This window comes from Arthrobacter rhizosphaerae (assembly GCF_023062595.1).
GTDB lineage: Bacteria > Actinomycetota > Actinomycetes > Actinomycetales > Micrococcaceae > Arthrobacter > Arthrobacter rhizosphaerae.
On sequence record NZ_JALLAN010000013.1, the window covers coordinates 1 to 115,343 of the forward strand.

At 61.3% G+C, this 115,343-nt stretch carries 98 protein-coding genes, 1 tRNA gene and 1 pseudogene (1 of these 100 running past the window's edge); 39 read left to right on the forward strand and 61 right to left on the reverse strand.

Translation table 11 applies throughout. The annotated features are described in order from the left end of the window. Nucleotides 1-230: 230 nt before the first annotated feature. From MU551_RS16410 to fdxA, 3 genes are all read right to left on the reverse strand, one after another. Nucleotides 231-1,529 (reverse strand): citrate synthase, encoded by a 1,299-nt coding sequence (locus MU551_RS16410; RefSeq protein ID WP_247046362.1) that lies wholly within the window; start codon nucleotides 1,527-1,529, stop codon nucleotides 231-233. A 229-nt stretch (nucleotides 1,530-1,758) separates the two neighbouring features. Then, entirely contained in the window at nucleotides 1,759-2,907 is a 1,149-nt protein-coding gene (gene dapC / locus MU551_RS16415; protein ID WP_308198320.1) for a succinyldiaminopimelate transaminase, read from the reverse strand. Nucleotides 2,908-2,921: 14 nt separating this feature from the next. After that, nucleotides 2,922-3,248: a ferredoxin gene (gene fdxA, locus MU551_RS16420; protein ID WP_050685972.1), complete on the reverse strand. Its 327-nt coding sequence runs from the start codon at nucleotides 3,246-3,248 to the stop codon at nucleotides 2,922-2,924. A gap of 154 nt (nucleotides 3,249-3,402) precedes the next feature. On the opposite strand from fdxA, the gene MU551_RS16425 reads away from it, so the two are divergent. Continuing rightward, nucleotides 3,403-3,654, forward strand: a complete 252-nt coding sequence (locus tag MU551_RS16425; RefSeq protein ID WP_247046364.1) for a putative acetyltransferase — start codon at nucleotides 3,403-3,405, stop codon at nucleotides 3,652-3,654. Nucleotides 3,655-3,708: 54 nt separating this feature from the next. Further along, nucleotides 3,709-4,197: a helix-turn-helix domain-containing protein gene (locus tag MU551_RS16430; protein WP_247046365.1), complete on the forward strand. Its 489-nt coding sequence runs from the start codon at nucleotides 3,709-3,711 to the stop codon at nucleotides 4,195-4,197. Between the two features lie 96 nt (nucleotides 4,198-4,293). Here the strand turns inward: MU551_RS16430 and typA are convergent, their stop codons facing one another. After that, nucleotides 4,294-6,222: a translational GTPase TypA gene (gene typA, locus MU551_RS16435; protein WP_247046366.1), complete on the reverse strand. Its 1,929-nt coding sequence runs from the start codon at nucleotides 6,220-6,222 to the stop codon at nucleotides 4,294-4,296. Between the two features lie 272 nt (nucleotides 6,223-6,494). Between typA and MU551_RS16440 the strand changes: the two genes are divergently transcribed. After that, on the forward strand, nucleotides 6,495-7,475 hold the full coding sequence (locus MU551_RS16440) for an SGNH/GDSL hydrolase family protein (RefSeq protein WP_247046367.1): 981 nt from the start codon (nucleotides 6,495-6,497) through the stop codon (nucleotides 7,473-7,475). Nucleotides 7,476-7,507: 32 nt separating this feature from the next. On the opposite strand, the gene MU551_RS16445 is transcribed toward MU551_RS16440, so the two are convergent. Then, complete coding sequence (locus MU551_RS16445; RefSeq protein ID WP_247046368.1) at nucleotides 7,508-9,334, reverse strand: ABC transporter ATP-binding protein; 1,827 nt, start codon at nucleotides 9,332-9,334, stop codon at nucleotides 7,508-7,510. Nucleotides 9,335-9,413: 79 nt separating this feature from the next. On the opposite strand from MU551_RS16445, the gene MU551_RS16450 reads away from it, so the two are divergent. Beyond that, nucleotides 9,414-10,043: a PH domain-containing protein gene (locus MU551_RS16450; RefSeq protein ID WP_247046369.1), complete on the forward strand. Its 630-nt coding sequence runs from the start codon at nucleotides 9,414-9,416 to the stop codon at nucleotides 10,041-10,043. A 21-nt stretch (nucleotides 10,044-10,064) separates the two neighbouring features. Here the strand turns inward: MU551_RS16450 and MU551_RS16455 are convergent, their stop codons facing one another. The 4 genes from MU551_RS16455 to MU551_RS16470 all read right to left on the reverse strand — a co-directional run bounded on the left by MU551_RS16455 (nucleotide 10,065) and on the right by MU551_RS16470 (nucleotide 16,987). Then, complete coding sequence (locus MU551_RS16455; RefSeq protein ID WP_247046370.1) at nucleotides 10,065-11,162, reverse strand: ABC transporter permease; 1,098 nt, start codon at nucleotides 11,160-11,162, stop codon at nucleotides 10,065-10,067. A gap of 1 nt (nucleotide 11,163) precedes the next feature. Further along, the gene (locus MU551_RS16460) at nucleotides 11,164-12,702 is read right to left on the reverse strand and encodes an ABC transporter permease (protein WP_247046372.1); all 1,539 of its coding nucleotides are present in this window, start codon (nucleotides 12,700-12,702) and stop codon (nucleotides 11,164-11,166) included. Between the two features lie 104 nt (nucleotides 12,703-12,806). Next, nucleotides 12,807-14,561 carry an ABC transporter family substrate-binding protein gene (locus MU551_RS16465; RefSeq protein WP_247046373.1) on the reverse strand — a complete coding sequence of 585 codons (1,755 nt, stop codon included), beginning with the start codon at nucleotides 14,559-14,561 and terminating at the stop codon, nucleotides 12,807-12,809. Nucleotides 14,562-15,220: 659 nt separating this feature from the next. After that, nucleotides 15,221-16,987, reverse strand: a complete 1,767-nt coding sequence (locus MU551_RS16470) for a GNAT family N-acetyltransferase (protein ID WP_247046375.1) — start codon at nucleotides 16,985-16,987, stop codon at nucleotides 15,221-15,223. 84 nt (nucleotides 16,988-17,071) lie between these two features. Between MU551_RS16470 and MU551_RS16475 the strand changes: the two genes are divergently transcribed. Further along, on the forward strand, nucleotides 17,072-17,851 hold the full coding sequence (locus MU551_RS16475) for an alpha/beta fold hydrolase (RefSeq protein WP_247046377.1): 780 nt from the start codon (nucleotides 17,072-17,074) through the stop codon (nucleotides 17,849-17,851). A gap of 43 nt (nucleotides 17,852-17,894) precedes the next feature. On the opposite strand, the gene ychF is transcribed toward MU551_RS16475, so the two are convergent. Further along, nucleotides 17,895-18,980, reverse strand: a complete 1,086-nt coding sequence (ychF, locus tag MU551_RS16480) for a redox-regulated ATPase YchF (RefSeq protein WP_247046378.1) — start codon at nucleotides 18,978-18,980, stop codon at nucleotides 17,895-17,897. A 119-nt stretch (nucleotides 18,981-19,099) separates the two neighbouring features. Between ychF and MU551_RS16485 the strand changes: the two genes are divergently transcribed. Next, nucleotides 19,100-20,323: a DNA recombination protein RmuC gene (locus tag MU551_RS16485; protein ID WP_247046379.1), complete on the forward strand. Its 1,224-nt coding sequence runs from the start codon at nucleotides 19,100-19,102 to the stop codon at nucleotides 20,321-20,323. Here MU551_RS16485 and MU551_RS16490 read toward each other — a convergent pair. After that, nucleotides 20,320-21,399: a 4-hydroxy-3-methylbut-2-enyl diphosphate reductase gene (locus MU551_RS16490; protein ID WP_247046380.1), complete on the reverse strand. Its 1,080-nt coding sequence runs from the start codon at nucleotides 21,397-21,399 to the stop codon at nucleotides 20,320-20,322. The genes MU551_RS16485 and MU551_RS16490 overlap by 4 nt on opposite strands. Before the next feature lie 58 nt (nucleotides 21,400-21,457). Continuing rightward, the gene (locus MU551_RS16495) at nucleotides 21,458-22,300 is read right to left on the reverse strand and encodes a hypothetical protein (protein WP_247046381.1); all 843 of its coding nucleotides are present in this window, start codon (nucleotides 22,298-22,300) and stop codon (nucleotides 21,458-21,460) included. A gap of 204 nt (nucleotides 22,301-22,504) precedes the next feature. On the opposite strand from MU551_RS16495, the gene xseA reads away from it, so the two are divergent. Next, entirely contained in the window at nucleotides 22,505-23,815 is a 1,311-nt protein-coding gene (gene xseA, locus MU551_RS16500) for an exodeoxyribonuclease VII large subunit (RefSeq protein WP_281507251.1), read from the forward strand. A gap of 88 nt (nucleotides 23,816-23,903) precedes the next feature. Further along, nucleotides 23,904-24,131, forward strand: coding sequence for an exodeoxyribonuclease VII small subunit (locus tag MU551_RS16505; protein ID WP_247046383.1), 228 nt, complete (start codon nucleotides 23,904-23,906; stop codon nucleotides 24,129-24,131). 12 nt (nucleotides 24,132-24,143) lie between these two features. Here MU551_RS16505 and MU551_RS16510 read toward each other — a convergent pair whose 3' ends face one another. The 4 genes from MU551_RS16510 to rsgA all read right to left on the reverse strand — a co-directional run bounded on the left by MU551_RS16510 (nucleotide 24,144) and on the right by rsgA (nucleotide 28,658). After that, on the reverse strand, nucleotides 24,144-24,998 hold the full coding sequence (locus MU551_RS16510; RefSeq protein WP_247046385.1) for a polyphosphate kinase 2 family protein: 855 nt from the start codon (nucleotides 24,996-24,998) through the stop codon (nucleotides 24,144-24,146). 107 nt (nucleotides 24,999-25,105) lie between these two features. Continuing rightward, the gene (locus tag MU551_RS16515; protein WP_247046386.1) at nucleotides 25,106-26,326 is read right to left on the reverse strand and encodes a pyridoxal phosphate-dependent aminotransferase; all 1,221 of its coding nucleotides are present in this window, start codon (nucleotides 26,324-26,326) and stop codon (nucleotides 25,106-25,108) included. Nucleotides 26,327-26,388: 62 nt separating this feature from the next. Further along, complete coding sequence (locus MU551_RS16520; protein ID WP_247046388.1) at nucleotides 26,389-27,327, reverse strand: ABC transporter substrate-binding protein; 939 nt, start codon at nucleotides 27,325-27,327, stop codon at nucleotides 26,389-26,391. Nucleotides 27,328-27,617: 290 nt separating this feature from the next. Further along, the gene (gene rsgA, locus MU551_RS16525) at nucleotides 27,618-28,658 is read right to left on the reverse strand and encodes a ribosome small subunit-dependent GTPase A (RefSeq protein WP_372489878.1); all 1,041 of its coding nucleotides are present in this window, start codon (nucleotides 28,656-28,658) and stop codon (nucleotides 27,618-27,620) included. 487 nt (nucleotides 28,659-29,145) lie between these two features. Here rsgA and MU551_RS16530 point away from each other — a divergent pair, with 487 nt between their 5' ends. Continuing rightward, nucleotides 29,146-30,201 carry a pirin family protein gene (locus MU551_RS16530; protein WP_247046389.1) on the forward strand — a complete coding sequence of 352 codons (1,056 nt, stop codon included), beginning with the start codon at nucleotides 29,146-29,148 and terminating at the stop codon, nucleotides 30,199-30,201. A 15-nt stretch (nucleotides 30,202-30,216) separates the two neighbouring features. Here MU551_RS16530 and MU551_RS16535 read toward each other — a convergent pair whose 3' ends face one another. Beyond that, nucleotides 30,217-31,110, reverse strand: coding sequence for an N-acetylglucosamine kinase (locus MU551_RS16535; protein ID WP_247046538.1), 894 nt, complete (start codon nucleotides 31,108-31,110; stop codon nucleotides 30,217-30,219). Nucleotides 31,111-31,315: 205 nt separating this feature from the next. After that, nucleotides 31,316-32,479 (reverse strand): trans-sulfuration enzyme family protein, encoded by a 1,164-nt coding sequence (locus MU551_RS16540; RefSeq protein ID WP_247046391.1) that lies wholly within the window; start codon nucleotides 32,477-32,479, stop codon nucleotides 31,316-31,318. 131 nt (nucleotides 32,480-32,610) lie between these two features. Here MU551_RS16540 and MU551_RS16545 point away from each other — a divergent pair, with 131 nt between their 5' ends. Beyond that, the gene (locus MU551_RS16545; RefSeq protein WP_247046393.1) at nucleotides 32,611-33,117 is read left to right on the forward strand and encodes an Lrp/AsnC family transcriptional regulator; all 507 of its coding nucleotides are present in this window, start codon (nucleotides 32,611-32,613) and stop codon (nucleotides 33,115-33,117) included. Here the strand turns inward: MU551_RS16545 and MU551_RS16550 are convergent. Further along, a pseudogene (locus MU551_RS16550) lies at nucleotides 33,115-34,329 on the reverse strand (MFS transporter); the annotation flags it as partial. The gene MU551_RS16545 and the pseudogene MU551_RS16550 overlap by 3 nt on opposite strands. A gap of 152 nt (nucleotides 34,330-34,481) precedes the next feature. On the opposite strand from MU551_RS16550, the gene MU551_RS16555 reads away from it, so the two are divergent. The 4 genes from MU551_RS16555 to MU551_RS16570 all read left to right on the forward strand — a co-directional run bounded on the left by MU551_RS16555 (nucleotide 34,482) and on the right by MU551_RS16570 (nucleotide 37,050). Further along, nucleotides 34,482-35,051, forward strand: coding sequence for an Lrp/AsnC family transcriptional regulator (locus tag MU551_RS16555; RefSeq protein ID WP_247046539.1), 570 nt, complete (start codon nucleotides 34,482-34,484; stop codon nucleotides 35,049-35,051). Between the two features lie 85 nt (nucleotides 35,052-35,136). Next, nucleotides 35,137-36,132, forward strand: a complete 996-nt coding sequence (gene corA, locus MU551_RS16560) for a magnesium/cobalt transporter CorA (RefSeq protein WP_247046395.1) — start codon at nucleotides 35,137-35,139, stop codon at nucleotides 36,130-36,132. 6 nt (nucleotides 36,133-36,138) lie between these two features. Beyond that, the gene (locus MU551_RS16565; RefSeq protein ID WP_247046397.1) at nucleotides 36,139-36,630 is read left to right on the forward strand and encodes a hypothetical protein; all 492 of its coding nucleotides are present in this window, start codon (nucleotides 36,139-36,141) and stop codon (nucleotides 36,628-36,630) included. A 117-nt stretch (nucleotides 36,631-36,747) separates the two neighbouring features. After that, nucleotides 36,748-37,050, forward strand: a complete 303-nt coding sequence (locus MU551_RS16570; RefSeq protein WP_247046398.1) for a DUF4193 domain-containing protein — start codon at nucleotides 36,748-36,750, stop codon at nucleotides 37,048-37,050. Between the two features lie 60 nt (nucleotides 37,051-37,110). On the opposite strand, the gene MU551_RS16575 is transcribed toward MU551_RS16570, so the two are convergent. From MU551_RS16575 to galU, 6 genes are all read right to left on the reverse strand, one after another. Further along, nucleotides 37,111-37,183: transfer RNA gene (locus tag MU551_RS16575), tRNA-Ala, on the reverse strand. A 47-nt stretch (nucleotides 37,184-37,230) separates the two neighbouring features. Next, a complete protein-coding gene (locus tag MU551_RS16580; protein WP_247046400.1) occupies nucleotides 37,231-37,401 on the reverse strand; it encodes a hypothetical protein in 171 nt (56 codons plus the stop codon). A 5-nt stretch (nucleotides 37,402-37,406) separates the two neighbouring features. Then, complete coding sequence (locus MU551_RS16585; RefSeq protein ID WP_247046402.1) at nucleotides 37,407-38,030, reverse strand: SDR family oxidoreductase; 624 nt, start codon at nucleotides 38,028-38,030, stop codon at nucleotides 37,407-37,409. A 25-nt stretch (nucleotides 38,031-38,055) separates the two neighbouring features. Further along, a complete protein-coding gene (locus MU551_RS16590; RefSeq protein WP_247046404.1) occupies nucleotides 38,056-39,039 on the reverse strand; it encodes a hypothetical protein in 984 nt (327 codons plus the stop codon). A 146-nt stretch (nucleotides 39,040-39,185) separates the two neighbouring features. After that, nucleotides 39,186-39,803, reverse strand: coding sequence for a GNAT family N-acetyltransferase (locus tag MU551_RS16595; protein WP_247046406.1), 618 nt, complete (start codon nucleotides 39,801-39,803; stop codon nucleotides 39,186-39,188). Between the two features lie 6 nt (nucleotides 39,804-39,809). After that, nucleotides 39,810-40,715, reverse strand: a complete 906-nt coding sequence (gene galU, locus MU551_RS16600) for a UTP--glucose-1-phosphate uridylyltransferase GalU (RefSeq protein WP_247046408.1) — start codon at nucleotides 40,713-40,715, stop codon at nucleotides 39,810-39,812. 95 nt (nucleotides 40,716-40,810) lie between these two features. Between galU and MU551_RS16605 the strand changes: the two genes are divergently transcribed. The 3 genes from MU551_RS16605 to cpaB (MU551_RS16615) all read left to right on the forward strand — a co-directional run bounded on the left by MU551_RS16605 (nucleotide 40,811) and on the right by cpaB (MU551_RS16615) (nucleotide 42,689). Further along, the gene (locus tag MU551_RS16605; RefSeq protein ID WP_247046410.1) at nucleotides 40,811-41,431 is read left to right on the forward strand and encodes a 5-formyltetrahydrofolate cyclo-ligase; all 621 of its coding nucleotides are present in this window, start codon (nucleotides 40,811-40,813) and stop codon (nucleotides 41,429-41,431) included. Between the two features lie 127 nt (nucleotides 41,432-41,558). Next, complete coding sequence (locus MU551_RS16610; RefSeq protein WP_247046412.1) at nucleotides 41,559-41,870, forward strand: FmdB family zinc ribbon protein; 312 nt, start codon at nucleotides 41,559-41,561, stop codon at nucleotides 41,868-41,870. A 240-nt stretch (nucleotides 41,871-42,110) separates the two neighbouring features. Beyond that, entirely contained in the window at nucleotides 42,111-42,689 is a 579-nt protein-coding gene (gene cpaB, locus MU551_RS16615; protein WP_247046413.1) for a Flp pilus assembly protein CpaB, read from the forward strand. 36 nt (nucleotides 42,690-42,725) lie between these two features. Here the strand turns inward: cpaB (MU551_RS16615) and MU551_RS16620 are convergent, their stop codons facing one another. The 7 genes from MU551_RS16620 to MU551_RS16650 form a co-directional block, all read right to left on the reverse strand. Then, the gene (locus tag MU551_RS16620) at nucleotides 42,726-46,844 is read right to left on the reverse strand and encodes a DUF4011 domain-containing protein (RefSeq protein ID WP_247046414.1); all 4,119 of its coding nucleotides are present in this window, start codon (nucleotides 46,842-46,844) and stop codon (nucleotides 42,726-42,728) included. A 197-nt stretch (nucleotides 46,845-47,041) separates the two neighbouring features. Further along, a complete protein-coding gene (gene guaA / locus MU551_RS16625) occupies nucleotides 47,042-48,631 on the reverse strand; it encodes a glutamine-hydrolyzing GMP synthase (RefSeq protein ID WP_247046415.1) in 1,590 nt (529 codons plus the stop codon). 118 nt (nucleotides 48,632-48,749) lie between these two features. Continuing rightward, nucleotides 48,750-49,259 (reverse strand): DUF3817 domain-containing protein, encoded by a 510-nt coding sequence (locus MU551_RS16630; protein ID WP_247046416.1) that lies wholly within the window; start codon nucleotides 49,257-49,259, stop codon nucleotides 48,750-48,752. Beyond that, complete coding sequence (locus MU551_RS16635; protein WP_247046417.1) at nucleotides 49,256-50,179, reverse strand: SURF1 family protein; 924 nt, start codon at nucleotides 50,177-50,179, stop codon at nucleotides 49,256-49,258. Before MU551_RS16635 ends, MU551_RS16630 begins: the two co-directional genes overlap by 4 nt. Nucleotides 50,180-50,253: 74 nt before the next feature. Beyond that, complete coding sequence (locus tag MU551_RS16640) at nucleotides 50,254-50,742, reverse strand: PTS sugar transporter subunit IIA (RefSeq protein WP_247046418.1); 489 nt, start codon at nucleotides 50,740-50,742, stop codon at nucleotides 50,254-50,256. A gap of 45 nt (nucleotides 50,743-50,787) precedes the next feature. Then, on the reverse strand, nucleotides 50,788-52,539 hold the full coding sequence (locus MU551_RS16645) for a glycerol-3-phosphate dehydrogenase/oxidase (RefSeq protein ID WP_247046419.1): 1,752 nt from the start codon (nucleotides 52,537-52,539) through the stop codon (nucleotides 50,788-50,790). A 115-nt stretch (nucleotides 52,540-52,654) separates the two neighbouring features. After that, nucleotides 52,655-53,791, reverse strand: coding sequence for a GuaB3 family IMP dehydrogenase-related protein (locus tag MU551_RS16650; protein WP_247046420.1), 1,137 nt, complete (start codon nucleotides 53,789-53,791; stop codon nucleotides 52,655-52,657). 223 nt (nucleotides 53,792-54,014) lie between these two features. Between MU551_RS16650 and MU551_RS16655 the strand changes: the two genes are divergently transcribed. After that, nucleotides 54,015-55,931 (forward strand): S8 family peptidase, encoded by a 1,917-nt coding sequence (locus tag MU551_RS16655; protein ID WP_247046421.1) that lies wholly within the window; start codon nucleotides 54,015-54,017, stop codon nucleotides 55,929-55,931. A gap of 110 nt (nucleotides 55,932-56,041) precedes the next feature. Here the strand turns inward: MU551_RS16655 and MU551_RS16660 are convergent, their stop codons facing one another. The 7 genes from MU551_RS16660 to MU551_RS16690 form a co-directional block, all read right to left on the reverse strand. Beyond that, complete coding sequence (locus MU551_RS16660) at nucleotides 56,042-57,889, reverse strand: ABC transporter ATP-binding protein (protein WP_247046422.1); 1,848 nt, start codon at nucleotides 57,887-57,889, stop codon at nucleotides 56,042-56,044. Between the two features lie 94 nt (nucleotides 57,890-57,983). Beyond that, on the reverse strand, nucleotides 57,984-59,495 hold the full coding sequence (gene guaB / locus MU551_RS16665) for an IMP dehydrogenase (RefSeq protein WP_247046423.1): 1,512 nt from the start codon (nucleotides 59,493-59,495) through the stop codon (nucleotides 57,984-57,986). A 204-nt stretch (nucleotides 59,496-59,699) separates the two neighbouring features. Next, nucleotides 59,700-61,742, reverse strand: coding sequence for an acyltransferase family protein (locus MU551_RS16670; protein ID WP_247046540.1), 2,043 nt, complete (start codon nucleotides 61,740-61,742; stop codon nucleotides 59,700-59,702). A gap of 5 nt (nucleotides 61,743-61,747) precedes the next feature. Next, on the reverse strand, nucleotides 61,748-63,805 hold the full coding sequence (locus MU551_RS16675) for an acyltransferase family protein (protein WP_247046541.1): 2,058 nt from the start codon (nucleotides 63,803-63,805) through the stop codon (nucleotides 61,748-61,750). Nucleotides 63,806-64,032: 227 nt separating this feature from the next. Further along, the gene (gene groL, locus MU551_RS16680) at nucleotides 64,033-65,643 is read right to left on the reverse strand and encodes a chaperonin GroEL (protein WP_247046425.1); all 1,611 of its coding nucleotides are present in this window, start codon (nucleotides 65,641-65,643) and stop codon (nucleotides 64,033-64,035) included. Nucleotides 65,644-65,724: 81 nt separating this feature from the next. Then, nucleotides 65,725-66,021, reverse strand: coding sequence for a co-chaperone GroES (gene groES / locus MU551_RS16685; protein WP_050054380.1), 297 nt, complete (start codon nucleotides 66,019-66,021; stop codon nucleotides 65,725-65,727). Between the two features lie 226 nt (nucleotides 66,022-66,247). Then, on the reverse strand, nucleotides 66,248-66,631 hold the full coding sequence (locus MU551_RS16690) for a hypothetical protein (protein ID WP_247046426.1): 384 nt from the start codon (nucleotides 66,629-66,631) through the stop codon (nucleotides 66,248-66,250). Nucleotides 66,632-66,687: 56 nt separating this feature from the next. Here MU551_RS16690 and MU551_RS16695 point away from each other — a divergent pair, with 56 nt between their 5' ends. Continuing rightward, on the forward strand, nucleotides 66,688-67,926 hold the full coding sequence (locus MU551_RS16695) for a class I SAM-dependent methyltransferase (protein ID WP_247046428.1): 1,239 nt from the start codon (nucleotides 66,688-66,690) through the stop codon (nucleotides 67,924-67,926). 19 nt (nucleotides 67,927-67,945) lie between these two features. On the opposite strand, the gene MU551_RS16700 is transcribed toward MU551_RS16695, so the two are convergent. From MU551_RS16700 to MU551_RS16715, 4 genes are all read right to left on the reverse strand, one after another. Further along, nucleotides 67,946-68,815, reverse strand: coding sequence for a shikimate 5-dehydrogenase (locus tag MU551_RS16700; RefSeq protein WP_308198321.1), 870 nt, complete (start codon nucleotides 68,813-68,815; stop codon nucleotides 67,946-67,948). 180 nt (nucleotides 68,816-68,995) lie between these two features. Next, nucleotides 68,996-69,118, reverse strand: coding sequence for a type B 50S ribosomal protein L36 (gene ykgO / locus MU551_RS16705; protein WP_011693081.1), 123 nt, complete (start codon nucleotides 69,116-69,118; stop codon nucleotides 68,996-68,998). Between the two features lie 44 nt (nucleotides 69,119-69,162). Then, a complete protein-coding gene (locus MU551_RS16710; RefSeq protein WP_247046431.1) occupies nucleotides 69,163-70,296 on the reverse strand; it encodes a GTP-binding protein in 1,134 nt (377 codons plus the stop codon). 47 nt (nucleotides 70,297-70,343) lie between these two features. Continuing rightward, nucleotides 70,344-72,005, reverse strand: a complete 1,662-nt coding sequence (locus MU551_RS16715; protein ID WP_247046432.1) for a glycoside hydrolase family 3 N-terminal domain-containing protein — start codon at nucleotides 72,003-72,005, stop codon at nucleotides 70,344-70,346. Nucleotides 72,006-72,218: 213 nt separating this feature from the next. Here MU551_RS16715 and MU551_RS16720 point away from each other — a divergent pair, with 213 nt between their 5' ends. Both MU551_RS16720 and MU551_RS16725 read left to right on the forward strand, forming a co-directional pair. After that, nucleotides 72,219-73,370 carry a glutamate--cysteine ligase gene (locus tag MU551_RS16720; RefSeq protein WP_247046433.1) on the forward strand — a complete coding sequence of 384 codons (1,152 nt, stop codon included), beginning with the start codon at nucleotides 72,219-72,221 and terminating at the stop codon, nucleotides 73,368-73,370. A 118-nt stretch (nucleotides 73,371-73,488) separates the two neighbouring features. Further along, entirely contained in the window at nucleotides 73,489-74,355 is an 867-nt protein-coding gene (locus MU551_RS16725; RefSeq protein ID WP_247046434.1) for a VanW family protein, read from the forward strand. Nucleotides 74,356-74,369: 14 nt separating this feature from the next. On the opposite strand, the gene tsaD is transcribed toward MU551_RS16725, so the two are convergent. The 6 genes from tsaD to MU551_RS16755 form a co-directional block, all read right to left on the reverse strand. Continuing rightward, nucleotides 74,370-75,452: a tRNA (adenosine(37)-N6)-threonylcarbamoyltransferase complex transferase subunit TsaD gene (gene tsaD / locus MU551_RS16730; protein WP_247046435.1), complete on the reverse strand. Its 1,083-nt coding sequence runs from the start codon at nucleotides 75,450-75,452 to the stop codon at nucleotides 74,370-74,372. Next, nucleotides 75,449-75,952, reverse strand: a complete 504-nt coding sequence (rimI, locus tag MU551_RS16735) for a ribosomal protein S18-alanine N-acetyltransferase (protein ID WP_247046436.1) — start codon at nucleotides 75,950-75,952, stop codon at nucleotides 75,449-75,451. The genes tsaD and rimI overlap by 4 nt, the downstream gene beginning before the upstream one ends. After that, on the reverse strand, nucleotides 75,949-76,620 hold the full coding sequence (gene tsaB / locus MU551_RS16740) for a tRNA (adenosine(37)-N6)-threonylcarbamoyltransferase complex dimerization subunit type 1 TsaB (protein WP_247046438.1): 672 nt from the start codon (nucleotides 76,618-76,620) through the stop codon (nucleotides 75,949-75,951). The genes rimI and tsaB overlap by 4 nt, the downstream gene beginning before the upstream one ends. After that, nucleotides 76,620-77,231 carry a tRNA (adenosine(37)-N6)-threonylcarbamoyltransferase complex ATPase subunit type 1 TsaE gene (gene tsaE / locus MU551_RS16745; RefSeq protein WP_247046542.1) on the reverse strand — a complete coding sequence of 204 codons (612 nt, stop codon included), beginning with the start codon at nucleotides 77,229-77,231 and terminating at the stop codon, nucleotides 76,620-76,622. Before tsaE ends, tsaB begins: the two co-directional genes overlap by 1 nt. 47 nt (nucleotides 77,232-77,278) lie before the next feature. Further along, nucleotides 77,279-78,481, reverse strand: coding sequence for an alanine racemase (gene alr / locus MU551_RS16750; RefSeq protein WP_247046439.1), 1,203 nt, complete (start codon nucleotides 78,479-78,481; stop codon nucleotides 77,279-77,281). Between the two features lie 115 nt (nucleotides 78,482-78,596). Then, the gene (locus MU551_RS16755) at nucleotides 78,597-79,688 is read right to left on the reverse strand and encodes a carbohydrate kinase family protein (protein WP_247046440.1); all 1,092 of its coding nucleotides are present in this window, start codon (nucleotides 79,686-79,688) and stop codon (nucleotides 78,597-78,599) included. 58 nt (nucleotides 79,689-79,746) lie between these two features. Between MU551_RS16755 and MU551_RS16760 the strand changes: the two genes are divergently transcribed. Then, nucleotides 79,747-81,162, forward strand: a complete 1,416-nt coding sequence (locus MU551_RS16760; protein ID WP_247046441.1) for a family 4 glycosyl hydrolase — start codon at nucleotides 79,747-79,749, stop codon at nucleotides 81,160-81,162. A 22-nt stretch (nucleotides 81,163-81,184) separates the two neighbouring features. Here the strand turns inward: MU551_RS16760 and MU551_RS16765 are convergent, their stop codons facing one another. Beyond that, complete coding sequence (locus MU551_RS16765; protein ID WP_247046442.1) at nucleotides 81,185-81,706, reverse strand: GNAT family N-acetyltransferase; 522 nt, start codon at nucleotides 81,704-81,706, stop codon at nucleotides 81,185-81,187. Between the two features lie 98 nt (nucleotides 81,707-81,804). Between MU551_RS16765 and mshA the strand changes: the two genes are divergently transcribed. From mshA to MU551_RS16780, 3 genes are all read left to right on the forward strand, one after another. After that, nucleotides 81,805-83,073, forward strand: coding sequence for a D-inositol-3-phosphate glycosyltransferase (mshA, locus tag MU551_RS16770; protein ID WP_247046444.1), 1,269 nt, complete (start codon nucleotides 81,805-81,807; stop codon nucleotides 83,071-83,073). 24 nt (nucleotides 83,074-83,097) lie between these two features. Beyond that, nucleotides 83,098-84,780, forward strand: coding sequence for a formate--tetrahydrofolate ligase (locus MU551_RS16775; RefSeq protein ID WP_247046445.1), 1,683 nt, complete (start codon nucleotides 83,098-83,100; stop codon nucleotides 84,778-84,780). Between the two features lie 146 nt (nucleotides 84,781-84,926). Then, the gene (locus tag MU551_RS16780; protein ID WP_247046446.1) at nucleotides 84,927-85,883 is read left to right on the forward strand and encodes a DUF559 domain-containing protein; all 957 of its coding nucleotides are present in this window, start codon (nucleotides 84,927-84,929) and stop codon (nucleotides 85,881-85,883) included. Nucleotides 85,884-86,011: 128 nt separating this feature from the next. On the opposite strand, the gene MU551_RS16785 is transcribed toward MU551_RS16780, so the two are convergent. From MU551_RS16785 to glmS, 8 genes are all read right to left on the reverse strand, one after another. Then, nucleotides 86,012-87,097: an inositol-3-phosphate synthase gene (locus tag MU551_RS16785; protein WP_247046447.1), complete on the reverse strand. Its 1,086-nt coding sequence runs from the start codon at nucleotides 87,095-87,097 to the stop codon at nucleotides 86,012-86,014. Between the two features lie 161 nt (nucleotides 87,098-87,258). Then, complete coding sequence (gene mgrA, locus MU551_RS16790; protein WP_247046448.1) at nucleotides 87,259-88,296, reverse strand: L-glyceraldehyde 3-phosphate reductase; 1,038 nt, start codon at nucleotides 88,294-88,296, stop codon at nucleotides 87,259-87,261. Nucleotides 88,297-88,350: 54 nt separating this feature from the next. Beyond that, nucleotides 88,351-90,102 (reverse strand): malto-oligosyltrehalose trehalohydrolase, encoded by a 1,752-nt coding sequence (treZ, locus tag MU551_RS16795; RefSeq protein ID WP_247046449.1) that lies wholly within the window; start codon nucleotides 90,100-90,102, stop codon nucleotides 88,351-88,353. Nucleotides 90,103-90,140: 38 nt separating this feature from the next. After that, on the reverse strand, nucleotides 90,141-92,474 hold the full coding sequence (gene treY / locus MU551_RS16800) for a malto-oligosyltrehalose synthase (protein ID WP_247046450.1): 2,334 nt from the start codon (nucleotides 92,472-92,474) through the stop codon (nucleotides 90,141-90,143). After that, complete coding sequence (gene glgX / locus MU551_RS16805; RefSeq protein WP_247046452.1) at nucleotides 92,471-94,726, reverse strand: glycogen debranching protein GlgX; 2,256 nt, start codon at nucleotides 94,724-94,726, stop codon at nucleotides 92,471-92,473. The genes treY and glgX overlap by 4 nt, the downstream gene beginning before the upstream one ends. Before the next feature lie 124 nt (nucleotides 94,727-94,850). Continuing rightward, on the reverse strand, nucleotides 94,851-96,407 hold the full coding sequence (locus MU551_RS16810) for an NAD(P)H-hydrate epimerase (protein WP_247046543.1): 1,557 nt from the start codon (nucleotides 96,405-96,407) through the stop codon (nucleotides 94,851-94,853). A 56-nt stretch (nucleotides 96,408-96,463) separates the two neighbouring features. Next, nucleotides 96,464-96,811 carry a holo-ACP synthase gene (locus MU551_RS16815; protein WP_247046454.1) on the reverse strand — a complete coding sequence of 116 codons (348 nt, stop codon included), beginning with the start codon at nucleotides 96,809-96,811 and terminating at the stop codon, nucleotides 96,464-96,466. Nucleotides 96,812-96,815: 4 nt separating this feature from the next. After that, nucleotides 96,816-98,708 carry a glutamine--fructose-6-phosphate transaminase (isomerizing) gene (glmS, locus tag MU551_RS16820; protein ID WP_247046456.1) on the reverse strand — a complete coding sequence of 631 codons (1,893 nt, stop codon included), beginning with the start codon at nucleotides 98,706-98,708 and terminating at the stop codon, nucleotides 96,816-96,818. 70 nt (nucleotides 98,709-98,778) lie between these two features. Between glmS and coaA the strand changes: the two genes are divergently transcribed. From coaA to mscL, 3 genes are all read left to right on the forward strand, one after another. Continuing rightward, entirely contained in the window at nucleotides 98,779-99,744 is a 966-nt protein-coding gene (gene coaA, locus MU551_RS16825) for a type I pantothenate kinase (protein ID WP_247046458.1), read from the forward strand. 4 nt (nucleotides 99,745-99,748) lie between these two features. Then, nucleotides 99,749-100,681, forward strand: a complete 933-nt coding sequence (locus MU551_RS16830) for a M15 family metallopeptidase (RefSeq protein ID WP_372489880.1) — start codon at nucleotides 99,749-99,751, stop codon at nucleotides 100,679-100,681. A gap of 96 nt (nucleotides 100,682-100,777) precedes the next feature. Next, nucleotides 100,778-101,158, forward strand: coding sequence for a large conductance mechanosensitive channel protein MscL (gene mscL, locus MU551_RS16835; protein ID WP_247046461.1), 381 nt, complete (start codon nucleotides 100,778-100,780; stop codon nucleotides 101,156-101,158). Between the two features lie 8 nt (nucleotides 101,159-101,166). Here the strand turns inward: mscL and glmM are convergent, their stop codons facing one another. Beyond that, the gene (gene glmM / locus MU551_RS16840; protein ID WP_247046462.1) at nucleotides 101,167-102,528 is read right to left on the reverse strand and encodes a phosphoglucosamine mutase; all 1,362 of its coding nucleotides are present in this window, start codon (nucleotides 102,526-102,528) and stop codon (nucleotides 101,167-101,169) included. 255 nt (nucleotides 102,529-102,783) lie between these two features. On the opposite strand from glmM, the gene MU551_RS16845 reads away from it, so the two are divergent. Continuing rightward, on the forward strand, nucleotides 102,784-104,022 hold the full coding sequence (locus tag MU551_RS16845) for a bifunctional glycosyltransferase family 2/GtrA family protein (protein ID WP_247046463.1): 1,239 nt from the start codon (nucleotides 102,784-102,786) through the stop codon (nucleotides 104,020-104,022). Beyond that, the gene (locus MU551_RS16850; protein WP_247046464.1) at nucleotides 104,019-105,965 is read left to right on the forward strand and encodes an ArnT family glycosyltransferase; all 1,947 of its coding nucleotides are present in this window, start codon (nucleotides 104,019-104,021) and stop codon (nucleotides 105,963-105,965) included. Before MU551_RS16845 ends, MU551_RS16850 begins: the two co-directional genes overlap by 4 nt. A 79-nt stretch (nucleotides 105,966-106,044) precedes the next feature. Here the strand turns inward: MU551_RS16850 and rpsI are convergent, their stop codons facing one another. Continuing rightward, complete coding sequence (gene rpsI, locus MU551_RS16855) at nucleotides 106,045-106,551, reverse strand: 30S ribosomal protein S9 (protein WP_104172070.1); 507 nt, start codon at nucleotides 106,549-106,551, stop codon at nucleotides 106,045-106,047. A 38-nt stretch (nucleotides 106,552-106,589) separates the two neighbouring features. After that, complete coding sequence (gene rplM, locus MU551_RS16860; protein WP_015937805.1) at nucleotides 106,590-107,033, reverse strand: 50S ribosomal protein L13; 444 nt, start codon at nucleotides 107,031-107,033, stop codon at nucleotides 106,590-106,592. Nucleotides 107,034-107,375: 342 nt separating this feature from the next. Between rplM and MU551_RS16865 the strand changes: the two genes are divergently transcribed. From MU551_RS16865 to MU551_RS16905, 9 genes are all read left to right on the forward strand, one after another. Beyond that, entirely contained in the window at nucleotides 107,376-108,041 is a 666-nt protein-coding gene (locus MU551_RS16865) for a prepilin peptidase (RefSeq protein ID WP_247046465.1), read from the forward strand. 278 nt (nucleotides 108,042-108,319) lie between these two features. Beyond that, nucleotides 108,320-108,529 (forward strand): Flp family type IVb pilin, encoded by a 210-nt coding sequence (locus MU551_RS16870; RefSeq protein WP_247046466.1) that lies wholly within the window; start codon nucleotides 108,320-108,322, stop codon nucleotides 108,527-108,529. Nucleotides 108,530-108,682: 153 nt separating this feature from the next. Beyond that, a complete protein-coding gene (locus MU551_RS16875) occupies nucleotides 108,683-109,072 on the forward strand; it encodes a TadE/TadG family type IV pilus assembly protein (RefSeq protein WP_247046468.1) in 390 nt (129 codons plus the stop codon). Further along, a complete protein-coding gene (locus MU551_RS16880; protein ID WP_247046470.1) occupies nucleotides 109,060-110,079 on the forward strand; it encodes a TadE/TadG family type IV pilus assembly protein in 1,020 nt (339 codons plus the stop codon). Before MU551_RS16875 ends, MU551_RS16880 begins: the two co-directional genes overlap by 13 nt. A gap of 49 nt (nucleotides 110,080-110,128) precedes the next feature. Continuing rightward, nucleotides 110,129-110,923, forward strand: a complete 795-nt coding sequence (gene cpaB, locus MU551_RS16885; protein ID WP_247046472.1) for a Flp pilus assembly protein CpaB — start codon at nucleotides 110,129-110,131, stop codon at nucleotides 110,921-110,923. Beyond that, the gene (locus tag MU551_RS16890) at nucleotides 110,920-112,125 is read left to right on the forward strand and encodes a CpaE/TadZ family protein (protein ID WP_247046473.1); all 1,206 of its coding nucleotides are present in this window, start codon (nucleotides 110,920-110,922) and stop codon (nucleotides 112,123-112,125) included. Before cpaB (MU551_RS16885) ends, MU551_RS16890 begins: the two co-directional genes overlap by 4 nt. Continuing rightward, entirely contained in the window at nucleotides 112,122-113,621 is a 1,500-nt protein-coding gene (locus MU551_RS16895) for a TadA family conjugal transfer-associated ATPase (protein WP_372489881.1), read from the forward strand. The genes MU551_RS16890 and MU551_RS16895 overlap by 4 nt, the downstream gene beginning before the upstream one ends. 2 nt (nucleotides 113,622-113,623) lie before the next feature. Further along, entirely contained in the window at nucleotides 113,624-114,577 is a 954-nt protein-coding gene (locus MU551_RS16900) for a type II secretion system F family protein (RefSeq protein ID WP_247046474.1), read from the forward strand. 17 nt (nucleotides 114,578-114,594) lie between these two features. Then, on the forward strand, nucleotides 114,595-115,343 hold the 5' portion of the coding sequence (locus MU551_RS16905; RefSeq protein WP_247046475.1) for a type II secretion system F family protein. Its footprint extends 130 nt past the window's final position; the window shows 749 of its 879 coding nt (coding positions 1-749); it begins with the start codon at nucleotides 114,595-114,597; its stop codon lies beyond the right edge, outside the window.

Consider the following 115,343-nt stretch of genomic DNA (forward strand, 5'->3'; position numbering starts at 1 on the left):
TCCCTGACCATCCAGTTCGATGCCTTCCGCGGCGAATCGTGGGGACAGGGCAAGACGCATCCTTGCCGCCCACCTGGGAAGGTGAGCGGCCGGCGTCGTATGGGATTTGGTGGTTGGGCCCACACCGGCGAGGGGCCCAAACCGAGCTTGCGAGGTTTGGGAGCCGGTGGTTGGGCCCACACCGGCGAGGGGCCCAAACCGAGCTTGCGAGGTTTGGGAGCCGGTGGGGACTAGCGGGCCGGGTAGTGGCGCTCGGGCTCGCCGATATACAGCTGGCGCGGACGGCCAATCTTGGTGTTGGGGTCGTTGATCATTTCACGCCACTGGGCAATCCAGCCGGGCAATCGGCCTATCGCAAACAGCACCGTGAACATCTTCTCCGGGAAACCCATGGCCTTGTAGATCAGGCCGGTGTAGAAGTCCACGTTCGGGTAGAGCTTGCGCTGGATGAAGTAGTCATCACCGAGCGCCTTCTCTTCCAGGCGCATTGCAATGTCCAGCAGTTCGTCGTTGCCGCCGAGCTTGGTCAGGACCTCGTGGGCCGTAGCCTTGATGATCTTGGCCCGGGGGTCGTAGTTCTTGTAGACACGGTGTCCGAAGCCCATGAGGCGGACGCCGTCCTCCTTGTTCTTGACCTTCTCCATGTAGTCCTCGGGCTTGATGCCGTCGGCCTGGATCTGGCGGAGCATCTTCAGCACAGCCTCGTTGGCGCCGCCGTGGGCCGGGCCGAAGAGCGCGTTGATGCCGGCAGACACGGAAGCGAAGAGGTTGGCGTTGGAGGAGCCCACCAGGCGCACCGTTGAGGTGGAGCAGTTCTGTTCGTGGTCCGCGTGCAGGATCAGGAGCAGGTCCAGGGCCTTGGCAATCACCGGGTCCAGCTCGTACTGCTCAGCCGGAAGGCCGAAGCTGAGCCGCAGGAAGTTTTCCACCAGGTTCATGGAGTTGTCCGGGTACAGCATCGGCTGGCCAATGGACTTCTTGTGCGCGTAGGCGGCGATGACCGGGAGTTTGGCCATCAGGCGGATGGTGGAGAGTTCCACCTGCTCTTCGTTGAACGGATCCAGGGAGTCCTGGTAGAAGGTTGAGAGAGCAGACACGGCCGATGACAACACGGGCATCGGGTGCGCGTCACGGGGGAAGCCGCCGAAGAAGCCCTTCAGCTCCTCGTGCAGCAGCGTGTGGCGGCGGATCTTCTGGTCGAATCCATCCAGCTCGGTCGGAGAGGGCAGGTTGCCATAGATCAGGAGGTACGAAACTTCGAGGAAGCTTGAGTGCTGGGCAAGCTGCTCGATGGGATAGCCGCGGTACCGCAGAATCCCTGCGTCACCGTCGATGTAGGTGATGGCGGACGTCGTGGCAGCGGTGTTCATGAAGCCGGGGTCAAAGGTGACAGCCCCGGTCTGCTTGAGCAGTTGGGAAACGTCGTAGCCTTCGTTTCCTTCTACAACCTTGATGCGGGGCAGTTCGAGTTCGCCGCCCGCATGGCGCAGGACTGCGCTGGTGGTCTCAGTACTGGTGGTCTCAGTCATGGAGTCCCCTTCATGAGGCCTCTGGGCCTCTCTAGAAAGCTTGATCCAACATCAGGTGGGACCGTCCGCGGTCGCTGCACAGGCAGGTTTCCAACAGCCGGGCTGCCTTCCTGTAGAAAGCCACCATTGATATTCAGTTAAAAAGTACCGCCCCTGCGCAGGTGGTACTAATCCGATCCTCACGAAACTGCCTCAAACCCGGCCAGTTGTGGCACGAGTCACATGATTGTTACGGCGCTACGGAGAGTCGCTGAACTGCGGCGTCGATCCTGTCGTCCGCTCCGGTCAGTGCTACCCGGATGAAGCCGTGGCCTGCATCGCCGTAGAAGACGCCCGGACCCACAACAATTCCCCGCGCCGCAAGCCTCCCCACGGTGTCCCAGGTGGCCTCGCCGGCAGTGCACCAGAGGTACAGGCCGGCCTTGGATTCCTGAATCTCCAAGCCGAAATCCTTCAATGCCGGGACGATCCGCCGCCGACGTGAACGGTAAATGTCCTTTTGCAGCTGCACGTGGGAGTCGTCCCCGATCGCCACGCGCATTGCTTCCTGGACGGGGTACGGCACAATCATGCCGGCGTGCTTACGGCTGTTAACCAGATTGGCCATGATCGCTGAATCGCCGGCAATAAAAGCTGCCCGGTAACCCGCGAGATTCGACTGTTTGCTGAGCGAGTAGACGGCCAGCAGACCCTCATTGGAGCCGCCGGAAACCCGCGGGTCAAGAATGCTTGGCACAGCTTCTCCACCGAGCTGGACGTCCCATTCGTCCCAGCCCAGTTCGGCATAGCATTCGTCCGAGGCAACCACGGCGCCGATCTCCCGGGCCTGGTCAACAATCTTTCGGAGCGAAGCGACGTCCCGGACACTGCCGGTGGGATTGGCTGGCGAGTTTATCCAGATCAGCCGGACACGGGAGCGCGTCACGGCAACGAGCTCGTCCAAATCGTCAGCGGCGACGTGAACAGCGCCAGCGAAAGTAGCGCCGATGTCATAGGTGGGATAGGCAACAGTAGGACGCACGACGACGTCACCGGGCTTAAGTCCCAACAGGAACGGCAGCCAGGCCACGAGCTCCTTCGAGCCAACGGTGGGCATGACGTCCCGGGGATCCAGCCCGGGAACGCCGCGCCGCCGTTCGAACCAACTGGAGATCGCTTCTCGCAGTCCCTGCGTCCCATGGACCGTCGGGTAGCCGGGGGCATCGGCAGCGCGGCGCAGGGCGTCCTGGATCAGTGCAGGAGTGCCGTCCACGGGAGTGCCGATGGACAGATTCACTACTCCCCCGGGATGCGCTGCCGCCGTAGCGAGATAAGGCGCCATGGCTTCCCACGGGTAATCAGGAAGGCTGAGGCCAAAGCTGCGGAGGGCAGATGTCACTGGCGCGGCCGCCCTCAGTGGTCTTGGTTCTGCGGCGGCAGGGCGGCGATCATCGGGTGGTCCTTACCGGTGTTGCCGACCTTCGCCGCTCCGCCGGGCGAACCGAGATCGTCAAAGAACTCGACGTTGGCCTTGTAGTAGTCGGCCCACTCATCCGGAGTGTCGTCCTCGTAGTAGATTGCCTCAACAGGGCACACCGGCTCGCAGGCGCCACAGTCCACGCACTCGTCGGGGTGGATGTAGAGGGACCGCTCACCCTCGTAGATGCAATCGACGGGGCACTCCTCAATACATGCCTTGTCTTTAACATCTACACACGGTTGCGCGATTACGTACGTCACGTCCCTTTGCCTTTCCACGTTGGTTCCGGCAATCCTGCCAGTTAATGCTTCCGGCGCGCACGCCGGACTTATCGACTTCCGAGCCTATTATCTCCCAGCCTTTGGCGCGAACGTAGCGGAGCGTCATACTGCCGGGGCGATTTACGATGAAGTGGTGACCTCCCCACTGAAAACACCCCAGGACTTCCTCGCCGGCACAGCCCCCGGAACGCGGGTTGTGGTCCGGTACAGGATCGAGGGCGGAGTCACCGATGCGCTGGGAGATCTTATTTCTGTTTCTGTCACCGGCGGCGAGTGCACAGTGCGTACGCGACGCGCCGACGTCCTCATACCACTGGTCCTTGTGGTCGCCGCAAAAGAAGTCCCCCCGGCACCGCCCCGACGGGGCGCCCGTTCCCCTGTCTAAGCTTCTGCCGTCCCTTGGTGGCTGACTACACTAGCCACTATGGATGATGAGGGCATGGAAGCAAATCTAGCGGCGCGGGAGCGCGCATTAAACTCCCCGCTGCGGTTGCGGATCCTGCGCTTATGCCTTCACCAGTCACGGACCAACAAGGAAATAGCCGAACTGTTGGAGATCAATCCTGCATCGAGCCTGCACCATGTGCGCATCCTTGTGCGTACCGGGCTGCTGCTCACGGAAGAGCGCAGGAAGGGCAAGCGTGGCGCCACCGAGGTTCCATACATTGCCAGCAAGGAATCGTGGCGGACGCCGCTGCCCAACGTATCCCCCATCCTCATAGAGACGTTCCTGCAGGAGACCAGGGGCCTGGCGCCGGCTGATATGGAAGTGTGGCGGCTGGGGGTGAAGTTCAATGCCGAGCGCCGGGGGGAAATGCTGGCAAAACTGAAGGCCGTCCTGGAGGAATACACGGAACTGCCACCGGACGACGACGGCGAGGCCACGTCGCTGATGATTGCCCACCACCGCGATCCGTCCGCCGACTGAAACGACAAAACAAAAACTGCCAGTACGACGACGGCGGAGCCGCCTGCCGTACTGGCAGTTTTAGTGGTTTTGCTGCTGTATTGGAGCTTGGCCTGATTAGACCTTGGCGCGGGCGCGGTTGGCCTTGGCCCGCTCGTTGGTGTCCAGGATCAGCTTGCGGATGCGGATGGACTCCGGGGTAACCTCGACGCACTCGTCTTCGCGGGCGAATTCCAGGGACTCTTCGAGGGTCAGGTCGCGCGGCGGCGTCAGGTTCTCGAAGGTGTCGGAGGAAGCGGCACGCATGTTGGTGAGCTTCTTTTCCTTGGTGATATTGACGTCCATGTCGTCGGCGCGGGAGTTCTCGCCAACGATCATGCCCTCGTAGACCTCAGAGGTGGGCTTCACGAAGAAGGAACCGCGCTCCTGGAGGTTGATCATGGCAAACGGCGTCACAACACCGGCGCGGTCAGCGATCATTGAACCGTTGGTGCGGTATTCGATCGGGCCGGCCCACGGCTCGTAGCCCTCGGAGATGGACGCTGCGATACCGGCGCCGCGGGTGTCCGTGAGGAACTTGGTGCGGAAACCGATCAGTCCACGCGCGGGAACGATGAACTCCATGCGGCACCAGCCGGTGCCGTGGTTGGCCATGTTGGTCATGCGCCCCTTGCGGGCAGCCATGAGCTGGGTGACGGCGCCGAGGTACTCTTCCGGCACGTCGATGGTCATGTGCTCCATCGGCTCGTGGATCTTGCCATCAATGGTCCGGGTGACTACCTGCGGCTTGCCGACGGTCAGTTCGAAGCCTTCGCGGCGCATCTGCTCCACGAGGATGGCCAGGGCCAGCTCGCCACGGCCTTGGACTTCCCAGGCATCCGGACGCTCGGTGGGGAGCACCTTGATGGAGACGTTACCGATCAGTTCCTTGTCCAGGCGGTCCTTCACCTGGCGGGCCGTGACCTTGGCACCCTTAACCTTGCCGGCCAGCGGTGAGGTGTTGATACCGATGGTCATGGAGATCGCGGGATCATCCACCGTGATCAGTGGCAGTGGCTGCGGGTTCTCGGCGTCGGTCAGGGTCTCACCGATAGTGATTTCCTCGATGCCGGCGACGGCGACGATTTCACCCGGGCCTGCGGACTCGGTGGGAACGCGGTCCAGCGCCTTGGTGGCCAGGAGTTCTGTGATCTTGACGTTCTTGAGCTCGCCGTTGGCACGTGCCCAGGCAACGGTCTGGCCCTTGCGGAGGGTTCCGTTGTAGATACGGAGCAGGGCGAGACGCCCAAGGAACGGTGAGGCATCCAGGTTGGTGACGTGCGCCTGCAGAACACCGTCCGGGTTGTAGGTGGGTGCCGGGATGTGCTCGATGATGGTCTGGAACAGCGGCTCCAGGTCTTCGTTTTCCGGGGCCGTGCCGTCTGCCGGCTGCTCGAGGGAAGCGCGGCCAACCTTGGCTGCGGCGTAGACGACAGGAACTTCGAGGATCTTGTCCAGGTCCAGGTCCGGAACTTCGTCGGCGAGGTCCGATGCCAGGCCGAGGAGCAGGTCCATGGATTCGTGAACAACTTCATCGATCCGTGCGTCGGGGCGGTCCGTCTTGTTGACCAGCAGGATGACGGGAAGGTGCGCGGCCAGGGCCTTGCGCAGCACGAAGCGCGTCTGCGGGAGGGGGCCCTCGGAGGCGTCAACGAGGAGCACAACACCGTCAACCATGGACAGGCCACGTTCGACTTCGCCGCCGAAGTCAGCGTGCCCCGGAGTGTCGATCACGTTGATGGTGATGGTCTCGCCCTTGGACGACGGGCCGTTATAGGCAACCGTCGTGTTCTTGGCGAGGATGGTGATGCCCTTTTCGCGCTCCAGGTCACCCGAGTCCATGACGCGGTCTTCGAGGTGGTTGTGCTCGGCAAAGGAGTTGGTCTGCTTGAGCATGGCGTCGACCAGGGTGGTCTTGCCGTGGTCAACGTGGGCCACGATCGCGACGTTGCGCAGATCACTGCGCGAGGCAGTGTTTGCGGCGGTTTTGGTGGTGGTTTCAGACATGCGTAATGGCTCGATTCGATGGTGAAGTCAGCTGTAGTATCGCGACATTTCCAATCGGAACGCACGACAGATCAGGCCCTTTGCACAGGGCACCTATAGCAAGTCTAGTCGAACGTGCATTTATTGGCCTAAAAAGCGAAAAACAGTCCCCGTTGGCACCGTGACCAAATCGTGAACAGAGCGTTGCGGACATGAAGCTAAAGTCACTGGATTTTGCTGACTTGATAGCCCATGATGACTGTGTTACTTGCAAGGAAGTCCGGAGACCATCAATGCGAATTGCCACGGCTCTGTACCGCGCCGCCATGCCGATGGTCATTTTGGGCCTGATCATGAGTGGTTGCGGACAGCCACCAGCGTCACCTAACGCCGCCAGGGCCGGCAGCACCGCCGAAGCGCCGTCGGGCGCGCATTCCGGCGCTGCCAAGCCGGGATCAGACCAATCAACCGGAGGCCCAGGGACAAAGGCTCCCCGGCCCGCCGGGTCCTCGGGGACCGGTGCCAAGAGCGGACAAGCAGGGCCAGGAGCCGGGGCAACGGCTGTTGTGCCGGCACCAACAGGACGAGCTCTCCCCAATCCGGGCGCGTTGGCTCCGGGTTCCGTATACCTGAACCCTGCCACCGGCCAGAATGAAGTCATCGTGGCCGATATCCGCCGCACGGTGCTGCTCATTGGCGATTCCCAGTCCGAACCGTCCAACTCCTGGCCTCGTGCCGGGTTGGCCGCCGCCGGCTACAAGGTGGTCTTCTGCGGCAAGGGTGGAACGGGTTTCGTCGCGGCGAACGGCCGGTTCGGGAACTATATTGACGCTCTGAATCGCGGGGAGTGGACGCTGCCATACGGTTCGCTGCCCCTGGTGGTAATCGAAGGCGGCGGGAACGATGCCGGGAGGGGAGCCACCGACTCCCAGATCGTTACCAACGCTGAGCGGCTGATAGCTGCCTTGAAGCAGAGATACCCGGATGCTGAAATGGCTATGATCGGCACGCTGGCAAAGGGAGCCGGACATGGCGGAGGGCGCCGCACGGAAGTTGACGCACTGTTGGGCACTGTCGCCGCTAAACACTCCCTGCCGTTCGTGAGCGTGGGCGACTGGCTGACCCGCTACGACCTCGCCCGGAACATGGCTGACGGCGTGCACATGGACGCGCAGGGTCACAAAGCCCTCGGCCAGCTGCTGGCAGGACGTCTGGCCCAACTCCAGATTCAGGCCCCCCAACCAGGTGAGGGCCCGGGTCCGCAGCTGGGCTGAGGGCCGGCGTCCCGGCCCTCAGCACTGTGCTGCTACTCGATCCCTGCCAACTGAGCTCTCAATTCCCTGCGCTCACGCTGCTTCTCGGGATCAGGCAACGGAACAGCAGCGAGAAGCCGCTGAGTGTAGGCTTCCTGCGGGTTGCGGAGAATCTGGTCCCGGCTTCCCTGCTCCACGATCCGTCCACGCTGCATGACACAGATCCTGTCTGCAAGGACATCCACCACCGCCAGGTCGTGGGTCACGAAAAGGCAAGCGAAGCCGAGCTCCTTCTGCAGGTTCTGGAACAGTTCCAGGACCTTCGCCTGCACGGAAACGTCCAGGGCCGACGTCGGCTCATCCGCCACCATCAGTTTGGGTTTGAGGGACAGTGCCCTGGCAATACCTACACGTTGTTTCTGGCCACCGGACAGCTCGTGGGGATACCTGTTGCGGTAGTCCCGGGGCAGTTCCACCTGGTCCAGCAGTGCCTCGATCCGTTTCTGCAAGGCTGACCCCTTGGCCTCCCCTGCAAGGAACATCGGCTCTCCGATGCTCTCGCCGATAGGAAGGCGGGGGTTCAACGATGACGAAGGATCCTGGAACACCATGCCGATATGGCGCCGCACCTGGTGCAGCTGCTTCCCGTTCTTCTTGGCGGCGGAGATATCCTGCCCCACCACGCGCATTGTTCCTGCGGCGACAGGCAAGAGGCCGACGGCCGCCCGTCCGATGGTGGTCTTCCCTGAGCCTGACTCCCCTACCAGTCCCACCACCTGACCGGGATAGATCACCAGGTTGGCGCCCTCCACGGCCCTGAATGCCGGCACCCTTCCCTGCTTGGGGTATTCGATTGCGACATCAGTCAGTTCGAGGACAGGATCACCCTTGGGTTTGGCGGCCTCAGCGGCAACAAGGGCAGCAGCGTTCTCGCGTTCCCTGCGGACGAGTTCCTCGGGATCGACAGACGTAAGCTCCGCTTGCGTAGCGGCTGCCAAAGCGGCGGTGACGTCCACTTCGACGTCGGAATCCGCCCCTTGCCCCAAATGCGGGACCGCCGCCAGAAGTGCCTGGGTGTAGGGGTGCTGCGGGTTGCTGAAGATCTGTTCCGCTGTTCCCGTTTCAACGATGAGGCCTTTTCGCATCACCGCGATCCTGTCCGCAAGGTCTGCCACCACACCCATGTCGTGGGTAATAAGGACGATTGCGCTGTCCAGCTTGTTGCGCAGGTTCCTCATAAGATCCAGGATCTCCGCCTGGACCGTCACATCCAGGGCTGTGGTGGGCTCGTCTGCAATCAGCAGCTTCGGGTCACAGGACAGCGACTGTGCGATCATGGCACGCTGCCGCTGCCCCCCGGAGAGCTGGTGCGGATACGACTTGTAAGCCTTCTCCGGATCAGGCAGTTCCACGAGGTCCAGCATGTGCAGGGCCCGCTCTTTGGCCTCGTCCGGCGACATCTGATTGTGGAGCCGGAGTGTCTCCACAATCTGTGCGCCCACCGTATAAACGGGATTCAGGGCCGTCATAGGCTCCTGGAATATGACTGCAACGTCCCGGCCACGGATTCGTCGCAGGTTGCTTTCATCGGCTCCAAGCAGGTCTTTTCCTGCCAGCTTGACGCTGCCAGTGACCCGGCTGTTGCTGGGAAGGAGGCCGAGCAGTGCCATTGAACTGGCGCTCTTGCCGGAACCCGACTCTCCGACGATTGCCAGGACTTCTCCGGCGCGCACCTCGTAGTTCAGTCCGATCGCAGCAGGTACCCATTGCTTGTCCACTCCGAAGTCAACACTGAGGTCACGCACCTCAAGGACAACGGGGCTTTTGGCGGATTCCGGGCCCGGCGCTGCGCCGGGATCGCGGCTGAGGTTATCAGTCATGGTTGGGGTTTCCTTTCACCGGAGCCACTGAATGAACGGTAATTAGTTCCGTGGCCCGGAATCCTGAATTATTGAAGGCATGAGTCCCTTGCCCAACGCCGAAAATGTCGAAATCTTCCAACCTGGCATCAGCCGGCTGTTTGCCTGGACCTGCTGGGCTGTAGCGGCGTTCGGCGTAGTGGTCTCCGTGCTGAGTGGCGGAACGGCGGCTCTGGCCGGCGCTCCTCCCCTGCTGTTTGTGGCCTACCTCGGTTGGCTGCTTTTCTGGCGTCCCGCCGTCATGGTCAGTGATACCGGAGTGACCCTCGAGAATCCGTTCCGCGTGGTCGAGGTCCCATGGGAGGCATTGGTTCAGGTTGATACGCGCTACTCCCTGACCTTGATCACACCCCGGGGAAAGTATTCGGCCTGGGCTGCTCCGGCGCCGGGTATCTGGGGAGGCCGCAACGCGCACCCCGACCATCTCCGCGGACTGCCGGAATCGAGCTATGGGCCCGGCAACTCTGTACGGCCCGGGGACCTCAAAAGCACTGACTCCGGCGCCGCAGCCCAGATCGTCAGGGCACGCTGGCAGCAGCTCCTGGATAGCGGCAGTGTGGAGTCCGGGCGAGCCGAAGAAGTACCGGTGCGCTCCGCCGTCGTCTGGTCCCGCATAGCGGTGACCGTGATCCTCGCCGGAGCAGGCTATGGCGCGATTCTCTTGTTCTAGGAATTCTCCCAAGGCTGCCACTTAGGCGCCTTTCGAGAAATCGATGGCCGCCGCCGGTGCCGATGCCGGACGTGTACCTGGGTCTGCGGCCTTCTTGGCGTTGAACTTCTTTTGCCTGGGATCGAACGCGTCCCTTAGCCCGTCGCCGATGAAATTGATGCAAAGGCAAATGGCAACGATGAAGAGGCCGGGCCACCAGAAAAGCCATGGGCGGGTGGAGAACGCCTCTTGGTTCTGCGAGATGAGCAGGCCCAGGGAGGTGTCCGGCGACTTCACGCCGACCCCAAGGTAGCTGAGAGAGGTTTCCAGCAGAATGGCGGAGGACATGGTGAGCGTGACGTTAACGATCACCACACCGATGGCGTTGGGCAGGATGTGTTTGAAGATGATCCGGGCATTGCTTGAGCCGGAAATTCTGGCCGCGTCAACAAACTCACGTTCCCGCAGGGACAGAAACTCGCCGCGTACAAGCCGCGCGAGGCCCACCCACACCACAAAGCCCAGAAATACACCGAGCACCACGATGCCGTAATTCGTTGCAAACCCCGAGAACCAGCTTCCGGAGTCCCTACGGTTTGCTATCTGCGATACCACCGCAGCCAGCAGCAGGGCCGGGACGATGATAATGATGTCCGTTATGCGCATCAGCACCGCTTCGGTCCATCCGCGGAAGTAGCCGGAAAGAGCGCCTACCACAACGCCGATCAAGCCGGCGATCAGCCCGATGATAAACATCACGGTGATGGACTGCTGTGCGCCGCGCATCGTCATGGCAAAGAGATCCCTGCCGATACGATCCTGCCCAAAGGGGTGTTCGCCAATGGACGTCAGCGAGAGGGTGGGAGCGCCGTCGTTCACCAGTGGGGCGACGTCGATGTGGTTGTACTTCCACCAGCCCGGGATACCCGCCCAGCCCAACGATGTGAAGGCGAGCAGGAAGATCAGGCCAAAGGTGATGAGCCCGACGAGGGCTCCGGTGTGTCCAAAGAAACGTTTGCGGACGATCTGGCCTTGGCTCAGGCCTTTCGCCTCGCGAATCTCCTCGATGCCGGCCAAGGGCTCCTCGAGCTTCGCAGCCCGCTCGGCCAGAATTTCGTTCTGTTGGGATGGCTGAGTCATGTTACTTCACCCTTACGCGCGGGTCGAGTGCTGAATAGGCCAGGTCAGCGATGAGATTAAATACCAAGGCCGTAACGGCCGTGCAGATGAAAACGCCCATCACCGGGTTGGGGTCTACATGTCCAAGCCCGTCGAAGAACAACGTTCCCATGCCCTGCACGGAGAACACGCGTTCAGTGATAACTGCCCCACCGATCAGTGCTCCGATGTCGAATGCAACCACTGTGGCGATGGGGATGAGGGCGTTGCGGAATGCATGCCGCATCACCACTGAACGCTCGGTGGCACCCTTCGCCCTCGCCGTACGAATGTAGTCCATGTTCATCACTTCGAGCATGGACGAGCGGGTGAAACGGGTGTAGCTCGCCAGGGAGATGAGAATCAGGGCAATAGTGGGCAGGATCAGGTGGGTGAAGGAGTCCAGGGTGGTGACCCAGTAATCGCCCTCAAGGTTCGGTGTACTTGCGCCGATGGTGGCAATTGGCCTTCCCCTGATCTTTCCGTTGTTGAAATAGGAGGGCCAGGCTTGCATAAAGCGGTCCAGGACGATGAGTCCTCCGACAAGGAAGGCGGTGATTCCCCCAACCCGCATCCCTTGGCCGCGGTCGTAGCCTCCCCAGAGCCAGCCAACGCCCACGCCCACGAGAACGGCAACAACGGCCAGGATGAAGATCATCAGGGGCGTGGCCACGTTCAACAATCCCTGGATCGGGAAGTACATGACGATCCCGATTGCCACTGCAGTAAGCCCTGAGTACAAGGCTTTCTTGTTCTGCAGACCGGAAACAAGAACCGTAATGGCGAAAGCCAGCCCCACGCCGGCCAACAGGATGACAACGATCCCAAGCCCTGGAGTCGTGAACCACCGAGTAACGGATGCGACGATGAGGAGTGCCGTGATAAAGCCGAAGCCGACCGCACCGAGCCTCAGTCTCCGTTTGAGATCGCCGCCGGCTGCGACTGCGAGGACCAGGCCCGCGACAATGCCTATGCCGGCGGCCGTATACCAGGGGATATCCGGGTTCCTGAGGAAGTCATTGAAGCCGATGGCACCGTATTCCTTGAGCAGGACGGCGGCCCAGAAGATCGGCAAAGAAAAGAACAGGAACGCCATGAACGTAACGCCGTAGTCCAGGGTGCTGTACTGCCGCAGGGCGGTCACAATACCCAGCGCGACGCCGATCAGGATGGCGAGCACGGTGGCTGCTGTAACGAGCGAGAGGGTCTGGACCAGCGCCAGGCCCAGAGCTTCGGTGACTGGCTGGCCGGTGACATTACGGCCCAGATCGCAGGTTCCAGCGAATGGAACCAGGCATTGGGCGGCCCCGCCGAGCCATTTGAAATATCGGATGGGGGCCGGAGTGTTCAGATCCAGGAGGTCAATGCGGGCCTCAATGAGCTGATCGCGGTTGGCGGTGTTGAGGGCTCGGAGTTCTCCAAGGGGATCACCGGAGATCGCCGTCAGGATGTAGACGACGAATGAGGCGCCGAGCAGGATAAACGCGGCTGTGATGAGCCGCCGGACGATATACGTCACCATGGGGTGTACCTCGGATCGAAAGATGCGACGGATGACACAGACAGGAGCGCTGGGACCCACTTACCCGATCCCAACGCTCCTCCCTGCCTGAGAAATCGATCAGACTACTTGACCGACCACTCCCACATGTTCCACCAGACGCCCGTCAGGTTCGGCATGTACTGAACGCCGGTGACCTTATCGCTGTAGGCGTCCACGCCGATCAATTGGAAGAGGGGCAGTCCGTAGCTGCTCTTCCAGATCAGCTCGTCGATCTTCACCTGGAGCTCATCCTGCTTGGCCTTGTCCGTGGTGCCTATCAGCTCGTCCATCAGCTTGTCCGCTTCAGGGCTGGAGAAGGTGTTGAAGTTGCTGCCGGCTCCGGTCTTGAAGATCTGCGGTACACCGGTCACGCCGACGCCCGAGTTGATCCAGCCGAAGATTGAAGCGTCGTAGCTGCCGTCGCCCAGGGCCTTGCTCCACTGATCCTTGGGGAGACCGGCGTCGACGATCTTGAAGCCGGCCTTCTCTGCGGATTCGCGGATCAGGGAGAACGCATCCACACGGTTCGGATTGTCCTTGTTGTACATGATCCGGACTTCCGGGGTCTTACCGGCAAGCAGGCTCTTCGCCTTGTCAATGTTCACATCACTGTAGTCCGAGGATCCGTTGCTCTTTACGGTCTCGTCATACGAGGCCTGCGCCGGAACGAAGAGCTGGGAATCGAGCGGAGTAGCTTCAGGATCGAGCTTCTTCACGATCTTGTCCACGATGTCCTTGCGCGGAACGGTCAGCATGAACGCGGTACGGACATCCTGCTCTGCGAAAACGCCGCTGAAGTTGAGGTCGAGGTGATCGTAAGAGAGCTGCTTGTCTGTCTGGACGGAGACGCCGGGAAGGGCCTTCAGCTGCTCAAGCGTATCGGCGGAAGCCTGCGGGGCGATGATATCTGCCTCGCCGTTCTTCAGCGCCTGAACCTGCGCCGGAGCTTCACCGATGTAACGGACGACTACCTCGTCGATGTTCGGAATCGGGCCCCAGTTATAGTCCTTGTTCCGTACGAGGGTCATTGACTGGTCTGCAACCATGTCCTTGACAATGAACGGGCCGTTGGAGAGGTACAGACTTGAGTCTGCCGGCAACGAAGCGGCGTCAAAGCCCGTGTTCCAGGAGTCGGCCACCTTCTTCAGGGTTGCGGCGTCTCCGGAAGCGGCTCCACGCGGGATGGACTTGAGGAGATCCACAAGAGCATCAGCGTCAGCGAGTCCGGCCTGCTTGGCAACTACGTGAGCTGGAACGTCAATGCCACCGTTTCCGGCAGTGCCGAAGGCAAGCTCCCAGTCGGCGAAAGGCTTGGAGTACTTGAGCGTGATTGTGCGACCGTCATCACCGATTTCCGGGAAATCCGTGAGATTCAGACCCGACGTATCCGCAGCGGTGGTGAAGTATGTAGTTGCATCACTGTCGTAGTATGCGGACCCCGACGCCCAGGAGAGGATCATATCGGCAGCGCTGACCTGCGCGCCGTCGGACCACTTCACGCCCTCCTTGATGGTGTATTTCACCGTCAGGGGGTCGTCGGAGGTCTTCTCGTATGTACCGAACTTGTCATTCTTGACAATGTTCAGCTTGTTGTCGATATAGATGAAGTTCGAGTGGGTGGCATAGCCGATGCGGCCGTTGATATCCACGTTGTTGTCCGCCGTGCCCGGATTGAACGAGGTGAAGCCGTTCACCTCCGCCACAGTCACGGTACCGCCGGTCTTCGCGCTAGGCTCTGGCGTCGAATTGCCGCCGCCACCCTGCGTTGCGCAGGCGCTCAGTGCGAGCGCTGCAGCAGCCGCAAGGCCAACTGCTTTGGAAATACGTCCGAAACGCATTCCGCCTCCTATGTTTTTGTCTGGAAAAAGACCGCCGCAGTCCCTACCGGGATTGTGCCGTGTCTCACATGAGAAGAAGCCTAGACCCGAAAGCATCGCCGCTGGCACGAAAGTTACCTCTTAGTAAAGTTTGTTATCGAGATGCAACCAAGGGCAGTTTTCGGCCGCTTTTGGCCTCCTCGATGCAACATGCCTGTTACCTGTCCGGAACAATCCCCAATCACAACGAAAGCCCCTGTTCAATGGAATCTGGGCCTCTGCTGTTAATCCTCAATCACTGAAATCGGCGACTTGGAGGAGACTCTGTAGCCGGGCGCACCCCTGTTTGGTCCTCCCGCAGAGGCAGTTTTTGGGCCGCCGGATTAGAGGCCCGCGCCGCTTCCGGCCCAAGGCCTCAGCATCGCTTGAGGCGCCGCAAACCCAGAGCTCGACCCTGGTCCTGTGGTCAACCTTGAGCAAACACCCCCCGTCATCCTTAGCTGAATCTGACGTTAGGCAGCTAGCTTCGGTGCATTAGCCGAAGGGAAGGTGCAGGGAAATGACGATTACCGAATACCTGTCAGGACTGGGCATCATATTTGGATCCCTCGCTGCCGTCCTGGGCGTGGTTTCCGGGATAGTACGCCACCGCTCAAGCCACTAGAAGCGGGTGGCGGGGCCTAGATGCGCCGTTTCAACCCGACGTGAGCAGTCCGATATCCGAGTCGGGTGTAGAAGGCTCGAGCCCGTTCCCGTGCTTCGTCGGTGGTCACCTGTGCCAGTTCCGCCCCACGTGTCCGCCCAAAATTGTGTGCCCACTCAAGCATCGCGGTTCCCAAGCCCTGCGAACGTTCCGCGGCGGCAACTCGCAGTCCCTCGATCTGTAGCCGGGAAGAACCACCCCGGGAAAGGCCTGGAATGACGGTCAATTGCATAGTGGCAACGATGCGATCGGCACCATTGCGGACAACTCCGAGATAGTTGGAACTGTCGCGAACAACCATGTTGTAGGCCGCCTCGTATCGTTCGAGCTCGACGCACTCACGATCGGGACCGAACTGATCATCAGACAGCAGCGCGGCGATGGCCTCAACATCATCCCGACTCGCCCGTTCCACCCTGAAGGTCCGGCCCGCCACCCGCAGAAGTCCTCGAACCGAGGATCGCGCATCTGCCTGCAAACGAGCGACCAGCAGATCAAGCCATCCGCCGACGTTGGATCGAGCCTCAACGGTGTCGGGATAACGGCATCTCAAGTGCAGACCGGACTCGTTCAGGATGAACCAAAGCATGACGCTGTCGGTGTCGATTGTCGCGCTCACATAATGGGCGTCGAGTCCGACCGAGTCGATTCGCACCGGCAGTCTGCGCAGGTCCAGCCAGGAGATCGCGAACATACCAGGAGCTACGGGCATGCCGCCCCATGAAGCCAGCACGTCCGCGAGCGGCCACGAGCCAAGCTGCACAGCCTCTTTTACCGCGGCCGCCGCGGCGCGCGGCTCGGCGACCGCCGACTCAAGTACCGAATTGGTAATAAACCAGCCGACGGAGTCATGCCAGTTGTCGTCGAAGCGGCTGTGTACGGGAAATACGGCTCGAAGCGGGGTTCCTGCCAGTTGGCGGGTCACCGCAGTCATCGCAACAACAGCCAGTGCGAGAGTCGAGACGCCGTCGTTACGGGCCTGCGCAGCAAATGCCGCAGCGTCATCGACGTCGAACACGTCGCGCACTTCTACGCGCTCGCGCTGCGGATCGGGCGCACCCAGCGGCAGTGGGAATTGCGGCATAACGCCGCCGCTGTCACCGATGATGTCTTTCCATCGGTGACGCACGTGGTCCGGCGCCGCATTCCGATCCAGCAGTGCTTGAGTGTGTTCAACAAATGCCGGCGCTGGGCCGGGCAACCGTTCATGGCCCACACTCCCGGCGTCGAGCGCCGACAGCAGGTCGCGCGCAATCACCAGCATCGACCACATATCGACGTGGGCGTGGTCAGCCGCAATCACGACGGAGAGTCCAGCAGCGGTCTCCAATACGCACAGCCGGTGCGAGGGCTGTGCGTATGGCGAACATGTGGCGTCGAGAATTTCCTTCACAGCGTCATTGACGGCCTGACCAGAAGCTATCTGGTGCTCGACCCACGCCCCCGGACCAATGGTAATTTCGTGAAGTTCCGGATCACCATCCGCACCGGGCACGAAAGCCGTTCGAAGTGTTCCATGACGGTTGACGACAGCCAGCCAGGCATCGGCTATTGCCTCACGACGGGTTGGTGTAGGCAGTCGAAAAGACAACGCCATCCAGGAGCCGGGGCGGTCGCCTGCCCCAACATGCAGCCGCTGGTCAAAAGACACTGGGAGACGCCCGTGGAGAGCAGACACACTGACGTCGTAGCCCCAAAGTCGTCCGAACGGTAGGCGCAGGTGCGTGGCGTTGGTCAGCCGCATGGCAGTATCCTATCGCCCCAGATAGCCTGAATGCTCAACGCGGCCGCTCGAGGTGAGGCCGTCAGGAACGAAACGAGGAGCCTGATGCCCACTTTTGAGGTTCCCGGAGCGGAGCTTGCGGTTGCTTTGAGCGACGAAGGTGGGCATCCAATTGTCCAACTCCACGGCCTTACGTCAAGCCGCGCGCACGACCGGGTGCTCAACCTCGACCTCGGTCGAGGGTTGAGTGGAACTCGACTGCTGCGGTACGACGCACGCGGCCATGGCCGCTCGACGGGGCGGAAGGTTCCCGAGGACTATCAATGGGAAAGCCTCGCCGACGATCTCCTGCGACTCCTCGATCACTGGTTTCCGGGAGAACGTGTACACGGGGTTGGTCCCTCCATGGGCACCGGCACACTCCTGCATGCCGCTTCCCGCGAGCCGGACCGCTTTACGGGGCTCACCCTTATGGTGCCACCCACGGCGTGGGAAACCCGACCTGCACAGGCTGGAAACTACCGGGCTGCCGCGGCGCTTATCGAGTCTGTTGGTGTCGAGGCATTCCTCGCAACCACACGCGGAGCAACACCACCGCCAGCCACGATTGGTGCCCCGGAGACGGTGCCCGACGTCGACGACGCCCTGTTGCCGTGGGTGTTTCGAGGCGCGGCACTCAGTGATCTGCCTCTTCCTGAAGCCGTTGCGCGAATCCACGTACCGACGACAATCCTGGCGTGGGTCGATGATCCGGGCCACCCGCTGTCAACCGCGGAATCCCTCGCCGCACTGCTGCCACAGGCAACGCTGACGGTCGCCCGGACCCCAGGAGATGTCGAAACCTGGCCCGGTATTCTGAGCCAGGATGTCGCCCGCCGGGGCTAACTGCCATTCGCCCGACTACTTGCCAGGCTGAAGCGGAACTCGGTTACACGTTGAAGCGGAACTCGACGACGTCGCCGTCGGCCATGACGTATTCCTTGCCTTCGATGCGGACCTTGCCCCGGGATTTCGCCTCGGCCATAGATCCGGCCTCGATGAGGTCCTGGAAGGAAACAACTTCAGCCTTGATGAAGCCGCGCTGGAAGTCCGAGTGGATGACTCCTGCTGCCTGCGGCGCGGTGTCCCCTCGGTGGATGGTCCAGGCCCGGGTTTCCTTCGGGCCGGCGGTGAGGTAGGTCTGCAGCCCGAGGGTATGGAACCCCACCCGGGCCAGCTGGTCCAGGCCCGATTCGTCCTGGCCGTTCATTTCCAGCATTTCGCGGGCCTCTTCCTCGTCCAGTTCAACAAGGTCCGACTCCAGCTTCGCGTCAAGGAAGATGCAGTCGGCGGGTTCGACCAGGGCACGTAGTTCAGCCTGTTTCTCAGGGCTGCCCAGGATCCCTTCATCCGAGTTGAAAACGTAGATGAAGGGCTTGGCTGTAAGGAGGCTGAGCTCTTTGAGGTGCTCCATCTCCAGTTTGTCGCTCTTAATCGAGGAAAAGATGGTGTCGCCGCGTTCCAGGACTGTCTGGGCAGCCTTGATGGCTGAGAGTTCTGCAGCATCCCGCTTCTTGATCTTGACTTCTTTTTCGATCCGGGGAACGGCCTTCTCGATGGTCTGCAGGTCCGCGAGGATCAGCTCGGTGTTGATTGTCTCCATATCGGAGCGGGGATCCACCTTGCCGTCAACGTGGATGACGTCGGGGTCATCAAAGACCCGGACCACCTGAGCGATGGCTTCCGCCTCGCGGATATTCGCAAGGAACTGGTTACCCAGGCCTTCGCCTTCAGAGGCGCCCTTGACGATGCCGGCGATGTCAACGAAGGAGACGGCCGCCGGCAGGAGACGCGCGGATCCAAAGATCTTCGCGAGCTCCTGAAGCCGTGGGTCGGGCAGGTTCACAACGCCCACGTTCGGTTCGATGGTGGCGAACGGATAGTTCGCGGCCAGCACCTGATTCCGGGTCAGAGCGTTGAAAAGAGTTGATTTGCCGACGTTGGGCAGTCCGACGATGCCAATAGTAAGAGCCACGAGCATAGATTCTACCCGCATGGCCGTAAAAGCCATTGGCCGGTTGGAATCCGACCCAGGTGGGCCCTCCTGGTGCGTCTGTTCCTAAAACTGTCGTAGGCGCATGTCACAGTGAAGGCATGGACGCATTCGCACTGATTCTCGCTCTTCTGATGTTGCTTTTGGGTGCCCTTTCCGGGGCCGTTGTCACCTTTCTGATGTTCCGGCGCCGCAACGTGGCCCTGGAACAGGATTTCGACGGCGTCTCCGCCCGGCTTTCCGAAGTCTCAGCACAGTTTGCAGCGGCCGACGCCGAACGCCGTCTCCTTGCGGTGCAGAACCGGGAGCTGGGTGAGTCACGGAACCAGGACGGAAGCGTACTGCGTGCTTTGGGCCCTGTTGCCGAGAAGCTCTCGGCAGTTCAGCAGCAGGTGTCCCTTCTTGAGCGTGACCGGCTGGAGCAGTACGGGCAGCTGGCCCAGCAATTGCAGGAAGCCCGGCTCTCCGACGAACAGCTCTTGAGGTCAACCCATGCTCTGGAGTCAGCCCTGCGTTCGAACAGCGCACGCGGCCAATGGGGAGAGGTGCAGCTCAGGCGTGTTGTTGAAGCAGCTGGAATGCTGCGCCACGTTGACTTCCATGAGCAGCTTCACAGCGCAGGAACAGATAACTCTGTCCGCCCTGACTTGGTGGTTCAGCTGCCGGGTGACAAGCAGTTGGTTGTCGATGCCAAGGTGCCGTTGTCGTCTTATTTACAGGCTCAGGAGTCCGTGGCCACTGATGTCAGATCTCAGCCTGGGTCAGGAGCAAACGCACAGCAGCTGCTCCTGACCGCGCATGCAAAGGCACTCAAGGCGCACGTAGATTCCTTGAGCAATAAGAAGTACTGGGACATTCCGGGCAATTCGCCGGAACTCGTCATCTGCTTCCTGCCCGCGGAATCCATTCTCGCCGCTGCTCTGGGGGCAGACCCGGGGCTCCTCGACTACGCCCTGAACAAGAATGTGGTCCTTGCATCACCGGGTACTCTGTTGGCCGTGTTGAAGTCGGTTGCCTTCACCTGGCGTCAGGATGTACTGACGGACAGCGCGAGGGAATTGTTTGAGCTCGGTCAGCAGCTTTACGAACGCATGGGAACGCTGGGAGAAAATGTCACCAAGCTTGGCTCATCTTTGAAAACGTCAGTAGATCGCTACAACTCGCTGGTAGGCACCCTTGAGGCAAGGGTGTTGCCCACCGCACGAAAGCTGAACGCCCTTGATGCCAGCGGCCTGGTAACGCCTGCCGCCGTCGAGGTCACGCCTCGTTCCATCGCAGCGCCCGAGCTGCAGGCCGAATTGCGCCAAGAGGAATCCGCAGCCTAGGAGCGGGCTCCGCGTCCGCCCAGGGCCCTCGTCACGTCGCCCGCCTGCTTGAGGGTGGCGCGGAGCTCCTTAGGCAGCGAGAAGAGAAGGTCTTCCTCAGCCGTGACTACTTCCTCAACGGCTCCATAACCGTAGTCAGCCAAGAGTCGGAGGACATCCTTGACCAGCACTTCAGGGACGGAGGCGCCGGAAGTAACGCCAACAGTCGCGACGCCCTCAAACCAGGTCTCGTCAACTTCGTTGGCAAAATCGACCCGGTAGGACGCCTTCGCGCCGTACTCCAGAGCAACCTCCACAAGGCGAACCGAGTTTGACGAGTTGGCGGAGCCGACAACGATGACGAGATCGGCCTGAGGGGAAATCTTCTTGATGGCGACCTGTCGGTTGGTCGTCGCGTAGCAGATGTCATCACTGGGCGGATCCTGGAGCGTCGGGAAGCGCTCTTTAAGGAGGCGTACCGTTTCCATGGTCTCGTCGACGCTCAAAGTGGTCTGGGACAGCCAGATTACTTTCTCTGGATCCCTCACCGTCACCTTCTCCACTTCATGCGGACCGTTAATGATCTGGATGTGCTCTGGTGCCTCCCCAGCCGTACCTTCCACTTCCTCGTGGCCGTCGTGGCCAATCAGGAGGATATCGAAATCGTCCTTGGCGAAGCGCACAGCTTCCTTGTGGACTTTGGTGACGAGGGGGCAGGTGGCGTCGATCGTGCGAAGCCCCCGGTCCTCGGCCGATTGAACCACGGCCGGGGACACTCCGTGTGCCGAAAAGATGACCAGGGCACCTTCGGGGACTTCGTCCGTTTCGTCAACAAAGATGGCTCCCTTTTCCTCAAGGGAAGTCACGACGTGCACGTTATGCACAATCTGTTTGCGAACGTAGACCGGAGGACCGTAGTGCTCCAGGGCTTTCTCCACGGCAATAACCGCGCGGTCAACCCCGGCGCAATAGCCGCGCGGAGCCGCCAGAAGGACCTTTTTGGGGCCTTGCACAGGTACTGCCGCCAGCACGTCCTCAGGCGTTCGCCGCCGGCGCGGAACTGTTGGCATAGGTACGGATACAGCGGTGGAGGTCATTGTTCAATGCTACCGGCTCCCTCGCAGGTGCCCTGCTTCGGTCAATCCGGCCTGGATCCTAGGCCCGTCGTCCTCGAAAGATCGCCAACACGATGCCCGCCAGCAGGAGGAATCCTCCGGCCCAGAAGGACGTGTTGATCCACTGCCCCAAGGATGCCGCGGACGCGTTGACGAGTTCCTGCTGGAAAACTTCTGCAACTGGGTTTCCGGAAGGCATCGCCGAAACGGCGGCGGATGCGAAGTCCGACCCAAGCTTCCAAAGCGCAGCCAAAAACAATCCGCCTACCCCTGCCACCAGGAAGATGACCCAGCGACGGCGGGCCGCCACCAACGCGAGGACAAAAGCAAGCCCGGAGCCTGCGGCCATTGCGTACCCCATGGGAGCATACGCAGACAGATTGGCAATCAGTTCCCGATGGCTGGATTGCCCAATGCTGATGAGGGTTTCACCTGGAGCATTGAATGGCACTCCGGTTGTCTCCGATAGCTGGCTTGTCAACAGACCAAGCAGCGGGGCAACATCAAGCGTCAAGGACGTTGAGGCAGCAGCCTCGGGTGGCAAGCTGCCGGGATCGGCGAAGCTGAGCCTGTGGCTCTTCCGCAGGGTCTCCTCCCACGCTGCCGGATAGCCGGGCAGGCCTGTAAGGGAACCCGCCGCGGCTTCCAGGACAGGAGCCATACCGTCTGCCATGAAATCCGGAATCTGCCCCGCCGGGTTGAAACTGGCTACAGCAGCCGAGGCAAGACGCCGCTGGAATTCCGGATTCGTACCCAGAGGAGACGCCAAGCGTACAAAGCCGTCCTCCTTAACGATGTTCTGATCAACCCACATTGCCGGAACGGCCACAGCTGCAAGCAGTAAGCCGACCATGACCGCTATAGCGGAAACGAAAGTACGCAAGAGAGTCCTAGGTTTGTTGGTTGGGATACAGCCATCCTAAAGGTCGGGCCTGACAGCCTCGGCCAGACAAGGGATGTCGGCCCGTGATGATAGAGCTATGGATAGAGTGATTGATATCTGAACCAGCTTCCTGAACATCCGAGAACCCCTCACGAAATACCCAGCTCAAAGGATCACCGCCCATGCACCAGCCAGGTACCACCGATGGATTGCCGCGTGTCTGAAGACGTCACGACCACAACGACGGTGCCGGCTACGGCTGCGGAAACGAGTCCTGAGAATCCGTGGCCACTGCAACTCCTGTCGCAAAAGCTCAAATCACATATTGAACGGGCGCCATCGGTCTGGGTCGAGGGGCAGGTTATTGAGCTCAACCGCCGAGGGACCAACGCGTTCCTGACACTGCGGGATGTCGATGCGGAGATCTCCCTACCAGCTTCGGTGTGGACCAAACTGCTGGACCGCCAAGATGCTCCCCTCGAACGCGGATCACGTGTGGTCGCGCTGCTCAAGGCCGAATTCTGGGTGAAAACAGGCCGGCTCAATATGGCTGTCAAAGATATACGTCCCGTTGGCCTGGGGGACCTCCTGGCGAGGATCGAGAGGCTCCGACAGGCGCTGGGCGCTGAAGGACTCTTTGCCGACGCAAGGAAGAAACCACTCCCGCTCCTCCCGCACAGGATCGGTCTCATCACCGGCCGCAATTCGGACGCCAAGAAGGACATCCTCCGGAATGCGGCATTGCGCTGGCCCGCCGTCGAGTTCGAGATCAGGGAAGTAGCCGTCCAGGGGAACACGGCGGTTTCGCAAATGATCGCGGCGCTGAAGGAACTCGACGAGGCGCCGCAGGTCGACGTCATTGTGATCGCACGGGGCGGAGGTGCCTTGGAGGACCTCCTGCCGTTCAGCAGCGAGGAACTTGTCAGGGCCGTTTCACGTGCTGCCACTCCTGTGGTCAGCGCCATTGGCCATGAAGCGGACCGCCCTATCCTCGACGACGTCGCTGACCTTCGTGCCTCCACCCCCACGGACGCGGCGAAGAGAATCGTTCCGGATGTTGTGGAGGAACTGTTCAGGGTCAGGCAATCCAGGGACCGTCTTCGCAGTTGTGTCACCCGCCTTGTAGAGCGGGAAAGTGAGCGATTGGGTTCTTTGCGCAGCCGCCCCGCTCTGGCGGCCCCCGAAGTTCTGCTGACCAACCGGCACGAAGATATCGGGAGGTTGAGAAGCCGTTCCGGTTCGTCCATCGACGTCGCCTTGGCGAGGGCAGCCGACGGGCTCGCACATCTCACCGCTCAAGTGCGTGCGCTGTCACCGCAAAAGACCCTGGATCGGGGCTACGCCGTGGTCCAGCTTGCCCTGAACGGCGAAGCCGGTAACCCTGGGGAAGCCCGGCGCAGGGAAATTGTTCGTCATCCTTCCCAGGCTCCGGCGGACGCGGAACTGTCTGTCCGGGTAGCGGGTGGCAGGTTTACCGCAGTGTCCACCGGCGGCCCCGAAACCATCGAACACTGACAATCACCGAGTACTGATAATCATCCGAAACTGACGCCCTTCATCTTGGACGTCCTAAAGACCCGACAACCCAGCAAGGAGCACCACTATGGCAGCGGCACAGAATCACCAGGCGGACATCGATTCGCTCAGTTATGAAGAAGCGCGGGAACAATTGGTGGGAATTGTGGGAAAGCTGGAGGCGGGTGGAGCAAGCCTGGAAGAATCGCTTGCCCTCTGGGAGCGCGGCGAGGCCCTGGCCAAACGTTGTGAGGAGTGGCTCGAAGGCGCACGTAAGAGGCTCGCAGCAGCACGGGACCACGTCAAGGACAGCTGACGGGAGCGGCACTCAGGACCGCTCGACGAGAGCCTTTTCCTGTTCCACATCGAAGTCAGCCTTAGGCCACTTCAGTTTCAGCTCCTTCAACGCGTCCAGGAGCAGTTGCTGGACCGCTATCCTCGCGTACCACTTCTTGTTTGCAGGAATGACATGCCACGGCGCAATTTTAGTATTTGTGGCATCGATTGCTGCCTGGTAGGCGTCCATATAGTCGTCCCAGAACGCACGTTCCTTCAGGTCCCCGGTGCTGTACTTCCAGTGCTTCGCGGGATTGCTTAACCTGGCGAGCAGACGCTTCTTCTGCTCATCCCGGCTGATGTTCAGCATTACTTTCACGACCCGGGTTCCGGAGTCGGTCAGCCGGGCTTCGAACTCATTGATGGCGATATAGCGGCGCTCCAGCTCTTTCTTTGAGGCCCAGCCGTACACGCGGTGGATCAGGACGTCTTCGTAGTGCGAGCGGTCAAAGACTCCCACCATGCCCGCTGCCGGCACTTCCTTTTCGATCCGCCACAGGAAGTCATAGGACTTCTCCTCGTCAGTGGGTGCCTTGAATGCCTTCAGCTGCACACCCTGCGGATTCATCGCCCCCATAACGTGCGATACGACACCCCCTTTGCCGGCCGTGTCCATGGCTTGCAGGATCAACAGGATGCGCTTGGTTCCGCCGAACTTAGCCTCCGCGAAAAGCATCTCCTGCAATTCCGTCAGTTCGCCGTCGAGGTTCTTAAGTAGCGCCTTGCCGTCCTCCTTCACCCCGGCATAGCCGGGAGTCGAGTCAGCGTCGACGTCCAACAGCTTGAAACCCTTTGCCGCCACGAGCGTTTGGGAGGGTTTCTGGCCGAACTTCACAACCACTGCCATGGGAAGCCTCTTTTCCGCTGCCGTGCAACCTGGCGGCTGCGCCTGCTCTTAAGCACATTCCGCACGTTCACACCGGAGGAATCCGGGCGTGAACTGTTGAGATCAGGCTAGTTGCCTTGGTATCGGCTCAGGAAGTCCCCCATGCGCCCAATTGCTTCCTCTATATCCTTCACATTGGGAAGTGTGACCATCCGGAAGTGATCCGGACGCACCCAGTTGAACGCCCGGCCATGAGATACGAGGATCTTTTGCTCACGCAGCAGGTCAAGGACAAACTTCTCGTCGTCGCGGATGTGGTAAACCTCGGGGTCAAGCCGGGGAAAGAGATAGAGCGCCCCACGGGCTTGTTGGGTACTCACGCCGGGGATGGCGTTCAGAAGATCGTAGGCCTTGTTCCTCTGCTCCAGGAGCCGACCGCCGGGAAGGATGAGGTCGTTGATACTTTGATAGCCGCCCAGCGCTGTTTGAATGGCGTGCTGCGCCGGTACGTTCGCACATAAGCGCATGTTGGCCAGAAGATTGATTCCTTCGAGATAATCTGCCGCCGACTTTTTGGGTCCGGAAATCGCCATCCATCCGGCCCGGTAGCCGCAGACACGGTAAGCCTTGGAGAGGCCGCTGAAAGTGAGGCAAAGAACGGCGTCGCCGGTGAGGCCTGCCATATTCACATGGACGGCATCCTCGTAAAGGATCTTTTCGTAGATCTCGTCAGCAAACACCACCAGGCCGTGCTTTTCCGCAAGCGCGACGATCTTACGAAGCGTACTTTCCGGGTAGACGGCGCCTGTGGGGTTGTTCGGGTTGATCACTACGATCCCCTTGGTGCGGGGAGTGATCTTCGCTTCCAGATCCTCGAGGTCAGGCTGCCAGCCTGACTCCTCATCGCAGAGGTAGTGCACCGGCTTACCGCTTGCCAGTGCCACGGAAGCGGTCCAAAGAGGGTAATCCGGCGTGGGAATGAGAACTTCATCGCCATCGTTGAGCAATGCCATGAGAGACATGGTGATGAGCTCACTCACCCCGTTGCCCAAGTAAATATCGTCAACGTCTATGCTCTGGATGCCGCGGGTTTGGTAGTACTGGGAAACGGCGGTACGGGCAGAAAAAATGCCTCGGGAATCGCTGTACCCCTGGGCGTGGGGAAGGTGGCGAATCATGTCCACCAGAATGGCGTCGGGCGCTTCAAATCCAAAGGGCGCGGGGTTCCCGATGTTCAGTTTAAGGATTCGGTGTCCCTCCGCCTCCATCTGCTGGGCGGCCTCGAGGATCGGTCCACGGATGTCGTAGAGGACATTATGAAGCTTGGTGGACTGCTTGAATTCTGCCATCCATCAAATATGCCATATGGAGGATGTTAATCCCCTGAGACTTGACTCACACTGCGGACCCTCTATTTACTGAAGCCCTTGTCCTTGAGCCAGGCAAGTGCTGCTTCTTTGGGGTCTTGCTTCTGATTGCCGCTGACCGCGCGGTTAAGGTTTATCAGGTCCTCCGTCGTCAGCGCCTTGGAGACATTGTTCAGCGTCTCCTTTGCCTTGTCCGTCATTTTGGCTTCGTTGTAGAGCGGAAGAACCTGCTGCGCAATGAAGTTGTTCTTCGGATCCTCCAGCACCACAAGATCGTTGTCTGCAATGGCAGGAGTGGTGGTGTAGATGTCGGCAACCTGCACCTGGTCCTCCAGCAGCGCCTTCACGGTGACGGCTCCGCCGTTGTCGTTGAACGGTTCCAGCTTTTTGGGTACGCAGTCATAGTTCTTTTTGAGGCCGGGCAGACCATAGGGGCGCTCGGCAAAAGTGGCCGGAGCGCCCACCACCAGTTCGCTGCATGCCTTGGCAAGGTCCGGGAGGGACTTCAGCTGGTACTTCTCCGCCGTCGCCTTGGTCACCACCATGGCGTCCTTTTTTTCGGCTTTGGAGGCATCTAGCACTCCCACGCCTTTCGGCAGTTTGCCAGGCAGCGCCCGGTTAATCTCATCGGCGGAAACCTGGGTGGCCTCCTTGTCGATCAGCAGCAGGAGATTGCCGCTGTAGTCCGGCACGATATCGATCGAGCCGGACTGGACGGCCTTGAAATAGACCTCCCGTGATCCGATATTGGGCTTGGTGCTGGCCGTGACCCCGGCTTCGTTTAAAGCTCCCGCGTACAGTTCGGCGATGATCTGGCTCTCGGTGAAGTCTGCCGAACCGATCACAAGCGGCTCACCCGCTGAGCTGGAAGTGCTGGCCGAAGGTGCAGGACTCAGCGGATCGGACCCGCCCACACAAGCACTCAAGGCCAGCGCCAGGCCCAAACCTGCGACCAAGCCGCCCCAAGCACGGCGTCTTATCATTTGACGTCGAAAATCCTTCAAAAAGTATCTCCTTGGACAACAGGCTCCCGGATATGGAGGCCGTGCGATCAACTGCGGCCTGCTGGCCGCCGTCAGGCATTGTGGCCGGTCCCCCATGAGAGGAAGAACCACTGGAAAAGGGTGAAGACAAGGTCGACAAGTTACCACCACAGCCTACCCAGTCCCTCCGACAAAGCCGGAGGGACTGGAACGCCAGAGTGGAGCCACCCTTCTATGGAACCAGCTGAGCGGTGGATGGGTCCTGAGGGAATCATGACCCATCCCGACCATCAGCTCCGTCCGGGTTTTCCGGAATTGCCTGACTTTCCGGACTTCCGAGGTTTACCGTCCCGCTCCGCCGACTGTTCATGGCCATACCGTTCAGCTGCCCGCTGGCTTTTGCCTGCAACCACCACTTTCTGGTGCCATTCCCGCTGGTAAGCCCTGCGGGCCGCAGCATCGTGGCGCCTGTTCAGGGCAGCAAGCTCACGCTGAAGCCTCAGGTAGTTGGCCCAGCGACGGTTATCCAGGGATCCGTCCTCCAGCGCAGCCTGCACTGCACATCCGGGCTCCCGGTCATGGGCGCAATCAGAGAATCGGCAGCCTTCCATCAGTTCCTCAAGGTCGCCGAACATCTCGCCCATGCCACCCTCAGCGTCAAAAAGTTCGAAGCCACGTACGCCGGGGGTATCCATCAGCACGGCACCGCCAGGAAGCGGCACCAATTCCCTCGCGGTAGTGGTGTGCCTGCCTTTGCCGTCGCCGGTGCGGACCTCCCCGGTGTCTTGTGCCTGGTATCCGACCAGGGCATTGATCAGCGTGGACTTTCCCGCTCCCGACGGCCCCAACAGCACCAGGGTGCTTCCTGCGGGCAAACGGCCAGAGAGTTCCTCCAAACCGTCGTGCTGTTCTGCCGACGTGGTGACCACATCGACACCGGCTGCCTGAAGCATGACCTGCCCGACGACGTCATCCGCGACGTTGGCCAGATCCGCCTTAGTGATGATGACGAGCGGAGTGGCTCCTGAATCCCACGCCGCGACGAGGGTGCGTTCGATCCTGTTGTGGGTGAGCGGACGGTCAACCGGGACCACCACCCCCACGATATCGATGTTGGCCCCGAGCACCTGAACATCCGAAGATGCTGCAAATGCACGCTTTCGGCTGAGTTCCGAGTATCGCGGGAGGACACTTTCGATGACAGGCTCCGCTGAGGCAGCATTCATCCCCAGCCAGACCCAGTCGCCCGTTGCGGGGACGGAGCCGTGCAGCGGGTAGGGGACATGGAAGAACTGGTCCGCCGCAGCCACCAGCACGCGGTTGCGGTCCATACGCACCACCCTCCCGGGCATCGTTCCGTCTGCCTGGGGATGTGCGGCGAAATACGCTGCTCTGGCGCGGGTGAATCCGTAATTAACGGGACCGGCCAGCTCAGATCTGTTGTTTGAGAGTGGTTCGGGAAAAGGTTCAGCCGATGAAAGGCTGTGGGTGTTTTTCAATGGGAAGCCTTTGATAGACCCCGCCAGTGCTTCGACAGCGATACGTGGAGCTGTTAGGAAGAGCGTTTGGACGGGGCAGGAAGTTTAGGGTGAATGAGGCGCGAGGCGCGCAGAACTATTACAGTCATCACTTCCACCTCCCCTTTTGACTCCGCAGAACATCCTTGAAATAGCCGGGCAACCGGCAACTCTGACAGGTTATCGAACTCTGCCGCTGCTGGCCATACCTACGGGCAACACCCAACACGGGCTGCAGGATCCGCTGACTTTCAGTTCCGGGCCCATGCGCACGTACTGCATTCGGTTCTACAGTGGGGAGGTGACCAATCTTGAAGTCAGTCCCCGGGAACAAATATGTCCGCCTGCAGACATCGGTGAGGGTTCGGGAGCCGGCCCGTGCCTGCAGCTTTGGCCCGCCCGCGAGGTTCCCTTGGGAGGTGTCCGCGCCATGAATGTTCTGCGCACTCTCCCCCAGAGAGGCCTGCCAACGGTGGGAGCCTGGTGCTTCCTCGACAGCTTCGGGCCCGACCGCGTGGCAATGTCCGTCCTTCCCCATCCCCACACCGGTCTTCAAACAGTCACATGGCCGCTCATCGGCACCATCCGCCACCGAGACAGTGTGGGGAGCGATGTTATTGTCCGGCCCGGTGAACTGAACATCATGACGGCCGGCCATGGCATCTCCCACTCAGAGTTTGCCGTGCTTCCTCAGCCATCGCTTGTCATGCCCCAGGAGGACATGCCCGACGGCGGCCAGGAGCTGCCGTTGCAGCGGGGACTCCAGCTCTGGGTTGCCCTGCCCGACGGCGAACGGGACAGGACCCCGGCCTTCGAGCAGCACCGAGAGTTGCCCACTGTTGCGGGAGAAGGTTATGTGGCAACGGTCATGGTGGGAACTTTCGGAGGATCAACCTCGCCAGCCACAATGTATTCGCCCATCGTAGGAGCGGACGTCACGGCCCAGGGACCTGTCCGGTTACCACTCAATCCAGAGTTTGAGCATGCCTTCCTGGTTCTGGACGGCAGCCTGGTTGTTGAGGAGCAACACGTGACGCCGGGCCCCCTGTGCTACCTCGGGAAAGGACGGGACTTCCTTGATCTCGAGGCTGTTGTAGGTGCCCGCTTCATCCTGCTCGGCGGCGAACCTTTCCAGGAAGAGCTGTTGATGTGGTGGAACTTCGTTGGCCGGACCCACGATGACGTGGCTCAGGCCCGTGAGGATTGGGAGGCGCAGGCAGGCCTTGATGGGAACTCGGTTGAAGCCGGCCGGTTCGGAGTGGTGAGCGGACATGGGCCCGCCGCTGGCCCCGAAGCCGGCCGTATACCCGCCCCGCCCTTGCCTGGTGTGCGACTCAGGCCGCGAACGCGTTCCTGATCGGGTAATGCCGGATCAGTCCTCTAAGCCCTGCTCCTGAAGAAGCTGAAGAACCCCGAATACGGGCTCCCGGTCCAGGACCCGCACATCGTTGACACCTTCCGCGGCCAGATGTTTACGGAAGGAGTCCTGGATCCACGGAACGTTCATAGCAAGGCCTCCTCCAAGAATTACGGGCCCGTCGACATCGAGCTGCCGCAGCGTTTCCGCGGCCAAATCCGCCAGGTCGCTGCCCGCCTGTACCAGAAAGGCCAGGCTGGCGGCGTGGCCGCTTTCGGCTGCTTCGACCACAAGGCGGGCGCGCTGGGCCCAATACCGCCGCCCTGTCTCGGCCGAGTGAAAGAGTGCAATCAACTTGTTGGGGTGATCAACAGCACAGGATTCAAGCAGTGCGGTGGTGAGTTCGTCAGGTTCGAAACCCTGGTTCATTCGCCGAAGACTGTGGCGGACAGCCTCCCGGCCGAGCCAGTATCCGCTGCCTTCGTCTCCCAGCAGGTAGCCCCAGCCGCCCGCTCTGGCTTCTTTTCCAGCCTCATTCCGGCCCCAGGCCGCGGATCCTGTGCCGCCGATAACGGCGACGCCCGTGCTGGCACTCCCCGCAGCAAGCAGCAACCGCGAATCATGGACAACGGTGATTCTCGCCCCCGGAGCATGGGGTGAGATCAGCGACGCGAGCGCGGCAGCGTCGTCGTCAGTGTCTATGCCTCCGGCCCCCGCATACACGTGCGCGATGGATCCGCCGCCTATTCTTGCAAACAGTTCAGCGAGATGCCGGGCCGCTTCTTCACGGCTGACGTTCTGGACGTTGGAGCTGCCCACAACCTCGTCTGCGACCACTTCACCGTCGAGAAAGCGGACACCGTGCGTCTTGGTTCCTCCAATGTCCAGGCCGATGACACTGCCTGCAATCGTTCCGGCAGGGAGGCGGTCTGCATCAACGGGATTCGTTTCTGGGAAGCTGTCTGCACTGTTCACCTGAACAGACTACTTAACCGGCGGCCCACAGCCAGCAATGAAGGCGCAACAAAGGCTCCAGCGTTGTCTGTCTTTGCTCCTGCCGGCCGTCTGCCTCCCCAACCCGCTGGTTTCAGTCCCGCTGGTTTCAGTCCGCTGTTCAGTGGGTGCGCTCAATGGCCTGTACGAGATCGGCCACGATGTCGCTGGCACCTTCCAGCCCGACCGAGAGCCGAAGCAGGTTTGGCGATGGCCGCGCTTCTCCGCTCACTGGTCTGTGTGTCAGGCCTGCAGGATGCTGGATAAGCGTGTCAATTCCGCCCAGCGATACTGCATGAGTGATCAGGCTGACAGCCGAAGGAATTCGTTGAGCATGGTCAGGGCTGCTCAGCTCAAAGGCCATCAACGAACCAGGACCGGACATCTGAGTGCCCACCAGCCCCAAGGGATCGTACTCATGCAACCCCGGATACAGGACCCTCTTGACCAGACCGTGCCCGGCCAGCGCCGACGCCACTTTGGAGGCAGTGGCCTGTTGCGCCCGAACCCGGATGGGCAAGGTGGCAAGTCCACGGTGGAGCAGGTACGCGGGCCACGGCGTGAGGATCCCTCCGGTGACGGCGCGGACGGCGCGGAGCCTGGCCGCCCACTCGGCCGACGTTGCCACAACGCCACCCATTGCGTCGCCGTGGCCGCCCAGAAACTTCGTGGCGCTGTGCAGAACCAGAGCTGCTCCGTGTCTGAGCGGCTGCTGCAGGACAGGGCTTGCGAAAGTGTTATCCACCAGCAGCGGAACACCATCAGCGGCAGCGGCCAACGCCTCAATATCTACCAGCTCCAAGCTTGGATTTGCGGGGGTCTCTACGATCACAAGGCCAGTATCCGGTCGAAGGGCAGAACTGATTTGCGGAACAGTTGCGAAAGTAACTTCTGTTCCCAGCATTCCGGCGGCGAGAAGGTGGTCGCTTCCGCCGTAGAGCGGCCGAACGGCGACAACGTGCTTTTTACCTGTGGAAACAACGGCAAGCAGCACTGCCGAAAGAGCGGCCATGCCGGTGGCGAAAGCAACAGCCTCAGGAGCGCTTTCCAAGGCAGCAAGCCCGTCTTCAAACCGTGCGACAGTCGGATTCCACAGCCGTTGGTAAACCGTACTCTGATCCTTAAGATGGGCACCGCCGGTCGCAAGGTGCTCATAGGCCAACCCGCCTTCCACCACTGAAGGCAGCGGTGCAGTAGTGGAGAAATCGATAGGGACCGCGTGAACGCCTTGCTCCTTCAGCCCGTCGCGCCCGGCATGTACCGCAAGTGAATCGAATGAAAACACCGTGCTCCTTCTGAATATTCGTCATTGAACGTCGAAAGTATCTGGCATTTATTCGGGATTGGACAGAGCCGCTGAATCCTTTGACTCGAGGAGCGGTTTATGATGAACGCAGCACACCCTGAGGAGGACTTGTGGCCAGCAATGCGAAGAATATTCGCCCGGGATCATTGAGTAGCGAGCCGCTGGACGCCATTGACGAGAAACTTCTCGCGGCTCTGGTCGAGGACGCAAGGATTTCCAACAAACAACTCGCCGAGCTGGTGGGAATTGCCCCTTCAACAGCCCTGATGCGCACCCGCGCCCTCTCCGAGCGGGGGATAGTCCAAGGGTATGAGGCGAAGCTGAGCCTCTCGGCAATCGGCCGATCGGTTCAGGCACTCGTGGCCGTGCGGCTCCGTGCTCACGACCGTGACCAGATTGACAGGTTCACAGCCCGCGTACCCCAACTCCCCGCCGTACTGTCGACCTTTCACACGTCAGGGTCGGTCGATTACCTGCTGCATATCGCCGTCGGCACGACGGAGGACCTCAGGGACTGGGTGCTGGACAACCTGGCCACGGACCCCGTCGTCGGCCACACCGAAACCACCCTGGTGTTCGAGCATATCCAGGGCAACCACGGCCCGCTGCCGGAGTAAGCTGACCACCGCCAGAATGACGGCGCATAACGCGCACAGCAGCACAAACACCGTGACGGAAGCCGGAAGGCCCCACGCCGTCGTCGCAAATCCCAAACCAATCACCGGCACAGCGCTGCCCAGGTACGTGATGACATAGACAGCGCTGATGACCTGCGCGTGACGGGATGGTTCCGTCCTGCCAGCCACGTCATTGAAGGCTGCGCGGAAGGAAATGCCTTGGCCGAGTCCTGCCCCAATGCTGGCCAGGACAAGTAGCCAAGGGCTGGTCAAAGCGGCCGCGACAGCTATGAGGGCGACCGAAACTGCGAGGATAAGAAGCCCCACGGGGACCACGAAGCGACCGCGCACCGCAAGCAACTGACTCAGCGCTGATGAACCCAGCGTCAGTCCTGCCAGCACACCAACCAAGGGCCTCGAATCCACGTGGACTATCCCCGCGAAGAACCCCGGAGCAAGGGACAGGCAGAATCCGAACACCGCGAAACTAAGGAAGCCCACAGCGGCGGCTAGCCAGAACGCCCCACGTGCTTCCGGGGAGACGGATAGCCGCCGTGGTGCCAGTGCCTTGATGGGCCATGTCCCGTTCACCGGCCGGACGGCAGGGCGGGCCTTCAGCAAGTACAGAGGTACGAGCAGCACGCTGAGGATGAGCGAATGCACGACGAAGGGTGTGGAAGTGGGCACTGGCAGGAGCGAAAGCACTCCGCCGATCACGGGACCGGCCGCCACCCCTCCGGCCGACGCGAGCAGCGTGAACCGGGAAGCCCAGTCCGGACGCGCGGGCAGAAGTTCGCGAAGGGCAGCAGAACTTGCGCCGGTCGCGAGCGCCACAGCGATGCCTTGGAGTGCCCTGCCAGCTGAAAGCGCGACGAGGTTGCCCGCCGTCGCGAAGACCAGGCCGCCCAGCAGCGCCACCAATACTGCCAGCAGCAGTGCAGCCCGCCTGCCAATATGGTCCGACCAGTGGCCGGCAAGCATAAGCGTGGCCACCAGTGCCAGGACGTAGGCGGAGAAAGCAACGGTGATATCCAGCGAAGTCAGCCCGAGCTGGGACTCGTACAAGGGGTACAGCGGCGTCGCCAGGTTCGCTCCGACCAGCAACGTGAAGATCACGATGCCAGCCAGGACCAGGCGGGCCGTGGTGGAAGCATCCCATCCCCTGGGGCTAACGGCGGCGGTGGACATACGGAGTTCGCTGAAGACAGTCATTTCCATGCCTTTTCTTGTTCCGGACCACCGGATCCTTGTGGGATACGGCGCTTCCCGGGCAGTTCTGATAGCTACATATTCACTCCTGAATGACCCGCAAGACCGAGATGGATGCAAAAATTGATCAAAACAGTCAATCAGTGACCGCCAGAATGAGCCGGAGTGATGCTTTGAACCAACTAGATCCCACGGATCTGAAGATCCTTCTGGAATTGATCCGGGACCCGCGGATTCAGATCGGCGAACTCAGCGAACTGCTGGGGATTGCCCGCAACACCGCCCAATCCCGGGTGCGGCGGATGCTCCGCTCCGGCGTCCTTCACGATGGCGGTCGCGAAATCGATCTTGAGGCAGTGGGATACGACGTCGTCGCCTTTGTCACCATCGAAGTGACCCACCGCGAACTCGACGGCGTTGTCGGAGCCTTACGCCTGCTCCCCCAGGTTTTGGAAGTCCATGAAATCTCAGGTCGTGGAGACGTCTGGTGCAGGGTAGTTGCCACTGACACCCACAATCTCCAGTCGGCGCTTCGCTCCGTTCTCCGGATCAAGGGCGTGATCCGGACAGAGACAGTCTTGGCTCTGCACACGCACATTCCATATCGGACTGAACCTTTGATAAGCCGCCTTACGCAGGGAGATGCGTTGGCCCGGCAGCAGAATCGGGGTAAGGCCGCGGCGGGGACACCCCAGCCCATAGCGGGGAATAGGATTTCAACATGAAATTGGCGCTCCCCCTTCCCACCCGCCTGGCCCCAGGCCAGCCCCTGAAGGCCTCCCCATGCCTGTGTGACGGGCGGTCCGTTTCGTGACGATCATCGACAACGCCGTCTACGTGGACGGGATCCGCAGCTCGCAACCCCACACCCTGGAGCAGACCTTTGAGACGCTCAGCGAGCATGGCGGAATGGCCTGGATAGGTTTGTACCGTCCGACTCAAACCGAGATGGCGGAGGTGGCGGAAGAGTTTGGGCTCCATGAACTTGCCGTCGAAGACGCCATCTCCGCGCACCAGCGGCCCAAGCTGGAGCGGTACGGCGACAACCTCTTCACCGTGTTGCGGCCAGCAAGGTACATCGACGAATCCGAAACGGTGGAATTCGGCGAGCTGCACATCTTTACCGGCCGAAACTTCGTGGTCACGGTGCGTCACGCTGAAACAGGCGGGGTTGCCCGTGTCCGACGCCGGCTCGAAAGCAAGCCGGAACTGCTCGCCCACGGACCGGAGGCCGTTCTTTACGCTCTCATGGACCAGGTAGTTGACGACTACGTTCCGGTGGTAGCCGGGCTGGAGAACGATATCGACGAGATCGAGGACCAGCTTTTCAGCGGTGACTCCCACGTTTCCCGACGGATTTACGAACTGGCCCGCGAGGTCATCCAATTCCAACGCGCCATCCATCCCCTGCCGGGAATGATGCAACTCCTCAAGCGGGGATTCGATAAATACGGCGTCGACACCGAACTCCAGCACAGCCTCAGGGACGTTGAGGACCACGTGGAACGGCTGATCTCGCGCGCAGATTCGTTCCGTGACCTGCTGCAGAACGCCCTGACCCTGGACGGCACTCTGACCGCTAACCGGCAAAACCAGGCGAGTGCAGAACAGAACGAACAGGTAAAGAAGATTTCCTCCTGGGCGGCTATCTTCTTTGCCCCGTCCTTTGTGGCAGGCGTTTACGGGATGAACTTCGACTTCATGCCAGAGCTTCATTGGGCATTGGGCTACCCAATGTCCCTGGCATTGATGGCCGGTATGGCCGGACTCATGTACGTCATTTTCAAAAAGAAAGGATGGCTGTAGCACCGGATGATCAGCACAGAGAATCCCGGGTGGGGCCAGGGTTTCGGTGGCGGGCGGATCATCGTACCCGGAACAGAACGGCAGTTGGGTGCTTTCGGGCTCTTCCGGCCTTCACCCTCGCCGGGACAGGCGACCGGGGAAGGCCAGGCACGCGGACAGACGTCCTGGCAGGCTGCTGTTAAACACGCCGAGGGCGGAGTGTTGTGGATAAGCCTCGGCCAATTGCTGGAGCAGAACATTCCGGAACCGGAGCTGACTGGAGTGGCGGCCACACATGAGACGTGGGTCCTGGACGCGGATGTCCCGGGGAAAGTCAGCGGGTCCGGCCCGTTGGCGAAGCGTTTCGTGGAAGTCGCGAGAGTCTTGGAGCAGTGCGACGTCACCGTGTTTCTTGTCTCAGCGAGCCCACTGCCTTTGGATCCTGCAAACCCGTTTTCAGCCCTTGCCCTTGTTGAATCCTCAGAAGAGCTGCCAGTTGAAGGTATCCACGGGTCCTGAGCAACGTTCCGTCTGACTGCAACGTTGCCCGGATCCAGGCAATGAACAGGCAGTACTTGCTTTCATGATGTACCGTTCTATCCCGACAGGTTTAGGCAAAGCAAAGGGACATATCAGGTGGCAACGGACTACGACGAAATCCGATCAGACGTCGCGGAGACGCGGAACGCATCACTCGAGGCGCTCAAGTCTGCGAATTCTCCGGATGCACGGAGCGTCGTGCGGGAACTTGACGAGACGGACACGGTAGACGGCGTTGAACTTCCGGGCGCCGATTTGTCCGGTGAGGAACTGAGTATTGAGGTGATCCCCCAGAAGGCGGATGAATTCACCTGCTACTCATGCTTCCTTGTTCGGCATCGTTCGCAGATCGCCCGTGAAAAGGGCGGGCACGCTTACTGCATCGACTGCGAAGGCTAAGAACTTCCAATCGAGCAGGAGGGCCGGGGTTCCCGGCCCTCCTCACGGGCTCTGCAAACGTGGAGCTAAGGGGATTCGAACCCCTGACCTCTTCGATGCGAACGAAGCGCTCTACCAACTGAGCTATAGCCCCAAGACAAAGACGTTTTTTACGTCAGGTCGAGTACTGCCGTCCTTAGGCTACAAACTATCCGCATTCTTTGCCAACCAGGCCGAGAAAGTCTCGCGGCCAAAGGCATGTTCAGGGATCAGGTTCTGTCCCTCACGAAGGTACTTGCCCATGCTGCCGGGCAACGGCAATTGAATGACTTTTCCGCGGACATGCGCCGCCTTCTGCCAGATTTGTGCCATCGACCTCATCGGCAGGATCTCAGGACCGCCAACCGTACGCACACGATGAGACTCCGGCCGGGGGCGTCCAGAGCCTCCTCGAGCAAGGCAGCAGCTGCTTCTGACGGGGACATCGTCTGGAACCTTGCACCCTTGAATACCGGTATCAGCCGCACGCGCGAACCCACCGAGAACACCTCTGCCAGGAGACTGTGGAATTGAGTTGTCCGGACAACGACAGTTTCCACGTCCGCGCGGGCATACCTTTGTTCTTTTTCCGCTTTTGATCGCTGATAGCCCAGACGCACCTGATCACAATTAATGATGGAAAGCAGCACAGCCTTCTTCACGCCTTCCGTCTTCGCGGCGCGCAGCAGCCGATCTCCCCCATCAGCAAAGCCCTTAATCGCCTTTCGCGATCGTCCCTCAAGGCAATCCACGACGACGTCGGCACCCGACAAAGCGTCCGCGACCCCCGACCCCGTTGCAACGTCCGCAGCCCAATAGATGGCGCCGTTGTGATAACGAGCCGAGCCTGGCGCCGGTGGATGGCGGCTGAAGGCAACAACCTCAAGGCCGCGCTCGAGGGCCTGGCGGACAACTTCAGTGCCGACCTGGCCGGTGCCGCCAGCGACGCAGATACGCAACATGTTCCGAGGCTATGGACGTCGGGGATCAGGCGCGGCGGCGCTGAAGGACGTCATCCAGGTTGCTCAGTGCGCTTTGAGGCTTCGTGAGAGGCTGTTGAGCCTGCGATGCCGCGGGCGCAGCCGACACACCCTGCTTCAAGGTAGGCTTTCCGGCTGCTTTCGGAGCCTCCGGAAGTTCAAGGGGCTCTGGCGCTGCGCGCTCAGCTTTAGCTGCCTCCACATAAGTGGGCTTTGGAACCTCCACGGGCTCCCAGCTGGCACCGAGTCCGCCTGGCACATCGGCCGACATAAACGGACGGCGCACACTATGGTCCCCTGACGCCACCGCTTCAGCCAAAGCAGCCTGCCGAAGCTCCAACGCGGTCAGCGGCTTGACCTGCGGGCGGGAAGCTTCGGCATCAAATAAAGGGATGTCACCATTCGAGCGGGTTTCCGTACTGTCGCGGACACCAGCTGGATTTCCTGTGGCCCGGTCCCGGCCTTCACCGACGCTCCGTCCCGGAGCACTCATGGCGGACCTGAACGCGGCTTGCACTTTAGCCCGCCGATCCCGCACCGCGAGTCGCCGAAGCAAAGCCACTGTCAGGACTGCGGTTACCAGAGCAGCAAAGGGCAACCAATTCGGCCCGATGCCGAAAAGACGAAGGGCTCCCGACGTGGCCGCCGCCAGAAGGGACATCAGTCCGATCAGTGCAATTCCACAGCGGCCGTAGCGGATCCTGAATGGTTTAGGAGGCACCGCAGGCTGGCGTCCCGAGTCGCGGGATGATGTTTCCCTGACGGATTCAGTACCGGGCACGGTGTCCATGGTTTTCTCCTGCTGGACGGCCATTTTCAGGACCGTTCCGGCTTGGGGGTCTGTTATTTCGACGTCGATGGGTTCCAATACTGCCTCGCCAGCAGCCTGCAGCTGCTGCCGGCCATTACGAAGCACGTAGGGGGCAACCCATACAATCCAGAGCGCGACAGCGATAACAAGGATCACTGAGCTGCTAAGAGGGAAGTCCACACTCAAAACGGTATGAGCAATACACGAAGCGGACTCGCATTGGCCGCGGTGTGTCGCACGTCGGTGTCAAAATCAATGGCCTAATTCCGGCCGCAGGCATCCGTCGTCTTCCTTTGTGCCTCCTGGAACCGGGGCTGAGATGATCCCTAGTGCGGACGGCTTCGCAGCCACCGGTTGAGGATTCCTTCCGGCACTTCTTCAGAGGTGAGGGCGAATGACCGGTGATCGGCCCATTCGCCATTGATGTGGAGGAAACGGGGCCGATAGCCCTCATCCCGAAAACCGAGCTTCTCTACGACGCGAAGGCTGGGTCCGTTATCGGGCTTGATGTTGATTTCCATGCGATGAAGCCCCAGGGTTCTGAAGCAGTGGTCAGTGGCCATCGCCACAGCAGTGGGTGCAATACCCCGGCCGGCATGGGACTTATCCACCCAGTAACCGAGGGTTGCCATCATGGCTGAGCCCCACACAATCGAGGACACAGTCAGCTGTCCGATAATCACGGGTTCCCGGACACCTGGAGTCCACTCAGTAATCACAAACGGCAGCGCCGTACCTTGAGCCGCCTGAATGTTGAGCGATCTGACCATTTGGCGGTAGCTGGGTAGACCACCGCCGGGCATTGGGTTTGAAGCCTCCCAAGGCGCCAGCCAGTCCCGGTTGCGGGAGCGGACCTCTGTCCATTCCTTGCGATCCCGATAGCGGATGGGCCGCAGTACGAGATCGTCGCAGGTTAGCGTCACCGGCCAAATGGGACTGCCCATCGACTGTTACTTGGACAGGCTGGCGGTGAATTCAGGCAACCAGTCCCGAAGCCGGGGGCCAAGGTCCTCGCTGTCGCAGGCCAGCTCCAAGCAGGCTTTCAAATAGCTCAGTTTGTCACCGGTGTCGTAGCGCCGACCCCGGAAAACAACGCCGTAGACTCCATGACCATCGGCGTCGCCGGCAGCCAGTTCCTGCAGGGCGTCGGTCAGCTGAATTTCACCGCCGCGGCCCGGTTCAGTGCCTTCCAGCACCTCGAACACTGCGGGGTGGAGGACATAACGGCCAATCAAGGCCAGGTTTGAGGGCGCCTCGTGCGGTTCCGGCTTTTCGACCAAGTGCTTGACCCTGACGTAGCTTTCGCCTTCAATCTCCTCGATGTCGGCACACCCGTAGGAACTGATCTGTGAAGGTTCCACCTCAATGAGCGCTACAACTGAGCCACCGGTCTTAGCCTGCACCTCGATCATCGTGCTGAGAAGGTCGTCCCGTGGATCGATGAGGTCATCACCCAAAAGCACCGCAAAGGGTTCAAGTCCAACGTGTTGCTTGGCGCGGAGGACGGCATGGCCAAGTCCCTTGGGATCGCCTTGCCGGACATAGTGAATGTCGCCCAGATTGCTTGCTGCCTGAATGGACTCCAGCTTGGTGGTATCCCCCTTGGCCTCAAGCATGGCCTCAAGGGCCGGGACCCGGTCAAAGTGATCCTCCAACGCACGCTTGTTCCGGCCGGTAATCATCAGCACATCACTGAGACCCACACTGACTGCCTCTTCGACCACGTACTGAATCGCTGGCTTGTCGACCACCGGGAGCATTTCCTTAGGCATGGCCTTCGTTGCCGGGAGGAATCTTGTTCCGAGACCCGCGGCGGGGATGACAGCCTTGCGGACGGATGCGTTGGTGGTGGTCACTGAACTAATCTAACGGAGGCGCCAGTTATTGGGTAATCATTCTCATGCACAGGTTGCCCTCATTGAAGAGGTGGCGGGGACTGAAAGGCGCTCGAATGTCAGTGAAGGAAATGTTGCGTACCCGGCACCGGCTGGCACGTGCGGCCATGCCTGAAGATGCCCGGAACCAGGCAGCCGATGACCTGGCAGTCCACGGTCTGACCTGGGCAAATCAGCAGCTTTCGGAGCAATTGGCTTCGGGTCGATTACGATCCGGATCAGCTACCTTTGCCGCCTATCTCGGGGTTGGAACGGAACCGCCCACGCTCCCGCTCATCAAGGCGCTCTACGCCGCCGGGAACCGGGTCCTGCTGCCGGTCTGCCTCCCCGAGCGCCGGCTGAGTTGGGTCTACTGGACACCCGAAGCAGTCTTCACAAGAAGCAAATATGCCCCGATACAGGAGCCCGTCGGCGAACATCATGACATCAGTGTTGTTGGCTCCTCAACAGGAATTTTCCTGCCGGCCACCGCAGTGGACCGGACGGGCAACAGAATAGGGCAGGGAGGCGGCTACTATGACCGCTTGCTGGCTGAACTCAGTGAAGGTGGATGGAATGTTCCCGGAATCGCGATTGTTTACGATGGCGAGGTGTTGGCAGAGGGCTCCATCCCAGCTGAACCTTTCGATCGGCCAGTCCGCTCGATCCTGACGCCCTCGGCGATCATCCACCTGTGATGGACGCCAACGGCCGGGATGATAGAATTAGCACTCAGGCCCTGCGACTGCTAAGGGCGGGCATCCGGAAACGGAGCTCCGTCAGGCAGCACGGGACCTGATCGTTTGCCCAAGAGGAGGAATTTCAGTGCCCACGTATGCATATGCCTGCAAGGACTGCAGCCATGCCTTCGACATTGTGCAGTCATTCACTGACAGCACCCTCACCTCCTGCCCTGAGTGCCAGGGTACGTTGCGCAAAAAGTTCAACAGCGTCGGAGTTGTGTTCAAGGGCTCGGGTTTCTACCGGACGGATTCACGCGACTCCAAGGCAGGCGGCGTGTCCGCTGCAGCCCCCAGCACCGCTGCAGGGGCCGCCACTTCGGCCCCCGCTTCCTCCGGCGCCGCTTCTTCAACCGCTGCTACTTCCAGCACTCCCGCGCCTGCCGCGGCCAAGTGACACTGCCTCAATAGCTTTCAATTGCGCAGTGGTTTTCCACATAGGCACAGGCGACTCTTTTTCAGGCTCTTCGTCCCTCTGTAGCTTGGCTCTATGCCGCCCAGAGGAACCGCACGTGCCAATGCTCCAGCCTTTCGTGGTACCCATTCCCGAAACTCCCGTACCGGGCCACTCTCACGGTCACCTCAACGCAGAATTCTGGGCTGGCTTAACAGGAACCGCCGGCTTGCAGTAGCGCTTTTGCTCAGTGCAGCAGCCGGCATCGGTGTCCAGCAGCTGACCCCGGCTCCTGCTCAGACTCTGACTGTCATGGCCGCTGTCGAGGATCTTCCTACCGGCAGGACACTTGGCCCCGGCGACGTTGTAGAGGTCCATCTTCCCTTGGAGCTCATGCCGCAAGGAACCTTTACGGACTCCACCGAGCTGAACGGAAAACAATTGGCCGCACCTCTGAGGAAGGGGCAATTGTTGGTCGACTCCCATCTGGTGGGGCCAGGTCTTCTCACTGGAGCACCGCCGGGTTCTGCAGCCGTCCCGCTCCGCTTGGCGGATCAGTCATCCATCCAGCTTCTCGCCCCCGGACAACTCATCAACGTTGTCCTGACGGGAGGGAACGGATACGAGCAACAGGGTTCGTCGGAGGTCCTGGCAGAAGGCGTGCCGGTTCTGTGGACTTCTGCCCAAGGCGGCAAGACAGGTCAATGGCTGGAAAATGAAGCCTCCGACGGCCTCATCGTCGTGACAGCCAACCCCGATCAGGCCAGCAGGCTTGCCGGCGCCTCGACGAAAGGAAAACTGTTCTTTGTTCTGGTGGGCTGACAGGCCAGCCATTCCGGGGCAAATCCCGTAGAAGGTTCAGTCCCAGTGCGGTGGTTTCTGTTCCTTCAGCCACGAATCGTGGTCATACCCGGACGCGTGATCTCCCCACCGGCGAGGGTCATCTTCGGATGCTTTTTTCGGGAGGACGTCGTTCGGCACCGCGCCTGTCAAGACCGGCTTGGATGTGCCCCGTTCCTGGTTGGGGGCGCTTACGGGCACCGCGGGTTCGCTGTTCTGATTCATTTCCTGAAGTTCCTCTCCCTCACCATCGGCGGCAGCAGCGTTGGCTTCGCTTTCACTTGCCTGCTGGCCAGTGGTCCCATGGTTAATCGTCCCATGGTCAGGTGTTCCTTGCTCAGTTGTCCCATGTGCTGGTGCTTCGGGGTCGAGGGACAAGCTATCCACGTCTTCATCCAGGAAGCCCACAGCTGTCGACCGGGCGGACACCACGGGTTTTTCCAATCCCAGGTAGCCTCCGATGCGGTCTGCACAGGCTGACGGGTCAGTGAAGACTTCGATGGTCCACAGTGACAGATACCTCCAGCCAAGCCGCTCCAGCAGTTGCGGGCGGAGCCGGCTCCGTTCGCGGACACTCATCCGCCTGTACTGCTCGGTACCATCGGATTCGATGGCGACAGGGCGGGGAATTTCAGCGTCTTCCTGGCCAATGCTGTTCATTGGATCGGCAGCGGCAACAACATCGAGGACGCCGTCGTACTGGTGCCAGACCCTTGCCCCGCGAGCCCGCAGGCGGTCACCGAGGTCAGCGACCAGCGGGTCAGCCCCCAGAGCCTGCTCACTGGCGGCGGCGCGCGACGCCGGAGTCCCGAGGTCCGTATTGCCGGCGATTTCCCGGTTCAGCAATTCGTAGAAGTTGAGGGCTCCGTAGTTCAACCGGCTGACGTCCAGATCTTCCGGGCGGAAGCAGCTCAGAACGTGCATTGACCTGCGCGCCCGGGTCATCGCAAGGGCGAACTTGGCACTGCCGCCTTCGGCCGACAATGGTCCGAACGTGTGCAGTGCACGCCCATGGGGAGTGCGGCCGTACCCTGGGGAAAAGATGATGTGATCGCGCACAAGACCTTGGGCGCGCTCGAGGTCAACTACGCGGAATGATTCGGGACCGGCGGTGAAAAAGCTGGCAAGCAGCGGATAGTTGGGAAGCTGAAGGCGGATGGCTTCACCGATGCGGGCAGCATGGCGGAGGCTCGCGGTGACCACAGCGAGGGAAGTCCTGGGTCGCAGCCGTGCGTGTTCGAAGACAAGCTGTACAGCACGGTTGACCTCTGCAGCCGCCGATTCCACCCCTTCGTGATCGGCGCTGGGAAGGCCGGTTCCGTCCGGGAGGTACTCGACAAACAAGGATCGATCGAGACCTGTAGCGGCTTGTCCCTCAGGCAGGCGGCGAAGCTCGCCGTCGTAAAAGCTCTTGCTCAGCTGCAACACGAGGTCCTCGTCCACCGCCCGGTAAACGGAGCGCAGCCTCCAAGCCGGCAGCACCGCCGAAAGCGCTGTGTAGGCGCTTTCGACGCCTTGCAAGGGTGTTTCGCCGGCAGCCAGCCGTTCAACACCTACGGTGAACGTCCGCGGGCTGGCAATTTTGTCATCTCCAAAGGCGATGACCTGCCGCGCGCGGGCAATGGCAGGCAGTACGGCCTGGAGTGAGGTGGCTTCGGCGTCGAGGATGACAACGGCGTCAAAGCGCTGTTCAACGGGGAGGAGCCCGGTCAGCAAATATGGGCTTACCGACCATACCGGCACGAGCAAGGGCACAAGGTCCGGGGCTTGGGCTGCCAACGCACTCAAGGTGATACGTCCGTCCTTGAGCAGGCTCCTGAGGAGGTCCGCCTGGCGTGCGTGCTCTGCGATTCCCGCCCGCCACCGCTCCGCCAGCTGCCACCGGAGCCGTGCGGCGCCGCTGGCGATGTGGGCGTTATCTGCCAGCCGGTACTCCGCTTCAAGCTGGCGGAGAGCATCTCCATCGGACATCGCCAGGTAATCATCGCCACTGATCATGGCTTCCAGCGCTGATTGCCACCACGCGAGCTCAAGTTCGGCGGCCACGCCGTCCGGAGGCACTTCACGCTCGGCCAGGTCGGTCAGGAGCTCCCCCAGGCCGTGTTCGCGCATGTTTTCAACCAGCAGCGTCCGCTCGGGAAGAGTCTTGAGGGTCCGGCTGTCTGCCACGAGGCTTTCGAGGCGTTCCATCAGTTCCTCATAAGGGGCGTGTTGGAGGTCACCTCCGGCCGCGGTGTGGGCCAGGGCCGCTCCAAGCTGGACCAGTTCCCCTTCAAGCCCCCGGTACATGACATTCATTTCCCCCAGCCCTGAAGGCACCGCAGGGTGGCGTTGGGTCGTGGCATAGTTTGCCCACAGCGCACGCTGATCCTGGACCAGCACCAGCGAGCTGTGGAGGTCAGCGATGTGAACACCAGGGCGCACGTACTCTTTTGCAACCCTGCGGAGGCGTGACCGCTGCATGGAGGGCATATCGATACTGCGCTCCCGCCGCCAAGCGGAGGAAGCAGTAGCCGAAATAAGGTCATGGACAGGGCGGTCGAAGATGTCGGGCGTGAACTTGTCCAGGCTTTCCCGGACAGCCATCAGCAGTTCGAGCTGGGCCCCCCACTCGGAGAAGGTGGAACCGAGGCTGATTTCGGCATGCTCGGCCACGTCCGTCATCCGGTCCCGGAGGATCGGAAGCTTTTTCTCAATGGATCGGGTGACTTCGAGAGCTTCTTCCGTCTCCTTTCGCGTCACCAAGCGGGCCCCGTGCCACGGGCTTGTAGTGGAAGCACGGCTGAAACTGCCCAGTTCGGCGGCACGTTTGAGCCGCCCGGCGAGTTCGGCACGGTCCCTGATGCTGTCGAGTACGCTCCGCTTGAGCCGGACCGTAGTAGCAGGAGCCGGCTGAATGGAGGTCAACTCGGCCAGTGACTGCATGGCCTGGTATGGCGAGCAGCCCCAACGCTGGCGGACATTGTGCAGGGAAGCCACATGGTCCAACAGGGCATGGCGGTGCTCAGTCAGCGTTTTGTGAAGATTATCCAGCTGTGGCTGGAGTGACTTCTCGTTCCGTACGATCGCCCGGATCAACTGGCCTTTCAGTTGAAGCGGGGCGGCGTTAAGGGACAATTGGAAAAGGATGGATTCCAGCCCCAGGCTTTCGAGCTTCGAGGATATTTCGCCAAGGCTGGCCCGCCTGTCCCCCACCACTAGAACGGACTTGCCCTCATCGACCAATGCCCCGATGGCGTTGATTGCCGTCTGCGTCTGCCCGGTGCCCGGTGGGCTGCTGACGAGCAGCGAGTCTCCCGCGCGCACGGAGTCCACCACGTACTGCTGATCCGCGTCGGCGTCGAGCAGAAGCAGTTCATTAGCGGGATCGCGTTCGTCGAGCGGAGGGAAGCGGTCTTCCTTGAGGGATGGAACGTCAACAGGCTCCCCTGCCCCCGCCGTAGCCAAAGCAGCCACGAGGCCATTGTTCGGATTGATCCAGGGATCATCGAGGTTGCCCGCGAGGTCCGCGAAGCTGGAAACCAGGAGGTTGTGCTCTACTTCGGCGCCATGAATAGGCTTTACCAGCGTCGCGAGCCGGTCCAGAACAGGCTGGGGGTCGAAACGGGCAGTGCTGTAGGCCATTCTTGTGACGGCGTTTACATCGAAGACAATGCCGTGGATCTTCTTGAGGTGCCGGATAAGGGCAGGGTTGATCTGTGCCTGTTCGGTCAGTTGCAGTTCATAGTCATCTTCACCCGGCCTGATGGTGAGGGAGATGGCTGTGAGCATGACAGGCGCAGAGACACGCTGCGGCTTTCCTCCCACCGCCGAGGTCCAGACGACTGTCCCGGCAGAGAAGTAAGCGGCGTCGATTCCCCGGTCATTCGCCAGTTCAAAGATCTTTGAGCGGAGGTTCCGTGATGCGCGGGCCGCTACGACATACTGCTGACGATCGCGGATCAGGGTGGACAAGCGGGTCCGCCGCCCCGCCATCAGCTGGGCGAGTCCCGAGGGATGGGCGTTGGTCAGGTCGATTGAACCTTCAGGGGTTTTGGTGAAACGCAGCATTGTGTCTGCACCGGTTACCGGTTTGAGCCCCGACAGCCATTTCCTGAACTCCTCAGAGCCCTCTGGGTTGTCTTGCCCTACTGACACTTCTGCCTTCTTTTCTATGCTCGCGTTTTCTGTGCTCGCGCGTGACGCCCTGGACCATACCGGCATAGTTTCGAGCGTAGCCGGAATTGACCGTCCGTGAGACTCCGCAACACTGGGGCAGGCAAAATTGCCGGGTTTTAGCCCGTTCCGATAAAAAGAGTGGCCGGTCTCCCAACGGAGACCGGCCACTCAGAGGACTACTCCCACTCGATGGTTCCCGGTGGTTTGCTGGTGACATCCAGCACCACGCGGTTTACACCCTCGACTTCGTTGGTGATGCGGTTCGAAATCTTAGCCAATAGTTCATAGGGCAGCCTGGACCAGTCGGCAGTCATGGCATCTTCCGAGGACACCGGACGAAGGACGATCGGATGACCGTAGGTGCGGCCGTCGCCTTGGACACCAACGCTCCGCACGTCCGCAAGCAACACGACCGGCATCTGCCAGACTTCGTTGTCCAGTCCGGCTGCGGTGAGCTCTGCCCGCGCGATGGCGTCAGCCTTACGGAGCAGGTCCAGCCGTTCCTTGGTGACCTCCCCGACAATACGGATGCCAAGCCCTGGCCCGGGGAACGGCTGGCGTCCCACGATCTCCTGCGGCAGGCCGAGCTGAGCGCCTACAGCGCGGACCTCGTCCTTGAACAGGGCGCGGAGAGGCTCAACAAGCTCAAACTGGAGGTCTTCCGGAAGGCCGCCCACATTGTGATGGCTCTTGATGTTGGCCGCGCCTTCGCCGCCGCCGGATTCGACGACGTCCGGGTACAGAGTGCCCTGAACCAGGAATTTGATCTTCTCGCCGTGCGCAGCAGCTTCGGCGATGATGGCCAGCTCAGCTTCTTCGAAGGCCCGGATGAATTCCCGGCCGATAATCTTGCGTTTGGTCTCCGGATCGCTGACCCCGGCAAGGGCAGCCTGGAAGCGCTCCTGCTCGTTGGCCACATAGAGTTTGACGCCGGTAGCCGCAACAAAATCGCGTTCCACCTGTTCGGCTTCGCCTTCCCGCAGCAGTCCGTGGTCAACAAAGACGCAGGTGAGCTGGTCCCCCACCGCGCGCTGCACCAATGCGGCCGCCACTGCTGAATCCACTCCGCCTGAGAGCCCGCAGATGACCCGGGCGTCGCCGATCTGCTTCCGGATCCGGTCAACCTGCTCTTCAAGAATGTTGCCTGTTGTCCAGTTGGGCTGCAGCTTTGCTCCCTTGAACAGGAAGTTTTCGAGAACCTGCTGGCCGTATGCGGAATGCTTCACTTCCGGATGCCATTGGACGCCGTAGAGGCATTTCTCTTCGTTGGCGAACGCCGCCACTTCAGCGCCCGCCGTCGTCGCGAGCACTTCGAAGCCCTCCGGGGCTTCGTGCACAGAGTCGCCGTGGCTCATCCACGTGTTCTGGTGCTGGGGCATCCCTTCGAGTACGGACCTGCCTTCGCCAAGGATGGTGGTCTGCGTGGACCCGTATTCCCGCAGACCTGTTTTGTCCACCTTGCCGCCAAGGGCGTTCGCCATGGCCTGGAAGCCGTAGCAGATGCCGAAGACGGGAATCCCGGCCTCAAACAGATCGGCGCCCACGCTCGGAGCACCGTCCGCATACACGCTGGAAGGGCCACCTGAAAGAATGATGGCGGCAGGGTTTTTGGCCAGCAGTTGCTCGGTGCTGTAGGTATGCGGAACCACTTCCGAATACACATTCGCTTCCCGGACGCGGCGGGCAATCAGCTGCGCGTACTGGGCACCGTAGTCAACAACCAGCACCGGCTTCTGGGAAGTCTGGGATGCAGTGGGAGTAGTCACTGTCCTAGGGTACTTGGCGCTGTTGCCCCGCCGCACCTTGAGAAGCCGCCTTACGCGCCTTCTGCGGCCGGACGTAAGGCAACTCACACGTCGGGGTCAGCAGCGGAGAGGGCCGGCATCAGTAGCGCTTGGACGCCTGCGGGTTGGCAGCGAGTTCTGCCTCCACTTCAGCATGGAACTTCTTCTCGACGATGAAGGAAAGGAACGGCACCACGCCGCCCAGGGCAAGGATGATCATCTTCATAAATGGCCACCGCATCAGGGACCACAGACGGAAGTTCGACATGAGGTAAACCACGTACATCCAGCCATGGACAATAAGCACCGTAACGGAGACGTTGAACCCGTCCAGCACACCCTTCGGCTCTGCATCAGCGAAACCGAACCCGTGTGGCTGTCCCGTGACCGCGTTGGTACCACCGGCAAACAGGTACTGACCGAAGCCGTATCTGGCAATGAGTTCAGCGCACAGGAGCAGCAACATTGCCCCTGTGAGGTAGGCGAGGACCTTGTAGAACTTCAGTGCCGAGCGGATCTGTGCCTCGGTGCCACCAAATCGGCGCTTCTTACCTTTTGTCCCGGCTCCGCTGGGCGATTGGGGCTGGATGGCGGGCTTGGGCTCGATCATGGTTGTACCTTTTGTTCAGAAGGGCTGGGCTGGTGTTCGTGTGCGCCGGCCGGCGGTTCAGGTGGGCCGGCTGGTTGTTCGGAGGGGTTGGGCCGGGCGCCGGAGCTGTCCCCGTCATCTCCCTGGTGAGCTTCGTCGTCGTCGGCTTCGTCTTCAAGGCCTCTGCGGTAGTCGTCTTTGACAAGCCGCCACCAGATGAACAACGCGAAGCCCGCGAAAACGACCCATTCCACGGAGTAGAAAAGATTAAGCCAGTTGACCTGCTGGGGCGGGGGCTGGGCACCGATTTTCAGGGGCTTCAGATCGCCGGATACGGCCGCCGCGCTGACGTCGGAGCTTCCGGCTATTTCGATGGTGGCAGCGACGAAGCCAGGGTAGCTGCTCACCTCCCAGACATTAATCAGTTCCGCGACCGAAACAGCAGTCGCCTGCCCGGGGCCGGCGTCTGTGTTGGGCAACGGGGCTTCGGAGGGCAGGAGCCTGCCCGTCAGTTCAACAACGCCCGACGGCGGTGGCGGCACCTCTGCGGGATCCGCCATCCACCCGCGGGCGACCGGAATCCACATTTGAGGCGACGCCCCAGCGCCGGACAGAACCGGGGCATCCTGCACAACGAAGGCGCTCACCACCCAATAGCCGGTGGCCCCGTTGTTCAAGCGTCCTGGAACCAAGACCTGCTTCCGTGGGTCATAGCTTCCCTTGGCAGTAACCATCTGGTCGGCCACTGAACCGGGGAAAAACGTGCCCGGCTGCAGGGTTGCGGTCAGCGGACGGACGTCCTCCGTACCTGTTGAAACCGGGACTTCCACCTGTGTGGATCGGCCAAACTGCCATTGGCTCAAGAGAACAAAAACGCCGGAAACGGCGATGGCAAATACCAGGCCTAAGATCCAGCGGGGTTTGAGGGCAGTTTTCAGCACACATTAACCGTACTTCGTCACCGCGTAGAACAACGAAACGCGCTGGGATCCGGAAAATCCGCTGAAACGCCGCCTTAGTGGTCGAAGAACACGAGACTGGAGTTGATGAGTTCAGCGATGACCTCGGCATCGTACGCCCGGCGGAGGGATTCCCGGAACGATTCCTTGGAGAGTGACCTGGCAAGCGTGGCCAGGACTTCCAGATGGTCAGAAAAGGAACTTGCCGGCGTGGCAATCAGCAGGATGACGGTTGCGGGGCCGTCGGAAGCGCCGAAATCCAAAGACCTGCCGTATTTGGTGATACCTACAGCTATGGACGTCCGGTCCACAAACTCGCTGCGCGCGTGCGGCAGGCCCACCCCTCCGGGGAGCCCAGTAGCGAGCTGGTGTTCACGGGCGTTGACGTGGCGGAGGAAACCCTCAAGGTCCGAGATACGCCCGGCAGCGTGGAGCCGTTTTGCCAGCTGCACGGCGGCATCGGTCTTGTCCTTGGCATCCAGCTCCAGAATCACCATGTCCGGCGTGGTGAGTTCTGCATCGTAGCGGTCAAGTGGTTCCGCCAAGTGGTGTCCCTTCGGTGCGGCATGGAGGTGCAGGCGGCAGCCCGCTCAGCGCAGCGGAACGATGTCCTCGACTCCCAAACGTGCGGCGTCGGCAGATACATCATCCGGTTGCTCCTGGCTCAGCCGTTCAGCTTCCACCCGGGCAAGGTAATACTTGATTTCGCTTTCGCGTTGCGCATCGCTCCAGCCAAGAATCTCCCCCATAAGTTTAGCCACTACCGGAACGGCAGAAACACCGCGGTCCCAGGCTTCGATCGAGATCCGTGTCCGGCGCGTCAGAACGTCGTTCACATGGCGGGCGCCTTCGTGCGTGGCTGCGTAGACTGCCTCGGCCTGGAGGTAGTCATCAGCACCCGGGATTGGCTCGGCGAGCGCTGGGTTGTCCTTGATCAGTGCCAGGACTTCCGGCGCCATTGAGCCATAGCGGTTGAGGAGATGCTCAATCCTCGCTACGTGGACTCCTGATTCCTCTGCCGTTCTGCTACGCCGGTTCCAGGCTGCCTTGAAGCCACTGGCCCCCAACAGAGGAATTGTGTCAGTGCAGCTTGGCGGAACCCGCTCGTCCATGCTGCGAGTGGCTTCGTCCACGGCATCCTTGGCCATGACGCGGTAGGTGGTCCATTTTCCGCCTGCAACCACAACCAGGCCGGGTACGGGATGCGCCACCACATGCTCACGCGACAGTTTCGCCGTGGAGTCGTTTTCGCCAGCCAGCAGGGGGCGCAGGCCCGCGTAGACTCCTTCAACGTCCTCCCGGGTCAGCGGGCGCTTAAGGACCTTGTTGACACGCTCCAGGATGTAGTCGATGTCTTTCCTTGACGCCGCCGGATGCGCCTTGTCCAGGTTCCAGTCAGTGTCCGTGGTCCCGATGATCCAGTGCCTGCCCCACGGAATGACGAACAGCACCGATTTCTCGGTGCGGAGGATGAGCCCGACCGTCGACTGGAACCGGTCACGCGGCACCACCAGGTGAATGCCCTTGGAGGCGCGGACCTTGAGTTGCCCACGGTCTGTGACCATGGCCTGGGTCTCGTCCGTCCACACGCCGGTGGCGTTAATAACCTGCTTCGCCCGGATGTTGAAGGTGGAGTCGTCCTCGTGGTTTACGACCTTTGCGCCCACCACCCGTTCGCCTTCCCGCAGGAAGTCCACCACTGAGGTCTGGTTGACTGCATGGGCACCGTAGTACGCCGCGGTCCGGACCAGGTTGGCGACATACTTTGCGTCGTCCACCTGGCCGTCGTAGTACCGGATCGAACCGACAAAGGCGTCGTCTTTGAGGCTTGGAGCTGCCCGAAGGGTGCCCCGCCGTGTCAGGTGCTTGTGGAAAGGAACGCCCCGCTGGTGCCCGCTGGATACAGACATGAGGTCATACAGGGCGATTCCGGCCCCCACATAGGGCCGTTCAAAAAATGGCTTGGTGAGCGGGTAGAGGAAAGGCACGGGCCGGGCGAGGTGCGGAGCCAGCTCTGAAAGCAGGAGTCCCCTTTCCTGCAAGGCCTCCTTGACCAGGCCGAAATCCAGCATTTCCAGATAGCGAAGCCCGCCGTGGATGAGCTTTGAGGACCGTGATGACGTACCGGCTGCCCAGTCGTTAGCCTCAACAATCCCCACATTCAGGCCCCGGGTCACAGCATCCAAGGCGGCCCCGGTCCCTACAATTCCGCCACCTACGATGAGGATGTCCAGTTCCTTGCCGGGCTCCGTCGTGGCCCTCAGGGCGGCCAGGGAAGCCTCCCGGGCCCCGGGGCCCAACGCCCCGGCTGCCTGCGGCGAACTGCTGGAAAGACTGCTCATTTCTCGTCTCCATCCACTTCAAGGCTCGTAGTTCACCAGACTACTTGCATGTTTCGTGGATGGGCAGGGTTGCTGCTGAAGAGGACCAGGACGCCCGGGGCGCTTGTTCGGGAGGTCAGTTTCCGGCGTAGGGCGAGACGACGACGTCGACCCGCTGGAATTCCTTCAAGTCCGAGTAACCGGTGGTGGCCATGGAACGGCGGAGCGCCCCAATCAGGTTGGACGTTCCGTTGGTGTGGTGCCCCGGCCCGAAGAGAACTTCCTCAAGCGGACCCACTGTGCCTACGTTGGCGCGGTCGCCGCGCGGCAGTTCAAGATGGTGGGCTTCCTGGCCCCAGTGCCAGCCCTTGCCCGGGGCTTCCTCTGCACGGGCCAACGCGCTGCCCAGCATGACGGCGTCGGCGCCCATGGCGATTGCCTTGATGATGGCGCCGGAGCTGCCCATCCCGCCGTCGGCGATCACGTGGACGTACCGCCCGCCGGATTCGTCCATGTAGTCCCGGCGGGCAGCAGCGACGTCGGAAATGGCGGAAGCCATGGGCGAGTGAATCCCCAGCGCCCGCCGTGTGGTGCTGGTGGCTCCGCCGCCAAAACCAACGAGCACACCGGCTGCTCCGGTGCGCATGAGGTGCAGGGCCGGCGTGTAGCCAGCCGCGCCGCCCACAATGACCGGAACGTCCAGCTCGTAAATAAACTGCTTGAGGTTAAGGGGCTCGTGGTCCTTCGAGACGTGTTCGGCGGAGACGGTGGTTCCGCGGATCACAAAGATGTCGACGCCGGCAGCCAGCACTGTCTTGTAGTGTTCCTGCGTCCGCTGCGGCGTCAGCGAGCCAGCGACCGTTACTCCCGCTGCCCGGATTTCCGCCAGGCGCGAGGTGATCAGATCCGGCTGGATGGGCGCGCGGTAAAGCTCCTGCATCCGTCCGGTCACCGCCGGGCTGTTGGTCCTGTCTTCCAGGGCGCCGATCTCGTCCAGGACGGACTGCGGATCCTCATACCGGGTCCAGAGACCCTCAAGATCCAGCACGCCGAGTCCGCCGAGCCGACCCAACGCAATGGCCGTCGCCGGGGACATCGCCGAGTCCATGGGAGCTGCGATAACCGGCATGTCGAATTTGTACGCGTCGATCTGCCACGAGACTGACACATCCTTCGGATCCCGGGTACGCCGGTTGGGGACGATCGCTATGTCATCCAGGGAGTAGGCACGGCGCCCACGCTTGCCTCGGCCGATCTCAATCTCGTAAGTCACGTCACCACTTTACTTGACCGCAATGGTAGTCCCGCGAGGCGTGACTTTGGGTAAAGATAAGTGATAGTTATATTTCAATTGACCGATCTTGTCAATGCATTTACACCGTACGAAATTGTGTTTACATTTGCTCTCGGCTGCCAAGCATCATCCCGCTTGCACCATCATCACTCCACCCAGATTCGGGACGAAGTGCTGTGCCCGATCCGAGAAAGCAGATCCCATGGAAAGTGCAAAATGCAGAAGACCCCGTGTCCTGGCCCTGTCGTTAGCGGCAGTCGTCGCCATGATGGCGGTGGCAGGAGCCCCGGCAACCGGTGATCCCGGCAACGGAGGCGGCGGTACAGGAGATTCGAACGGAGACGCGTTCGTGCAGAATGTCGCCCCCGGAGAGGCGTATGCGGAGTTCATCGTCGAATACAAGGACGGACCTTCCTCGGCAACGCCCGGGGCTCGCGCTAATGCCTGGGGCAAGGCTGCGCAGCAGCAGGGAGTCTCGGTCCATGAAGTACGTTCTCTCGCTACAGGGGCAACCCTGATCGCAGCAGACAAGGCGCTTTCCGGCCAGGCAGCCAAGGACTTCATGACAGAACTGGCGGCATCCGGCGCCGTTGCCTACGTGGAACCAAATTCCCGGATGACTGCGACGCTTACTCCGGATGACCCCCGCTACAGCGAGCAGTGGGACTTCACATCCACGAATGGCATGCGGATCCCGGGTGCATGGGACATCTCCACCGGCACGGGGGTGAACGTCGCGGTCATCGATACCGGCATCACCTCCCATACAGATTTGAATGCCAACATCCTGCCCGGCTATGACTTCGTGTCAGATGCCACGGCCGCGAGGGATGGCAACGGCCGGGATGCCAATCCCCAGGACCAGGGCGACTGGTACGCAGCCGGGGAATGCGGCCAGGCGCGGGCGGCCAATTCCTCCTGGCATGGCACGCACGTTGCCGGCACTGTGGCAGCCGTTACGGGCAACGCTACCGGGGTGGCCGGCGTCGCCCCCGGAGCGAAGGTCGTTCCGGTCCGGGTGCTGGCCAAATGTGGAGGCTCCCTCTCCGACATCGCTGAAGCAATCATTTGGGCTGCTGGAGGAACCGTGACCGGCATACCCGCCAACGCCAATCCCGCGAAGGTGATCAATATGAGCCTGGGAGGCGCAGGCTCATGCGGAACCACCTATCAAAATGCCATCAACGCTGCGGTGAACCGCGGAACCGCCGTGGTGGTGGCAGCAGGCAATGAAACCCAGAACGCTGCTAACTCCAGGCCGGCAAACTGCAACAACGTCATCACGGTTGCCGCCAGCAACCCGAGCGGTTCGTTGTCCTATTTCTCCAACTACGGTTCCTCAGTGGATCTGACGGCGCCTGGCGGAGATGTAAGGGTGGCCGGTGGCGGCATCCTCTCAACCATTAATACCGGCACGACCACGCCCGGCGCTGCCGGATACGCAAGCTACCAGGGCACATCGATGGCTGCTCCACATATCGCAGGCCTGGCGGCCTTGATGAAGTCCAGGCAGGGCGCCCTTACTCCGGCGCAGGTGGAGTCCACGTTGAAGCAAGGCACACGGCCCATGCCCGGCGGGTGCACCCTGGGCTGCGGGACGGGACTCTCTGATGCCACCAAGACGATGGGGCTGGTCGGCGGGGCCGTCACGCCGGCTCCAGTAGGCAACCTGTTATTGAACCCCGGGTTTGAAACGGGAGCGGCGTCTTGGTCCTCCGACCACGCAGACACCTTCGAGACCGGCACCGGTGCGCGCACGGGCACCGGATTTGCCGGCCTGAACGGCTGGGGGCAGTCCAGCTCGTACAGCCTTGACCAGTCCCTCGCCATTCCTGCAGCAGCATCCACTGTCTCGCTGTCGTTCCACCTCAACATACAGACTGACGAGAGCGCCGGGAGTATCGCCTACGACACTCTCAAGGTCCAGGTTGTCAGCGACGGGGTAACCTCCACGCTGGCAAATTACTCCAACCTCAACAAGTCAGCAGGATATGTTGAGAAGCAGCTTGATGTCTCGGCTTTCAAGGGCAAGAACGTAACCCTCCGATTCCTGGGAGTAGAGGATTCGTCCTTGAAAACCACCTTCTTCCTGGATGACATGGCAATGATCGCCGTATAGCGACCCGGCGGCAACGTGGAACCGTCGGGGCGGGGAAATCAGCCCCGACGGCTCCATGTGGCAACCGTGCCCATGGCAGGATCCTTACGGCAACGCGAGTACGGCGCCCTCTAAACGTCCAGGCTGAGCTGGGATTCGAACATGCGGAAGTAGCGGCCCTGCAGCGCCACCAGTTCCTTGTGCGTGCCATGCTCCACGATGCGGCCATCTTCCAGCATGTACACAACGTCAGCCTTTTCTATAGTGGCCAGTCGGTGGCTGATCGCGATGATGGTGCTGCTGCGCTCTGCGAACAGGCGGGAGAAGATCCGGTGCTCGGCCAAGGCATCAATGGCCGATGTGGGCTCATCCATCACCATGAACGAAGCGTCGCGGTAGAAGTTCCGGGCCATCGCCAGCCGCTGCCATTGCCCGCCGGACAGCCCGCTCCCCTTCCGGCCGCGAGGATCCTCCATCCAGTTACTGACGTGATTGTCCAGGCCGTTGGGAAGCTTGTTGATGAAGTCCAGGGCCTCAGCATCCGCTGCCGCCTTGCGGATCCGCTTGTCGTCCCGGGGCGAATGGACGTCCCCGAAGTAGATGTTCTCTGCCGCCGTCGCAAATTCGTACTTCAGGAACTCCTGGCTCAATACGGCCAGGTGGCGGTGCCATGATGTGACGTCGACGGCGGCGAGGTCAACGCCGTCGAGCATTACCTGCCCGGAATCCGGACGGTAGAGTCCGGCAAGGATGCGGATCAGAGTGGACTTTCCCGCCCCGTTCTCGCCGACAATGGCGATGTGCTGACCCTCCTGAATGGTCATGGAGATGCCGCGGATGACTTCTATTTCGCTGCCGGTATAGGTGAAGCGGATGTCGCGAAGCTCCACTTGTTGGGGTGCCTGGAGCAGCGGCGGGGCATGTTCGGAGTGGACCGGGAGCGCCATAAATTGCTCGTAGTCCTTGAGGTTGGCCAGATCCTCATCGATTGAACTCAGCGATGAGACGAGATTGTTGGCCGTGGACAAAGCCCGGCTGACAATCTGCTGGACGTAAAGGAACTGCCCTACCGGCTGGGCCCGGGCGATGATCTGGCCCACCACCCAGATAAGCGAAACCACTTCCGCACCGTACTGGAGGGCGTCCGCCGCAAGCTGCCTGGGAATGTACCTTTTTTGGAAGTCCAGGCGGCGGCGTTCGTCCGCATCCCTCAGCCTGGAACGGAGATCCATCAGGTAGCGAACAATCCCGTAAAGCCGCATTTCGGCTATGTGCTGGGGCCGGAGCAGGTTGTTTTCAATCATCCGGCGTTGCCGGCGGGAATCAACCTGCGTGTTCCAGTGAGCAATCTGCTCCCGGGAGAGTTTGAACTGCAGGTACACGCTGGGAACGATCGCCACCAGCACGATAACCGCTATCCACCAGCTGACGAGGAGCAGTGCTCCGATGGCCAGGATGACTGAAACCAGTTGAGTGAAGATCGCCGCGATCCGATCCAGGACGCGGGCGTAGGAGTCAGAAAACCGTTTGGCACGGTCATAGAGATCAACTGTCTCTTTGTCGTCGTACCGCCAGAATTCCAGAGCCAGGAAACGCTCATACATCAGGTCCCCCACGATGGCGCCGACCCGGAAACTCATAAGCTGCTGGATGTAGCGGTCCACACTGCTGAACGCGCCCCAAAACAAACCCAGGGCCGCCGTGATGATGACATAAACAATTGCCTGCTGCCCCGCCGCCGGGTCACCGGCATAGGCGGCTGCCAAAGCTGTTGTGGTGAGCGCGGCGAAGTACGTTGTCACCAAGGGAAGCAGCGCCGAAATCAGCGAACCAGCCACCTTCATGACGACAGCGACAGGCGACGCCTGAAAACTGACCCGGAGAACCTGTGCCACTGCCTGGGCATACGGGCGCACCGCAAGTCTCCGGTGGGGTTCCTTTTTGGGACCCAGATCGGCAGGGTGGCGGGGTTCGGACATGTCCACAGCCTAGTCCCGACACGCCCACGGCGTCGGGGTTCCCTGGCCGCACCGAAGCAAGGTCAGAGAAGCGCCGGCGATCCGCGGTAGCGGCTTAGCGGGAACCGTAGTTTGGTGCCTCTACCGTCATCTGGATGTCATGGGGGTGGGATTCTTTGAGTCCGGCGGGCGTGATGCGTACGAACTTTCCACGAGCCTTGAGCTCGGCAATGGTCGGGGCTCCCGTGTAGAACATGGTCTGACGCAGGCCGCCGACCAGCTGGTATGCGACCGAGGCCAGCGGACCACGGTAGGCCACGCGTCCTTCGATCCCTTCCGGAATCAGCTTGTCGTCGCCCGAAACATCTGCCTGGAAGTAACGGTCCTTGGAGTACGAGGTGTTCTTGCCGCGGGACTGCATGGCGCCCAGCGATCCCATGCCTCGGTAGCTCTTGAACTGCTTCCCGTTGACGAAGATCAGCTCACCCGGGGACTCGTCACAGCCTGCCAGCAAGGAACCAAGCATGACGGTGTCCGCCCCGGCGACCAGTGCCTTGCCGATATCGCCCGAGTACTGGAGTCCGCCGTCGGCAATCAAGGGAACGCCTGCCGGGATGGCAGCCTTGGCAGATTCGTAGATGGCAGTGATCTGTGGAACTCCCACCCCTGCGACAACCCTGGTGGTGCAGATGGAGCCGGGCCCCACGCCTACCTTGATGCCGTCGGCGCCGGCGTCGATCAGTGCCTGCGCGCCTTCGCGCGTCGCGGCCTGGCCTCCGATGATGTCCACGTGGGCGGTGACAGGATCGGACTTCAAGCGGCGGATCATGTCCAGCACGCCCTGGGAGTGACCGTTGGCGGTGTCAACAAAAAGTGCGTCGACGCCTGCGTCAACGAGGGTCATGGCGCGTTCCCAGCCGTCACCGAAGAAGCCGATGGCTGCCCCGACGCGCAGGCGGCCTTCGTCATCCTTGGTGGCCAGCGGGTACTGCTCAGCCTTCGTGAAGTCCTTGGTTGTGATGAGGCCTTTGAGCCGGCCTTGCTCGTCAACAAGCGGGAGCTTCTCGATTTTGTTGGTCGCAAGCTTGTGGGAGGCCTCTTCGCGGCTGATTCCGACATGGCCGGTGACCAGCGGCATTTTTGTCATCACGTCGCTGACCAGGCGAAGCGGGAAATCCGACTCCGGGACAAAACGGGTGTCCCTGTTGGTGACAATGCCAAGCAACCGGCCGCCGTCGTCCACTACGGGAAGCCCTGAAACGCGGTACTGGGCACACAGCTCGTCCAGTTCCGAGAGCGTGGCCTCCGGGCCTATGGTGAGCGGGTTGGTGATCATTCCCGATTCGCTGCGCTTGACCCGGTCCACCTGGTCTGCCTGGTCTGCGATGGCCAGGTTCCGGTGAATGACGCCGAGGCCGCCTTGGCGGGCCATGGCAATGGCCATACGTGACTCAGTGACGGTGTCCATGGCTGCAGACAGCAGCGGGGTGTGAACCGAGATGCGCTTGGAGATCCGGGAGGAAGTATCGGCGTCCGAAGGGATGACGTCGGTGTGCCCGGGCAGGAGCAGGACGTCGTCGTAGGTCAGGCCGATGAAGCCGAAAGGATTGTGTTCGGGCTGGGTCATGAGTGCGCCTCTTACCTTGGTCACGGGGTCGGTCAGGGGTTGCAACCGATGACCAGCCCGTCATTACGGGACTGGCCTGTGCAGAGATTGCTGCAGGAGGTCCATGCAGAAGTGTTGAATAAATACTAGAACCTCCACGGCGATCCCCATATTCCGTGAGCCCAATGTGAGCAACGGCACCGCCCGGATCCGGGAGCCTTCGGCCTATTTCCAGCCGGTTGCCGCGAGGAGCCGTTGCTCAAACATGGGGATCATGCTTTGGACGTAGGTTTTGGTGAGGTGGTTGTCATCCTTATAGACATATACATTTCCCACGACGGCAGGGCAGATTCCACCAGCACAGATGAAGTCGCTCATGTCCATCAGGTAGAGCCGGTCCACCGTTCCTTTGTAGTCGTCCAGAGGGGACGAGGCCGCCAGGGACTCGGCCAGGGGCGGATTGCACTCCGGCGCCGATGCACCCTTCTTCTGGACGCATTCGGGCATGTTGATGGTGAACCTTGGATTGTCCCGGATTCCCACTACATCGATGCCGGCGTCCGTGAATGGCCTGATTCCGTCCACGTAGCCGGGGACTTCGGTTTCGAAGGGCGCCTCCTTGTGCGTCAGGGACGCTACCGTGAAGACTGCATCCGGCCGGTGCTGCATCACGTACTCGGAGCTGGCTTTGTTGAAGGCGTTGCACTCCGCCACACGGTCCGGTGTCTCCGCACCGAACCTGCAGTTCCCCAACAGCAGCGTGACCACTTCCCACCCGTGCTGCTTGGCTATCGGGCCAAGCGCGGCCATGTACTGCTGAGCATGGGAATCCCCAAGAACGACGATGCGCTTCGTGACAACGTCCGGTTTCGAAAGCTCACTGCAAGAGGAAAGCAGTGGATTGTCCGGAACATTGGCCCCGGTGCACGGCCCCTCCAGATTTGCCCATTCATTCTTCATGGCCACAGGCGCAGGAATGACGGTGGCCTCCGGAGTCGGCTTTCCGGCATTCCCCGGCACCAGGGCCATGGCACCGGGCGTCAGGTCCCTGGGCTGAGCGGCGGCGGCAGCTTCTTCCGCCGTGAGCTGGGTTTGCCAGAGGGCCACCGGCCCGGCGAGAAGGGCTCCGCAGGCTATTACGACGACGGCGGTCCGCCAGGTTTTGCGTTCGGGCCAGTGCCACCGGCGCAACGGTGCCTCAACGAAGCGGGTGGTGAGCACTGCAAGGACCAGCGATGCCGCAAGGATGCCGAGGCCCTGGGCAAGACCCGGTGTTGAGATGCCCGTTTGGGCGAGGAAGAAAACCAGCACCGGCCAGTGCCAAAGATAAAGCGCGTAAGAATTGTTGCCCAGCGCGACCAACGGCTTCCAGCTGAGCAGCCGGTCAACCCCTAGCCGGCTGCCGCTCTGGCCCGCAACAATGATGGCAGCGGCGGAGAGGGTAGGCCACAAGGCTGCAAAGCCAGGAAAGGATCTCTCAACTGTCAGCAGCAGGCCACAGGAAACCATTGCGATCAGTCCGGCCCAGCCGAGGACGGTCCTCAGGAGCTTTCCGGGTTTTATGAACGGGACGGCCAAGGCAAGAAGCGAGCCCAGCGCGAACTCCCACAGGCGGGTCCGGGTGTCGAAGTAGGCGTAGGCCTGGTTGGTGGCGGTCTGCTGGACGGAGTAGGCGAGCGAGACGGCGAAAACCGCTCCGAACGCCACGCCCAGCAGCAGGCGGTAGGAGATCCCTGTACGACGAAGAATGGTGCGGTGCAGGATTGCCGCCGCGGCAAATACCAGTGGCCACAGGACAAAAACCTGGCCTTGGATGGATAGGGACCAGAAATGCTGAAGCGGACTCGCGGCGGCGTGGTCCTGGGCGTAGTAGTCAATGGCGGTGTCGGCCAGCAGCCAGTTCTGCCGGTACAGCAGCGACGCCCATGCCTGGTCCAGGACGTCGGGCCAGCGCCCGGGCGGAAGAATTGCCCAGGTCCCGATCAATACGCCGAGAATGACCACGACGGCGGCCGGCAACAACCGTTTGAAAAGATGCAGCCAGTAACTCACCAGCCGAAAGGGCTTCCGGGCCTCCGCTTTCCGGACAAAGGACAGCGTGAGCAGGAACGCGGAAATGAGAAGGAAAACATCGACGCCTCCTGAGACCCGGCCAAGCCACACGTGATAAGTGACCACCATCAGCACGGCGAGTGCCCGGAGTCCCTGGACCTCGGGAAGAAAGTGCTCCTTGGACTGAATCCGCTTAGCGGCGGCCGTTTTTTCCATCCCGGTCAAGACTGTTTCCATCCGGTGAACGCCAGGAAATCCTTCTCGATTATCGGCGTGAGCGTGCTGGCAAAGGTTCCTGTCAAATGATTCGAGTCCTTGTATACGATGACGTTTCCGATGACGGCCGGGCAAACATTTTGCGAGCAAAAGTAAGTCGAATAATCCGCGAAATGCACTGCGGGCAGCTGGTCCCTGACTGCAAGCGTGGGATCGACCGGATCGAATACGTCTGCCATGGGAACTGAGCAGTCGGCAGTGCTGTCAGGATGGGCCGCAATGCAGTCAGGGCCGGCGGTGGCACCCCGCCTGTCGAACCTTGGAGTATCCCTGATGGCAAAAACAGGCAAACCAGCTTCCGTGAGCTGAGCCGCGGTCGCTGCCCAGCCGGGATCGAAATATTCGGGAACAGTGTCGCTGTAGCCGGCCCGTGTGCTGGTGGTAACCACAGCGTCAGGCTTCATGGCAATAATCTTCTTCACCTCGTCCTGTATGAAATCAGCGCAGCCCGGCGGCAGAAGAGGATCGGCTCCCCCAGATAACGGGCAGAACCCTCCGGTGATAGTGACAACGCGCCAGTTGTGTTCTTTGGCCATCTCAATGAAAGGTGTGGCAAGAACGTATGCATGGGAACTCCCGAAGACCACAATGGTCCGTTCGGCATTGTCCCCTGGAGTTTCGCATTGAGTCCGATACGCATCTTCCGTGCTGCCGGGAAGGTCCTGGCAGGGTTCCAGGCCCTTTGGCCACTCGTCCGGCAAGGCAGTCAGCGATGGCACCAGTGGTGCATTCGGGGCTCCCGCAGACACGAACCCGGGGACCATGGCCAACGCGCCAGGATTGTCCTTCGGGCTGTGCGCAGCCAGTCCATTTGCCTCGGAGTCAATGCCGAATCGCCATCCAACTAAGGGAGTTGCGCAAACTGCGGCGCACAGCAGGATGGCCAAGGCCGAACGGCGTCTGTTTACTTCCGGCCACTTCCATTCCCTCCAGGGCTTTTCGAGAAAGCGTGTCGTAAGGAACGCCAGAATCAGGGACGCGGCGATGATAAAAGTCCCGGACAGCCATCCGGCATGCTCTTTGCCACTCCATGCCAGCCCGATGACAAGTACCGGCCAATGCCACAGATACAGCGCATAGGAGTTGTCCCCGAGCTTCACCAGCAATTTGGAACTGAGAATCCTGTCGACCCCGAGCGCGCTCCCGGTTTGGCCGGCGGCAATAACACAGGCCGCGGAAAGCGTGGGCCAGAGTGCAGCCTCGCCGGGAAAAGCGGTTTGGACGTTGAGGAGGATCCCGCACGCCAGCATGGCAAGGATGCCCACCCAGCCCAGTACGACGCGAACCGTTCGAGGCAGGCGCAGTCCCGGGAGGATAAGGGCAACGAGTGTCCCCAGCGCGAATTCCCACAAGCGGGCCCACGTGTCAAAGTAAGCCTCGGCCTGGTTGCTGGCCGTGAAATAGATGGAACACCCCAGCGAAATCACAAATATGGCGCCGAAAACATAAACAAGCAGGGGCCGATAATGCAGCCGGTATCTCCTGGCTGCCCAAGCTGTGACTACGAAAATCAGCGGCCAAAGAATAAAGACCTGTCCCTGAATGGACAGCGACCAGAAATGCTGAAGAGGGCTCGCCAAGCTATGGTCCGTTGCATAGTAATCCACAGCCTGGCTCTGGAGCAGCCAATTCTGGGTGTACGCCAAGGAGGCCCAACCCTGCTGAATGATGTCCAGCCACCGTGTACGGGGCAGGAACAGAAAAGTGGCCAGCATCGTCGCGACGATGACGGTCACGGCAGCAGGGAGAAGCCTGCGGAAAAGGTGGAGCCAGTGCTTCACGAGGCTCACCTGAACACGTTGCTCGAACCGCGCAACGAATTGCAGAGTCATTAGGAAGGCCGAGATCAGAAGGAAGACATCCACTCCGCCCGAAACCCGTCCGAACCATACGTGATAACTGACCACCATGAGCACTGCAAGGGACCGCAGACCCTGTATTTCCGGGCGGAAGGCAGATTTTCGACGCGTGTTCGGGACACCGCTATGACGGCGTGGCGGCATCGCGGTTCTCGCAACAGACAAAAGAAAAACCCTTCGGAGCGCCTAATCAAAACATCCATGTTACCGATTCGTGACCTTTAATACGAATCGGCGGCATGGGCCGGCTTGTCCCCGGGAGCTATTAGTTCACTCTTTTCTGGGAATTGACAGGACGTTTTATGAGGGAACAGCAAAAAGCTCCGGCCAGGATTTCCTGGCCGGAGCTTTTCGTGAAACTGCAGATTCAGCTAGTGCTTGTGGCCTGCGTGTTCTTCTTCTTCCGCAGGCTTCTCTACGACAAGTGTCTCAGTGGTGAGGACCAGTGCCGCGATGGACGCTGCATTGCGGAGTGCCGCACGAGTCACCTTGACGGGGTCGATGACGCCGGCAGCGATGAGGTCTTCGTACTGCCCGGACTTGGCGTTGAACCCGTGGTGAAGTTCGGCGTCTGCCACCTTGGCGACCACAACGTAGCCGTCGAAACCGGCGTTCTGGGCGATCCAGCGGAGGGGCTGGACGAGGGCACGGCGCACGATGCCAACAGCAGCTGCAGCATCGCCATCGAGTGCCTGGACGGCCGGGTCCTCATCCAACGCCTTCAGGGCGTGGATCAGGGCGGAACCGCCACCGGCAACAATGCCTTCTTCAAGAGCAGCACGGGTGGAGGAGACAGCATCCTCGATGCGGTGCTTCTTTTCCTTCAGCTCCACTTCCGTGGCCGCGCCGACCTTGATGACTCCGATGCCGCCGGCCAGTTTGGCGAGGCGCTCCTGGAGCTTTTCCTTGTCCCAGTCGGAGTCCGTGCGGGTGAGCTCGGCGCGCAGCTGGGCGACCCTTGCTGCGACATCCTCTGCCGTGCCGGCGCCGTCAACGATGGTGGTGTTGTCCTTGGTAACCGTGATTCGGCGGGCCGTACCCAGAACCTCGAGGCCAACAGTGTCCAGGCTCAGGCCAAGCTCCGGGGACACTACCTGGGCACCGGTAAGGGTGGCGATGTCCTGCAGCATGGCCTTGCGGCGGTCGCCGAAGCCCGGAGCCTTGACGGCAACCACGTTCAGGGTGCCGCGGATGCGGTTGACGATCAGGGTGGACAATGCCTCGCCGTCGACGTCTTCAGCGATGATGAAGAGCGGCTTGGAGCTCTGCAGTGCCTTCTCCAGCAGCGGCAGGAAGTCCTGTACCGAGGAGATCTTGCCCTGGTTGATCAGGATCAGGGCGTCTTCGAGGACGGCTTCCTGGCGTTCCGCGTCGGTGACGAAGTACGGGGACAGGTAGCCCTTGTCGAACTGCATGCCCTCGGTGAGGACCAGTTCGGTCTGGGTGGTGGAAGATTCTTCGATGGTGATCACACCATCCTTGCCAACCTTGCCGAATGCTTCAGCCAGGAGCTCGCCAACCTCGTCGCTCTGCGCCGAGATGGCTGCAACGTTGGCCACCTGGGTTCCTTCGACCGGCCGGGCGTTCTCGAGCAGACGGGCGGCGACGGCCTCAACAGAGACCTCGATGCCGCGCTTGATCTGGCCGGGGGCAGCGCCGGCAGCAACGTTGCGCAGGCCTTCCTTGACAAGGGCCTGTGCCAGGACGGTCGCGGTGGTGGTGCCGTCACCGGCGACGTCGTTGGTCTTGGTAGCGACTTCCTTGGCCAGCTGGGCACCAAGGTTTTCGTAGGGGTCATCCAATTCGACTTCGCGGGCGATAGTCACGCCGTCGTTGGTGATAGTGGGAGCTCCCCACTTCTTGTCCAAAACAACGTTGCGGCCGCGCGGGCCCAGCGTCACCTTGACGGTATTGGCGAGCTTGTCGATGCCGGCTTCGAGCGACCGGCGGGCAGCGTCGTTAAACGCAAGCTGCTTTGCCATGGTTGTGTCCTTTCAAAGACAGAAACCCCGCGCTGCTGACCGTCAGACAAGTCAGACGAGCCAGCTGCGCGGGGTCAAGAGTTACTTAACGACGATCGCCAGAACGTCGCGGGCGGACAGCACGAGGTACTCGGTGCCGCTGTGCTTGACTTCGGTTCCGCCGTACTTCGAGTAGATTACGACGTCGCCTTCAGCGACATCGAGCGGAACGCGGTTGCCGTTGTCGTCAAAGCGGCCGGGGCCTACTGCAACAACTTCGCCTTCCTGCGGCTTCTCCTGCGCGGAGTCCGGGATGACCAGGCCGGAAGCCGTGGTCTGCTCGGCTTCGAGCGGGCGGACAACAATACGATCCTCAAGAGGCTTAATAGAGACCGACACTCGGACCTCTCCTTTTCGTCAGCAAATTCATGGACAGTAAAACTGTGCCTTTGGCTGGCAAACCGTCGTCGCGGGTGCCGGCAGCAGCCGGGCTGGCAGTTCTTCATGTGTTAGCACCCTCCTGGGGAGAGTGCTAATGAAGACTCTATGTAACCGTTAGCACTCGGTCAAGGCGAGTGCCAGAATTTCGTCGCAGGTGAACGACTGGGGAAGCTTCAGCCGGTGGCTAGGAGTCCGCCAGATCGTCAAATCCAAGATTCTCACCGCTGTCTTCCCTGTTCTGCGGCGAGTTCCGGCTGCGGAACAAAACAATGGCTGCGGCTACTGCTGTTACGGCAGAAGCGATAAGGACAACAATGCCGCCAACCCGGACAGCTGAATAGAGCTCCCGGATGTCCCTGGCTTCGTCGCTGGGATCGTTGATGTTCTTGCCGCCCACCGAATACACGGTGGCGTTGAAGGAATCGAGTGCGAAGATGATGACCAGCAGTGCAAGGCTGATGACGACGACGGCTGCTGCCGCTATCAGGGCCGGCCGGGCATACTTGACGATGCCGTCGGCGGGAATCTGGTCATTTGCGTTTGCCTGCTGTTCTTCATACTCTTCCATGTCTTCAACCCTAGCGGGGACACCACCTGGTCATGGCCTCCACTAGGGTTGATTGCATGGCTGACGCAACACAGGACCTCATCGCCCCACTGCTGACCAGCGAGGGGTGGGAGTTGCTTGCTTCACTGGGTCCCTACCGTGAAGCGGAGGCTTTCCAGCAGAATGCGGCCCTTCGAAAAGCCGGGCACTCGCCGTCCCTCGTCTCAGCGGTCCTGACCCAGTCGCGCCTGCGGACCAAGGCGGAAGGCAAATTCGGTGAGTTTGCCCGTCAAATGATCTTCACCCCGGCCGGGCTGGAACAGTCCACCCGTCTCCCTGTTGCGGCACGCCACGCCGAACGGTACCTCAAGGCGGGCATCAGGCATGTGGCCGACCTCGGCTGCGGTCTGGGTGCGGACTCCATGGCCCTTGCATCCCTGGACATTCGCGTCACTGCGGTGGAGCAGGATGAAACGACCGCAGCCTGCGCCACCATGAACCTCATTCCGTTCCCCAATGCCACCGTGGTCCATGCCGACGCCACCACGCTTTCCCTTGAAGGCATCGACGGCGTCTGGCTGGATCCGGCGCGACGCACCACCTCCACTTCTGGAACCCGGCGGATCTGGGACCCGGAGGATTTCTCACCTCCGCTGTCTTTCGTAGAATCCTTGGCTAAATCAGGCCGCGCTGTTGGCGTGAAGATGGGTCCGGGTATACCGCATAACTCTGTTCCGGCCGGATGCGAAGCCCAATGGGTTTCGGTGGGAGGAGACGTCACGGAGGTGGCCCTCTGGTTCAATGCCGTCAGCCGCCCTGGAGTCCGACGTGCCGCGCTGCTGCTGGGAGCCCAGGGCGCTGCGGAGATTACCAGCGAGGAAGATTTCGACGGCGGCCCGGTAGCCCCTGTGGGGCCGGTCGAAGGCTACCTCTACGAACCTGACGGCGCCGTCATCCGCGCAGGCCTTGTAGCCGACGTCGCGCTTGAACTCGATGGCCACTTGGTGGACGAGCACATCGCTTACATCTGCGCTGCGGACATGAGGGATACACCCTTTGCCCGCGCCTACAGGATTCTCGAAGTCATGCCGTACAACGTCAAAGCCCTGAAGTCATGGGTGAAAGATAACGGCATCGGCGTGCTTGACATCAAAAAGCGGGGCACCTCCGTAACACCCGAGGAACTCCGCAAGCAGTTGCTCCCCGGTACCAAGTCCTCAGGGAAGAACGCCGCAAAGAAGTCGGCCACCCTGGTCCTCACCAGGATCGGCGAGGACCGGGTGGCCATCTCGGTGGAGCCTGTCCAGGTGCCTTAACCCGGCTCGACGGGCGGGCTTACTGGGCCCGCATGAACTCCTCCGCGGCACGAACCTGGGCATCTGTGGGCCTGATCCCGGTGTAAAGAACAAACTGCTCCAAGGCCTGGATGGTGGCTACCTCTGCCCCCGTGATAACGGTCTTGCCCGCCGCCCTGCCCGCTGCGATCAAAGGTGTCTCCGCCGGTAAGGCGACGACATCGAACACCACCTTTGCGGCATCGATCGCCGTCTGTGGGAACGACAGGCCGTTGGCCCCCGCTCCCCCAGCTGTGCTGCTTGCCATACCGCCAGCCATACCAACAGGGGTGACGTTAATAATCATGTCCGCCTCGCCGAGCTCAGCTGCTGTGCCATCGCCATCGCCGTCCCGCTGCGCCTGCCAGCTGAAGCCGTAGAGCTCTGCCAGCGAGCGCCCGGAGGCCTCGTTCCGGGCAACGATGGTGACGTCCCGGAAGCCGGCGTCACGGAGGGCAGCTGCAGTGGCTTTCGCCATGCCCCCTGACCCCTTGAGCAGCACAGAGTAGTGGGTGGGGATCTCGTTTCGCTTCAACAACTGTTCGATGGCTGTGTAATCGGTGTTGTACGCCGTGAGCCTGCCGGCATCGTTGACGATGGTGTTGACCGAGTCGATGGCCTTCGCGGAGGGGTCCATGACGTCGACCAGCTCAATGACCTCTTCCTTATAGGGCATGGAGATGGCGCAACCCCTGATGCCCAGCCCGCGAACACCGGCGATTGCCTGGCCCAGATCCGTAGGCGCAAACGCCTTGTAGATCCAGTTGAGGCCAAGCTGCTCGTACAGGTGGTTGTGGAAGCGCGTCCCGTTGTTGCTGGGCCGGGCAGAGAGCGAGATGCATAAGGTCATGTCTTTATTCAGAATTGGCACAGCACCATTAAACCCGCAGCCCTGGCGGGCTTTCCGTTCCGCCTCCACCCCAAGCTCATTCTTCACTTGGGGCCCCTGAGGCGTCTCTTAACTCATTTCAGCCCTGGCGGGCTTTCCGTTCCGCCTCTTCCCCGCCCTCGTTCCTCAGGCGGGGGCCCCTGAGGCCTCACTTAACTCATTTCAGCCCTGGCGGGCTTTCATTCGCGGATTCTTTTTGTTGATGACGAATGTTCTTCCTCTTCGGCGGACGATTTGGGCGCCTGGGATCTTTTTCAGGGCACGCAACGAATTCCTGACCTTCATGTTTTCTCCTTCAATGGTTGTCACCGGCGATATGCCGGCATTTTCTACAGACTGCTTTCCAGCTCCCAGGGATCCTCAAGGGTGGCGAAGTCCTGGGCCATTTCTTCGTCAGTCAGCTGGCAGGCATCAAGCAGGGAGCGGATCTCGCCGCCGTCGATGTCTTCACCGCGGCCCGTCACCGCCACTACGGTGCTCCGGTCACCGAACTTCGGATGCCAGGCAAGCACGGCATCGGCGTCGCCCGTGTTTGCAGTCAGTCCCTCTTCCTGGTCCGCCACCCACCGGCCGGTGTTTTCCAACCACACACGGGGACCGATGCCCATCAGGCCGATCCTCTGGGCCGGAGCGGACGCCATCCAGAGCCTTCCCCGCAGCCAATGTGAACCGGCGGCCAGGCGAGGCAGGGCTTCCCGGAAGCGCTCTGGATGAAGGGGCCGCTCCACACTGTGCAGCACCGTGCAGAATTCCCCGGAACGATCCCGGACAGGAACCCGAACAACCCCGAGCCGTGAGCGTGATGCAGCTTCCCGCCTGTCGTAGCAACGGGGGCGGAAGTGGTCGTGTGCCTCCACGAGAACGGCATGCGGGGCCAGTTGCGTCATGAGTTGGACGCCGGAGTGCCAGTCACTTGATTCCTTGTCCACGCTGCCGGCCAGTTGCGCGCCGAGGCCGGCTTGGAGCATCACAGTATCCACGTGCGCGAATTCGGTAATAAGGAACTCCCCGCTGGTACGGTCGTCTCCTCGTGCTGAAGTGAATCCGGATTCGAAGAGTGTATGCCGGTCCCAGATCTGGTGCTCGAGTTCCGCCGGATCGACCGCCAGCACGGCATTGTCAATCAAGATGTTGTCGCCCAGCCGTGCCGTCAGCTCCGCGACCACCAACCCCGTGGCAACTCCGGGCGGGAGGCCCAACACCACATGGGTGCAGTCCGTATCCATGAGGCGCTCCACAGTGGGCACCACATCCAGCCTGACAGTGCAGCTCAGGCAGCCATGCTCCAATGGCGTCTCTGCCCGCTCGATGAGCACACCATTCCGAAAAATCCGGCGCAGGACAACGTACCCCTCGAGGAGATCATGATGTACCACCACGGAATTTCCATGGGTCTCCCCCAGACGGAAGGTTGCTTCCTGGCGGCATTGGGTATCGAGCGAACTGACAAGGGATAAATGCATCCCCTGAGCTTAGATGACAATCATTCTCATTAGCAACTGCGGTGCAGCTAAAGACAACCCGAGCCCCGGGGGTAACTTCCGACGTCGACCGGCAGTTTTCCGGGCGCTGAAGCTTTGCCCGTAAGGACCGCAAGCAATGCGTCAAAGGCCCCCGGTGTGCGCCCGTACAGCGCAATCCTGGTGGCCGCCGTTGATGAAGCGAGGGACCAGGGTGCATCGAGGGAAACGGCCACGTCGGCTTTGACGGGCCCTTCACCGAAACCGATGAGGCTGACCGTAGGGCCAGTTCCGATGGTGACGCCGGCACTCGCTGCGGCTTTCGCAAAGCGTGCACGATCCGCTGCCGAACCTCCGGTCACCGTCGCAGCGCCCTGAATGATTGATCCGTGGCAAGGACCGGAAAGTACGGTGACCGCTGCGGCCGAAAGTTTCCGTGACAGATCCGCGCTGCTGCCCGGACCCGGTGCCGGTGGAACGCCCGTCCGCCCACGCCAGACCATCATGGTTATAACCCGTTGGGCTGCCTCGTTCAGGCGGTCGTTGGTGAGTGAACCATTTCCGACGGCCTCGACAATGGCCTTATGGGCGGCTTCAACGTCGGGTGGCATCAGCAGGAGATCCGCCCCGGCCGCCAATGCCTTGGGCGCAGCCGACCCGCCCGGAAATTGTTTCTGAATAGCCTCCATGTTCAGGGCGTCGGTAACGGCCACGCCTTTGAAACCGATGCTGCGCAGGACGGTGTATGTTGCTTTCGACACCGACGCAGGCATGCCCGGTTCCAGTGCGGGCACGGCGATGTGCCCCGTCATCACGATGGGAACGCCGGCCGCGATACCTGCCCTAAAGGGCATCCAGTCCCTTGCTTCCAGTTGAGCCGTGGAAGCGGGTTGAACGGGAAGGTCCAGGTGGGAGTCCACCGTCACGGAACCGTGGCCTGGGAAATGCTTGATGGCCGGCAGCACGCCGGCGGCCAGCATCCCCTGGGAAAAGCCGACAGACATTTGGCCGACTGTTTCCGGGTTCCCCGATATCGAGCGTGACCCGATGGTTGGATCCGTCGGGCCGATGGTGACGTCGGCGTCCGGCGCAAAATCCACATTGAACCCCAGCCCCGCCAGTTCACCCGCCAGCGAGCGGCCGGCGTCGGAAGCCAAGAAGGGATTCCCGGCAGCCCCGTAGCTCATGGGCGTAGGCCACTCTGTGAGTGGCGTACGAAGCCTTGAAACCAGGCCGCCTTCCTGGTCGACGGCGATCAACCCGGGCCACGTCCGGCCGTCCGCCGAAGTCGCCTTCTGCAGGTCAGCGGTGACCTTGCCCATGGCCGCCGTATCGACCTGGCCGTCGGGGGTCCCTGGAACGTTGTCCGCCATGACTATGGAACCGGCGAGGTGCAGCCGTTCAATGGCCGCCGCCTGGGCCGCATGGTCCAGGCCCTGGTAGAACGGCAAAAGGACCTGGCCTGCCTTCTGGCTGACCGTCATCGCGGACACTGCAGCGGCGGCGGCGTCCAGATCCTTCTGCCCGGGGCCCCAACCCAGTTTTTCACCGCCCGGTGAGTCTGTCGCGGACGGAGGTGCCGCCGTCGTCGATTCCTGAACCGATGGCGAGGCGGACGCACCGGGAGCCGAACTAGAGCCGGACGGGGACGGCGAGCCTCCCGCGGGCCCGGGCGTGCAGGCAGCAGCCAACAGGACGGTAGCGAAAATCATCGTCAGGGTTCTTGCAGGAGACCGGCTGGTTCGAACACTGCTTTGAGCCTCAGCGTAAGTGCTGCCAATCCGGAGGGGGCCGATGTGAAAACTGTCACGTGCGCTTTGAAACCAAGCCATCATACCGATGCTACCCCTGCACTAGACTTGAGGCACGGTTGCCCGCTCTGGGGGAGGCAGCTGCAAGGGCAGGTAAAAACGTAAAGGGACCACATGAAGATTGATTTTGCTGCCTCCAGGCAATCAACTCTTGGAGTGGAATGGGAGCTTGCGCTCGTCAACGCTGAAACCGGTGAATTGGCGTCCGTGGCCAATGAGGTTCTGCGCGGGGTGGCCGTCAATCACCCGGAACTGAACGACGACGACGAACACCCGCATATCAAGCAGGAACTTCTGCTGAACACAGTGGAGCTCGTCACCGGCATCTGCGAGACGGTGGCCCAGGCAAAAGAAGACCTCAGCAGTTCCCTCGCCGCTGTTCGCGAGGTCACCGACCCCATGGGCGTGGAAGTCTTCTGCGCCGGAAGCCACCCCTTCAGCCCTCCGCAGCTTCAACCCGTCACTGATAAGGCCCGCTACGCGAAGCTGATCGACCGCACGCAATGGTGGGGCCGGCAGATGGTGATCTACGGCGTGCACGTCCACGTTGGCCTGGACCGCAAGGAAAAAGCCCTTCCCGTGGTTGATGGTCTGGTCAACTACTTCCCCCATTTCCAGGCGCTGTCAGCGTCAAGTCCTTTCTGGGGCGGTGAGGATACCGGTTACGCCTCCCACCGGGCCCTGATGTTCCAGCAGCTTCCCACCGCAGGGCTTCCGTTCCAGTTCTCCACCTGGGATGAATACGAGTCGTACGTGCAGGACATGTTCACGACGGGCGTCATCGACACCATCTCGGAAATCCGCTGGGACATCCGCCCGGTTCCCAATCTGGGAACCATTGAGATGCGGATCTGCGACGGCCTGGCCACGCTTGAGGAAGTGGGGGCCGTGGCTGCGCTGACCCAGTGTCTCGTCGACGAACTCTCCACCACTCTGGACAATGGCGGCACGATTCCCACCATGCCTCCGTGGCATGTCCAGGAGAACAAATGGCGTGCAGCCCGGTACGGCATGGACGCCATCATTATCCTGGACGCCAACGGCAACGAACAGCTTGTGACCGACCACCTCCTGGAGACGCTTAACCGGCTGGAACCTGTTGCCGCTAAGCTCCGGTGCGCGGATGAGTTGGCCGACGTCGAAAAGATCGTTCGGCGGGGCGCCGGCTACCAGCGGCAGCGCCGCGTCGCCGCGGAAAACGGCGGCAATCTGCAGGCTGTGGTCCTCGACCTCGTGAAACAGATGAGGAACGGACCCACCGCCTGAGCGGCGGCCGCGTTGAGACAATAAATCAGTTCGCGCACGGTGTAACCAAAGTCCCCGAAGCGGAAACTTCAGGGATGTGGCACGTTGCCATGCAGGTTCGATCCGGGGGAAATACCGTATGCCGCGTAAATTGTTCTGTGAGTTGTCGCCGTTGACGTACTGGATATCGGTACAGCGGATGGTCCTCCAACGAAAGCTCCAGGACGTGTTTTCCGGAGCAAAGTTCGCCACTGTCAGAGATAGCGAGACGCTGCCAGTGGTTGTTTACCGGCACAACTCCCTGATCCGGAGGAAGCTCGGCAACGTAGACCTGCACTTTCAGGAAAACAAAGCCGTCAGCCTCGGAATCGCCGCTCCCCTGGTGAACCTGGTGGTGATCAGGCCCGGCGAGACGTTTTCCTTCTGGAATCTGGTAGGAAGCTGCACAGCCGCCAAAGGCTACCGCGAAGGTCTCACCATCAATAACGGGCGTGCCGAGTCAGGAATTGGAGGCGGGCTGTGCCAGTTCACAAACCTGCTGCACTGGATGGTCCTCCACAGCGAACTAACCATTGTGGAACACCATCACCACGGCGAACTGGACCTGTTCCCGGACTTCAACAGGCAGATCCCCTTCGGATCCGGCACGTCCATCATCTACAACTACCTTGACTACCGCGTCCGCAATGACACTGACCAGAGCTTTCAGTTCCTGGTGTCTGTCACCGATGAGCACCTGTGCGGAGAGTTGCGGGCAGAGAAGGTCCCCGCCGTGAAATTCCACATCAAGGAAGAAGATGCTTACTTCCAGGAGTCCGGCGGGCAGGTTTTCCGGCACAACAGGATCGTCCGGCTGACCAGGGATAAACGGAGCGGCCTTATCGTCTCGAGAGAGCAGATCCTGGAAAACAACGCGCTGGTGGTCTACGACCGGGATCTGATCACAGCGGACATCCTCCCCGAAGAAGCAATCGTGCGCTCCGAGGCCTACAACGTACTTGTCTAGGCCGCAAGTGCGGTTCAGGCCGAAATGGTGGTGACCGGCATCGATGAATCCGGCGCGAACGCTATCCCGCTGGGCCCGATGCCGGCCATCACGAGCTGGGCTCCCAGGGCTGCCACCATGGCGCCGTTGTCGGTGCAGAGATCCAAGGGCGGGACGTGCAGCGTTATTCCTGCAGCGCTGCAACGTTCTCCCGTGAGCTGCCGCAGCCGGGAATTGGCCGCCACTCCCCCGCCAAGGAGCAGGCTGGTGATGCCGTTCTCCCGGCACGCGAGGACTGCCTTGGAGGTGATGACATCCACCACGGCCTCCTGGAAGGCCGCCGCGACGTCCGCAACAGGAACAGGCTCTCCCCGCGCCTCAAACTGCTCCACACAGCGGGCGACGGCGGTCTTGAGGCCGCTGAAGGACCAGTCATAGCGGTGGGGGCCTGGCTCCTCGGCCGTGCCCATATACTTCGGCTGGGTCAGCCCTCGCGGGAAGCGGATTAACTTTGCGTTTCCCGTTCGCGCCAGCCTGTCGATGGCAGGTCCTCCCGGGTAGCCCAGTCCGAGCAGCCTGGCCACCTTGTCGTAGGCTTCTCCGGCTGCGTCATCGATGGTGGAGCCGAGCATCTCCACGTCGTCAGTGATGCTCCGGATCCGAAGTATTTCAGTGTGCCCCCCGGAAACCAACAGGGCGCCAAGATTCTGCGGAAGGACTCCTGCCCTTTCACCATCAGCTTCCAGGACGCCTACCCCTACGTGCGCCACCAGGTGGTTGATGGCGTATAGGGGTTTGCCTGTGGCCACGGCCAGCGCCTTCGCAGCACAGACCCCCACCATGAGTGCCCCCGCCAGACCCGGACCGGCGGTGACGGCAACGGCGTCGACCTCTTCCAGGGTGACACCCGCCTCAGCGAGTGACTGCTGGAGGGTGGGAACCAAAGCGTCGAGATGAGCCCGGGAGGCGATCTCGGGTATCACGCCGCCAAACCGGACGTGTTCCTCCATGGAGGATGAGACCGTGTTGCTCAGCAGGGAGGTTCCCCGCACGATGCCAACGCCGGTCTCGTCGCAGGATGATTCGATTCCAAGAACCAACGGCTCGTTGCCGTTCATGGGCGTTCTGCTTCCGTCGTGGGCACTGTTTCTGAAAGTGGGAGCCTCATGATCAGGGCGTCTACGCCGTCCCGGTAATACCGCGGCCGGACGTGGATCTGCTCGAAACCGAAACGGAGGTAGAGCTGCTGGGCGCGCGGGTTGTCGGCACGGACCTCAAGCAGTACGTCTTCTGCATTCCGGCGGCGGCTTTCCCTGATCAATGCGGTTAGTAACGCGGAGCCGATTCCCTTGCCTTCCTGCTCCGGAATCACGGCGATGGTCTGGACATCGGCTATGGGCTGGATACACATGAGCCCGGCATAACCAACGATGGCCCCGGCCGCTTCAGCCACCAGATAGTGGCGGGTGTCTGACTGGCCCAGCTCGTCGACGAACATCTGCAACGGCCAGGCGTCCACGGGAAACAGTCTGCACTCAAGCTGGTGTACTGCAGAAATGTCCTCGGCAGTCATTTCCCGCAGAATCACACTGTCTGCATCCTCGGGGCGCTCACTCATAGCGCACGCTTCCGGGGCCCAGGGACCTGGGCATCGGACTCGCGCAGGTAAAGCGGCGTGGAATCGGGCAGTTCCCCGCCTGCCGCCAAACGCGCGAGGGCGAATTGCCCCAGATAGAGTGCGTCCGGCTGCTCGGAGCTGAAGTCCGCATTGGCGCGGAGGGCGTCCGGGTACAGTCCGGCTCCGGCGCCATACGCGGGGAGATCCGGAACGTCTGCCGCGAAGCCGACGTGGGGGCCGTCCACGAGTTGCGGCAATTGCCCCTCTTCCAGGGTGTAGCGGGCCCAATAAACTTCTTTGCGCCGGGCGTCGGTGGCCACAATGAATTCAGGGGCGGCCTCTGTTGATTCAGCCACCTCGAGGGCCACAGCATCGAGGCTCATCATCCCGTAAAGGGGCTTTTGCCAGACGAAAGCCAGGGTCCGCGCGGTGGCGATGCCGGAACGCAGCCCCGTAAACGGTCCCGGTCCCACGCCTGTGACGATGGCGTCGATATCAGGGCCGGTGATGCCTGCTTCTGCGAGCATCCGGTTGATGCCTGGTGCCAGAACCTCGGCGTGGCTTCGGGTGTCTTCCGTGGAGAAGTTGCCCACCACGCCTTCCATGGCGTCATCGGAAACCAGGGCGGCACTGGCCACAGCCGAGGTGTCGATGGCAAGGATCAGCATCAGGAGATTCCTTCCGGGATGCCCGGCCATGATGGTTGCCGGGCCCAGCGTGGCCCAAATCCACGGATCACAATGGATCGTGGTTCGTCGTCGTCCTCCGGAGCGAAGTCGAGGACACCGGACGGTTCGGAGTCAGCCGGTTTGCGGTTATGAGGTGAGTTGGAGGCGTCAGGAAGTCCTGCCGAGCCAAGCCGGCGATGAAGTTCAATCTCAAGCCGGCTGTCACTCAAGTGCTCCACCCGCTCCCTCCCCCATTCCACGACTGTCACAGAGCTGTCCATCGTGTTCTCCAGGTCGATGTCATCTATTTCCGACGCCGAGCCGAGACGGTACGCATCCACGTGCACCAGGTCCGGTCCGCCCGGCCGCGGCCCGTCCGACAGGTTGGGATGGATGCGGACCAGCACGAAGGTGGGCGAAATAATTCCTGCCCTGACCCCAAGACCCTCGCCCAGACCCTGGGTAAAAGTGGTCTTCCCGGCCCCCAGTTCCCCGGTGAGGACGAGGAGATCCCCCGCCTCGAGAACCGAGCCGATTGCAGCGGCAAGCTGATGAGTCTGTTCTGCGGTTTGGACGTGGAACGTCTGTTCCCACTGGGCTGAGCCTGGCAGCTCTGAGTCGGGCAGCTCTGATTCGGACAGCGCGCCCTGTTCGGCGCTCACGGCGTCGGCTCTTCGTTGATGTATCGTCGCGGCACCCGCGGACTGATCCGGGTCACGATCTCGTAGTTGATGGTTCCGGCTGCCCGCGCCCAATCATCTGCCGTGGGACCGCCGTCGTTCCCCTCCCCGAACAGAACCGCCTCGCTTCCCAGCCGGCTGTCCCCGCCCGCTGCCACATGCAACGGTCCAAAGTCCACCACCATCTGGTCCATGGCGATTGTGCCCACCACCGGGTACGTCACCCCGTCAATGCGGACCGGGCCTCCGGTGGCAACTCGCGGAACGCCGTCGGCATAGCCAAGCGGGATGAGCCCGAGTGTGCTGGCATCTTCGGTACGGTACCGGAGTCCGTAGGAAACTCCCTGATGGGCCGGCACGTCTTTGCAATGCGCCACCAGCGTCCTTACGGTCATGGCGGGCCGCAGCCCCAGCTCGGCCGACGTCTGTCCCCTGAAGGGGGAAAGCCCGTAGACGCCGAGCCCGACGCGCACCAGGTCGAAGTGGGTATCAGGACGGGACAGTGCGGCGGGGGTGTTGGCAAGGTGCCGTATTTCCGGATCCACTCCGGCGTCCTCGGCGACAGCCAAGGCATCGCGGAAGGCTGCGAGCTGTTCATCCGTCTCGGGCCGCTCCGGTTCGTCAGCCACAGCCAGATGCGAGAAGACTCCGGCGACGCGCAGCAGGCCCTCCTCCTGGTATTCGACAGCTGCCCCCACAAGCTTGTCCCACGACTCGATGGTGGCGCCGTTACGTCCAAGGCCGGTGTCCACCTTCAGGTGAACCCTGGCGGGCCGCTCCTGATCCCTGGCGGCGGCGACGATGCTGTCCAGTTCCCAGCCTGAACACCCGATATCTATTCCGGCAGCAACGGCTGCAACAAAATTGGTTTCGGGCGTGTGCAGCCAGGCGAGAATCGGTGCGTCGATGCCGGCTGCCCGGAGGGCCAAAGCCTCGGTCACGTGGGCGACTCCCAGCCATTGCGCCCCAGCCGCGAGCGCGGCCCTCGCCACAGGAACCGCGCCATGGCCGTAGGCATCTGCTTTCACCACAGCCATGACCCGCGCAGGAGAAGCCACAGCTACCAGTCGCCTCACGTTGTGCCGGATAGCCTCAAGGTCGATCACGGCGGACCGCTCGTCGCTCGCGTTGGGGGACGCATACGACGCCGGTGCAGGGCCGCCTGCTGCTGGGTAAGTCACCCTAGTGATTCTAGTAGCGGCCGGACACGTCGCTTAATTCGCCGCCTCGGCAGACGACTGGAGGTACACCGCCGGGTCACACCGCCGGGTCACACCGCCGGGTCACACCGCCGGGTCAGGCGTCGGAGAGGTGCGCGATGGTGGCAGTAGCGCGTCGCTGGGCCTCCGGCGGGACGTCCCGGACGATCTCCTCAAGGAATTTGTACCGCCGCAGCCACTGACTCCCCTGCCGCTCGGGCCGCGCGTTCGCTTTCTTCCACCAGTCAGCGATGTCTCCCCAGCCTGGTGCAGCCAGGGACCCACCCACCTGTTGTACGGCCAGCGCGGCGCAGAGGTTGGCGAAACGCAGCCGGTTACCCAGCGGCCATCCGGCCAGGCATCCCACCACGAATGCGGCACCAAAGCAGTCACCGGCGCCGGTGGGATCAAGGGCAGGAACCGGCAGGGACGGCACCCATTCCTCTTCGCCGGTCTCGGAATCCACAGCCATTGCGCCTTGCGGTCCGAGAGTCACGACCGCGACCGGAACCCGGTCAGCCAAGGAATAGAGTGCAGCCCAAGGATCACGCTTGCCGGTGAACGCCATGGCCTCCCGCTGGTTGGGCATAAAGGCGTAAAAGTACTTCAGGTTGTCCAGCCTGCTGGGCAGCCAGGCCCCGCTCGGATCCCACCCAACATCCCCGAACAGCTTGACTCCGGCTCCTTGGGCTGCGAGGGCCCAAGGCTCCATATCCTCGGCGAGGTCGGTGATTGCGGCGAGGGCAGGCGGCGGTTGTCCGATCAGGTCCGATGACGTCAGTGGTGCAGGATGTCCGTGCGTGACCATGGAGCGGTCCTCCTGCACACCGAGAGAAACAGTGACAGGCGAATGCCAGCCCGGAATGCGCCGGGAAAGGGACAGATCCACGTGTTCCTGCCCTGCCAGGATTTTCCAGTTGTAGTCCCCGTACCCGTCATCCCCGAAGGCGGCGGCCAGCCCGGTCCGGAGGCCGAGCCTCGCTGCCGCAATGGCCTGGTTGGCTACGCCACCCGGACAGCTTCCCATGCCATCGCTCCAGACTTCCGTGCCTGGCTCGGGTGCGTGGGGCAATCCGGTGAAAATGATGTCCTGAAAAACCGTCCCGGAAAGCAGCAAATCGAATCCATCTGCCCCCGGAGTACGGACACTGGACAGCGGATCGAACCGTCGGGCAGGAATAGCGTCCATGTCCGGCAGACTACGCTGTGACGCCACTGCTGCAAAGGGGGAGGCATAGACTCTGGTCATGCGGCTTATGATTGCCGGCGGTGGCGGTTTCCGTGTCCCCCTGGTTTACCGGGCGTTAGCCTCCGGCCCCTTTTCCGGCCTGGTCCGGGAACTGGTCCTGTACGACGTCGACCCTGCAAGGCTGGAAGCCATGGACGCCGTTCTCAATGCGATGGCGTCTGAAGCATCCTTATCCCCAGCACCCCGAAGCCAGCTGACCATCCGAACCACCACCTCCATGACTCAAGCCCTGACCGGTACAGACATGGTTTTCGCGGCCGTAAGGCCCGGCGGCACAGCAGGCCGGGTAGCCGACGAGCGCGTCGCGCTTGAGCTGGGGCTGCTGGGGCAGGAAACCACCGGAGCAGGCGGGATTTCGTACGCCCTGCGGTCCATCCCCGCCATGCTGGAACTGGCTGAGGCCATGCGCCAACTCGCTCCGGAAGCCTGGCTGATCAACTTCACCAATCCCGCAGGGATGGTCACCGAGGCTCTGAGGCCTATCCTCGGCAGCCGGGTGATCGGCATCTGCGACTCCGCCAGCGGTCTGGTCCGGCGTGCAGCCGAAGCGGCAGGAGTCCCCCTTCCCGAAGGAAAGCTCGACGGCGTGGGCTACTACGGGTTGAACCATCTGGGCTGGTTGTATCGGCTGGAGTCCGGGGGCCGGGACCTGCTGCCGGAGCTTTTGTCCGACGCCCGGGCACTGTCCGGTTTCGAGGAGGGAAGGCTCTTCCCCCAGCCGTTCCTGGCGCAGTTGGGCTGCCTGCCCAACGAATACCTCTTCTACTACTACGACACCGCCAAAGCCGTTGCGGCTATGCGCTCAGCTGAGGGTACACGGGGCGAATCCATCCACAGTCAGCAGCGGGACCTCTACCCGCGCCTGGCAGCAGCAGGACCGGCAGCCTACTCGTTGTGGGACTCAGCCCGCCGCTCACGCGAGGAGGGCTACCTGGCTGAGGCCCGTCCTGCCGGCGAGGAGCGCGACGCCGAGGACCTTGATGGCGGCGGCTACGAGCGGGTCGCACTCTCCATAATGCGGGCGCTCGCAGGCGCGGGCAACGCGGAACTCATCCTGAATACAGTCAACGCTGCCGGTGACAACGCCGGCGCCCAACCTTCTGCCGACGGAACCACAGCGATACCGGCGATACCCGGACTCCCCCCGGACGCCGTCGTCGAAGTTCCGTGTGTTGTAAGCCCCGAGGGCGCCGCGCCTCTGCCGCAAAGCGTCCCCTACGATTCGCAGCTGTCCCTGATGCTCAGCATCAAGCAGGTAGAAAGACTGACCATTCGCGCCGCAACTCTGGGGGACCGCGATGCGGCCATTGCGGCCTTTGCTGAGCATCCCTTAATCGGGTCGGAAAGCCTCGCATCGGAGTTGCTGAACGGCTATGAAAAGGCCTTCCCGGCTTTGCGGGAGCGCTGGCGTTAGGCCTGCCACCACCGGCCTCCGGCTAGAGCTTGCGGTACATCACGTGCAGCCCCACCAGGCCGTCCTTCGGGTGGTTGAAGGCTTCGGGGATGGTGGCCAGCACCTCGAACCCCAAGCTCTGCCAGGCTTTGACGGCCCTCGTGTTGCTCTCGACGACGGCGTTGAACTGCATGGCGCGGAAGCCGGCCTCACGGGCAGCTTCCAGGGAATAGGTGCAGAGCGCACGTGCCACGCCTTTGCCGCTGTGGTCCTGATGCACCATATAACCGGCGTTGGCCACATGGCTTCCCGCTCCGCCGTAGTTGGGGTGCAGCTCACCGGTCCCAATCACGGTGCCGTCCTGGACAGCGACGAAGGTCTGCCCGGGCTTTTGCTTGAACCAGACCTCCTTCGCCTTCCCCTCAGGGGTGTCACGCTCCCAGGTATAGGTCTCACCTGCGCGGATGATCGGCTCCATGATCGCCCAGATTCCGGGCCAGTCGTCCTGGGTTGCGGGTCGGATCCGGAACGATGCTGTTTCTGTTGATTCTGGTGTTCGGCTCACAGGCGCCACGTTAGCAGCCATACGAGGACTGCAATTGCCCCCGGGTGTACAGGAGTAGTGTTTTATCGAGTGCTGTTGGAGAGGCCGAAAGGAGAGCCGTGACCCTGATTCGGCGTGTCGCATTCCTGTCGTTGCACACCTCTCCCATGGAACAACCCGGCTCCGGGGACGCCGGCGGCATGAACGTGTATGTTCGTGCACTGGCTTCAGCGTTGGCTGCGGCCGGTGTCGAAGTGGAGATCTTCACCCGATCCACCTCCGCCGGGCAGGCCGCCGTCGAACATCCCGATCCGGGTGTCTGCGTACACAACGTGATTTCGGGCCCGCCCCGGAAGCTCCCCAAGGAGGATCTTCCCGAGCTGCTGCACAGCATGGTCGCGGAAATCGAACGGATCCGCGAGCGCCAGCCGCACGGGCGCTACGACCTCATCCACTCCCACTACTGGGTCTCGGGAGTGGCTGGGCTGGAGCTTTCCCGGCTGTGGAATGTCCCTTTGGTGCACACTATGCACACCATGGCCAAGGTCAAGAACCTGCTCCTGCATTCCGGCGAGAAGCCTGAGCCGAGGCGGCGCGAGGATGGCGAGCATCGGATTGTCGATGGCGCCACCCGGCTTGTTGCCAACACCGCCCACGAAGCTTCGGAGCTGGTCTCCCACTACAACGCCGATTTTGACCGCATCGACGTTGCCCCGCCCGGAGTCGATCTGACCGTCTTCACGCCCGCGTTCCGGAGCCGTTCCCGCAAAGAGCACGGCGTGCAACCCGGCACCTTCCACCTGCTGTTCGCCGGCCGTATCCAAAGGCTCAAGGGACCTCAGATTCTCCTGAAGGCGGCCACCCTGTTGCGGACCCGGCGTCCGGACATCGATCTGCGGCTGACAATCCTCGGGTCGTTGAGCGGGTCAAAGGACTTTGACCTGAAGGCCCTCATCAAGGCGGCAGGAATGGACGACGTCGTCACTCACCGTCCGCCGGTCAACGCAATGGACCTCGCGGGCTGGTACCGCTCTGCCGACGTCGTGGTGATGCCGTCTTACAGCGAATCCTTTGGTCTGGTGGCTTTGGAAGCGCAGGCGTGCGGAACACCCGTGGTGGCAACGAAAGTGGGAGGGCTGTCCAGGGCTGTTTTCCATGGCCGAACAGGCCTGCTGGTGGAGGGCCACCGCCCTGCCGACTGGGCCGACGTCCTTGAAGCCCTCTACGACGACCCCACCACCCGTGAGGATATGGGACGGGCGGCGGCGCTGCATGCCGAAAGCTTCGGCTGGCAGCGCACTGCGGCCATTACGCTGGAGAGCTACCACGCCGCCGTCGAGCAGTATCTTGGACACCGGCAGATCCCGGTGGGCCGAGCCACACCCTAGCCACCCCCTAGCCGAAGGACGACGATGTCTGAAGAAAAGGTGATGAGCGATCTTGAGATCGCCCGGCACGCAACAATGCACCCCATCGGGGAGATTGCGGCAGCGGCGGGGATCAACGAGGAAGCCGTCGAGGCCTACGGTCGGTTCAAGGCCAAGATTGATCCGTCCAGGCTTGCAGTCTCCGAAGCCCGGGGGAAGGTTGTGTTGGTCTCGGCGATGTCCCCCACTCCAGCCGGCGAAGGAAAGTCCACCACCACAGTGGGTTTGGCTGACTCCCTGGCACGAGCCGGTCACAAGGTGATGATTGCCCTGCGCGAACCATCGCTCGGACCTGTCCTGGGGATGAAGGGCGGCGCGACCGGCGGCGGATACTCCCAGGTCCTGCCAATGGACGAGATCAACCTGCATTTCACGGGTGACTTCCATGCGATCACCTCGGCGAACAACGCGTTGATGGCGCTGGTGGACAACCACATCTTCCAGGGCAACGAATTGAACATCGATCCCCGCAGGATGACGTTCAAGCGGGTGCTGGATATGAATGACCGCTCGCTGCGTGAGGTGGTGATTGGACTTGGCGGCCCCGTCCAGGGCGTGCCGCGGCAGGACGGATTCGATATCACCGTGGCCTCGGAAATCATGGCCGTCTTCTGCCTCGCCACGGACCTGACAGACCTCAGGGAACGCCTGGGCCGGATCACTTTCGGTTACACCTATGAGCGCAAGCCTGTGACGGTGGCCGATCTGGGTGTCCAGGGCGCCCTCACCCTGCTCCTCAAGGAGGCCATCAAGCCGAATCTGGTGCAAACCATCGCCGGTACTCCTGCCCTGGTCCATGGCGGCCCGTTCGCCAACATTGCCCATGGCTGCAACTCGCTGATTGCCACCCAGACCGCCCGCCGTCTGGCGGACATCGTGGTCACCGAGGCGGGTTTCGGCGCCGACCTCGGGGCGGAAAAATTCATGGATATCAAGGCCAGGGTAGGCGATGTGGCACCGTCAGCTGTGGTGGTGGTCGCCACCATCCGGGCATTGAAAATGCATGGCGGGGTAGCCAAGGACAACCTGACCGCACCGAACCTCGAGGCGTTGGCGGGCGGCATCGCCAATCTCCAGCGTCATGTTCACAATGTGGAGAAGTTCGGACTGACACCCGTGGTGGCGATCAACAGGTTTGCGACGGACACGGCCGAGGAACTCGATTGGTTGCTGGACTGGTGCGCCCAGGAAGGCGTGCCGGCCGCCGTCGCTGATGTCTGGGGCCGGGGAGGTGGCGGCGACGGCGGCGATGATCTGGCAGCCAAGGTGGCGGCCGCCCTCGACGTTCCGCACACCTTCAGGCACCTGTACCCTCTGGAGTTGTCGGTGGAGGAGAAGATCCGGACCATTGTGCAGGAGATGTATGGGGCAGACGGCGTCGACTTCTCGGTACCGGCCCTCAAGCGGCTGGCGGAGATCGAGAAAAACGGCTGGAGCGGGCTGCCTGTCTGCATGGCCAAGACCCAGTACTCCTTCAGCGATGATGCTTCACGGATGGGGGCGCCGAAGGGCTTTGTCATTCATGTGCGCGATCTCCTGCCCAAGACCGGGGCCGGCTTTATCGTTGCCCTCACCGGTGCCGTTATGACAATGCCGGGACTCCCCAAAGACCCCGCCGCTCTGCGCATGGACGTCGACGCCGATGGCAATCCGGTAGGCCTCACCTGACCCTCCCTCACCTTTCGCCCCTCAAACCCAAACCCTCCCTCACCTTTCGCCCCACAAACCCAAACCCTCCCTCACCTTTCGCCAGGCCAAGTGGCGGCTGTGGATAACTTCTGCGGGGATTGTCCCCGGCGGGTAAGAATTCCCCTATGCAAAAGAACAACCTGCCGGGCGACCTTGGGACGATGCCCTTCACTCTTGAATCTGCCTTGGAGTTGGGTGTCACGGAGAGGAGATTGCGGAACTCTGATGTGGCACACATCAGCCGAGGCCTGTACCGCCCCCTGAGCTGGGACTTTGATCTGGAGGCAGCGGCGCGGGCCCTATCGGCCGCGTCGCCGGGGGCCTGGATCTCCCACGTCACTGCGGCTCGGATAAAGTGTTTCATTTTGCCCCCTTGGCTTGCCGACTCTACCGAGCTTCACCTGAGCAAGCCGCGATCGCTTCCCGAGGTGCGCCGGAAGGGTGTCATTGGCCATACGGTCCTAGCTCGAGACGATGAAATCGAAGTGACAGACGGGATTCGAATCAGCACCCCGTCCCGCACCTGGCTGGATATGGCCCGGCGAGTGTCGCTTGATGACCTTGTATGTATGGGAGATCAGCTGATCAGAATTCCGCGTCATCATTTCGAAGGGCGGTCCCAGCCGTTTGACACGCTGGATGGTCTGAGCTCTCTGGTGAAACGCCACCCGAATCTTCAAGGAGTTGTGCGAGCCAGGGAAGCGCTGGAGTTGATGCGGATAGGGGCCGACTCAGGCCCTGAAACACTGCTTCGCCTGGCAATTTCGGACTTGAACCTACCGGAACCTGAGCTCCAGTTGGCTCTAAGGCCGGAGGACCCGAACTCGCCGACTTGCGACCTCGGCTATCGTCAGCGCCGATTAGCGATCCAGTACGACGGCGGTCATCACCTTCTGGAGCCACAGAGACTGAGCGACAGACGGCGGGATAGAGCCTTCGAAGCAGCTGGCTGGGACGTGCTGATCTTCGATAAAGACGACCTAAGCGACAAATTTGAGAATGCTGTTGTCAGAATCCGGCGGATGCTGCGGACCGGCCGCCTGGACCATCCGGCCGCGTCTGGATTTGTTGACGCGATGTGAGGGAGCGTCACCCAAAAACCCGCAAAAGGTGAGGGAGCGTTTGTTAGAGAAATGACGAACGCTCCCCTACCTGCGAGAGGTGAGGGAGCGTCAGCCAAAAACCTGCGAAAGCTGAGGGAGCGTCTAAGTTAGCGCTCGAGGTCTCCGCGGATGAAGGCCTCCACCTTTTCACGGGCAAGGTCATCGTTGAACTGCTCCGGAGGGGACTTCATGAAGTAGCTCGAGGCGGACAGCAGCGGGCCGCCGATGCCACGGTCCAGGGCGATCTTTGCGGCGCGGATGGCATCAATGATGACGCCGGCCGAGTTCGGCGAGTCCCAAACCTCCAACTTGTACTCCAAGGAAACAGGGGCATCCCCGAAGTTACGTCCCTCAAGGCGCACGAAAGCCCATTTGCGGTCGTCGAGCCACTGGACGTAATCCGACGGACCGATGTGCACGTCCTTTGCAGCAAGTTCGGCCTCAACGTTGGAGGTCACGGCCTGGGTTTTGGAAATCTTCTTGGATTCAAGGCGGTCCCGTTCCAGCATGTTCTTAAAGTCCATGTTGCCGCCGACGTTCAGCTGGTACGTGCGGTCAAGGGTAACGCCGCGGTCTTCGAAGAGCTTGGCCATCACGCGGTGGGTGATGGTGGCACCGATCTGGCTCTTGATGTCGTCGCCCACGATGGGTACGCCGGCTGCCGTGAACTTGTCAGCCCACGCCTTCGTGCCTGCAATGAACACGGGGAGGGCGTTGACGAAGGCCACGCCTGCATCGATGGCGCACTGGGCGTAGAACTCAGCGGCCTCCTGCGACCCAACCGGCAGATAGCAGACCATAACGTCCGCGTTGGCATCCTTCAGCGCCTGGACAACGTCCACGGGCTCCGCCGGCGACTGCTCAATGGTCTCAAGGTAGTACTTGCCGAGGCCGTCCAGAGTGTGGCCACGCTGAACGGTCACGCCCGACGGCGGGACGTCTGCGATCTTGATGGTGTTGTTTTCGCTGGCCAGGATGGCGTCAGCAAGGTCGACGCCGACCTTCTTGCCGTCGACGTCGAAAGCCGCCACGAACTGAACATCATTGACGTGGTACTTTCCGAACTCCACGTGCATCAGACCCGGAATCGTTGCCTGGGGGTCGGCATCCCGATAGTACTGAACACCCTGGACCAGTGACGCGGCGCAGTTGCCTACACCGACGATTGCAACACGAATGGGATTTGAAGACACGGAACTCCTTTGAGAACAAACGTCACGCACCCTGCGCGGTCCTGCCCTGATGCGGAACGGCGACTGATGGGCACAGCGCCATGCGGCGCCCTTGCAGTCTATCCAATGGTGCCGTTGCTTCGCTCGTTCCCGGCACTGCATGGCCACTGCCGGGAGTTTGTTTACGCCTTGAGAGCCGCGCTGATGTCGGATTCGACGGCGAACTGGTCGATCGCAGCCAACTCCTCCTCTGTAAAGCCGAGGTTGTTGATGGCAGACAGTGTGTCTTCGAGTTGCCTGACACTGGAGGCACCAATCAGGGCTGAGGTCACGGGGGTCCCCTTGGGCTGGTCACGGAGAATCCAGGCGACGGCCATTTGGGCGAGCGTCTGGCCTCTCTCAGATGCGAGGCCATTTAGCCCGCGGATGCGATCCAGTTTGTCCTCGGTAATTGCAGCTCCGGACAGGAAGCGTTCCTTGGCAGCCCGCGAGTCGGCGGGGATGCCGTTGAGGTACCGGTCGGTCAACTGGCCCTGAGCCAGGGGCGAGAAGGCAATGGAGCCTGCGCCCACCTGTTCAAGAGCCTCGTACAGGTTCGGCGTGCCGTTCTCGGTCCAGCGGTTCAGCATGGAGTAGCTGGGCTGGTGGATCAGCAGGGGCGTGCCGAGTTCCTTGAGGATGGCCGCGGCCTCAATGGTCTGTTCCGGCGTGTAGGACGAAATACCCGCATACAGGGCTTTTCCTGAGCGCACTGCATAATCCAGTGCCCCCATGGTTTCTTCCATCGGAGTTTCGGGATCCGGACGGTGACTGTAGAAGATGTCCACGTAGTCCAGGCCCATACGCTGCAAGGACTGGTCCAGGCTGGACAGCAAGTATTTGCGGGAGCCCCATTCACCGTAGGGGCCGGGCCACATGTAGTAGCCGGCTTTGGTGGAGATGATCAGCTCATCGCGGTAGGGCTTGAAATCGTCCTGCAGGTGCCGCCCGAAGTTGGTCTCGGCAGTTCCGTCGGGCGGGCCGTAGTTGTTGGCGAGGTCGAAGTGGTTGACGCCAAGGTCAAAAGCCCGGCGAAGGATGGCACGTTGTTCGTCGAAACGTTTGTCGTCGCCGAAGTTGTGCCACAGCCCGAGAGAAATGGCCGGCAGTTTGAGTCCGCTGCGTCCAGCGCGGCGGTACGGCATGGATTCGTAGCGGTCTTCCGCAGCGGAATAAGTCATACGTTCTATCCTGCCAGCCGCGGGACCGTCGCGGGGCTGGCGTCCAACATTCGGTCAGGTAAGTATCGCCGCGCTCTGTCCTGGCAATTCCAGCTTTCCAGACTCCAGCCTTACGGCGCCGTCAGTGGCCAACCGGATTGTCTCGGCTTCCGTATTGAGCCTGCAGTCACCGCTGGAGAAATTGAAGACGACGTGGACGGCGCCCCGTTCCAACCGGAGCCACCGGTCCTCTTCGCTGAATTCCACCAGTGTTTCCTCGAAGCCGGGATCAACGAGATCGGGCAGGGACTTCCTGAGAGCAGTCAGGGACCGGTAGAGCTCCAGCAGCCGCGCGTGATGGCCCTCAGCGGCCTCATCCCAGTTTAGTTTGGACCGGGTGAATGTTGCCGGATCCTGGGGATCCGGAACCACAGCAGGGTCCCAGCCCATCCTCTCAAACTCCTTGATCCGCCCCTCAGCGGTGGCCTTCCCAAGCTCGGGTTCAGGATGCGAGGTGAAGAACTGCCAGGGCGTAGTGGCACCATATTCCTCCCCCATGAACAGCATGGGGGTGAACGGGGACGTCAGGGAGAGAACAGCAGCCAAGGCCAGCTGACCATAGGAAAGCGACTGCGAGAGCCTGTCACCGACGGCCCTGTTGCCGATCTGGTCATGGTTCTGGGTGCACACCACCAAAGCGGACGGATGAACGACGTTGGAGTTGATGGGCCGGCCGTGGTGCCGGCCGCGGAAACTTGAATAGCTTCCGTCGTGGAAAAACCCACCCCTCAGGACCTTTGCCAGCGCCGCAAGGGAAGCGAAGTCGCTGTAATAACCGGTGGTCTCGCCTGTGAGGTTTACATGGGCGGCGTGGTGGAAGTCATCGCTCCATTGGCCGGTGAGCCCATACCCGTTGAGTTCGCGCGGATAGAGCAGGCGGGGATTGTTGAGGTCCGACTCGGCGATCATGGTGGCCGCCCGTCCTGTCTCGGCGGAGACAGCCGCTGCCAAAGCCCCAAATTCCTCCAGGATCGGAAGCGCACGCTCGTCCTTCAGGGCGTGAACGGCATCGAGCCGGAGCCCATCGACGTGATAGTCACGCAGCCACATGGCGGCGTTCTGCAGGATATACGCCCGGACCTGATCCGAGTCCGGACCATCAAGGTTGACGGAATCACCCCATGTGTTGCCCTTTCCGGATGTCACATACGGCCCGAACCTGGGCAGGTAGTTACCGCTGGGGCCCAGGTGGTTGTAGACCACGTCCTGGATGACTCCCATCCCGGCCGCGTGCGCAGCATCCACAAATCGTTGGTATGCCGCGGGTCCGCCATAGCCTTCATGCACTGCGTACCAGAGAACGCCGTCGTAGCCCCAGTTGTGCGTGCCGTTGAAGGCATTGACGGGTAGGAGCTCCACAAAGTCGACGCCGAGCCCGGACAGGTAGTCAAGGCGCTGCGCGGCGGCGTCCAAGGTGCCCTCGGGAGTGAAGGTTCCCAGATGCAGCTCATAGATGACGGCGCCCTGAAGCTCGCGGCCTTTCCAGCCGCCGTCCTGCCATTCATGGGCCGCCGGATCGTAGGTGCGGGACAACGAGTGCACGCCCTCAGGCTGCCTGCGTGAGCGGGGATCCGGAAGGGGAATGGTTTCGTCGTTGAGCAGGTAGCCGTAATCAACTTCGCCCTCCGCCGGGGCCTCAGCGGCAGTCCACCAGCCGTCATTGCGCCGTGTCATGGGGTATTTCCGGCCAGCCGCCAGGAGGGTGACGGATTCGGGCTCGGGTGCCCAAATGTCGAAGCGTTCGCTTCCGGTCACTGGAAGAGTCATCGGGTGGTTCTCCGTTCAGTGGGTGTTAGGGAGGCTGGCTAGCCGTTGTCGCTTGCGGGGATGAGCAGCGCCACCGGGTAAACCCGCAGAACGTCCGCCACTTGCACAGGACCCGGGCCAAAGATGGTTCCGGTGAGCTCGTCCTGCATTTTCGCGTCAAGAACGACGGCGGTGTCCCGCCATCCGCCCTTGCGTTCCAGTCCGTAGGGCAGCCTTGTGGCCAGGGTCATCGCGCCGGCTGCGGGGCCAATGCTGTCAGCACGGCTGAAGGCGAGGAGATGGTCAGCTGCCGATCCCGTGGCTTCCACCGGCTGGTAACCCCTGAACAGCTCGGGACGGTCACGGCGCAACCTCAGCGCACGTGAAGTCACCAGCAGTTTGCAGGCCTCCACCTGGAAGACGGCCGGAAGCTGACCGTCATCCAATTCAGCCAGGGTGGTCCGCCTGCGCTCGAAATCCACGGCCCTGCGGTTGTCCGGATCTGCGAGCGAACGGTCCCAGAACTCGGTGCCTTGGTAGACGTCCGGCACGCCAGGCATGGTGAGCTGGACGAGCTTGGCGGACAACGAATTCGATGCGCCATGTGGTTCCATCCGCGCTACGAGGGCCGTCAATTCTGTGCGGACATCGGGGTCGTCAAAAACGGCATCCACAGAGGCCAGGAGTTTCTGCTCGAACTCCTTATCAGGATCGGTCCAGCTGGTGGAGTTCCCGGCCTCGCGTGCAGCTTTCTCCGCATAGCCACGGAGCCTGGCGCGATCCGCCGGCCAGGACCCTGCGATCGCCTGCCACAACAGCGCTGCGAGAGGTCCGTCCGGCAACGGGGCCAGCTCGCGCAGCCGCGCCAGGCTCGCTGCCCATTCAGGCACCATTTCCGAAATCACGGAGATGCGTGCCCGGGTATCCTCGCTGCGTTTGGTGTCATGAGTGGTCAGCGTGGTCATTGACAGGGGTAGTCGCTCCTGGCGGCGAATCATCCGGTCGTGGAATTCCTGCGGACTAAGGGCAAATTCCGTAGGGTCGGCACCGACTTCTGTGAGCGTCCCCAGCCGCGTGTAGCGGTAGAACGCGGTGTCCTCCACGCCCTTGGCCATCACCATTCCGGAGGTTTGCTGGAACCGACGCCCCAGTTCCGCGTCAGGGTCATTGAGCAGCGGCATGATTTTAGCAATGGCATGGGACAGGCCAGGTCTGGTGTCCATGGCGGCTTCGCAGGCTTCCTTCAGCACCTCTGCGCCGGCAGGAAGGTAGGTGCGGTAGACGGGGAAGGAAGCAATAATCTCCGCCAGCGCATCGGCAGCCTCAGGGGCAGTGAGTCCCAGTTCTTCAGGCAGCAGCCTGACGAGCCTCAGGATTTCGGAGTGCAGCATCCCGTCCGTGATAGCGCGTTTGGTCCCATGAATCATGGCGGCATAGTCAGCGGACTCCTTGCTGCCGCGCAGGCGGGCATCAAGCCGCGTCAGTGGCGCCTCCCCGTTGGGGTCCACAAAGACCCGGTCGACGTCGGCCAGGGCGTCGTACCCGGTGGTGCCTTCGCACTGGAATTCCGGCGGCAGCTCCTCCCCCGGTTCCAGGATCTTCTCCGCCAGGATGTAGGCACCGCCGGTGACTTCCTTCAACCGGCGAAGATATCCGCCCGGGTCGGCGAGCCCGTCGGGGTGATCGATGCGCAGCCCGTCCACCAGTCCTTCGTTGAACCAGCGCACCACCTCTTCATGGGCTTCGTCGAAGACCTGCGGGATTTCAACCCGGACTCCTGCCAGCGAATTGATGGCAAAGAACCGGCGATAGTTCAGTTCGTCGTCCGCCCGGCGCCAGGCCATCAGTTCATAGTGCTGCCGATCATGAACCTCACGCGGGCTGTCGCCGGGAGCATACGTCCCCTCGGCCAAGGGGAACCGGTGGTCGTAGTACCGCAGTTCGCCTTCCTGGATTTCCAGGTGATCGACGTCGTCATCGCCCCCGAGCACCGGGACCCGTACGCGGCCGCCCCCGAAGTCCCAGTCGACGTCGAACGCTTCAGCGTATTTCGACTCCCGTCCTTCCTTCAAAAGGGACCACCACCAAGGGTTCTGAGGGGGAGAGGCGACGCCGACATGATTGGGAACGATGTCAACAAGCACCCCCATGCCCGCCGCGCGGGCAGCCTTGGACACAGCTGCGAGGCCTTCGGGGCCGCCGCGGTCCGGGTCCACGGCGCTCGGGTCGGTGACGTCGTAGCCGTGGCCTGATCCCTTTTCCGCAGTGAGCAACGGCGACAGGTACAGCCAGTCAACGCCCAGTGCGTGGAGGTAGTCCACAATTCCGACGGCATCGTGCAGGGTGAAATCCGCACGGATCTGCAGCCTGTATGTCGAGACGGGGGTTTTCATGAACCGGCCGCCTTCTGCTTCCCTATCTTCCTGGTGTGTTTGGGCTCCGGCGACGCGGGTGATGTCAAAGCCGCGGATTCGGGCGTTGAGGTCTGTGACAACGCGGCCAGGGAAGCTGCCACGGAGTGATCCGGCTCCACGTCCGGAGTGCTGTGTGCCCGGAGTACCACCAAAGACTTGGCGTCCACGGGGAGGCTGCTTCCGGCCATTACCGGTTCGGTGTCAGCATTGTGCCCGGCAGTATCGATGATGATGTCCCAGGCCGCGGCGTACTCATCGGAGGGCAGTTTGAACTTCACTTCGTCGTCCTGGGCATTGAAGTAGAGAACAAAGTTGACGTCGGTAATCCGGCGACCCCTCATGTCCTTGCCCTGGATGCCGTCGCCGTTGAGGAACATGCCCACGGAGCGGCCCAGGCCGACTTCCCAGTCCTCGGGCTGCATGGTTGAACCGTCCACGTCCAGCCATACGATGTCCGGCAGACGCTCGCCTTCACCTCGGCGTACCGGCCGTCCGTCAAAGAATTTGCTGCGCCGGAAAGTGGGGTGCTTCGCTCGCAGGGAATTGACGGCCGCCGTGAATTCCACCAGCGGCTGGTCAACATTGTCCCAGTTGATCCAGGTCAGCTCGGAATCCTGGCAGTAGCCGTTGTTATTTCCTCGCTGCGTCCTGCCCAGTTCATCGCCGTGGAGCAGCATGGGAACACCTTGGGACAACAGCAGCGAGGCAATGAAGTTGCGCTGCTGGCGTGCACGCAGGCCCAGGACCTTCGCATCATCCGTCGGCCCCTCCGCACCACAGTTCCAGGAGCGGTTGTGGGATTCGCCGTCGTTGTTTCCCTCACCGTTGGCCTCATTGTGCTTCTCGTTGTAGGACACGAGGTCGGACAACGTGAAGCCATCATGGGCTGTGACGAAGTTGATGGACGCGACCGGCCTGCGGCCTGAGTGCTCGTACAGGTCAGCTGAGCCTGTGAGCCGCGAAGCGAATTCGCCCAGGGTGGACGGTTCTCCCCGCCAGAAGTCACGGACAGTGTCCCGGTATTTGCCGTTCCACTCTGTCCATTGCGGTGGGAAGTTGCCCACCTGGTAGCCACCGGGGCCAACATCCCAGGGCTCGGCGATGAGCTTCACCTGGGAGACCACGGGATCCTGCTGGATGAGTTCAAAGAAGGTGGAGAGTTTATCGACGTCGTAAAACTCGCGTGCCAGGGTGGAGGCGAGGTCGAAGCGGAAGCCGTCCACGTGCATTTCCGTAACCCAGTAACGCAGCGAGTCCATCAGCAGCTGCAGGGAATGCGGATGCCGGACGTTGAGGGAGTTACCGGTCCCCGTGTAGTCCATGTAGTGCTTCTGGTCGCCTTCCATCAGGCGGTAATAGGCGGGGTTGTCGATGCCCTTGAACGACAGCGTGGGGCCCAGGTGGTTGCCTTCGGCGGTGTGGTTGTAGACCACGTCCAGGATGACTTCGATCCCGGCACGGTGCAGTGAACGGACCATGGCCTTGAAGTCCTGCACCTGCTGGCCGGTGTCGCCGGTGGAGCTGTAGGTGTTGTGCGGGGCGAAGAAACCAATGGTGTTGTAGCCCCAGTAGTTGTTGAGGCCCTTGTCCTGCAGGATGCCGTCGTTGACGAACTGGTGCACAGGCATCAGTTCAATCGCGGTAATTCCGAGCTTCTGCAGGTGGGCGATAACGGAAGGGTGTGCCACGCCGGCATAGGTGCCCTGCTGCTCCTCGGGAATCTCGGGGTGAAGCTGCGTGAGGCCTTTGACGTGGGCTTCGTAGATCACCGACTTGTGGTACGGAATCCGGAGGTTGTGGTCCCCGTCCCAGTCGAAGTACGGGTTGATAACAACACCGAGCATCATGTGTCGGCTGGAATCGGCATCATTTCTCGAGTCGGGGTCGCCCATGTTGTAGGAGAACAGCGAGGGGTCCCAGTCGATCTGGCCGTGCACAGCCTTGGCATAGGGGTCCAGGAGCAGTTTGTTGGCGTTGAACCGCAGCCCGGACGCGGGGTCGTAGGGCCCGTGGACCCGGTAGCCGTACTTTTGGCCAGGCTGAACCTGCGGGATGTAACCGTGCCAGACGTACCCGTCCACTTCCTGCAGTTCGAAGCGGGTTTCCACCCGGTCCTCATCGAAAAGGCAGAGCTCCACCTTTTCCGCTTTTTCGCTGAACAGTGCGAAGTTGGTTCCTGTGCCGTCGAAGGTGGCTCCCAGCGGGTAAGCCGATCCGGGCCAGATTTCCATCAATACTCCTCAGTTGTCCAACAGTTGCAATCCACACACGCAATCCAGCTTATAACTGGAAAGTAAGCTTACTATTAGTGCGGGTGTGACCATTGCACAGTAGCCGTTACCGGCGACAAACGCCTCACGACAAACCTGTCCGGGCGGGCCAAACCCCCGGCACGGTATCCGCGAGACGACCTGCCGTGAGGGGCCCTCCACCGGACGCTGCGGTTCCGGCCAGGCCGTGAACGCTTGCGGCAATCGCGGCAATCGCGCCCCACCGCTCTTCCGGATCAATTCCGACGGCGGCGAACCGGCGCGCGTCGGATCCCACCTGCGCCAGCAAGGCACCGAGCACTCCAGCGAGTACGTCACCGCTGCCGGCAGTGGCCATCCAGGGTGTTCCTTCCGCCTGGGTGAAGACCGCTCCCGTAGGCGCTGCTATGACAGTGGTAGGCCCCTTGAGAAGGACCGTCGCGCCCGTCAAGGTCGCGGCCCGGCGAGCCGCCAGCAAGGGAGCAGCTTCGATCCCGGACCGATGGGTGGCGGCGCCGAGCTCCGTGAGGAGCGCCGCCAACTCCCCTGCGTGCGGGGTGAGAACCACTTGGGCTCCAAGATGGCCGGGGAGGACACGAAGGGCTCCGGCGTCCGCAATCACCGGCAGCCCCGACTCTAAGGCATCACGCACTCTCCCTAGCTGCTCCCCGCCAGAATCATCGAGGCCAGAGCCCACCAGCCACGCCTGGACGTGCGCATCAGCCACCCGTCCCTGCCCGCACACCACTTCGGGGCAGGCGGCCCGAACGGCTGCTGCAACCTCGGGCGGACCAAGGTACCTGACCATGCCCACGCCTGCCGCCAGCGCGCCGCGGCAGGCCAGCACGGCCGCACCGGGATAGCGTTCGGAACCAGCCACGACGCCCAGCACTCCCCGCGAGTACTTGTGGGAACTGCGTTCCGGCTGCGGCAACAGTGCAGGGAGATCGTCCGGCTCAAACCGACGCAAGACAGGGGACGGCAGCGCCGACTCGATGCCGATGGGGACCGTCACAATCCTTCCGGCGCTCCCGGCCCCCGGATCCGCGAGCAATCCGGCCTTGGCTCCCCCGAAGGTCACGGTGACGCTGGCCCGCAGCACAGGCCCGTGCAGTTCACCTGTGTCAGCATCCACGCCGCTCGGGATATCGCACGCTACAACGGCGGGAAGGCGCGTCGCGCCAAGGAGCTCTGCCTGCAGGACCGCAGCCTGCAGTTGTTCCATCAGGGAACCCGCTGCTCCCGTGAGCCCGCCACGCGCACCGGTTCCCAGGATCGCGTCAATCACGACGCCGGAGCTTGCGGCGCCTGCCGACAGTTCAGGGATGTTGTCTGCCGCCAGGGCATGGATTCTTCCGCCGGCCCGGCGAAAGGCAGCGAGGCCGGCGGGGTGCGCGTCACCGGCGGTGAGCACCGCCGTCGTACGGAGACCTCGGCCGGCCAGCAGGGCGGCTGCAAAAAGCCCGTCTCCCCCGTTGTTGCCTTTGCCCGCGAGGACGGTGACGCTGGAGCCGTAGATGCGGCGTCCACGGGATTTGAGCTCCCTGATGACGGCGTTGGCCAGCCCGTAGGATGCCCGTTGCATGAGAACAGCGCCCATACCGTTTTCCAGCAGTGGCTTTTCAGCCTCGCGTATCTGGGTCCCGGTGTAGGCGCTGATCATCGTGGTGGTCCAATCCTGTTGGTCCATTCATGCTTGTCGAATCGTGGCGGGAAGCCCTAGCCCTCCGCAATAACGGTGGCTGTCGCGATGCCGCCGTCGTGGCTCATGGAGACATGCCAGCGCTTGACGCCCTTGTTCTCGGCCACGGCCAGAACCGTTCCCTTCACCTGGATGGTGGGGCCGTGCTGGTCAAGTCCGATCCAGCAGTCCTGCCAGTTCATGCCGGCGGGAGCGCCAAGGACCTTTGCCACGGCCTCCTTCGCTGCGAACCTGGCAGCCAGGGACCGGGTGTTGAGTTCCCGTTCGGCCGGGACGAACAGCCTGTCCCGCAGCCCGGGCGTCCGCTCGAGTTGGCGGCCGAAGCGCTCGATATCTACTACGTCTACGCCAATGCCAACAATCATGGCGTCACTCTACCGTGACGCTCTTTGCAAGGTTGCGCGGCTGATCGACGTCGTAGCCCTTGGCCTGGGCAAGTTCGAGGGCAAAGATCTGCAGCGGAACAGTGGCCAGGAGCGGGGCCAACAGGGTGGGGGCCTCAGGAATGTAGAAGACGTGCTCGGCGTAAGCCTTGACTGCTTCGTCCCCTTCCTCGGCGATGACGATGGTCTTGGCGCCACGGGCACGGACTTCCTGGATGTTGGAAACCACCTTGGAGTGCAGGGAGTCACGCCCTCGCGGCGACGGGACAACCACAAACACCGGCTGGCCTTCCTCAATCAGGGCGATGGGGCCGTGTTTGAGCTCTCCGGCGGCAAAGCCCTCGGCATGGATGTACGCCAGTTCCTTGAGTTTCAGGGCGCCTTCCATGGCCACGGGGAAGCCGACGTGGCGGCCCAGGAACAGGACGGATTTGGCGTCTGCCATGGATCGACCCAGATCCTTGATTTGCCCCTCGTTATCGAGGATGCGCTGGATCTTGGCCGGAATCTTTCCCAGGTCAGCCAGAATGTCCTTGATCTCGCCCTGGAACTTGTTGCCGCGAAGCTGCGCCAGGTAGAGGCCGAGGAGGTAGGCGGCCGTAATCTGGGCCAGGAACGCTTTGGTGGAGGCCACAGCGATCTCCGGACCGGCGTGGGTGTACAGCACGGCATCTGATTCGCGGGGGATGGTGGAGCCGTTGGTGTTGCAGATCGAGAGGGTCTTTGCGCCCTGCTCCTTCGCATAACGCACTGCCATGAGGGTGTCCATGGTTTCTCCCGACTGGGAGATGGAGACGACGAGGGTGTTTCCGTCCACGATCGGATCGCGGTAGCGGAACTCGTGCGAGAGCTCAACTTCGGTAGGAATCCGGCACCAATGCTCAATGGCGTACTTGGCCACCTGCCCCGCGTAGGCGGACGTGCCGCAGGCAAGGACAATGATCTTGTTGACACTCTTGAGAAGCTCGACGTCGATACGGAGCTCGTCAAGGGTCAGCCTGCCATGGATGTCTGAGCGTCCCAGAAGGGTCTGCGCCACTGCGTCCGGCTGGTCGTGGATTTCCTTTTCCATGAAGGACGCGAAGCCACCCTTTTCAGCAGATTCGGGATCCCAGTTAACGTGGTATTCCTTGCCCTCTGCGGGGGCGCCGAAGAAGTCCGTGATTTCGACGGTGTCTGCGGTGATGGTCACGATCTGGTCCTGGCCAAGCTCCACAGCCCGGCGGGTGTGGTCAATGAACCCGGAGACGTCGGAGCCCAGGAAGTTTTCGCCCTCACCCAAGCCCACTACCAGTGGAGAGTTGCGCCGTGCGGCCACGACGACGTCAGGTTGGTCAGCGTGCACGGCAAGGAGCGTAAAAGCACCTTCCAGCCGCTGGCAGGCGAGCTGCATGGCCCTGGTGAGTCCGCCGTCGGACACGTCGCCATTCAGCTTGCTCCGGAAGATGTCAGCGAGGAGCGCAGCGGCCACTTCTGTGTCCGTCTCGGAGAGGAAGGTGACGCCCTTGCCAACGAGCTCGAGCTTCAGCTCAGCGAAGTTCTCGATGATGCCGTTGTGAATCAGCGCCAACTTTCCGCCGTCAGCGAGATGCGGATGCGCATTCTGGTCGCTAGGTCCGCCGTGGGTAGCCCAGCGCGTGTGACCGATCCCGGTCAACGAATCAGGCAAGGGGTTTTCTTCCAGCTCGACCAGCAAGTTGTTCAACTTGCCGGACTTCTTCCGGGACGAGATGACGCCGTCGGCCACCACTGCCACACCCGCGGAGTCATACCCCCTGTACTCCAAACGACGCAGTCCTTCCAGGACAACGTCCAGCGCACCATACCCAGCAATTTTTCCGTTCGAGGAACGGCCAACATATCCCACGATTCCACACATGGACACAAGCCTAACGGGTTTGGGGTCCTTCCATTTCATTCTGGTGCGCAACAAGGGCAGAATCTCTAGGGTGACTTTGCAACGCAATGAATCGAACGGTGAAGGTATTTCCCCGTTCGTGGAGCTGGACCGGCAGACCTGGTCCCGGCTCTCAGCCCAGATGGAACAGCCTCTTAACGAAGAGGACGTGATCCGTCTCCGCGGCCTTGGTGATCCCCTTGACATCGAGGAAGTACGCGAGGTCTACCTGCCACTGTCCCGGCTCCTGCACCTTTATGTCGAAGCAGCCGGTCAACTCCACGCGGCCACCACCACCTTCCTGGGTGACACCACTCAGCGCACGCCGTTCGTCATAGGCGTGGCCGGTTCTGTCGCCGTCGGTAAATCCACCATCGCCAGGGTTCTACGGGAGATGCTGCGCCGCTGGCCGGGCACTCCCAACGTGGAACTGATCACGACGGACGGTTTTCTCTATCCGCTCGCTGAGCTCAAACGGCGCCAACTGCTGGACCGGAAGGGATTTCCGGAATCCTACGATCGCCGGGCGCTGCTGCGCTTCGTCAGCGAAATCAAGAGCGGAGCCGAGGAGGTCCGCGCGCCCTGGTACTCCCACGTTACGTACGACATCGTTCCCGGCAAGGAAGTTGTGGTCCGGCGCCCTGATGTGCTGATTGTTGAGGGCCTGAACGTCCTGGCCCCTGCCCGTCCGCGTCACGATGGCAGGCAAGGCCTCGCCCTGAGCGATTTCTTCGATTTTTCGATCTATGTCGACGCCAAGACGTCCTACATTGAAGAATGGTATGTGGACCGTTTCCGGAAGCTCCGCAGCACTGCCTTCGCGCAGCCCGAATCGTATTTCCATCGGTACGCCACGCTCTCCGACGAGGAGGCTGAACGCACCGCCCGTGATATCTGGAAGCGCATCAACGAGCCAAACCTTGAAGAGAACGTGCTGCCCACCCGCGGCAGGGCCCAGCTCGTGCTAACCAAGGACGCAGACCACTCCATCCGGCGCATGCTGTTGAGGAAGGTTTAGCACGATGTGCCTTGACTGCGCACCCTTGCCTGCAGGGCCCTTCCTTGCAGGGCCTTTCCTTACCGGGCCCGCGCAGCTTCCCAGCCGACGGATTTTCACCCGGCTCCTGGCCGCCGGAGCAGGCCTCGCTGCCCTTGCGGCCTGCACGCCGGAAACCACCGAAGCAACTCTGAGCTCCCCTGCAGCGTCGCCGGCCGGACCGGCAACGGCATCACCCTCGCCGACAGCCCCCCTGACGCCGATAGCTGACGCGGCCGCTGCCTCATCCTCTTCTGTTGCGGCCGAGCCCTTGCCCGTTCCGTCACCGGCCTCGCCTGCGGCCGCCCTGGCGCAGCAGCATTCCTTAACTGACCCGGCAAGCCCCTGGTTGGTGGTGAACAAGCACAGGCCGCTGACGTCGCCGCAGTACGCGCCCGCTGATTTGGTGCAGCCGAACGTCCCGCTGGCAGTCAGCGGAGAGGCAGCTCTCCTGAACAGCACGACGGCGGCTGCCGCAGAGGGGTTGTTCGCTGCGGCAGCCGCGGAGGGAATCATCCTCACCCTGGCTTCGGGCTACCGGTCCTACGCGACGCAGGTGGCAACGTACGGCAGCTATGTCAGTTCGCAGGGGCAGGCGCAGGCCGATACGGCGTCGGCCCGTCCCGGGTACTCGGAACACCAGACGGGCTGGGCGTTTGACATAGGCGACGGCGGTGGGGCGTGTGGTTTTCAGCCCTGCTTCGCCGAGCAGCCGGCTGCGGTCTGGGCCAAGGCGCAGGCACACCGGTTTGGCTTTGTGGTCCGTTATCCGTGGATGTTCCACGAGATCACGGGTTACTACTACGAGTCCTGGCATCTCCGCTACATTGGCGTCGAGGCCGCCACCGACATGGCGGTGCGGGGAATCGCCACCCTCGAGGAATACTTCGGCCTGGAAGCGGCGCCGGCCTACCTTTGAAAGTCCGGAAGGTGAGGCGGCCAGTCACCGGGACACGCATCACGCCAGGCGCCCCGCCTACCAGCCACCTGTCCTCAGCCTCGCTAGGTTGGGCACATGTTGACTGGATTCAAGAACTTCATCCTTAAAGGCAATGTAGTTGACCTTGCGGTAGCAGTGGTTATCGGCGCAGCCTTCGGCGCCGTCGTCACATCCATCGTGGACGGACTGCTCACGCCGCTGATAGGCAGGCTGTTCAACGCGAAGGGCATCGAGGAAATGGCGTGGGAGGGATTCCGGTACGGCTCGGTAATCTCGTCCGTTATTTCGTTCCTGCTCATAGCGGCAGCCATCTATTTCATCGTGGTAGTGCCGATGAACCACATGATTGAACGCCGAAACCGCAGGCTCGGCATCGATGCTGACGTCAAGGACGAGGCGGCCGAGGACCCGCAGATTGCCCTGCTGACCGAGATCCGTGACGCCCTGCGCAAGTAGGGCGCTGGTCAGTCGGTGACGAGCTCCAGCGCGAGTTCCTTCTGGACCACTGCCGCGAGTCGCTCGGCAATCGCCTGAGCTGTAGCCTGTTCCCCCGCTTCCACCATCACCCGGACAACAGGTTCGGTGCCGGACGGACGCAACAGTACCCGTCCAGTATCACCCAATTCGGCTTCAGCCTGCGCCACGGCATTCGCCAGCACCTCGTCGCCCTTGACCCGGCTGCGATCCACACCCTTGACGTTGATAAGGACCTGCGGGAGCTTGGTCATCACCGTGGCAAGGTCCTTGAGCGGCCGGCCGGTCATAGCAACTTGCGCTGCAATCTGGAGCCCTGTGAGGACCCCGTCACCCGTTGTGGCATGATCGGCAAAGATCACGTGTCCGGACTGCTCGCCGCCAAGGTTGAAGCCGCCGTCGCGCATCTCTTCCAGGACGTAACGGTCCCCGACTGCAGTCTCCCGGATGCTGATGCCGGCCTTGGTGAGGGCGATCTTGAGGCCCAGGTTGCTCATCACGGTGGCCACCAGGACGTTGTCCCGCAGCTTCCCCGAGGCCTTGAGGGCAACGGCCAGGATGGCCATGATCTGATCGCCGTCGACCTCGTTGCCCTCATGGTCAACAGCCAGGCACCGGTCCGCATCGCCGTCGTGCGCAATACCCAGGTCTGCTCCATGCTGCAACACAGCCTCTTTGAGCGGCCCAAGGTGTGTTGACCCAACTCCGTCATTGATGTTCAGGCCGTCCGGCTCCGCACCAATCACCACAACATCAGCGCCGGCATCCTTGAAGACCTGAGGGGAACAGCCACTGGCAGCACCGTGGGCACAGTCCAACACTACCTTCAGTCCGTTCAAACGATGAGGGAGCGTGCCCAGGAGGTGGACGATGTAGCGGTCCTCTGCGTCAGAGAACCGCTGGATCCGTCCCACATCGCTGCCGACCGGGCGACGGGCCTCGTTGCCCATCTCCGCCTCGATGGCGTTTTCCACCTCGTCAGGAAGCTTCTGGCCGCCGCGGGCGAAGAACTTAATGCCATTGTCCGGGGCAGGGTTGTGGGAGGCGGAGATCATCACGCCAAAGTCTGCTTTCAGGTCCGCGACGAGGTAAGCCGCGGCCGGCGTTGGCAGGACGCCTGCGTCATAAACGTCGATTCCCGAACTGGACAGCCCGGCTTCCACGGCGGCAGCGATAAACTCGCCGCTGGCGCGCGGATCCCGGGCCACGACAGCGCGGGGCCGGGTGCCGTTGGTATTGCGGTCGTGACCCAGCACGACGGCGGCCGCTTGGGCCAACTGCAGCGCCAACTCGGCTGTAAGCAGGCCATTCGCCAGGCCACGGACACCATCTGTTCCAAATAATCTAGACATCGGGTCAAGTTTAGACGATGCCGCAAGGTACCCCGTCCTTACCGAGTATCGGCGATGGAGCCGCCCCGCCCATCTCCCGGCCCCCTTGTAAGCAGTGCGAGGCTCGGATAGTGGGCCCGATTGCGCCGGCACAACCACTTGGGCAGGTTGACTTTAAATGCCAGGTACTCAGGACTACTTGTTTTTGCTGAATGTGTACTCGACTTTACCGATTACCCTCGCTTTCACGAGAGTGCGGACCCTAGCATTCCATTCATGACACCTAGCTATGGGGGCTTGGCGCTAGAAATTGTGGTACCGGTTTTCAATGAGGAATCCGTACTCGAGAAAAGCATCGTAAAGCTCGTAAATTACCTGAGCGTTGAAATGAATTCAACGTGGAGAATAACAATCGCAGATAATGCGAGCACCGATAATACTCCGGCAATTGCTGCCCGTCTCGCGCAGCAATTACCAAATGTCGGGTTTCGCAGACTGGAAGTAAAAGGCCGAGGGCATGCCTTGCGAGATGCCTGGAATGCTTCCACTGCTGAAGTGCTCGCGTATCTTGACGTGGATCTCTCCACTGATCTCGCAGCCTTGCCACCTCTGGTTGCACCGCTCCTGTCCGGTCATTCCGATCTGTCGATTGGGACACGGCTTGGGCAAAGCTCAAGGGTCAGCCGCGGTCCGAAACGTGAATTCATTTCCCGGTCCTATAACTTCCTGCTCAAGCGGACCATGCAGGTCAGGTTTTCTGATGCACAGTGCGGGTTTAAGGCAATCCGGGCGGAGGCAGCGCAACGTCTGCTCCCACATGTGGAGGACAACGGCTGGTTCTTTGATACCGAACTGCTGATTATCGCGGAGCGATGCGGGCTGCGGATCCATGAAATCCCTGTCGATTGGGTGGATGATCCCGACAGCCGCGTGGACATCAAGCAGACAGCGTTGGACGATATACGCGGCGTGCTGCGCGTTGGAACCTCGCTCGTCAAGGGCGTCATCCCCGTCCAGGCAATCTACGCCGAGCTGGGTCGACGGCCCATAGTTCCACCGGGGACCCCAAGCTTCTTCGGCCAGGTAATCCGCTTCGGGCTCGTCGGTGCGGTCTCCACAGTGGCCTTCGCGCTGCTTTTCCTCATTTTTCAGGCAACCTTCGATGCTCAGGAGGCAAACTTCCTGGCCCTGTTACTGACGGCCATCGGAAATACGGCCGCAAACAGGCGATTCACCTTCGGTATCAGCGGACCCACGAGGCTCTTTACACAGCAGTTCCAGGGCCTGGTCGTGTTCGCGCTGGCATGGACCATCACGTCATCGTCCCTACTGGTACTCCACGCGGCCAGTCCTGATGCGGGGCCGAACATGGAACTGCTGGTCCTGACTGCGGCTAACGTACTGGCCACGCTTATGCGGTTCGTGCTGTTACGGCTCTGGGTGTTCCGCGTGGCTCGCCGTAACAGCTCCCCCAGGGTTCCGACTGTAGCTGCTGCGGCAAAGGGCGCGGCGTGAGTTCCCTTGGTTCCAGCTTGCCTGTCTACGACGGCGACCTGGCCTCTTCCTCAGCCCGCCCTGTGTCCACTCCCGGCCAGGAGAAGAACGAGACAAAAATCGGAAGCAAGGACGGAACCGTCCCAAGGTGGGAAAAACGAGCTTTACTGGTTGTTCTTGGCTTGACTGCTCTCCTGTACCTGTGGGGGCTGGACCGGAATGGCTGGGCCAACCCGTACTATTCCGCTGCCGCGCAGGCCGGTGCCACTGACTGGAAAGCCTGGTTCTTTGGTTCTGTGGATGCCGGCAATCTCATCACCATAGATAAGACGCCACTAAGTGTCTGGGTGACGGGCTTGTCAGTACGTCTTTTCGGGTTGAGCTCTTGGAGCATACTCGTACCGCAGGCGCTCATGGGCGTCATGACCACCTGGCTGATCTACAAGATCGTTCGCCGGCAGCACTCAGCGGTTCCTGCCCTCTTCGGAGCACTGATTTACGCCAGCACTCCAGTGGTGGTTCTGATGTCGCGTTTCAACAACCCTGAACCTCTCATGGGGCTCCTCGTTGTAGCTGCTGTGTATTTCACTGTCCGTGTCCTCGAGAACAATGCCTGGAAATGGTACGTGTTGATCGGAGCAGCCTTGGGCTTCGCCTTTATGGCGAAACAGGTGCAGGCATTTGTGGTGATCCCCGCCATTGTGTTTACGGTGCTTCTCCTGGGTACAGGACAATTGCGCACCCGTACTGTGCGGCTTGTATCCACCATCGCCGCGATGGCGGTTAGCGGTGGCTGGTGGATTGCCGTGGTTGATCTCACCCCGCCGGATCAGCGGCCATATATGGGTGGATCATCCATGAACAGTGCCGTGCAGCTGACCACAAACTACAATGGGCTGGCTCGTTTCCTCCGCTTCGGCTCGGAAGACAACACAGGAGCTGTTTCCTCCAGCCAAGGGGTCGACGGCGTCGTTCGGTCAGGGCTGTCACGCCTATTCGACGCAAACTTCGCCCAGGAAGCGGCCTGGTTATTGTTTATTGCCTTCGGCTGCTCTGTGGTGTTGTTGCTGCTCCGTGCGCCTGGGAAGTGGGTACGGATCCAGCCCCTGCCAGCGCTGTCGGCCGTCTGGTTCCTCACCGGAATGACGGTTCTTACCTTTGCCGGCACCATGGTTCACAGCTATTACACGTTTTCTTTGGCCGCCCCGATGGCCTTGGTAATACCACTTGGTTTGCAGCAGCTCTGGGGCGGCCGCGACCGGATCATTACACGGATGATCGGCGCCGTTCTCATCATGGCCTCGGCTTATCTGGCTGGCCGAATCGTGACCTACAGCAATGAGTGGCCACCCGGCTGGCAGATCCTCATCCTGGTTGTGGGAGGATGTGCCTGCGTCCTCTGGATGCTGCCCGGCACGCGACATCGACTAATAGTGGTTTCAGCAGTGGGAGCCTCTCTCCTGCTGGGCCCGCTCGCTACCAATGCATACACCGTCACCAGGCCTCAGGCGGGCACCAATCCCCTCTCCGGGCCGGCCTCCAACGTCGACGGGTCCCTGTCCAAGAAGTTCGAAGCGGCGAAAGCGGGACTCGATCAACGGTCCCTGCAACTGGCCTTCGGCGCGCCACCAGATTCGGACCTGGTCCGAAAACTCGCAACCGAAACGGATGATCAAACCTGGGCTGCGGCGACAATCACTGCTCAGAATGCCGCCCTCTACCAACTGGAGTCCAAGAGACCGGTTGTGGCCTTGGGCGGCTGGCTGGGGCAGGATCCGGCGCCAACGCTGGAGCAGTTCCAGCTATTGGTGAAACAGAACCGTATTGGATTCCTCATAGCCCAAGACGACCTCCTGGCAAGGGACAGCGCGGGAGGCGAGGCTGTGCGCATCTTCACGTGGGTCAAGGCGAACTTTGATGAACAGCCTGTAGGGAACGCGATTGTTTTCGACCTGCGGGAATAGCCTGTGGAGTCGCCCGATGCCAGTGGCTTAAACGACGGAAGCCCGCCCTGTAAACAGGACGGGCTTCCGGGAAGCGAAATTAGCGCTTGGAGTACTGCTGAGCCTTACGGGCCTTCTTGAGGCCTGCCTTCTTACGCTCGATGACGCGTGCGTCTCGGCGGAGGTAGCCGGCCTTCTTCAGAGTGGCGCGGTTGTTCTCGGTGTCGATCTCGTTCAATGAACGGGCGATGCCGAGGCGCAGGGCACCGGCCTGGCCGGAAATGCCACCACCGTGGATGCGTGCGAAGACGTCGTAGGCGCCATCCAGATCAAGGATCTTGAAGGGCTCGTTGACGTCCTGCTGGTGCAGCTTGTTCGGGAAGTAATTGGCCAGCTCGCGGCCGTTGATGATCCATTTGCCGGTACCCGGCACGATGCGAACACGTGCCACGGCTTCTTTACGACGGCCAACTGCGGCGCCGGCAACGGTCAGTGCCGGGCGTTCCTTCTTGGGCGCTTCTGCTTCCGCAGGACCGCTTTCCGAGGTGTAGCTGGTCAGGGTTTCCTCAGCCGCAACGGCTTCGGTGGTCTCTTCGTTCTGAGCCACGGTTCTCCTTGTATAGATAAGTTGTTTGGTGGCCAGGACTACTGGGCGACCTGGGTGATTTCGAAAGTCTTGGGCTGCTGGGCGGCGTGGGGGTGCTCTGCACCGCGGTACACCTTCAGCTTGCCCAGCTGCTGGGCAGCGAGGGAGTTCTTGGGGAGCATGCCCTTGATGGCCTTCTCAACGGCGCGGACCGGGTTTGATTCCAGGAGTTCCGCGTAGTTGACGGAGGTCAGGCCGCCCGGGTAACCGGAGTGGCGGTATGCCCGCTTCTGCTCCAGTTTGGCGCCGGTGAGGGCAACCTTTTCAGCGTTGATGATGATGACGAAGTCGCCCATGTCCATGTGGGATGCAAAGGTGGCCTTGTGCTTGCCGCGCAGCAGGATTGCGGTCTGGCTCGCGAGACGACCAAGGACAACGTCTGTGGCGTCAATGACGTGCCACTGGCGGTTGATATCGCCGGGCTTCGGGGTGTACGTACGCACGGTTTTTGCCTCGTTCTTATTCTGGCGTTCTTTTTTAGGTGTCACTCAAGCGTGTGCACCTACTATCTATGCGCTACCGGAACAGAGGTGAGGGCTCTATGTAACCAGTCATCCTGAAGTCCCGAATGTGCTCGTTGAGTAGTTATCCTGCAACCGGATTCTCAAGCGGGCACGCATCATCGAGATAGGACACGCACAACGACTGTCAAATATACCGTGGCAGGGCCGTCCGGGTCAAAATGGGGGTAACCGGACAGGGCATCCGCTCTCCATCTACCTGCCGGCCCAGCATCAGACCCGAACGACAGTCCCGAATATCAGACCTGCCTCATAAGGAGCAACGTGTCCGTGTATCCCACTGGTGAGGCCATTATGCCGTTGTTCGTCCTGATGATTGGCCTGCTTGGCGCCGGCCTGGGTTTACTGGCGGAGATCGGTGTCCGAAAAGTCGTTCCACAGCTCTCCCTGGACACGTCGGTACGGTTCAAACTCACGACGGCGGCACTCACCGGGGCACTTTCGGCCGCCATGGCATTTAGGTTTGGTCAGTCCTGGGCACTCGCGGCCTACTTAGTCCTGGTAATTCTTGCCGTGCAGCTTGCGTTGATTGATATTCGCCATCACCTTTTGCCCAATCGGCTGGTGTTAGCGCTCCTCATAGCCGGCGCTGTATTGCTGGCCACTGCGGCAGCTGCCTCCCCGTCCTGGGGTGCACTGCTCCGGGGGGTCGTTGCGGGGGCAATTCTCTTCGTTATTTACCTGATTTTGGCAATAATTTCGCCTCGCGGCATCGGGATGGGTGACGTGAAACTTGCCGCACCACTCGGTCTGTACCTTGGCTACTTGGGTTGGTCGCAGGTGTTCTATGGCGGCGCCCTCGGGTTCGTGGCGGGCGGCGTGGTCACGGCCGTCCTGGTAAGGGCAGCGCGCGGAGAAAAGCCCGCAGAAGTAGCCTTCGGACCGTCCATGTTTGCCGCGGCTCTTGCTGTTATTCTGCTGCCAATCTGACGTCCGGCCGCCTGCATTTCGCTTGAATTACTAAGTCTGCTTGGCAAACCAAGTAGTCGGCGCTCAAGAAGCCCTCAAGAAACTGAGTACACCCAATTCTTGGCTAAGTGCTGCCCTGAATTTCGTTGAAAAAAGACGAGTACTTCCACTCATTGTTCCCCCTGTTTACCCCATGCAATTGTTGTCCTAACGGAACTCCAGACGTCTGGGAAATGGGGGCAACTGGAAGTCCGTAAACCAATTCAATGTAATTCAATCTCTTGAAAAGGAATAATAAAATGACTTCTCTTATGGTCTCAATGATGGCATTTATCGCTGGCGTAAAGGATCGCCTGGCTTCCGAAAAGGGCGCAACAGCAACAGAATATTCACTGCTTATTGCCTTTATCGCGTTCCTCATCATCGTTGGTGTAACGGCCTTCGGCACCGCCCTTAACACCTGGTTCAGTGATCTGGGCGTCGAAGTCGGCACCTGGGACGCACCGTAACAAGCCTGAACGGTCCACAGCTGCCATAACCGGCCGGCTGCTGGTCTCTACAACACGAGGTGTGCCGCGTCCGCTAACGCGGACGCGGCACACCTTTATTTTCCTTCTTCCTATCTTTCATTCTCCGGCTGCAACCGTCCCTGGGGGGATCCTTTGAAACGCAGCAATTCAAGCAAGAACGAGCGTGCCCGCGGTGCCGTAGCCGTTGAGTTTGCCCTCGTTGCGCCCATTCTTCTGGCCTTGGTGGCCGGCATCGTCGAATTTTCACATGCCTACAACCTGCAGATATCCGTGACGCAGGCAGCACGTGAAGCTGCCCGGAACATGGCCATCACCAATGACCAGGCTCAGGCCCAGGCAGCGGGTGCCGCTGGAGCCCCGGGTTTGGCTACAGAAACTTTCGTCTACACCTTTACGCCGGCCGCTTGTGCCGCCGATCAGAACGCCACCGTAGACATTTCATATACAACGAACACCCTGACCGGACTGTTTGGCAGCACGGTCACCCTCACAGGAGTAGGAGCCATGAGATGTGGCGGTTGACCAAACCCCAGAATGACAAGGAACGCGGAGCGGCGGGAGTGACCGTAGCTGTCATGATGCTTGTGCTCATTGGCGCGGGCGCTCTGGCCGTGGACACTGGTCAGATTTACGCTGAGAGGGCTCAACTGCAGAACGGGGCAGACGCCGGTGCAGTGGCCGTCGCTCAGGCATGTTACGAAACAGGTTGCAGTCAAACGGAAGCGGATGCGATTGCCCAAACGCTTGCCAACGCGAATGCCAACGATGCCGGATCGAACGTCACCGAAGTGGACCTGTCCGTACCGAACCAGGTAACGGTGAGGACCTCCACAAGGGATGGAACCAGCGGCGCAGGATTCCTCCGGCAGATGTTCTCCAGCGCCCTGGCTGCGGATCCGGTCACGGTAGGTGCATACGCGGTAGCAGTGGCTGACCCGCCGTCGTCCGGGAGTAGCTTTCCGTTGGCTCTTTCCGAGTGCCAGTACGACCTTTCAGAGGGCGACGTGACAGGTGAAGTCCAACTTATCCGCTACAAGCCAGGCATGGATGATTGCACTTCAACGTCCGGGCACACCATTCCTGGCGGATTCGGGTGGCTGGATCAATCCAGCCCCTGCATGGCCACCACGGATGCAGACGCCAACGTTTCCTCGGATACCGGTGCGGATTACGCCTCTGAATGCGATGCCACGCTCAACGCCTGGATCGCTGATATCAACAGCGGCGGTCAAGCCCTGGCTACTTTCCCCGTCTACGACGAAGCAGGCGGGTCGGGCACCACAGGCTGGTTCCATATTCGCGGTTACGCCACCTTTGACATCCAAGGCTGGAAGTTCGGTGGAGGTTCGAATGAACCACGCTCCTTCCGCAATAAAGCCCCTGACGTTGCCGATCCAGCCGACGAATGCAAGGGCGAATGCCTGGGGATCATCGGGCAATTCATCAAGTACGAGTCCATTGAATCCTTCGGGGGAGGCGCGGGCGTCGGGGACGACATGGGAACAGTCACTTTTCGGCTCATCGATTAGGACACAACAAATCAGCAATTGAAACGGTCTACTTTTAAGGGGAAATAAAGTGAAAACACGCCTACTGGGAGGCATCGCCGCACTACTTGTGGCAATCATAGGAACGGTGTTACTGGTCTCATATGTGCAAACTGCAGATAAACGGGCCTTGGCTAACACTGAAACGGAGACGGTCTACGTCGTACAGAAAGCCATCGCGGCTGGAACCGGCGTAGACAAGTTGACCGACTCCGTCGTCAAAAAGGAAGTTCCAAAACTCGCCCTCGCCGCGGATCCCGTGACGGATCTAAGCGAGCTGGGCAACAAGGTCACCGCCGTGTCGTTGATGCCGGGAGAGCAGTTGCTCTCAACACGAATGGTGGAGCCCAATGCCTTCCTGGGAAAGGCGCGAGCCCAGGTTCCTGAGGGGTTGCAGGAGATCACACTGAAGCTGCCCATCGAGCGCGTTGTCGGCGGAGCCTTGAAGGCCGGCGACACGGTTGGGGTTTTTATCTCTCTGGAGGGTGAAACAACTAATGCTGCCACTGGTGAGAAAATCTCGACGTCGGGAGGCACGCAGCTTACTTTCCACAAGGTCCTTGTAACAGCCGCCCAATACAGTAACGGCAGCGCCGCCAAGTCGAACTCCGCTCCTGTTGAGGAGAACCCTGCCGAGGGTGCCTTGTCCGCGAAGAAAGACACTGAGAGTGATGAGACCTATCTCATTACTCTTGCGCGAAATTCTTCTGACGCCGAACGTATCGTCTTCGCCACTGAGTTCGGGCACATCTATTTGTCCAAGGAGCCCGGAAACGCCGTAGAGAGCAACAACGGTGTTGTGGATGCAACCAGGATATTCCGATGAGCCGCTTCGTACTGATCACTCCGAACAATGACTTCGAGCACCGTGCCCGCTTGGCTACATCCGGAATGCACGGTTCCCTCCAGACATTCCAGGCCGACTATCTGCCCGAAGGCCCACAGGACTTCCTCCGGCAGCTCGTGGGGGAACCTCCGGAGGTACTTATCCTGGGCCCTGGGCTTCCGGTCGAAGATTCTCTTAAGCTCGCCGGCGTGATGGACCTTCAGTATCCCGAAATCAGCGTGGTACTCGTGGTGCCTGAATCGTCGGAAGTCGTCATCCAAGCCATGCGGTCCGGGGTCCGGGACTTGTTGGACCCTGCAGCAGACCCGGACGCCATCAGGATCATGCTCGAGAGAGCAAGTCTTGCGGCCGCCGGTCGGCGACGTGGCCTCGCCCCGAGCACCTCCGAGCATGCCGATCATGGTGAGGGCGGCCGCATCATCGCTGTAATGTCGCCTAAGGGTGGCGTGGGCAAAACCACCGTGGCCACCAACCTTGCTATCGGCCTGGGTCAGGCTGCCCCCATGAGCGTGGTCATTGTTGACCTTGATCTCCAGTTTGGTGACGTCGCCAGCGGATTGATGCTGGAACCCCAGCACACCATTACGGATGCCGTGGTGGGAGCGGCGAGCCAGGATTCGATGGTCCTCAAGACGTACCTTACAGTCCATCCTGCGGGCATCTATGCATTGTGCGCCCCACGGAATCCAGTGGAAATGGACAGGATCACGGGAGAACACATCTCTCATCTCCTTACCCAGCTACGGCAGGAGTTCCATTACATCATCGTGGACACCGCCCCTGGCCTGGGAGAACACGTCCTGGCAACTCTGGAGCACGCAACGGATGCGGTATGGATTTGCGGCATGGACGTCCCGAGCATTCGTGGCCTCCGCACCGGATTCCAAATCCTGAACGAGCTAAACCTCATGCCAGCGCAACGCCACGTTGTACTGAATATGGCAGACAAAAGGGGTGGCCTTACGCTCACGGACGTAGAAGCAACCATCAACGCGCCCGTAGATGTGGTTCTGCCTCGGTCCAAGTCACTCCCGTTTTCCACCAACAAAGGAGTACCTGTACTTCAAGACGGAAGCCGCGATCCGGCGGCCAAAGGCCTACGAAAACTCGTTGACCGTTTCAAACCAGACTGGGAAGCAAGAACCCATAAGCAACTGCACCGAAGGGCGGTAGTACAGTGAGCCTCACCGATCGCTTCCAACAGCTCAGGGGTGAAGGCAAGCCCAATCCGGAGCCGAAGCAAAACAATCCCTATGAAGGCGTTTTCCAGGCACCCCCGGTGCCAGCCACCCTGGGCAAGATTCAGGAAGCCAAGACGGCCCAAGCCGCAGCAAGTGCCGTAGTTGCTCTGGACATGCCGCAAACTGCTGCAGTGGCCAGCGAGGCGCTTAATGCGCTGAAGGAACGCGCCAGTCAGGCACTCTACGAACGGCTTGGCTCGCGCATCACCGATTCCTCTCTGGAAGAGGCTGAACTTCACCAGTACGTGCGGGATGAACTGAAAATCGTCGTTGACGAAGAACAGGTTCCCCTTTCCGGCCCCGAGCGACAACGGCTGATCCGGGAGATCATCGACGACGTTCTTGGCCATGGTCCCATCCAGCGCTTCCTGGATGACCCCTCCATTACTGAAGTTATGGTCAACCGTTTCGACCAGGTCTACGTTGAACGGCAGGGTCGGCTCTTTTTGACTGACACGAAGTTCACCTCCGACGAAGCGCTGCGCAGGGTTATCGAGCGCATCGTATCCAAGGTAGGCCGCCGCATCGACGAATCGTCACCGCTCGTCGACGCCCGGCTCTCCGACGGTTCCCGTGTCAACGCGATCATCCCGCCGCTTGCCGTCAATGGTCCCGCGCTCACCATCCGTAAGTTCGGCAGTGATCCACTGACCGTGCACAACCTCATCGCCCTTGGTAGCCTCTCCCCCGAGATGGCTGAACTCCTGCAAGCCTGTGTCCTTGCGAGGTTGAACATCATCGTTTCCGGCGGTACCGGTACCGGCAAAACGACGTTGCTGAATGTATTGTCCTCATTCATACCCACTGAGGACAGGATCGTCACCATTGAGGATGCTGTTGAACTCCAACTCCAGCAGGACCATGTGGTTCGTTTGGAAAGCCGCCCGCAAAACATTGAAGGTAAGGGCGAGGTGTCTATCCGAGACCTGGTGAAAAACTCTCTCCGCATGCGGCCTGACCGCATCGTGGTGGGCGAAGTCCGTGGTGGCGAGTGCCTTGACATGCTGCAAGCCATGAACACCGGGCACGACGGATCCATCTCAACCGTGCACGCCAACACACCGCGTGATGCCATCGCGCGACTGGAAACCCTGGTCCTAATGGCCGGAATGGACATTCCATTGCGGGCGGTCCGCGAGCAAGTGGCGTCTGCCGTCAACCTTATAGTGCACATTTCAAGGCTTCGTGACGGCACACGCCGTGTCACCCACATCACCGAGGTGCAAGGCATGGAAGGCGACGTCGTCACCCTTCAGGATGCATTCGTGTTTGATTACTCGGCAGGCGTTGACGCAAACGGTCGTTTCCTAGGCAAGCCAGTCCCCACAGGCGTGCGGCCTCGCTTCACTGACCGATTTGCTGAATTGGGGATCCCGATCTCCCCCCACGTTTTTGGGGTACAAATGGCAGGTAACCCCAAGGCCAGGGGGCGGTAGCCGTGCTGCCGGAAGAGGCCTCCCCCGCGGTCCTCGTTGTGGGGCTGTTCCTGGTCTACCTCGCCCTCTTTCTGCTGGGCTGGGTCGTCCTTAAGTCCCGGCCCGGGGTCCCGCTCTCCCGCCGGCGTCCCGATGTAGTCATGCATACGTCGGGTCTAACCCGCCTGACAGACCAAGCCGTTGGTGCATTGAACAAAGGTGTCAAACAGCGGGGCCCGGGACTCCTGACCAGGGACCGCCTGGACGAGTGCGGGCTCAAGAAGGACCCGGGCGACTATCTCCTCATGGCTGGAGTCGCCGCTCTCCTGGCAACCGTTTTCGGATTCTTCCTGGGAGGGGTAGTGCCAGCCCTTTTGCTCGCTGTAGTATCGCCGTTAATTTTTCATCTGGTTCTTAACCTGCTGGCGGCACGCCGCCGGCGCCAGTTCGATGAGCAGGTACCCGATACCCTCCAGATGTTGGCCGGAGGGCTGCGGGCTGGTCATAGCCTGCTACGGGCAGTCGATGCAGCCGCCCAGGAAAGCCAAGCGCCAATGGCGGAAGAATTGAGCCGCATCGTCAACGAGACCAGGATTGGCCGCGACTTGGGTGAATCCCTCAGCGAGGTGGCACGGCGAACTCAGAGCGAAGACTTTATGGCGATTGCCCAAGCCATCGAAATACACAGGGAGGTGGGCGGTGACTTGGCCGAGGTCCTGGATCACCTCGGCGACACTGTAAGAGACCGCAACCAAGTGCGGGGCCAAATCCGTGCACTCAGTGCAGAGGGACGAATGTCGGCAGTCGTTTTGATGGCGCTGCCTGTGGTGATGTTCATCGGATTAACACTGTTCAATTCGCTTTACTCCCGGGTTTTCTTCACCACTGTCGCGGGATACGTCCTCATTGCCGTCGCCATAGTCCTCCTGACGGTGGGCGGCCTATGGCTCAAGCAAATCGTCAAGCCCAAATTCTAGAAAGCAGGTGATTTTCGATGCAAGTAATCGCATATGCCGGAATCCTGGCCATCGTGGCCCCGGTGACACTTCTGACCTTCCTCGTCTTCACCGGCGACCGAGCTGGCATTCGGAAAATCCAGGCCAATTTGGGCATGCAGGTCACGGCCAAGAGCGGAAGCATCGACGTAAAAGAAAGACTCACACAGGTTGGCGAGCGTCTTACGCCGAAGGGTTATGCAGGTTGGCTGGACAAGCAGTTGGCGGGGGCAGGGCGGCCCAAGGAATGGCCACTGGCACGAATCATTATGATCAAACCGATGCTGGCCTTGGCCGGCGCAGGGCTCGGGCTGGTTTTCTTCCTCAGTTCTCCGTCAGCACCCAATTTCCTAATCTTGGTGGCTGTCACGGCGCTCTGCTATTTTGTCCCGGATATCCTCATTCGGAGCAACGCACAGAAGCGCCGGGAAGCCATCCGTATGGAGCTGCCCAACGCGCTGGATCAAATGCTGATTTCCGTCCAGGCCGGCCTAGGCTTTGAAATGGCAATGGGACGGGCAGGAAGCAACGGATCTGGCCCCTTAGCCGACGAACTTATCCGGACCTTGCAGGATATCCAGGTGGGAAGGTCCCGCAAGGACGCCTACCTCGCCTTGGCCGACAGGGTTGACGTTCCGGATGTACGTAGCTTCGTCCGCGCAGTTGTGCAGGCAGATGCCTATGGCGTCGCGATCGCGAATGTTCTCAAGGCTCAGGCCCAGGATATGCGCATCAAAAGGAAGCAGCG

Bases quoted from the DNA above. Each gene is read 5' to 3' on its own strand.
- MU551_RS16410 (WP_247046362.1), bottom strand. From the start codon at position 1,529: ATGACTGAGACCACCAGTACTGAGACCACCAGCGCAGTCCTGCGCCAT.
- MU551_RS16430 (WP_247046365.1), top strand. From the start codon at position 3,709: ATGGAAGCAAATCTAGCGGCGCGGGAGCGCGCATTAAACTCCCCGCTG.
- typA (WP_247046366.1), bottom strand. From the start codon at position 6,222: ATGTCTGAAACCACCACCAAAACCGCCGCAAACACTGCCTCGCGCAGT.
- MU551_RS16440 (WP_247046367.1), top strand. From the start codon at position 6,495: ATGCGAATTGCCACGGCTCTGTACCGCGCCGCCATGCCGATGGTCATT.
- MU551_RS16445 (WP_247046368.1), bottom strand. From the start codon at position 9,334: ATGACTGATAACCTCAGCCGCGATCCCGGCGCAGCGCCGGGCCCGGAA.
- MU551_RS16450 (WP_247046369.1), top strand. From the start codon at position 9,414: ATGAGTCCCTTGCCCAACGCCGAAAATGTCGAAATCTTCCAACCTGGC.
- MU551_RS16455 (WP_247046370.1), bottom strand. From the start codon at position 11,162: ATGACTCAGCCATCCCAACAGAACGAAATTCTGGCCGAGCGGGCTGCG.
- MU551_RS16460 (WP_247046372.1), bottom strand. From the start codon at position 12,702: ATGGTGACGTATATCGTCCGGCGGCTCATCACAGCCGCGTTTATCCTG.
- MU551_RS16465 (WP_247046373.1), bottom strand. From the start codon at position 14,561: ATGCGTTTCGGACGTATTTCCAAAGCAGTTGGCCTTGCGGCTGCTGCA.
- MU551_RS16470 (WP_247046375.1), bottom strand. From the start codon at position 16,987: ATGCGGCTGACCAACGCCACGCACCTGCGCCTACCGTTCGGACGACTT.
- MU551_RS16475 (WP_247046377.1), top strand. From the start codon at position 17,072: ATGCCCACTTTTGAGGTTCCCGGAGCGGAGCTTGCGGTTGCTTTGAGC.
- MU551_RS16485 (WP_247046379.1), top strand. From the start codon at position 19,100: ATGGACGCATTCGCACTGATTCTCGCTCTTCTGATGTTGCTTTTGGGT.
- MU551_RS16490 (WP_247046380.1), bottom strand. From the start codon at position 21,399: ATGACCTCCACCGCTGTATCCGTACCTATGCCAACAGTTCCGCGCCGG.
- xseA (WP_281507251.1), top strand. From the start codon at position 22,505: ATGGATTGCCGCGTGTCTGAAGACGTCACGACCACAACGACGGTGCCG.
- MU551_RS16505 (WP_247046383.1), top strand. From the start codon at position 23,904: ATGGCAGCGGCACAGAATCACCAGGCGGACATCGATTCGCTCAGTTAT.
- MU551_RS16510 (WP_247046385.1), bottom strand. From the start codon at position 24,998: ATGGCAGTGGTTGTGAAGTTCGGCCAGAAACCCTCCCAAACGCTCGTG.
- MU551_RS16515 (WP_247046386.1), bottom strand. From the start codon at position 26,326: ATGGCAGAATTCAAGCAGTCCACCAAGCTTCATAATGTCCTCTACGAC.
- MU551_RS16520 (WP_247046388.1), bottom strand. From the start codon at position 27,327: ATGATAAGACGCCGTGCTTGGGGCGGCTTGGTCGCAGGTTTGGGCCTG.
- rsgA (WP_372489878.1), bottom strand. From the start codon at position 28,658: ATGGACCGCAACCGCGTGCTGGTGGCTGCGGCGGACCAGTTCTTCCAT.
- MU551_RS16555 (WP_247046539.1), top strand. From the start codon at position 34,482: ATGAGCCGGAGTGATGCTTTGAACCAACTAGATCCCACGGATCTGAAG.
- MU551_RS16565 (WP_247046397.1), top strand. From the start codon at position 36,139: ATGATCAGCACAGAGAATCCCGGGTGGGGCCAGGGTTTCGGTGGCGGG.
- MU551_RS16580 (WP_247046400.1), bottom strand. From the start codon at position 37,401: ATGGCACAAATCTGGCAGAAGGCGGCGCATGTCCGCGGAAAAGTCATT.
- MU551_RS16585 (WP_247046402.1), bottom strand. From the start codon at position 38,030: ATGTTGCGTATCTGCGTCGCTGGCGGCACCGGCCAGGTCGGCACTGAA.
- MU551_RS16595 (WP_247046406.1), bottom strand. From the start codon at position 39,803: ATGGGCAGTCCCATTTGGCCGGTGACGCTAACCTGCGACGATCTCGTA.
- MU551_RS16605 (WP_247046410.1), top strand. From the start codon at position 40,811: ATGTCAGTGAAGGAAATGTTGCGTACCCGGCACCGGCTGGCACGTGCG.
- MU551_RS16630 (WP_247046416.1), bottom strand. From the start codon at position 49,259: ATGATCGAGCCCAAGCCCGCCATCCAGCCCCAATCGCCCAGCGGAGCC.
- MU551_RS16645 (WP_247046419.1), bottom strand. From the start codon at position 52,539: ATGAGCAGTCTTTCCAGCAGTTCGCCGCAGGCAGCCGGGGCGTTGGGC.
- MU551_RS16655 (WP_247046421.1), top strand. From the start codon at position 54,015: ATGGAAAGTGCAAAATGCAGAAGACCCCGTGTCCTGGCCCTGTCGTTA.
- MU551_RS16660 (WP_247046422.1), bottom strand. From the start codon at position 57,889: ATGTCCGAACCCCGCCACCCTGCCGATCTGGGTCCCAAAAAGGAACCC.
- guaB (WP_247046423.1), bottom strand. From the start codon at position 59,495: ATGACCCAGCCCGAACACAATCCTTTCGGCTTCATCGGCCTGACCTAC.
- MU551_RS16670 (WP_247046540.1), bottom strand. From the start codon at position 61,742: ATGGAAAAAACGGCCGCCGCTAAGCGGATTCAGTCCAAGGAGCACTTT.
- MU551_RS16675 (WP_247046541.1), bottom strand. From the start codon at position 63,805: ATGCCGCCACGCCGTCATAGCGGTGTCCCGAACACGCGTCGAAAATCT.
- groL (WP_247046425.1), bottom strand. From the start codon at position 65,643: ATGGCAAAGCAGCTTGCGTTTAACGACGCTGCCCGCCGGTCGCTCGAA.
- MU551_RS16690 (WP_247046426.1), bottom strand. From the start codon at position 66,631: ATGGAAGAGTATGAAGAACAGCAGGCAAACGCAAATGACCAGATTCCC.
- MU551_RS16695 (WP_247046428.1), top strand. From the start codon at position 66,688: ATGGCTGACGCAACACAGGACCTCATCGCCCCACTGCTGACCAGCGAG.
- ykgO (WP_011693081.1), bottom strand. From the start codon at position 69,118: ATGAAGGTCAGGAATTCGTTGCGTGCCCTGAAAAAGATCCCAGGCGCC.
- MU551_RS16710 (WP_247046431.1), bottom strand. From the start codon at position 70,296: ATGCATTTATCCCTTGTCAGTTCGCTCGATACCCAATGCCGCCAGGAA.
- MU551_RS16715 (WP_247046432.1), bottom strand. From the start codon at position 72,005: ATGATTTTCGCTACCGTCCTGTTGGCTGCTGCCTGCACGCCCGGGCCC.
- MU551_RS16720 (WP_247046433.1), top strand. From the start codon at position 72,219: ATGAAGATTGATTTTGCTGCCTCCAGGCAATCAACTCTTGGAGTGGAA.
- MU551_RS16725 (WP_247046434.1), top strand. From the start codon at position 73,489: ATGCCGCGTAAATTGTTCTGTGAGTTGTCGCCGTTGACGTACTGGATA.
- tsaD (WP_247046435.1), bottom strand. From the start codon at position 75,452: ATGAACGGCAACGAGCCGTTGGTTCTTGGAATCGAATCATCCTGCGAC.
- rimI (WP_247046436.1), bottom strand. From the start codon at position 75,952: ATGAGTGAGCGCCCCGAGGATGCAGACAGTGTGATTCTGCGGGAAATG.
- tsaB (WP_247046438.1), bottom strand. From the start codon at position 76,620: ATGCTGATCCTTGCCATCGACACCTCGGCTGTGGCCAGTGCCGCCCTG.
- MU551_RS16755 (WP_247046440.1), bottom strand. From the start codon at position 79,688: ATGGACGCTATTCCTGCCCGACGGTTCGATCCGCTGTCCAGTGTCCGT.
- MU551_RS16760 (WP_247046441.1), top strand. From the start codon at position 79,747: ATGCGGCTTATGATTGCCGGCGGTGGCGGTTTCCGTGTCCCCCTGGTT.
- MU551_RS16775 (WP_247046445.1), top strand. From the start codon at position 83,098: ATGTCTGAAGAAAAGGTGATGAGCGATCTTGAGATCGCCCGGCACGCA.
- MU551_RS16780 (WP_247046446.1), top strand. From the start codon at position 84,927: ATGCAAAAGAACAACCTGCCGGGCGACCTTGGGACGATGCCCTTCACT.
- mgrA (WP_247046448.1), bottom strand. From the start codon at position 88,296: ATGACTTATTCCGCTGCGGAAGACCGCTACGAATCCATGCCGTACCGC.
- treZ (WP_247046449.1), bottom strand. From the start codon at position 90,102: ATGACTCTTCCAGTGACCGGAAGCGAACGCTTCGACATTTGGGCACCC.
- treY (WP_247046450.1), bottom strand. From the start codon at position 92,474: ATGAAAACCCCCGTCTCGACATACAGGCTGCAGATCCGTGCGGATTTC.
- glgX (WP_247046452.1), bottom strand. From the start codon at position 94,726: ATGGAAATCTGGCCCGGATCGGCTTACCCGCTGGGAGCCACCTTCGAC.
- MU551_RS16810 (WP_247046543.1), bottom strand. From the start codon at position 96,407: ATGATCAGCGCCTACACCGGGACCCAGATACGCGAGGCTGAAAAGCCA.
- MU551_RS16815 (WP_247046454.1), bottom strand. From the start codon at position 96,811: ATGATTGTTGGCATTGGCGTAGACGTAGTAGATATCGAGCGCTTCGGC.
- glmS (WP_247046456.1), bottom strand. From the start codon at position 98,708: ATGTGTGGAATCGTGGGATATGTTGGCCGTTCCTCGAACGGAAAAATT.
- MU551_RS16830 (WP_372489880.1), top strand. From the start codon at position 99,749: ATGTGCCTTGACTGCGCACCCTTGCCTGCAGGGCCCTTCCTTGCAGGG.
- mscL (WP_247046461.1), top strand. From the start codon at position 100,778: ATGTTGACTGGATTCAAGAACTTCATCCTTAAAGGCAATGTAGTTGAC.
- glmM (WP_247046462.1), bottom strand. From the start codon at position 102,528: ATGTCTAGATTATTTGGAACAGATGGTGTCCGTGGCCTGGCGAATGGC.
- MU551_RS16845 (WP_247046463.1), top strand. From the start codon at position 102,784: ATGACACCTAGCTATGGGGGCTTGGCGCTAGAAATTGTGGTACCGGTT.
- MU551_RS16870 (WP_247046466.1), top strand. From the start codon at position 108,320: ATGACTTCTCTTATGGTCTCAATGATGGCATTTATCGCTGGCGTAAAG.
- MU551_RS16880 (WP_247046470.1), top strand. From the start codon at position 109,060: ATGTGGCGGTTGACCAAACCCCAGAATGACAAGGAACGCGGAGCGGCG.
- MU551_RS16890 (WP_247046473.1), top strand. From the start codon at position 110,920: ATGAGCCGCTTCGTACTGATCACTCCGAACAATGACTTCGAGCACCGT.